The 115343-nt window shown below is 32.0% G+C and carries 113 protein-coding genes, 2 tRNA genes and 2 pseudogenes (2 of these 117 running past the window's edge); 43 read left to right on the forward strand and 74 right to left on the reverse strand.

The genetic code is table 11. The features are described from left to right. Nucleotides 1–438, reverse strand: partial view of a 2-oxoglutarate dehydrogenase complex dihydrolipoyllysine-residue succinyltransferase gene (odhB, locus tag ACUXZJ_RS04615; RefSeq protein ID WP_060383578.1) — the 5' portion only. The gene continues 774 nt to the left of window position 1, outside the view; only the first 438 of its 1212 coding nucleotides appear in the window; its start codon is at nucleotides 436–438; the stop codon falls past the left edge of the window. A gap of 54 nt (nucleotides 439–492) precedes the next feature. After that, nucleotides 493–3252 carry a 2-oxoglutarate dehydrogenase E1 component gene (locus tag ACUXZJ_RS04620; RefSeq protein WP_060383577.1) on the reverse strand — a complete coding sequence of 920 codons (2760 nt, stop codon included), beginning with the start codon at nucleotides 3250–3252 and terminating at the stop codon, nucleotides 493–495. Between the two features lie 136 nt (nucleotides 3253–3388). Here ACUXZJ_RS04620 and ACUXZJ_RS04625 point away from each other — a divergent pair, with 136 nt between their 5' ends. After that, entirely contained in the window at nucleotides 3389–3910 is a 522-nt protein-coding gene (locus ACUXZJ_RS04625) for a hypothetical protein (protein ID WP_063743550.1), read from the forward strand. A 93-nt stretch (nucleotides 3911–4003) separates the two neighbouring features. Here the strand turns inward: ACUXZJ_RS04625 and ACUXZJ_RS04630 are convergent, their stop codons facing one another. Both ACUXZJ_RS04630 and ACUXZJ_RS04635 read right to left on the reverse strand, forming a co-directional pair. Further along, nucleotides 4004–4903, reverse strand: a complete 900-nt coding sequence (locus ACUXZJ_RS04630) for a hypothetical protein (RefSeq protein ID WP_123861962.1) — start codon at nucleotides 4901–4903, stop codon at nucleotides 4004–4006. Further along, complete coding sequence (locus ACUXZJ_RS04635) at nucleotides 4900–6141, reverse strand: MDR family MFS transporter (protein ID WP_446195898.1); 1242 nt, start codon at nucleotides 6139–6141, stop codon at nucleotides 4900–4902. The genes ACUXZJ_RS04630 and ACUXZJ_RS04635 overlap by 4 nt, the downstream gene beginning before the upstream one ends. Nucleotides 6142–6386: 245 nt before the next feature. Between ACUXZJ_RS04635 and ACUXZJ_RS04640 the strand changes: the two genes are divergently transcribed. Further along, nucleotides 6387–7715, forward strand: a complete 1329-nt coding sequence (locus ACUXZJ_RS04640; protein WP_060383574.1) for an alkaline phosphatase D family protein — start codon at nucleotides 6387–6389, stop codon at nucleotides 7713–7715. On the opposite strand, the gene ACUXZJ_RS04645 is transcribed toward ACUXZJ_RS04640, so the two are convergent. Both ACUXZJ_RS04645 and ACUXZJ_RS04650 read right to left on the reverse strand, forming a co-directional pair. Then, entirely contained in the window at nucleotides 7712–8068 is a 357-nt protein-coding gene (locus ACUXZJ_RS04645; protein WP_243826104.1) for a hypothetical protein, read from the reverse strand. The genes ACUXZJ_RS04640 and ACUXZJ_RS04645 overlap by 4 nt on opposite strands. Nucleotides 8069–8181: 113 nt before the next feature. Continuing rightward, the gene (locus ACUXZJ_RS04650; RefSeq protein ID WP_060383572.1) at nucleotides 8182–9156 is read right to left on the reverse strand and encodes a polyprenyl synthetase family protein; all 975 of its coding nucleotides are present in this window, start codon (nucleotides 9154–9156) and stop codon (nucleotides 8182–8184) included. A gap of 187 nt (nucleotides 9157–9343) precedes the next feature. Here ACUXZJ_RS04650 and ACUXZJ_RS04655 point away from each other — a divergent pair, with 187 nt between their 5' ends. From ACUXZJ_RS04655 to ACUXZJ_RS04675, 5 genes are all read left to right on the forward strand, one after another. Beyond that, nucleotides 9344–10123 (forward strand): SDR family NAD(P)-dependent oxidoreductase, encoded by a 780-nt coding sequence (locus tag ACUXZJ_RS04655; RefSeq protein ID WP_088466367.1) that lies wholly within the window; start codon nucleotides 9344–9346, stop codon nucleotides 10121–10123. Between the two features lies 1 nt (nucleotide 10124). Continuing rightward, complete coding sequence (locus ACUXZJ_RS04660) at nucleotides 10125–10721, forward strand: TetR/AcrR family transcriptional regulator (RefSeq protein WP_060383570.1); 597 nt, start codon at nucleotides 10125–10127, stop codon at nucleotides 10719–10721. Then, nucleotides 10722–12044, forward strand: a complete 1323-nt coding sequence (locus ACUXZJ_RS04665) for a TolC family protein (protein ID WP_060383569.1) — start codon at nucleotides 10722–10724, stop codon at nucleotides 12042–12044. It abuts the gene before it with no gap. A gap of 18 nt (nucleotides 12045–12062) precedes the next feature. Beyond that, on the forward strand, nucleotides 12063–13202 hold the full coding sequence (locus ACUXZJ_RS04670) for an efflux RND transporter periplasmic adaptor subunit (RefSeq protein ID WP_243826105.1): 1140 nt from the start codon (nucleotides 12063–12065) through the stop codon (nucleotides 13200–13202). 92 nt (nucleotides 13203–13294) lie between these two features. Further along, nucleotides 13295–16756 (forward strand): efflux RND transporter permease subunit, encoded by a 3462-nt coding sequence (locus tag ACUXZJ_RS04675; RefSeq protein ID WP_446195903.1) that lies wholly within the window; start codon nucleotides 13295–13297, stop codon nucleotides 16754–16756. A gap of 296 nt (nucleotides 16757–17052) precedes the next feature. On the opposite strand, the pseudogene ACUXZJ_RS04680 reads toward ACUXZJ_RS04675, so the two are convergent. The 12 genes and pseudogenes from ACUXZJ_RS04680 to ACUXZJ_RS04735 form a co-directional block, all read right to left on the reverse strand. After that, a pseudogene (locus ACUXZJ_RS04680) lies at nucleotides 17053–17194 on the reverse strand (IS982 family transposase); the annotation flags it as partial. A 517-nt stretch (nucleotides 17195–17711) separates the two neighbouring features. Continuing rightward, the gene (locus ACUXZJ_RS04685) at nucleotides 17712–18356 is read right to left on the reverse strand and encodes an HD domain-containing protein (RefSeq protein ID WP_060383566.1); all 645 of its coding nucleotides are present in this window, start codon (nucleotides 18354–18356) and stop codon (nucleotides 17712–17714) included. A gap of 175 nt (nucleotides 18357–18531) precedes the next feature. Continuing rightward, a complete protein-coding gene (locus ACUXZJ_RS04690) occupies nucleotides 18532–19533 on the reverse strand; it encodes an acyl-ACP desaturase (RefSeq protein WP_088466369.1) in 1002 nt (333 codons plus the stop codon). 13 nt (nucleotides 19534–19546) lie between these two features. Continuing rightward, on the reverse strand, nucleotides 19547–20278 hold the full coding sequence (locus ACUXZJ_RS04695) for a lysophospholipid acyltransferase family protein (RefSeq protein ID WP_063743554.1): 732 nt from the start codon (nucleotides 20276–20278) through the stop codon (nucleotides 19547–19549). Between the two features lie 89 nt (nucleotides 20279–20367). Further along, nucleotides 20368–20778: a BrxA/BrxB family bacilliredoxin gene (locus ACUXZJ_RS04700; RefSeq protein ID WP_014165977.1), complete on the reverse strand. Its 411-nt coding sequence runs from the start codon at nucleotides 20776–20778 to the stop codon at nucleotides 20368–20370. Nucleotides 20779–20863: 85 nt separating this feature from the next. Next, nucleotides 20864–22078, reverse strand: a complete 1215-nt coding sequence (locus ACUXZJ_RS04705; protein ID WP_060383563.1) for a murein hydrolase activator EnvC family protein — start codon at nucleotides 22076–22078, stop codon at nucleotides 20864–20866. Nucleotides 22079–22094: 16 nt separating this feature from the next. After that, a complete protein-coding gene (locus ACUXZJ_RS04710) occupies nucleotides 22095–22880 on the reverse strand; it encodes a DUF4292 domain-containing protein (RefSeq protein WP_060383562.1) in 786 nt (261 codons plus the stop codon). Continuing rightward, nucleotides 22877–24223 (reverse strand): tetratricopeptide repeat protein, encoded by a 1347-nt coding sequence (locus ACUXZJ_RS04715; protein WP_060383561.1) that lies wholly within the window; start codon nucleotides 24221–24223, stop codon nucleotides 22877–22879. The genes ACUXZJ_RS04710 and ACUXZJ_RS04715 overlap by 4 nt, the downstream gene beginning before the upstream one ends. A 170-nt stretch (nucleotides 24224–24393) precedes the next feature. Next, entirely contained in the window at nucleotides 24394–25404 is a 1011-nt protein-coding gene (locus tag ACUXZJ_RS04720) for a sugar phosphate nucleotidyltransferase (protein ID WP_060383560.1), read from the reverse strand. Nucleotides 25405–25517: 113 nt separating this feature from the next. Then, nucleotides 25518–25952: a dUTP diphosphatase gene (gene dut, locus ACUXZJ_RS04725; protein ID WP_060383559.1), complete on the reverse strand. Its 435-nt coding sequence runs from the start codon at nucleotides 25950–25952 to the stop codon at nucleotides 25518–25520. A 166-nt stretch (nucleotides 25953–26118) separates the two neighbouring features. Continuing rightward, on the reverse strand, nucleotides 26119–27567 hold the full coding sequence (locus tag ACUXZJ_RS04730) for a lipopolysaccharide biosynthesis protein (RefSeq protein ID WP_060383558.1): 1449 nt from the start codon (nucleotides 27565–27567) through the stop codon (nucleotides 26119–26121). Between the two features lie 32 nt (nucleotides 27568–27599). After that, entirely contained in the window at nucleotides 27600–28079 is a 480-nt protein-coding gene (locus ACUXZJ_RS04735; RefSeq protein WP_060383557.1) for a hypothetical protein, read from the reverse strand. A 273-nt stretch (nucleotides 28080–28352) separates the two neighbouring features. Between ACUXZJ_RS04735 and serS the strand changes: the two genes are divergently transcribed. The 5 genes from serS to mgtE all read left to right on the forward strand — a co-directional run bounded on the left by serS (nucleotide 28353) and on the right by mgtE (nucleotide 34759). Next, entirely contained in the window at nucleotides 28353–29624 is a 1272-nt protein-coding gene (gene serS, locus ACUXZJ_RS04740) for a serine--tRNA ligase (protein ID WP_060383556.1), read from the forward strand. Between the two features lie 76 nt (nucleotides 29625–29700). Continuing rightward, complete coding sequence (locus tag ACUXZJ_RS04745) at nucleotides 29701–31542, forward strand: tetratricopeptide repeat protein (protein WP_081078450.1); 1842 nt, start codon at nucleotides 29701–29703, stop codon at nucleotides 31540–31542. Between the two features lie 83 nt (nucleotides 31543–31625). Further along, entirely contained in the window at nucleotides 31626–31937 is a 312-nt protein-coding gene (locus ACUXZJ_RS04750) for a DUF4286 family protein (RefSeq protein ID WP_060383555.1), read from the forward strand. A 700-nt stretch (nucleotides 31938–32637) separates the two neighbouring features. Then, the gene (gene rsmA / locus ACUXZJ_RS04755; RefSeq protein ID WP_060383553.1) at nucleotides 32638–33417 is read left to right on the forward strand and encodes a 16S rRNA (adenine(1518)-N(6)/adenine(1519)-N(6))-dimethyltransferase RsmA; all 780 of its coding nucleotides are present in this window, start codon (nucleotides 32638–32640) and stop codon (nucleotides 33415–33417) included. Further along, a complete protein-coding gene (gene mgtE, locus ACUXZJ_RS04760; protein WP_060383552.1) occupies nucleotides 33407–34759 on the forward strand; it encodes a magnesium transporter in 1353 nt (450 codons plus the stop codon). Before rsmA ends, mgtE begins: the two co-directional genes overlap by 11 nt. Here the strand turns inward: mgtE and ACUXZJ_RS04765 are convergent. From ACUXZJ_RS04765 to ACUXZJ_RS04775, 3 genes and pseudogenes are all read right to left on the reverse strand, one after another. After that, a pseudogene (locus ACUXZJ_RS04765) lies at nucleotides 34760–34888 on the reverse strand (HlyD family secretion protein); the annotation flags it as partial. Between the two features lie 359 nt (nucleotides 34889–35247). Next, complete coding sequence (locus ACUXZJ_RS04770) at nucleotides 35248–38571, reverse strand: PA domain-containing protein (protein ID WP_446195910.1); 3324 nt, start codon at nucleotides 38569–38571, stop codon at nucleotides 35248–35250. Between the two features lie 103 nt (nucleotides 38572–38674). Continuing rightward, nucleotides 38675–39451: a lysophospholipid acyltransferase family protein gene (locus tag ACUXZJ_RS04775; RefSeq protein ID WP_063743560.1), complete on the reverse strand. Its 777-nt coding sequence runs from the start codon at nucleotides 39449–39451 to the stop codon at nucleotides 38675–38677. Between the two features lie 72 nt (nucleotides 39452–39523). Between ACUXZJ_RS04775 and trpS the strand changes: the two genes are divergently transcribed. From trpS to ACUXZJ_RS04845, 14 genes are all read left to right on the forward strand, one after another. Then, nucleotides 39524–40495 (forward strand): tryptophan--tRNA ligase, encoded by a 972-nt coding sequence (gene trpS, locus ACUXZJ_RS04780; protein WP_060383549.1) that lies wholly within the window; start codon nucleotides 39524–39526, stop codon nucleotides 40493–40495. Nucleotides 40496–40811: 316 nt separating this feature from the next. Further along, entirely contained in the window at nucleotides 40812–41594 is a 783-nt protein-coding gene (locus tag ACUXZJ_RS04785) for a DUF3108 domain-containing protein (protein WP_060383548.1), read from the forward strand. A gap of 4 nt (nucleotides 41595–41598) precedes the next feature. Then, nucleotides 41599–42522, forward strand: coding sequence for a tryptophan 2,3-dioxygenase family protein (locus tag ACUXZJ_RS04790; protein ID WP_060383547.1), 924 nt, complete (start codon nucleotides 41599–41601; stop codon nucleotides 42520–42522). A 71-nt stretch (nucleotides 42523–42593) separates the two neighbouring features. Beyond that, nucleotides 42594–44231, forward strand: coding sequence for a glucose-6-phosphate isomerase (gene pgi / locus ACUXZJ_RS04795; protein WP_060383546.1), 1638 nt, complete (start codon nucleotides 42594–42596; stop codon nucleotides 44229–44231). Between the two features lie 177 nt (nucleotides 44232–44408). Beyond that, nucleotides 44409–47156: a TonB-dependent receptor gene (locus ACUXZJ_RS04800; RefSeq protein ID WP_446195914.1), complete on the forward strand. Its 2748-nt coding sequence runs from the start codon at nucleotides 44409–44411 to the stop codon at nucleotides 47154–47156. Nucleotides 47157–47834: 678 nt separating this feature from the next. Then, on the forward strand, nucleotides 47835–49175 hold the full coding sequence (locus tag ACUXZJ_RS04805) for a hypothetical protein (RefSeq protein ID WP_145902570.1): 1341 nt from the start codon (nucleotides 47835–47837) through the stop codon (nucleotides 49173–49175). Between the two features lie 269 nt (nucleotides 49176–49444). Then, nucleotides 49445–49834 carry a type IV pilin protein gene (locus ACUXZJ_RS04810; protein ID WP_060383543.1) on the forward strand — a complete coding sequence of 130 codons (390 nt, stop codon included), beginning with the start codon at nucleotides 49445–49447 and terminating at the stop codon, nucleotides 49832–49834. Nucleotide 49835: 1 nt separating this feature from the next. Then, complete coding sequence (locus tag ACUXZJ_RS04815) at nucleotides 49836–50321, forward strand: prepilin peptidase (protein WP_060383542.1); 486 nt, start codon at nucleotides 49836–49838, stop codon at nucleotides 50319–50321. Between the two features lie 2 nt (nucleotides 50322–50323). After that, nucleotides 50324–51730, forward strand: coding sequence for a GspE/PulE family protein (locus ACUXZJ_RS04820; protein ID WP_063743562.1), 1407 nt, complete (start codon nucleotides 50324–50326; stop codon nucleotides 51728–51730). 1 nt (nucleotide 51731) lies between these two features. Beyond that, entirely contained in the window at nucleotides 51732–53657 is a 1926-nt protein-coding gene (locus tag ACUXZJ_RS04825; RefSeq protein WP_063743563.1) for a type II secretion system protein GspD, read from the forward strand. Further along, nucleotides 53657–54832: a hypothetical protein gene (locus ACUXZJ_RS04830; RefSeq protein WP_060383539.1), complete on the forward strand. Its 1176-nt coding sequence runs from the start codon at nucleotides 53657–53659 to the stop codon at nucleotides 54830–54832. The genes ACUXZJ_RS04825 and ACUXZJ_RS04830 overlap by 1 nt, the downstream gene beginning before the upstream one ends. Next, the gene (locus ACUXZJ_RS04835) at nucleotides 54825–55346 is read left to right on the forward strand and encodes a hypothetical protein (protein WP_060383538.1); all 522 of its coding nucleotides are present in this window, start codon (nucleotides 54825–54827) and stop codon (nucleotides 55344–55346) included. Before ACUXZJ_RS04830 ends, ACUXZJ_RS04835 begins: the two co-directional genes overlap by 8 nt. Beyond that, a complete protein-coding gene (locus ACUXZJ_RS04840; protein WP_063743564.1) occupies nucleotides 55333–56295 on the forward strand; it encodes a hypothetical protein in 963 nt (320 codons plus the stop codon). The genes ACUXZJ_RS04835 and ACUXZJ_RS04840 overlap by 14 nt, the downstream gene beginning before the upstream one ends. Further along, nucleotides 56295–56819 carry a hypothetical protein gene (locus tag ACUXZJ_RS04845; protein ID WP_060383536.1) on the forward strand — a complete coding sequence of 175 codons (525 nt, stop codon included), beginning with the start codon at nucleotides 56295–56297 and terminating at the stop codon, nucleotides 56817–56819. The genes ACUXZJ_RS04840 and ACUXZJ_RS04845 overlap by 1 nt, the downstream gene beginning before the upstream one ends. Before the next feature lie 597 nt (nucleotides 56820–57416). On the opposite strand, the gene ACUXZJ_RS04850 is transcribed toward ACUXZJ_RS04845, so the two are convergent. From ACUXZJ_RS04850 to ACUXZJ_RS04860, 3 genes are all read right to left on the reverse strand, one after another. Further along, the gene (locus ACUXZJ_RS04850) at nucleotides 57417–58322 is read right to left on the reverse strand and encodes a DUF3078 domain-containing protein (protein WP_060383535.1); all 906 of its coding nucleotides are present in this window, start codon (nucleotides 58320–58322) and stop codon (nucleotides 57417–57419) included. A gap of 69 nt (nucleotides 58323–58391) precedes the next feature. Continuing rightward, nucleotides 58392–58465: transfer RNA gene (locus tag ACUXZJ_RS04855), tRNA-Ala, on the reverse strand. A gap of 62 nt (nucleotides 58466–58527) precedes the next feature. After that, nucleotides 58528–58601: transfer RNA gene (locus tag ACUXZJ_RS04860), tRNA-Ala, on the reverse strand. Nucleotides 58602–58660: 59 nt separating this feature from the next. Here ACUXZJ_RS04860 and ACUXZJ_RS04865 point away from each other — a divergent pair. After that, complete coding sequence (locus ACUXZJ_RS04865) at nucleotides 58661–58993, forward strand: ferredoxin (RefSeq protein ID WP_446195920.1); 333 nt, start codon at nucleotides 58661–58663, stop codon at nucleotides 58991–58993. Between the two features lie 65 nt (nucleotides 58994–59058). On the opposite strand, the gene ACUXZJ_RS04870 is transcribed toward ACUXZJ_RS04865, so the two are convergent. From ACUXZJ_RS04870 to ACUXZJ_RS04900, 7 genes are all read right to left on the reverse strand, one after another. Beyond that, nucleotides 59059–59829, reverse strand: a complete 771-nt coding sequence (locus ACUXZJ_RS04870) for a DUF3050 domain-containing protein (protein ID WP_060383533.1) — start codon at nucleotides 59827–59829, stop codon at nucleotides 59059–59061. Nucleotides 59830–59905: 76 nt separating this feature from the next. Continuing rightward, nucleotides 59906–61084, reverse strand: a complete 1179-nt coding sequence (locus ACUXZJ_RS04875) for an acyl-CoA dehydrogenase family protein (protein WP_060383532.1) — start codon at nucleotides 61082–61084, stop codon at nucleotides 59906–59908. A gap of 567 nt (nucleotides 61085–61651) precedes the next feature. Further along, complete coding sequence (locus tag ACUXZJ_RS04880) at nucleotides 61652–62773, reverse strand: type II secretion system F family protein (protein WP_063743565.1); 1122 nt, start codon at nucleotides 62771–62773, stop codon at nucleotides 61652–61654. Next, nucleotides 62763–63254, reverse strand: coding sequence for a PulJ/GspJ family protein (locus ACUXZJ_RS04885; RefSeq protein WP_060383530.1), 492 nt, complete (start codon nucleotides 63252–63254; stop codon nucleotides 62763–62765). The genes ACUXZJ_RS04880 and ACUXZJ_RS04885 overlap by 11 nt, the downstream gene beginning before the upstream one ends. Continuing rightward, entirely contained in the window at nucleotides 63244–63585 is a 342-nt protein-coding gene (locus tag ACUXZJ_RS04890) for a hypothetical protein (RefSeq protein WP_060383529.1), read from the reverse strand. Before ACUXZJ_RS04890 ends, ACUXZJ_RS04885 begins: the two co-directional genes overlap by 11 nt. Next, nucleotides 63560–64621 (reverse strand): hypothetical protein, encoded by a 1062-nt coding sequence (locus tag ACUXZJ_RS04895; RefSeq protein WP_145902569.1) that lies wholly within the window; start codon nucleotides 64619–64621, stop codon nucleotides 63560–63562. The genes ACUXZJ_RS04890 and ACUXZJ_RS04895 overlap by 26 nt, the downstream gene beginning before the upstream one ends. A 136-nt stretch (nucleotides 64622–64757) precedes the next feature. Beyond that, on the reverse strand, nucleotides 64758–65300 hold the full coding sequence (locus tag ACUXZJ_RS04900; RefSeq protein WP_145915584.1) for a toxin-antitoxin system YwqK family antitoxin: 543 nt from the start codon (nucleotides 65298–65300) through the stop codon (nucleotides 64758–64760). A 218-nt stretch (nucleotides 65301–65518) separates the two neighbouring features. On the opposite strand from ACUXZJ_RS04900, the gene ACUXZJ_RS04905 reads away from it, so the two are divergent. Genes ACUXZJ_RS04905 through ACUXZJ_RS04915 form a run of 3 tightly spaced genes read left to right on the forward strand, consistent with a single transcriptional unit; the run spans nucleotide 65519 to nucleotide 70126 of the window. Then, nucleotides 65519–66025: an OmpH family outer membrane protein gene (locus ACUXZJ_RS04905; protein WP_060383526.1), complete on the forward strand. Its 507-nt coding sequence runs from the start codon at nucleotides 65519–65521 to the stop codon at nucleotides 66023–66025. After that, nucleotides 66012–66611 carry a hypothetical protein gene (locus tag ACUXZJ_RS04910; RefSeq protein WP_060383525.1) on the forward strand — a complete coding sequence of 200 codons (600 nt, stop codon included), beginning with the start codon at nucleotides 66012–66014 and terminating at the stop codon, nucleotides 66609–66611. The genes ACUXZJ_RS04905 and ACUXZJ_RS04910 overlap by 14 nt, the downstream gene beginning before the upstream one ends. Continuing rightward, nucleotides 66608–70126 carry a hypothetical protein gene (locus ACUXZJ_RS04915; RefSeq protein WP_446195925.1) on the forward strand — a complete coding sequence of 1173 codons (3519 nt, stop codon included), beginning with the start codon at nucleotides 66608–66610 and terminating at the stop codon, nucleotides 70124–70126. The genes ACUXZJ_RS04910 and ACUXZJ_RS04915 overlap by 4 nt, the downstream gene beginning before the upstream one ends. Before the next feature lie 26 nt (nucleotides 70127–70152). On the opposite strand, the gene ACUXZJ_RS04920 is transcribed toward ACUXZJ_RS04915, so the two are convergent. The 21 genes from ACUXZJ_RS04920 to ACUXZJ_RS05020 all read right to left on the reverse strand — a co-directional run bounded on the left by ACUXZJ_RS04920 (nucleotide 70153) and on the right by ACUXZJ_RS05020 (nucleotide 84873). After that, complete coding sequence (locus tag ACUXZJ_RS04920) at nucleotides 70153–70977, reverse strand: DNA adenine methylase (RefSeq protein WP_446194996.1); 825 nt, start codon at nucleotides 70975–70977, stop codon at nucleotides 70153–70155. Between the two features lie 193 nt (nucleotides 70978–71170). Beyond that, nucleotides 71171–71335, reverse strand: coding sequence for a hypothetical protein (locus tag ACUXZJ_RS04925; RefSeq protein WP_163444998.1), 165 nt, complete (start codon nucleotides 71333–71335; stop codon nucleotides 71171–71173). Between the two features lie 5 nt (nucleotides 71336–71340). Next, complete coding sequence (locus tag ACUXZJ_RS04930) at nucleotides 71341–72099, reverse strand: hypothetical protein (RefSeq protein WP_446194994.1); 759 nt, start codon at nucleotides 72097–72099, stop codon at nucleotides 71341–71343. A 29-nt stretch (nucleotides 72100–72128) separates the two neighbouring features. Further along, nucleotides 72129–72473 carry a hypothetical protein gene (locus ACUXZJ_RS04935; RefSeq protein ID WP_446194992.1) on the reverse strand — a complete coding sequence of 115 codons (345 nt, stop codon included), beginning with the start codon at nucleotides 72471–72473 and terminating at the stop codon, nucleotides 72129–72131. Beyond that, complete coding sequence (locus tag ACUXZJ_RS04940; RefSeq protein ID WP_446194991.1) at nucleotides 72470–73291, reverse strand: hypothetical protein; 822 nt, start codon at nucleotides 73289–73291, stop codon at nucleotides 72470–72472. The genes ACUXZJ_RS04935 and ACUXZJ_RS04940 overlap by 4 nt, the downstream gene beginning before the upstream one ends. Beyond that, the gene (locus ACUXZJ_RS04945; protein WP_088418382.1) at nucleotides 73288–73755 is read right to left on the reverse strand and encodes a hypothetical protein; all 468 of its coding nucleotides are present in this window, start codon (nucleotides 73753–73755) and stop codon (nucleotides 73288–73290) included. The genes ACUXZJ_RS04940 and ACUXZJ_RS04945 overlap by 4 nt, the downstream gene beginning before the upstream one ends. Then, nucleotides 73745–74587: a nucleotidyltransferase gene (locus ACUXZJ_RS04950; RefSeq protein ID WP_446194989.1), complete on the reverse strand. Its 843-nt coding sequence runs from the start codon at nucleotides 74585–74587 to the stop codon at nucleotides 73745–73747. The genes ACUXZJ_RS04945 and ACUXZJ_RS04950 overlap by 11 nt, the downstream gene beginning before the upstream one ends. Further along, nucleotides 74587–74883 (reverse strand): hypothetical protein, encoded by a 297-nt coding sequence (locus ACUXZJ_RS04955; protein ID WP_446194987.1) that lies wholly within the window; start codon nucleotides 74881–74883, stop codon nucleotides 74587–74589. The genes ACUXZJ_RS04950 and ACUXZJ_RS04955 overlap by 1 nt, the downstream gene beginning before the upstream one ends. Further along, nucleotides 74867–75166 carry a hypothetical protein gene (locus ACUXZJ_RS04960; protein WP_446194985.1) on the reverse strand — a complete coding sequence of 100 codons (300 nt, stop codon included), beginning with the start codon at nucleotides 75164–75166 and terminating at the stop codon, nucleotides 74867–74869. Before ACUXZJ_RS04960 ends, ACUXZJ_RS04955 begins: the two co-directional genes overlap by 17 nt. Before the next feature lie 6 nt (nucleotides 75167–75172). Next, nucleotides 75173–75688 (reverse strand): hypothetical protein, encoded by a 516-nt coding sequence (locus ACUXZJ_RS04965; RefSeq protein WP_446194983.1) that lies wholly within the window; start codon nucleotides 75686–75688, stop codon nucleotides 75173–75175. Then, nucleotides 75685–76650, reverse strand: a complete 966-nt coding sequence (locus ACUXZJ_RS04970; protein ID WP_088418767.1) for a hypothetical protein — start codon at nucleotides 76648–76650, stop codon at nucleotides 75685–75687. Before ACUXZJ_RS04970 ends, ACUXZJ_RS04965 begins: the two co-directional genes overlap by 4 nt. 10 nt (nucleotides 76651–76660) lie before the next feature. After that, complete coding sequence (locus ACUXZJ_RS04975; RefSeq protein ID WP_088418765.1) at nucleotides 76661–77272, reverse strand: DUF6046 domain-containing protein; 612 nt, start codon at nucleotides 77270–77272, stop codon at nucleotides 76661–76663. A gap of 1 nt (nucleotide 77273) precedes the next feature. Then, nucleotides 77274–78989, reverse strand: coding sequence for a tape measure protein (locus ACUXZJ_RS04980; protein ID WP_446194981.1), 1716 nt, complete (start codon nucleotides 78987–78989; stop codon nucleotides 77274–77276). Between the two features lie 176 nt (nucleotides 78990–79165). Then, on the reverse strand, nucleotides 79166–79570 hold the full coding sequence (locus tag ACUXZJ_RS04985) for a hypothetical protein (protein WP_376777271.1): 405 nt from the start codon (nucleotides 79568–79570) through the stop codon (nucleotides 79166–79168). Between the two features lie 12 nt (nucleotides 79571–79582). Continuing rightward, on the reverse strand, nucleotides 79583–80023 hold the full coding sequence (locus ACUXZJ_RS04990; protein ID WP_376777272.1) for a hypothetical protein: 441 nt from the start codon (nucleotides 80021–80023) through the stop codon (nucleotides 79583–79585). A 2-nt stretch (nucleotides 80024–80025) separates the two neighbouring features. Beyond that, entirely contained in the window at nucleotides 80026–81186 is a 1161-nt protein-coding gene (locus ACUXZJ_RS04995; protein ID WP_446194980.1) for a DUF2586 family protein, read from the reverse strand. 2 nt (nucleotides 81187–81188) lie between these two features. Further along, the gene (locus ACUXZJ_RS05000; RefSeq protein ID WP_446194979.1) at nucleotides 81189–81575 is read right to left on the reverse strand and encodes a hypothetical protein; all 387 of its coding nucleotides are present in this window, start codon (nucleotides 81573–81575) and stop codon (nucleotides 81189–81191) included. Nucleotides 81576–81597: 22 nt separating this feature from the next. Continuing rightward, nucleotides 81598–82533, reverse strand: a complete 936-nt coding sequence (locus ACUXZJ_RS05005; RefSeq protein ID WP_446194978.1) for a M15 family metallopeptidase — start codon at nucleotides 82531–82533, stop codon at nucleotides 81598–81600. After that, a complete protein-coding gene (locus ACUXZJ_RS05010; protein ID WP_088418749.1) occupies nucleotides 82530–82814 on the reverse strand; it encodes a cell wall anchor protein in 285 nt (94 codons plus the stop codon). The genes ACUXZJ_RS05005 and ACUXZJ_RS05010 overlap by 4 nt, the downstream gene beginning before the upstream one ends. A gap of 62 nt (nucleotides 82815–82876) precedes the next feature. After that, complete coding sequence (locus ACUXZJ_RS05015; protein ID WP_446194975.1) at nucleotides 82877–83833, reverse strand: hypothetical protein; 957 nt, start codon at nucleotides 83831–83833, stop codon at nucleotides 82877–82879. A 2-nt stretch (nucleotides 83834–83835) separates the two neighbouring features. Continuing rightward, complete coding sequence (locus tag ACUXZJ_RS05020; RefSeq protein WP_446194973.1) at nucleotides 83836–84873, reverse strand: phage protease; 1038 nt, start codon at nucleotides 84871–84873, stop codon at nucleotides 83836–83838. A gap of 57 nt (nucleotides 84874–84930) precedes the next feature. Here ACUXZJ_RS05020 and ACUXZJ_RS05025 point away from each other — a divergent pair, with 57 nt between their 5' ends. The 7 genes from ACUXZJ_RS05025 to ACUXZJ_RS05055 all read left to right on the forward strand — a co-directional run bounded on the left by ACUXZJ_RS05025 (nucleotide 84931) and on the right by ACUXZJ_RS05055 (nucleotide 91139). After that, complete coding sequence (locus ACUXZJ_RS05025; RefSeq protein WP_376777279.1) at nucleotides 84931–85371, forward strand: DUF1804 family protein; 441 nt, start codon at nucleotides 84931–84933, stop codon at nucleotides 85369–85371. After that, complete coding sequence (locus tag ACUXZJ_RS05030) at nucleotides 85364–86899, forward strand: hypothetical protein (protein WP_446194971.1); 1536 nt, start codon at nucleotides 85364–85366, stop codon at nucleotides 86897–86899. Before ACUXZJ_RS05025 ends, ACUXZJ_RS05030 begins: the two co-directional genes overlap by 8 nt. A 2-nt stretch (nucleotides 86900–86901) precedes the next feature. After that, nucleotides 86902–87360 (forward strand): hypothetical protein, encoded by a 459-nt coding sequence (locus ACUXZJ_RS05035; RefSeq protein WP_446194969.1) that lies wholly within the window; start codon nucleotides 86902–86904, stop codon nucleotides 87358–87360. Between the two features lie 3 nt (nucleotides 87361–87363). Continuing rightward, complete coding sequence (locus ACUXZJ_RS05040; protein ID WP_376777282.1) at nucleotides 87364–88686, forward strand: phage portal protein family protein; 1323 nt, start codon at nucleotides 87364–87366, stop codon at nucleotides 88684–88686. A gap of 62 nt (nucleotides 88687–88748) precedes the next feature. Then, entirely contained in the window at nucleotides 88749–89948 is a 1200-nt protein-coding gene (locus ACUXZJ_RS05045; RefSeq protein ID WP_446194967.1) for a minor capsid protein, read from the forward strand. 132 nt (nucleotides 89949–90080) lie between these two features. Beyond that, entirely contained in the window at nucleotides 90081–90632 is a 552-nt protein-coding gene (locus tag ACUXZJ_RS05050; protein ID WP_446194965.1) for a hypothetical protein, read from the forward strand. Between the two features lie 3 nt (nucleotides 90633–90635). After that, nucleotides 90636–91139 carry a hypothetical protein gene (locus ACUXZJ_RS05055; protein WP_446194963.1) on the forward strand — a complete coding sequence of 168 codons (504 nt, stop codon included), beginning with the start codon at nucleotides 90636–90638 and terminating at the stop codon, nucleotides 91137–91139. Nucleotides 91140–91181: 42 nt separating this feature from the next. Here ACUXZJ_RS05055 and ACUXZJ_RS05060 read toward each other — a convergent pair whose 3' ends face one another. The 18 genes from ACUXZJ_RS05060 to ACUXZJ_RS05145 all read right to left on the reverse strand — a co-directional run bounded on the left by ACUXZJ_RS05060 (nucleotide 91182) and on the right by ACUXZJ_RS05145 (nucleotide 101015). After that, on the reverse strand, nucleotides 91182–91733 hold the full coding sequence (locus ACUXZJ_RS05060) for a hypothetical protein (protein WP_446194962.1): 552 nt from the start codon (nucleotides 91731–91733) through the stop codon (nucleotides 91182–91184). A gap of 59 nt (nucleotides 91734–91792) precedes the next feature. Beyond that, a complete protein-coding gene (locus ACUXZJ_RS05065; RefSeq protein ID WP_088418729.1) occupies nucleotides 91793–92002 on the reverse strand; it encodes a hypothetical protein in 210 nt (69 codons plus the stop codon). Nucleotides 92003–92191: 189 nt separating this feature from the next. Then, nucleotides 92192–92692, reverse strand: coding sequence for a hypothetical protein (locus tag ACUXZJ_RS05070; protein WP_446194959.1), 501 nt, complete (start codon nucleotides 92690–92692; stop codon nucleotides 92192–92194). Between the two features lies 1 nt (nucleotide 92693). Then, nucleotides 92694–92978, reverse strand: coding sequence for a hypothetical protein (locus ACUXZJ_RS05075; protein WP_446194957.1), 285 nt, complete (start codon nucleotides 92976–92978; stop codon nucleotides 92694–92696). 13 nt (nucleotides 92979–92991) lie between these two features. After that, nucleotides 92992–93219, reverse strand: coding sequence for a hypothetical protein (locus ACUXZJ_RS05080; RefSeq protein ID WP_446194956.1), 228 nt, complete (start codon nucleotides 93217–93219; stop codon nucleotides 92992–92994). 18 nt (nucleotides 93220–93237) lie between these two features. Then, nucleotides 93238–93675, reverse strand: a complete 438-nt coding sequence (locus ACUXZJ_RS05085; RefSeq protein ID WP_446194954.1) for a hypothetical protein — start codon at nucleotides 93673–93675, stop codon at nucleotides 93238–93240. Then, entirely contained in the window at nucleotides 93676–94008 is a 333-nt protein-coding gene (locus ACUXZJ_RS05090; protein WP_446194952.1) for a hypothetical protein, read from the reverse strand. Continuing rightward, complete coding sequence (locus tag ACUXZJ_RS05095) at nucleotides 93992–94252, reverse strand: hypothetical protein (protein WP_446194950.1); 261 nt, start codon at nucleotides 94250–94252, stop codon at nucleotides 93992–93994. The genes ACUXZJ_RS05090 and ACUXZJ_RS05095 overlap by 17 nt, the downstream gene beginning before the upstream one ends. A 121-nt stretch (nucleotides 94253–94373) precedes the next feature. Beyond that, entirely contained in the window at nucleotides 94374–94856 is a 483-nt protein-coding gene (locus ACUXZJ_RS05100; protein ID WP_446194948.1) for a hypothetical protein, read from the reverse strand. A 133-nt stretch (nucleotides 94857–94989) separates the two neighbouring features. Beyond that, the gene (locus ACUXZJ_RS05105) at nucleotides 94990–95280 is read right to left on the reverse strand and encodes a hypothetical protein (RefSeq protein ID WP_446194946.1); all 291 of its coding nucleotides are present in this window, start codon (nucleotides 95278–95280) and stop codon (nucleotides 94990–94992) included. A gap of 225 nt (nucleotides 95281–95505) precedes the next feature. Next, nucleotides 95506–95655, reverse strand: a complete 150-nt coding sequence (locus ACUXZJ_RS05110; protein ID WP_165764122.1) for a hypothetical protein — start codon at nucleotides 95653–95655, stop codon at nucleotides 95506–95508. A 141-nt stretch (nucleotides 95656–95796) separates the two neighbouring features. Next, nucleotides 95797–95955: a hypothetical protein gene (locus tag ACUXZJ_RS05115; RefSeq protein ID WP_446194944.1), complete on the reverse strand. Its 159-nt coding sequence runs from the start codon at nucleotides 95953–95955 to the stop codon at nucleotides 95797–95799. Between the two features lies 1 nt (nucleotide 95956). Further along, entirely contained in the window at nucleotides 95957–96610 is a 654-nt protein-coding gene (locus tag ACUXZJ_RS05120) for a DUF3164 family protein (protein ID WP_446194942.1), read from the reverse strand. 8 nt (nucleotides 96611–96618) lie between these two features. Further along, the gene (locus tag ACUXZJ_RS05125; protein ID WP_446194940.1) at nucleotides 96619–96882 is read right to left on the reverse strand and encodes a hypothetical protein; all 264 of its coding nucleotides are present in this window, start codon (nucleotides 96880–96882) and stop codon (nucleotides 96619–96621) included. A 2-nt stretch (nucleotides 96883–96884) separates the two neighbouring features. After that, nucleotides 96885–97274 (reverse strand): hypothetical protein, encoded by a 390-nt coding sequence (locus tag ACUXZJ_RS05130; RefSeq protein WP_376777299.1) that lies wholly within the window; start codon nucleotides 97272–97274, stop codon nucleotides 96885–96887. 2 nt (nucleotides 97275–97276) lie between these two features. Continuing rightward, a complete protein-coding gene (locus ACUXZJ_RS05135; protein ID WP_088420736.1) occupies nucleotides 97277–97993 on the reverse strand; it encodes an ATP-binding protein in 717 nt (238 codons plus the stop codon). After that, nucleotides 97993–98928, reverse strand: a complete 936-nt coding sequence (locus ACUXZJ_RS05140) for an ATP-binding protein (protein ID WP_088467032.1) — start codon at nucleotides 98926–98928, stop codon at nucleotides 97993–97995. Before ACUXZJ_RS05140 ends, ACUXZJ_RS05135 begins: the two co-directional genes overlap by 1 nt. Further along, nucleotides 98928–101015 (reverse strand): hypothetical protein, encoded by a 2088-nt coding sequence (locus ACUXZJ_RS05145; RefSeq protein ID WP_446194937.1) that lies wholly within the window; start codon nucleotides 101013–101015, stop codon nucleotides 98928–98930. The genes ACUXZJ_RS05140 and ACUXZJ_RS05145 overlap by 1 nt, the downstream gene beginning before the upstream one ends. A gap of 101 nt (nucleotides 101016–101116) precedes the next feature. On the opposite strand from ACUXZJ_RS05145, the gene ACUXZJ_RS05150 reads away from it, so the two are divergent. Continuing rightward, the gene (locus ACUXZJ_RS05150; protein WP_088420441.1) at nucleotides 101117–101314 is read left to right on the forward strand and encodes a KTSC domain-containing protein; all 198 of its coding nucleotides are present in this window, start codon (nucleotides 101117–101119) and stop codon (nucleotides 101312–101314) included. Here ACUXZJ_RS05150 and ACUXZJ_RS05155 read toward each other — a convergent pair. The 4 genes from ACUXZJ_RS05155 to ACUXZJ_RS05170 are packed head-to-tail and all read right to left on the reverse strand — an operon-like array spanning nucleotide 101283 to nucleotide 102544. Then, nucleotides 101283–101582, reverse strand: a complete 300-nt coding sequence (locus tag ACUXZJ_RS05155) for a hypothetical protein (RefSeq protein ID WP_446194935.1) — start codon at nucleotides 101580–101582, stop codon at nucleotides 101283–101285. The two genes, ACUXZJ_RS05150 and ACUXZJ_RS05155, sit on opposite strands and share 32 nt — an antisense overlap. A 20-nt stretch (nucleotides 101583–101602) precedes the next feature. After that, nucleotides 101603–101746 (reverse strand): hypothetical protein, encoded by a 144-nt coding sequence (locus tag ACUXZJ_RS05160; RefSeq protein WP_163445087.1) that lies wholly within the window; start codon nucleotides 101744–101746, stop codon nucleotides 101603–101605. Further along, complete coding sequence (locus tag ACUXZJ_RS05165) at nucleotides 101746–102333, reverse strand: antA/AntB antirepressor family protein (RefSeq protein ID WP_446195928.1); 588 nt, start codon at nucleotides 102331–102333, stop codon at nucleotides 101746–101748. The genes ACUXZJ_RS05160 and ACUXZJ_RS05165 overlap by 1 nt, the downstream gene beginning before the upstream one ends. Beyond that, entirely contained in the window at nucleotides 102317–102544 is a 228-nt protein-coding gene (locus tag ACUXZJ_RS05170; RefSeq protein ID WP_088418506.1) for a hypothetical protein, read from the reverse strand. The genes ACUXZJ_RS05165 and ACUXZJ_RS05170 overlap by 17 nt, the downstream gene beginning before the upstream one ends. Nucleotides 102545–102601: 57 nt before the next feature. Between ACUXZJ_RS05170 and ACUXZJ_RS05175 the strand changes: the two genes are divergently transcribed. The 5 genes from ACUXZJ_RS05175 to ACUXZJ_RS05195 all read left to right on the forward strand — a co-directional run. After that, nucleotides 102602–103075, forward strand: a complete 474-nt coding sequence (locus ACUXZJ_RS05175; RefSeq protein ID WP_446195930.1) for a hypothetical protein — start codon at nucleotides 102602–102604, stop codon at nucleotides 103073–103075. Nucleotides 103076–103721: 646 nt separating this feature from the next. Continuing rightward, nucleotides 103722–106022 (forward strand): hypothetical protein, encoded by a 2301-nt coding sequence (locus tag ACUXZJ_RS05180; RefSeq protein WP_446195932.1) that lies wholly within the window; start codon nucleotides 103722–103724, stop codon nucleotides 106020–106022. A gap of 92 nt (nucleotides 106023–106114) precedes the next feature. After that, nucleotides 106115–110998, forward strand: a complete 4884-nt coding sequence (locus ACUXZJ_RS05185) for a hypothetical protein (protein ID WP_446195934.1) — start codon at nucleotides 106115–106117, stop codon at nucleotides 110996–110998. Beyond that, on the forward strand, nucleotides 110998–111702 hold the full coding sequence (locus ACUXZJ_RS05190) for a hypothetical protein (protein WP_097609575.1): 705 nt from the start codon (nucleotides 110998–111000) through the stop codon (nucleotides 111700–111702). The genes ACUXZJ_RS05185 and ACUXZJ_RS05190 overlap by 1 nt, the downstream gene beginning before the upstream one ends. Before the next feature lie 64 nt (nucleotides 111703–111766). Further along, a protein-coding gene (locus tag ACUXZJ_RS05195) for a DUF6443 domain-containing protein (RefSeq protein ID WP_446195936.1) crosses the window boundary here: on the forward strand, nucleotides 111767–115343 show its 5' portion. It continues 8000 nt past the right edge of the window; 3577 of the gene's 11577 nt are visible here — the first part of the coding sequence; its start codon is at nucleotides 111767–111769; its stop codon lies beyond the right edge, outside the window.

Raw genomic sequence — 115343 nt, forward strand, 5'->3', positions numbered from 1 at the left:
AGTAGTAATACGACCTGCTTTACCAGTACCTGTAACTGTTGCAGGGTCAATTTCTTTTTCTGCTAATATTTTTTTAGCTGCTGGCGAAGCTGAACCTGTTGCATACGTGGTTGCTTGAACCGGTGCTGCTTTAGGAGCCTCCGCTTTAGGAGCTTCTTCTTTTTTCTCTGCTACAGGAGCTGCACCACCTTCTGGTTTTGCGGCACTTGTATCAATTAAACAAACTACTGCACCTACAGCTACTGTGTCCCCTTCTTCAGCTTTAAGCGTGATGATTCCGCTCATTTCAGCTGGTAATTCTAATGTTGCCTTATCTGAATCAACCTCAGCAATCGCCTGGTCTTTTTCTACATAATCTCCGTCTTGTACTAACCAAGTAGCAATTTCCACTTCCTTGATTGATTCCCCTGGCGAAGGGACTTTCATTTCTAAAATCATCTTTTATAATTTTATAAAGTGTTGTTATCTATTTATCAAAAATACAATTTTTTATTAAACTAAAGTTTTATCAAAAACCATAGCAATCGCATCCGCATGACGTTTCTTAGAACGTGTATAACTTCCTGATGCTGGCGCACTGTACGCTTTAGGTGATGCTACACGGAATTTAACCTCGTTGAAATTCATCAACATAAATCCGTAAGCTCCCATGTTTCTTGGCTCTTCTTGTGCCCAAACATAATCCGTTGCGTTTGGATACGAAGCAATAATCGCTTTTAATTGGTCTACTGGTAATGGGAACAATTGCTCGATTCTTATTAATGCCACATCGTTTCTTCCTTGTGCTTCTCTTTCTGCTTTTAAGTCGTAGTAGAATTTACCTGTACAGAAAACCAATGTTTTAACATCCACTGGATTTACGTGTGTATCATTGATAACTTCTTGGAACGAACCTGTAGCAAATTCTTCAATTGAAGAAACCGCTTCTGGATGACGCAATAAACTCTTAGGGGTAAAAACCATCAAAGGTTTACGGAAATCTGCCAACATTTGTCTTCTTAACAAGTGGAAGAAGTTTGCAGGTGTTGTACAGTCAGCCACATACATATTTTGTTCTGAACAAAGTTGTAAGTAACGTTCCATACGTGCCGATGAGTGTTCTGCACCTTGGTTTTCATAGCCGTGAGGCATTAAAATAACCAAACCATTTTGGTTGTTCCATTTGTCTTCCGCTGCCGAAATGTATTGGTCAATCATGATTTGAGCTCCATTAGAGAAATCTCCAAATTGAGCTTCCCAAATGGTTAATGTTTTAGGCGATGCCATAGCATAACCATAATCAAAACCAACTACACCGTACTCCGATAACAATGAGTTGTAAGCATTGAAGTAGCCTTTCTTGTTAGGTACGTCGTTCAATAAGATTACTTCTTCTTCTGTATCCTCCGTTTTTACTACGGCATGACGGTGTGAGAATGTACCACGTTCTACATCTTGTCCAGAAATACGAACGTTGTAACCTTCCGTCAATAACGAACCATAGGCTAACATTTCACCCATAGCCCAGTCTAACTGGTTTTTCTCAAAATACATCGCTTTTCTATCGTTGATAAGCTTTTGTATTTTGCTGATATATTTTTTCCCTTCTGGTAATTCTGTTACTACTTTAGCGATACCGTCTAAGGTGTCTTTTGCTACTGCGGTATCAATTTTTTCTAACATTTTAGCTTGGTTCGCTTTAGAAAAACCAACCCACTCGTCTTGCATAAACGGCTCGATAACTGTTAAAGTTTCTTCGCGCGATGCTGTTAAATTTTCATCCAATTTAGCTTTGTAAGCCTCTTCGATTTCTTTAACATACGAAGTTGAAATAACTCCTTGTTCTACTAATTTAGCGCCATATAAATCTCTTACATTTTTATGTCTTGAAAGCGATTTGTATAAAACAGGCTGCGTAAAACGAGGTTCATCCCCTTCGTTATGACCATATTTTCTATAACCTAAAACATCAATATATACGTCTGAACCGAACTCCATACGATATTCTAATGCAAACAACATAGCTTTTACCACTGCTTCCGCATCATCGGCATTTACATGGATAACAGGTGCTGAAGTTAATTTAGCAATATCTGTACAGTAAGTTGCTGAACGAGAATCGGTATAATTTGTTGTAAAACCAACTTGGTTGTTGATTACTACGTGAATGGTTCCTTGTGTTTTGTAACCGTCTAAGTGTACCATTTGTGCAATTTCATACACAATTCCTTGACCAGATACAGCCGCATCTCCGTGTACGATAACTGGTAATACTTTATTAGGTTGTGCTGGGAAGAAACGGTCTTGTTTAGAACGTGTGATTCCTTCCACCACAGCAGCTACAGTTTCTAAGTGTGAAGGGTTAGGTACTAAATTGATGTTAATCCCTTTTCCTTTACGAGTTGTTTTAGGAGTTGTAATCCCCAAGTGGTATTTCACATCACCGTCAAAATGGTCTTCATCTGCATAGTCCTTACCATCAAATTCGCTAAAAATCTTTTTAGGTTCTTTGTCAAAAACATTTGCTAAGATATTCAAACGACCACGGTGTGCCATTCCTAATACTAATTGTTCCACTCCTAATTCGGCAGCTTCCTCAATTAGAATGTCAAAAGCAGGAACAACCGCTTCGTTTCCTTCTAGAGAGAAACGCTTTTGCCCTACGTATTTTGTATGTAAGAAATTTTCGAATGAAACAGCTTCATTCAATTTTTCAATGATAATCTTTTTCTTATCGGCAGTTACCTCATTTGCCATGGCATTGATTTTTTGTTCAATCCATGCTTGTGTTTTAGTATCGCGAATGTATTTGTATTCAAAGGCGATTGATTGGCAATATAATTTCTTTAATAAAGTAATTAAATCAGCCAAAGTAGTTGGATTACCTGCCACTAAACTAGCGGTTTGAAAAACCGTTTGTAAGTCAGAACTTGCTAAGCCATAGTTTTCAATTTCTAAACTAGGCGTGTGGGTTCTTCTATCTCTTACAGGATTTGTATCGGCAAATAAGTGCCCGTTTGTGCGGTAAGCTTCAATTAATTGAAGTACTCTAATTTCTTTTTGAATTTTATCCGTTAATTGAGCGTTGTTTATAGCTCCTTCCGAAGAAGTTTCTTCACCTGAAAATCCATTTGGGAATTCATTAGCAAAGTCAAATCCTTGAAAAAAAGCCCTCCAAGAAGGTTCAATACTATCAGGATTTACTAAATATTGATCGTATAAATCGGCAAAAAAGGCCGTATGTGCTGCGTTTAAAAAGGAAAACCTATCCATAATGCTGTCTAATGACAATTTTTGGTTAAAAATTATTGCAAAAGTAAAAACTTTTAGACTAATATAGCCAATAAAACAGTATATTTATATGATTAATTTTTAATTCTTTAAAATCTATATCTAAAATGAGAGTCTAATGATAAAAAATGTATTTTTTTTTAGTTTTTTTTTATTTTCATCTATTAATCAAGCTCAAAATTTAGAGGCAGATCCGCCTGTAAATAATTTTTGGGATCATGTTCGTTTTGGGGGAGGTCTAGGGCTTAGTATAGGGAATAATTTTACTAATATTTCAGTTTCTCCAACTATGTATTATAATTTTGATGATAAAACGAGTGTAGGATTGGGACTTAATAGTAGTTATGTTAAAAACTCTGGCAATTTTACTTCTTTTGTTTATGGTGTGAGCGGTAGTTTGTTGTATAGCCCGGTTGAGTATTTGCAATTATCAACGGATATAGAACAGTTACGAGTAAATTTGGATTATAATACGATTTCGGGTCGTCGTTTTGATGATTTTTGGAATACGGCTTTGTTTTTAGGGGGTGGCTATAGAATGAATAATGTTACGGCTGGTTTGCGTTATAATCTTCTTTTTAAAAATACTAATAATTTATATACATCAGCATGGATGCCTTTTGTTAGGATCGTATTCTAGAATGATTTATTAAGAAAGGCTGTCCCAAAAAATGCTATTATGACTTTTGGGACAGTTTTTTTGTTCTGTTAATAAAAGAAATGGGCGAAAGAATTAATTAATTTGGAAGCTATTACTCAAGATGAGCTTAGCTGCATCATAAACTTTTAGTTGATATAGTCCAGGTATTGGATCTTTTATAGGAATTGCTTTTTCAATTTTCATGGCTTTATTTTGGTAATGAATAAATGAAACGGCTGTGTAATCTTCTATTTTTTCTCCTGTTGTGGTGGTTTCATTATGTGTTACTAGCTCATTATTGGGATCAAATAATTGGAAATAAAAAGTTTTGTTTTGAGGTGTTACCAATTCATTTTCGCTAATTAAAAAATTAATTTTTATTAAATTGGTTTTACTTGCTTTATTTGTTTGAACAATTTCGCCTGATGATTTTAATTTAAAAGAATTTACTTCTAGATTAGAGAAGCTTAATCTAGATGCTTTACTTAATTTTTCATCAGCAATTTGTAGTTTTTTGTTTAGATCTACGTTGTTTGTGTTTAGGTCTTCATTTGTTTTTTTTATGTTTTTTAATTCTGTATTGGATGCAATGAGCTCGTTTTCGGTACTGTCTATTCTTTTTTTGTACCGTTCTATTTCATTCATTAGGTATCCTATTCTTAATTCTAAATTTTTTGATTCAATTTGATATTTAGAAATTTCAGATGGATCATAGTTTTCATTTTTTATTTTTGCTAGGAGGGTGTTTACTTTTTTTCTTTCTTCTAATAATTCTTTGCTTAAATGACCTTCTTTAGAAAGAGTGTTTTCTAGTGCTAGTTTTACTTTTTCTAGATCATTAGTCAGTTCTGCTTTTTCGCTTCTTAATGATATTATAATGCCTTTAGAATGGGCAGACATTCTATAGATATAGATTAAACTGCTCAGTAGTAATAAGGATAATAATGTGATTATGATTTTAAAGCTTTTATTGTTTATAGTAGAGTTTGTCATGATATTATGGTTTGATTAATGGGTGGGATTTGGTTTAGATTTTTGTCTAGTCTAAAATAAATGTAAATTCCTAAGACACCAATGAGAGCCATTAAAATCCAATTAGTATTAAAGCTGTAGTTTTCGATGATGCTAAAACTAAGTTTAGAACTTAATATTTGAGCAAAGCTAAAACTCATAGAGTAGAGAGCCATATATCTTCCTTCTTGACCTGGTGTTGCTTTGTTAAAAGCAAAAGTATTGGAAAAAGAAAATATTAGAATTTGTCCTAATGTGATTAATAAAATGCTTATCATTAGTAAAAAAATCCAATTGGCAAAGATTAAGAATAAAAATCCCAAAGTCATGAAAAGGCTTCCTATTTGGAAAATTTTAGTGTTTTTTATTTTGGTTTTTTCTAGGTATCCTATAATGGGCATTTCGAAGAGGAATATTAGTAATCCATTTAATGATAGTAATAATCCTATTTGCATTTCACTAAAGTTAAATTTTGAAGAGTTGTATACGGGAAGTGTAGTGAAAAGTTGAAAAAATAATAATGCGGTAATGAAAGAACCTAATAAGAAAATTACAAAATTAGAATCTCTAAATATGGAGCTTTTTGTGTTTGTAGTTTCTTTTAATTGTTCTACTCTTTTAGCGTAAATATCAATTTTTGTTTCATCTATTAAAAATAGAAATAAAATTACAGCTGTTACGCAGCTTATACCGTCTATCCAGAATAAAGGATCATAATTGTTATTAGCAATCAAAACACCTCCAATGATAGGACCTGTAAACATACCTAAGTTAGTTGCTAGTCTTATAAGGGTGAGTGAGCGAGTTCTATTAGAAAAGTTGCTAAAACACCCAATGGCTACATAAACGGCGGGTTTGTACATATCAGCTATAGCCGTTAAAACAAATAATCCAATACTGATTTCTATAAAATCATATAAAAACATTAATGAAATAAAGCCAAAGCCTACTAATAGGAGGCTTGAAAGAATAACCGTATAAAAGCCTATTTTATCGGTTAATTTACCGCCTATCCAATTTCCTAAGAAAGAGCCAATGCCTATAGAGCTCATAAGCCAACCTACTTCTTGAAGGGTAAACGAAAAGCCTTTGTGTAGGTAGTTACTTAGAAACGGCATGACCATAGCTCCTGCTCTATTAATATAAGTAATGAGCGTGAGAATCCAAATTTCTTTGGTAAAACCTCTGAAATTATCTAAATAAGTAATTTTTTTTTTCATACGTGTAGATTTAGGGGAAATCTTGGGCTAAGTTAGTTTAAAGCTGTTTTTATTGTGTTTTTTTCTTTTTGTTTTAACAAAATATACGGTAAAACCGTAATGGTTTAATTCGTTTTTCTGTAGTCAAAGATTATTTATTATTTTTGTAGTAAACAATCTTCAATAGGCTGCTTTCTTTGTAATATATGTTTTTATAAAAATTTATAATAATTATAAAGGTAGAGCCTTGATAAAATCTATTTTAAATGAAAAAAATTATTTCTTTTTTCTTTTTGCTTCAAGCTTTTTCGTTGTTTGCTCAAAAAGAATTGCTACAGTCAGGTCCTATGGTAGGGTATTGTGAAATGACAGAAGCTGTAATTTGGTTACAAACAACTACTAGTGCTAGTGTAAAGTTAGAGTATTATGATTTGTTAAATCCATCAAAAAAGATGTTTTCGGATGTTTATAATACAAAGAAAGAGTCGGGATATACTTGTCACGTAGTTCTAGATAGGTTAGAACAAGGAAAAAAATATGCGTATCAAGTATATCTTGATAATAAGTTAATAAAGTTACCTTATCCAACTACTTTTGAGTCCAAAAAGTTATGGCAATGGCGTGAAAAAGCACCTGATTTTACAGTAGCTTTTGGTAGTTGTGTTTACATTAATCAACCTGAGGTTGATAGACCGGGAAAGCCTTATGGAAGTAATTATGGTGTTTTTACAAGTATAGCTGCTAAAAAACCAGATATTATGTTATGGGGAGGGGATAATATTTATTTGAGAGAAGTAGATGAAAGTTTATCAGGTCTTTACCTTCGTTATACCCATTCTCGAAGTGTTAAAGAAATTCAACCATTATTAGCGAGTACTCAAAATTTTGCTATTTGGGATGATCATGATTTTGGACCTAATGATGGTGATAGAAGTTTTAATTATAAAATACATACTCAAAAAGCATTTAAGGATTTTTGGGCTAATAAGTCTTATGGTTTAGATGTGTCTCAAACACAAGGAACTTATTCTACTTTTAATTGGGGCGATGCACAGTTTTTCTTATTAGATAATCGCTTTTTTAAGTCGCCTAATGATCGTAAAACAGGAGAAAAAACGTTGTTAGGTAAAGAACAATTAGAATGGTTAATTGATGCTTTGTCTTCTTCTAAAGCTACTTTTAAGATTATAGTTGTTGGAGGTCAAGTACTAAATTCAGCTTCAAAGTTTGAAAATTATGCAACTTATCCTCAGGAACGAGAATATTTGCTTAATGAAATTGCAAAAAACGAAATTAAAGGAGTGCTATTCTTGACAGGAGATCGCCATTTTGCAGAATTGTCCATGTTGAAAAGAGGTAATAATTATTCTTTATATGATTGGACCGTTTCTCCATTGACTTCTAATCCTTCTAATTCAGGATTGAAAGAAGAAAACAAGAATCGTGTAGAAGGAAGTATGTTTGTACAACATAACTTTGGATTACTGTCTTTTACAGGCGATAAGGATGATAGACAAGTTAAATTGTCTTTATTTGATCATGAAGGAAAAGAGTTATGGAATAAAGTTATTACAAAAAAAGAATTAGGGTATTAGTATAGGTTTTTATACCACACTTTTTGCCACTCTCTTTTTAGAATGAGATAACTTACTTGCTCGGCGAGTTCAACTAGGTTGAAACCGTCGAGTTTTTTTATATCATCTTCGTTTACATCAATAATATATAGTAGGTTTAAATATTCATTAAATTTATTTTGAATAAGTTGGTGTACTTTTTTATGTACTTGAATTTTTAATTCAACAGGGGAAATAGGATGTAGTATATTTAAATCTTCATTAGCTAATAAAAAGTCTTTGGAAACTTGTTCAATGAGCTTGTGATATAGCTCTTTTTTTTGAGCTTCTGAAAGTATTAAATCAGTGTTTTGAGGAGCGATGAACTTTTTCAATTTCAATCATGATTATTTAGATGAAAATGAGTTTGATATAATAAAGAAAATTCTATATCAAACTCATTTTGTGTTAATGTGTTATTTTTTTATTTGAAATGATTTTGCAAGTGTTAAACATTTCTATTCATTAAGTTTTCTCCAAATGTTTTTAGAATAACCTTTTTATCTTCACTAATATTAATTTTTGTTAGTGTAGTAAAAGCTTTGAGAGTGTATTGTTTGATTGCTTCTTGTGTAGCTGCACTAGCTCCACTTGAGTTAAAAATGTTTTTTACTGTTTCAATTTTATTGCTATTATCCTTAGAATGGGTAGAGTATAATTGTTCTAATTGAGTTCTTTCTGTTTCAGAAGAAAACTCTAATGCTTTTATATAGAGGTATGTTTTTTTATTTTCTATAATATCACCTCCTATTTGTTTTCCAAAGGTTAAAGGGTTTCCAAAAGCGTCTAAATAATCATCTTGAAGTTGAAAAGCAATTCCTAAATTTAAACCAAATTCATAAATTAAGTTTGCATTTTCAGCGGATGTTTCTGCAATTATAGCTCCCATTTTTAATGCAGCTCCTACCAGTACGGCGGTTTTGTATTCAATCATTTTAAGATATTCAGCAACGTTTACATACTTTCTGGTTTCAAAATCTACATCATACTGTTGTCCTTCACATACCTCAAGTGCGGTTTTACTGAATAATTGTGCTAACTCTTTAAAAATAACGGGTTCATAATTTTCAAAATATTGATAGGCTAAAATAAGCATAGCATCACCAGAAAGAATACCTGTATTAATATTCCATCTTTCATGAACAGTTTCGTTGCCTCTTCTTAAAGGAGCATTATCCATAATGTCATCATGTACTAAGGAAAAGTTATGAAAAACTTCTATTGCTGTAGCCGCTGAAAGGGCTTTTTCATAAGAAGTATCAAAAATTTCAGCAGCCATTAATGTTAGCACCGGACGTATTCTTTTTCCTCCTAAAGATAAAATGTATTGTATAGGGTTGTATAAATTGAGGGGTTCTTTTTGTATTGATAAATTTTCAAAATGTTTTGTAATAATATCTTGATAGGTACTAATTGCCTGCATTGTATTTTTTTTGCTAAAATAATTTAAAAGTTGGGAACACCTAGTTTTATTAAATGTTAAAAAAAACAAAAAAAACGGAAACTTTTTAAGTTTTTAAAGTTTCCTCTATATATTTGCTTAACTTTTAAAACACATTTTAATACTAATGTATAATGGTGGTTTTTAGTTTATTTGAAAATAAATGTAGATGAAAAAAACGGTTTTAATTACAGGAGCTTCAAGTGGTATAGGATTAGAATTAGCTAAAATTCATGCCGAACAAGGAGATGATTTAGTACTTGTAGCTAGAAATGGACAGCGACTAGATGATTTAAAAATAGAGTTAAAGGCTAAAAATAATATTAGGATTTATACTATTTCTGAAGATTTGTCAAAAAGAGGAGCTGCCTTAAATGTTTATAATGAAATTAAAAAGTATGGTTTAACAATAGATTACTTGATTAATAACGCGGGTTTTGGTGACTTTGGCTTATTTATAAAATCTAATTGGGATAAGACCGATCAGATGATTCAATTAAACATAACGACTTTGACTCAGTTTACGTATATATTTTTAAAAGATATGATACAACGTAAGAGTGGAAAGATTATGAATGTAGCTTCAACAGCGGCTTTTCAACCAGGTCCTTTAATGGCTGTATATTATGCAACTAAATCATACGTTTTACATTTTACAGAAGCTATAGCAAATGAAGTAGAAGGAACAGGTGTAACAATAACAGCTTTATGTCCTGGTGCAACAGAAAGTGGGTTTCAATCAATGGCAGATATGGAAAGTAGTAAATTAGTAAAAAACAAAAAATTGCCTACATCACGAGAAGTAGCTTACTATGGATACCAAGCCATGCTAAGAGGAGATGTTGTAGCAATTCATGGAATTAAAAACACGCTGTTAGCTAATACAGTTCGATTTGCTCCTAGAAAATGGGTTACAAAAATTACTCGATTTATTCAAGAAACCGCATAATATGAAAGATAAAATTATTGCTAAGGCTACAGATATGTTTTTAAAACTCGGTTTTAAAAGTGTTACCATGGATGATATTGCTGCCGAAATGTGTATTTCTAAAAAAACAATATATAAAGTATTTAGTAATAAAGAATCTTTAATAAGAGAGTCAACTTTTGTTATTCATGAAAAAATACATTTAGTTATAGATGAAATTGTGGCTAAGAATTATAATGCAATAGAGGAAAATTTTGAAATTCGTCGGCTTTTTAAAGAAATGTTTCAATCTTATGATAATTCACCCGCTTATCAACTAAAAAAACATTATCCTGATATTTATAATCAGTTAATGGCGAGTGAAATGGAAGATTGTAATGAAATGTTTGAAAAAAATATTGAAAAAGGAATAACAGAAGGACTTTATAGAAAAGAAGTATACATACCTGCTTATATACAATTTTATTACACACTTATATTTAATATTAATGAAAATACACAACTAGAAAGCGAAACATTAAAATTAGAATTAGAAGCGTTAGAATATCATACTAGAGCGTTAGCTACACCTAAAGGCATAAAAGAATTAGAAAAACAATTACTGAAATATAACAATTAAATGAAAAACTTGCATAGACTTTTATTAGCATTATTTCTTGTGGGGCAGACTTATGCTCAAGAGAAGATGAACTATTCGTTTAGTTTAGATCAAGCTGTAGATTACGCAACAAAAAATAATTACACTGCTATTAATTCAAGCAGAGATATAGAAATAGCTCAAAAAAAGAAATGGGAAACAACGACTATCGGATTACCTCAGATAAGTGCAAATGTAGGGTATCAAAATAATTTTAAGATAGCTACTAGCGTAATTAGTTTTAATGGAGTACCTGCCGCATTACAATTTGGTCAGTATAATGCCATGGATGCAAAGCTTACATTAAGTCAATTGATTTTTGATGGCTCTTATTTAGTAGGTTTAGAATCAGCTAAAACATACCTAAAAATTTCTCAAGATGCAAAAGTAAAAACAGCGCAAGAAATTCGAGAAATAACTACTAAAGCCTATGGAGATGTTTTATTAGCGCAAGAAAGTATCATGATCGTAGAACGAAATAAAGTGATATTAGAAAAAACACTAAATGATACAAAACAAATATATAAAAATGGTTTTGTTGAAGAAGAATCAGTAGAGCGTTTACAGATTACATTATCCGAAATTAATAGTTCGTTGGATTACGCAAAGCGTATGGAAGTAATAGCAACCAATATGCTCAAACTTTTAATGGGAATAGAAATTAATCAAACCATTCAACTGACAGATAAATTAGATACACTTGCATCACAAAACATTGATTTAGCTATTTTATCAGAAACTTTTGATACTAATAATTCGGTTGATTATAAAATCAGTAACAACTTAGTAGAAGTAAACCGATTATTGTTAAAATTAGAAAAAAGTAAAGCATTACCTTCCTTGGGAGCTCAAGTGAATTTTGGAGCCAATACATTTGATAATAGTTTTACTATGTTTAATGCTAATCAAAAATGGTATGATTATTCTACCCTTTCAATTGGTTTAAACATTCCGCTATTTAGCTCATTGGGTAGACAAGCTAAAACACATCAAGCTAAAATAGCATTTGAACAAGCCAAAACAAAATTAGCAGAAACAGAACAAAAATTAAAACTTCAATATCAAAAAGCAAAAAGTGATTTTGAATATAGTGTAGCACAATATGGTAATGCTAAGAATACCTTACGTTTGTCGGAAAGAATTGAAAACAAACAAAGTGTTAAATTTAAAGAAGGTTTATCTACCAGTTTTGAATTTACAGAAGCGCAACGTCAGTTATATACATCACAACAAGCATACTTACAATCTATGGTAGAAGTCATTACCAAAAGAGCAACTTTAGAAAAACTATTATTAAAGAACTAAAATTATATACGATCACAAATGAAAAAAATATTTATCCTAACCATTCATACATTATTGCTAGTTTCTTGCGGAAGTAAAGAAAATTCTATGACAGTTGATGCCTTAATAGAAAGCAAAAATTTAACCGAAATAAAAAATAAAAGAGCAAGTCTTCAAGCTGATTTAGCAAGATTAGATGAAGTTCTTGCAACTTTAGAAAAGAAAACAGATGAAGCATTGGTACAAACTATTACTGTAAAAGACACAATATTTAATCATTATGTTGAAATTCAAGGAAATGTAGATACACAACAAAATGTATTGATCCAACCTGAAATGCCAGGAACTTTAGTAAATCTAGATGTAAAGGCAGGTCAGTCTGTTGGCAAAGGACAAATTTTAGGAAGAATAGATGATGCTGGTATGAGTCAACAATTGGCAAGTATTCAAACACAATATGAATTAGCCAAAACCACTTATGAGCGTCAAAAACGTTTATGGGATCAAAAAATTGGTTCTGAAATACAGTACCTACAAGCGCAAACCCAAATGATAAGTCTGTCTAAATCTATTAATCAAATAAAGGCACAAATTGCAAAAACCATTATTCGTGCTCCTTTTAGTGGTGTAATAGATGAAGTATTTGTAGAAAGAGGACAAGTAGTATCTGCTACTCCACAGGGTTTAATGCGCATCGTAAATTTAAGCCAAATGTATGTTAGAACAGAAGTCCCAGAAATGTATTTACCAAGAGTAAAAAGAGGAACTTCTGTAATCGTAAATATAGTTTCAATAAATAAAAACAGCATAGGAAAAGTGCGTCAAGTAGCCAAAACTATAAATCCTGCCAATAGAAGTTTTACAGTAAAAATAGATGTATCCAATCCAGATGAACTATTAAGACCTAATCAAGTAGCGAAATTGAAAATCATGGATTACTCAAATCCATCTGTTATATCAATTCCAACAAACATAATTCAAAAAGATGGAAAAGGAAACAACTATGTATATAAAGTTGTTGTAGGACAAAAAGAAGATAAAGTGGCCGAAAAAGTAATTGTTAAAATAGGTCAAACAGCCAATAATTATACAGAAATTCTTTCAGGTTTAAAACAAAAAGATGTAATCGTTTCAGAAGGAGCAAATATGATCTCAGAAGGAATGAAATTAACTTTTTAATTTTTAAAATGGATTATAATAAAATTTAATATTAACTAATTTTCCTATTGACCCCTAATAGGAATTCCCCTTTCTGGGGGTAGGGGGCTGATATGTCACATAAGCAAAAAGAATTTAGTATATCTAGCTGGGCAGTCGATAACCGAGTAACTGTTTATATATTTACCTTAATAATTGTAATGACAGGTATATATGCCTATATAACGATGCCTCGTGAAGATTTCCCAGAAGTAATAGAAAATAAAATTTATATATCTTCTATATTCCCAGGGAATTCTGCAAAAGATGTTGAAAAATTGGTAATAAAACCCTTAGAAGATGAAATAAAAAATATTAGTGGTGTTAACAAAGTAACTTCTGATTCCTATCAAGATTACGGTATTATTGTAGTTGAATTTGATGATAATATTACAACTGATCAAGGAAAAGCCTTAATCAAAGATAAAGTAGACGTATCTAAAACCAGCGTAAGTTGGCCCGTATTAGATAATGGAGGAAAGGTAGAGCCTAGCGTATTTAGTTTAAATATATCAGAAGAAATTCCCATCTTAAATGTTAATCTTCGAGGAAATTATACAACCCAACAATTAAAAAAATATGGAAAGTATCTAGAAGAAGAAATTAAACGAATTCCAGAAATAAAAAAAGTAGATATACTAGGTGTTGATACTAAAGAAGTAGAAATTGCCATAGATGTTTATAAGATGAATGCAGCTCAAGTAAGCTTTGATGATATTGCAAATGCTGTTCGATACGAAAATATGTCTCTTTCAGGAGGAAATTTAGTTTCACAAGGAATCCGTAACAATATTAGAATTACAGGAGAAATAACAAACCCTTCCGAGTTAGAAAACATTATCGTAAAAACATTAGGAGGATCGGTTTATCTAAAAGATATAGCTACTATTACCTTTAAAGAAAAAGAAAAAACCACTTTTGCCCGAGAAAGAAGAGAAGAAGTTGTAATGCTTAATGTAAAAAAACGTTCTGGACAAAATATGATTTCTGCTATAGAAAAAGTAAAAGAAGTCATTAATAAAGCAAAAGAAACCGTTTTACCTAAAGATCTGGAAATTAGTTTAACAAATGACCAGTCCTCTAAAGTAGAACATAAAGTAGAAGAATTATCTAATCATATTATTTTCGGGATAATACTGGTTATGGTTGTTTTAATGTTTACAATGGGTTTACGTAACTCATTATTTGTAGGAGCAGCCATTCCTTTGTCAATATTTATAGCTTTTACGATCCTTCAAGGAGTAGGAGTTACCATGAATACGATGGTTTTATTCGGTCTAGTAATGGGATTAGGGATGTTAGTTGACGATGGTATTGTTGTTGTTGATAACGTATTTGCTAATATGCAAAAAGGAATGCCAAGAGTACAAGCTTCTAAAATTGGAATAGGAGAAATTGCTTGGCCTGTAATTTCATCAACAGCAACTACATTAATGGCGTTTTTACCTTTTGCATTATGGCCTGGAACTATGGGGAAATTTATGATGTATTTTCCATTAACCTTATCAGTAACACTAGGGGCCTCGTTATTTGTAGCTATGGTTACTAATGCCGCTATGACAGGAGGATCTATGGATATTGTAGATAGAAATATCACCTCAAAATCATTAAAAAACAACACTAAATTATTCCTCATTCTAGGGGTTGTTTTTATAGCTATAGGATATGTTTTTGATATTAAAATAGCCAGAGCAATAGGACATATTGCTTTAATTGCAATTGGATTAATGTGGTTGTATTATAAAAAACTATATCAATGGACCCAAGATTTTCAACATCATTTTTTTCCACGTATGGAAGAGAAATACAAAGAAATGTTGGCAAAAATTTTGACAGGAAAAAAAGCATGGAGAGCATTTGGAATAATTGTAATAATGCTATTCTTCTCCTTTTTATTAGTAGGTATTTTTCCAAGAAAAGTTTTATTCTTTCCAAATAATATTCCCAACCAAGTAATAGCTTATATAGAATATCCACAAGGAACATCTATAGATAAGACCAATAGAGCTACAGACTATGTTGAAAAACAAATACTATCTGTCTTAAATAAGTATGTAGATCCTACTACGAAAGAAAATTTTCTAGCTAATTCTGTTATAGCCCAAGTTGGAGTAGGAGCCACAAACCCTCAAATAGACTTAGGAGTACAGTCAGAAACGCCACATAAAGGGAAAGTTACAATTAATTTTTCTGAATTTAAGTTCCGAAGAGGTGTAAATACTTCAGATGTAATGGAAGAAATTAGATTGAAAATTAGAACCATTCCTGGCGCATCTGTAACCGTAGAAAAAGATGCAGCAGGACCACCTGCGGGATATCCTATTAGTATTGAGTTAACAGGAACTGATTATGACCTAATGCTGAAAGAAGCAGATAAGATGATTGAATTTTTAAATGCAAAAAACATACCTGGAGTTGAAAAATTAAAAGTAGATATAAACAAAGAAAGTCCTGAATTATCTGTAAAAATTGATAGAGTAAATGCAGGAAGTTTAGGTGCTTCTACGGGAATGACTGGTTTTACACTTCGTCGTGCGGTATATGGTCAAGAAATTTCAACATATAAAGAAGGAGACGATAAATATGATATCGTAATGCGTTTACAAAATGAACAACGTAAAAATGAAAGTACACTATTTAATCAACCCTTAACGTATCGAAATCCTAATACTGGACAGATAATGCAAGTGCCCATTGCTGCTATATCTAATGTTGAAAAAACAAAAACGTACAATCAAATAAAACGTAAAAATTATAGACGAATTATGACGGTGTACTCTAATATTTTAACAGGTTATAACGGAAACGAAATAACAAAAATCATAGCTAATGAGTTAAAAAACTATAAGCTACCAAGTGATATTACGTATGGTTTTTCGGGAGTACAGGAAGAACAAGGTAAGAACCAAAACTTTTTATTCTTTGCCTTATTTTTAGCCTTAGCAGGTATTACAACTATTATTGTTTTACAGTTTAATTCTATTTCTAAGACTTTAGTCATCATGTTTACCGTATTATTAAGTTTTAGCGGTGTTTTTTATGGCTATGTAATCGCTCAAATGGATTTTGTTGTACTCATGACAATGATGGGAATTATTTCATTAGCAGGAATTGTGGTGAAAAACGGAATCGTTTTAATGGACTTTTTTGTTTTATTAATGGATAAAAAAGTAGAAGATAACGGATTAGAAAGCCACGATGATCTGACATTAGAACAAATTAAGGAAGTTATTATAGAATCTGGAAAATCTCGTTTACGCCCAGTATTATTAACTGCGTTGACCGCAGTATTAGGGTTAATTCCGTTAGCAATTGGGTTAAATTTTGATTTTTTTGGATTGATTACAGATCTTAATCCGCATTTATACATGGGTGGAGATAATGTAGTTTTCTGGGGACCTCTTGCTTGGACTATTATTTTTGGGTTAACCTACGCCACTGTTTTAACATTAGTTATGGTACCTGTTATGTTTTATTTAGTAAAACGTATTAAATACAAATTGAGAGAGAAAAAATTAAGAAGTAAATTAGAATAATTAATCCAAATATAAAAATATACAGAACTGTTTAAAAGTTAGAGTGATATTGTGGGATATTTTTTATGGAGATAAATGACATAACAATTTATAAATGTTTTATTTCTTTAACGAATACAAATATTACAGAATTTTTAAACAGTTTTTTTATAAAACAATTTCATCTTTTATCTAAAAGGTATACTATACTCTAACATGGAAAAAGATAAAGTTAATTTATCATAGGAGAAATAGAGATACTAATTAAGGGTAATATCCCAAGTCGGGAAGTCTACCGCCAAAACTTGGTGTCGTTAGTAGTTCTGGAATCTAGCTATATAACCTAACCATTTTTCTTCTTTGAGAATTTTACAATTTACAATTCTCCATATTATTACATACAGCTACTGGAAAAGAATCAATAACGTAATACATCTCACAACAAAAGTCTTTAAAATAATATTTTTTTAACCTTAAGACTGTTCAAAAAGTTCGCAATCTTTCATTTTGACCAAAGGGAGAAATTACATAATCTTGATTATGAGACTCCTCCTTACGTTGGAGTTATAAACCACATGTTGATTTAGATACTATCCTACAAAAGCAATAAAAAAGTTGATTTTATCCCAAATTACGCATTAGAGAATTTAAAAAAACTTTATTGATTCCCTAATATTTTAATTTTTTAAAAACTAGAATTGATAAAAATTAAAACATTTTATTTCAATGAGTTATAAAAAATAGTTTTTCTAATGCGTGATCTGGGTTTATCTAATATTTGCTTGAAAAAACATTCTGCCTCAAGGCGTAATCTCCCTTTATTAGTAAAGGATGACTCAAGCTTCATAAGCTAAATTCCTACTTTTTTCTAATGCGTAATTTGGGTAAAACCTCTTTGCGTTTCAATGAAAAAAATGAAATAATAAGATTTTTCTTAGAGGTTAATAGAAAGATAATTTTAAGGACCTCGTGCTCATTATTTCATTCCTTCCCACTCATTATAAAACTGTTCTAAAAATTGCTCCATAAACAGGTGGCGTTGCAAGGCAATTTGTTTTCCAGTTGACGTGTTCATTTTTTCTTTTAAACGCAATAATTTCTCATAAAAATGATTAATGGTAGGCGATGTGGTATTTTTATATTCTTCCTTACTCATTGTTAAATTAGGTGTAATAGAAGGATCATAGAGTTTTCTATTTTTAAATCCACCATAATTAAAGGCTCTAGCAATTCCTATAGCACCAATGGCATCTAAGCGATCCGCATCTTGGACAATAGCGAGTTCTTTAGAGTAAAAATTAGATGTGAAATTACCTCCTTTAAACGAAATATTTTCTATAATTTTCACTACATGATCAATAATGTTTTGATCAACATTTTGTGATGTAAGAAAATCAGATGCTGTTTTAGGACCAATAGTTTCATCACCATTATAAAATTTACTATCGGCTATATCATGCAATAAAGCTGCTAGGTAAACTACCGTTTCGTTACATTCTTCTTCTTTAGCTATTTGTTGGGCGTTTTTATATACTCGTTCTATATGAAACCAATCATGTCCGCCTTCAGCCTCTTCTAATTGCTTTTTTACAAACTCAATTGTTTTTTGTATAATTTCCATAGGTTATATCTTTAAAAAGGGCTGTCTTAAAATAAGTTTAATTGTCACGTTTTTTAGAAATATAGGAAGTAAATTAGATATATTAATTACCTTTTTTCCTTATATTTTAGTATGAAATAAACTTTTGTTTTTACTTTTGAGACAGCCACTTTGAATTTATCTTGATTTCTATTTTTTACACTATTAAAGCAGGTTGTACCCATTTAAATATTTTTTCCTCAGTAGGAGTAACTATTCTTTCTGCTAATCGAGTCATTCTTGCAGGTAGTTTCATTAGATAATCACGCGCTTTTTCTGCCTCATCTGTAAGATGAGTGATTTTGTCTATTTCCCACTTTTGAATTAATTTTTCCATAATATCAATATAATCTGTAGCAGTATAAACACCTATTCGTTGAGCAGATTCAGAAAATTTTTCAAATGCAGTTCCTATAGCTTCTCCCGATTCTCGAATAAGGTTGGCAGGCATTGTAATTTTTTGTTTCATCATATATTGAAAAGCTAACATCATTTGACTAGGATCTATTTGAAAAATTCGGTTAACAAATTCACTATAAGCCAAGTGGTGGCGCATTTCATCGCCTGCAATTAAATTACATAGTTTGGCTAATTTTTTATCACCAAATTGTTTGGCTAATTTAGATACTCTCATGTGTGAAATATAAGTAGCTAATTCCTGAAAACTTGTAAACACAAAATTTTTATAAGGATCACGATCAGTACCAGGATCAAATCCATCGTTTATTAGATGTTGAGTGGTTATTTCTACTTCGCGCATATTTACACGTCCTGATAGATATAAATATTTATTAAGTAAATCACCATGACGATTTTCTTCGCCAGTCCATTGACGAATCCATTTAGCCCAGCCGTTATCGCCTATAGATCCTTTTTGTTGAATACCTTCAATATCTAACAACCATGATTCATAGGTTGGTAAGGCTTCTTCTGTAATTGTGTCGCCTACTAGAACTACCCAAAAATCATAAGGTAAATCTTTTGCTATTGCTCTAAGCTCTGTGACTTCTTCTATGAAGTTTTCTGCTTCAGAGTTTGGTAATAAATCACTTGGTTGCCAGATTTTTTCCACAGGAAGTAGGTAATTTTCTACAAAAGAATCCAAACTCTTTTCTAGATACTGCATGACTTCCAAGCGAATATTATTTAATTTTTCCATAAGATTAGTATAATTATTTTATATGTTCTTTGATTATAGTTTCAGTTTTTTTGAATATTTCATCAAAACTATAATCAGATATTTTTAGAGGAGGGTGAATTATATGTTCAATATTACTGCCTAATCCTAAAGGGAATTGACCATAACGTGTCATTTTCCATGAGTTATTTATTGTTACGGGCAAAAAATAGGCATCGGGCGCAAATTTATAAAGCATTTTTAAGCCATTTATAGAAAAAGGTTTGGGTACTCCCGTTTTGCTTCTTGTACCTTCTGGAAATATGACTACAGAATAATTATTTTGATTAATATATTCAGCTACTCGTTTTATTTCTGGTAAGGCCTGTTTTGGATCTTTCCGATCGATTAAAGCGGAACCTCCATGACGTAAATTAAAGGAAACACTTGGTATTTTTTTTCCTAATTCTTTTTTGCTAATGAATTTAGGATGGCATTTGCGTAAAAACCAGATAAAAGGAGGGATATCATATAGGCTTTGATGGTTAGCTACAATAATCAGAGGTTTGTTTTTGGGGATATTTTCAAAGCCTTTTATTTTATAGGTAGTTCCTAATACATGAGTGGTTCTAACTAAAAAAGCATTTAAAATTGCTACACTGATTCGGTGGGTATTATATCCGAAAAAATAGAAACAGAACCATTGTATAGGATGAAAGATAAGTAAGCAAAGAAAAAACAGTATTCCAAATAGAATAGATAACGGATAAGAAATAAGTTTTAACATGTTTTTAGTTTTATTAGGTCAAAAATAACAAATGTCATCTAGAAAAAAAGATCTAGATGACATTTGTTAAAAACAAGGTCTTATAGCTTTTAGCAAAATTCGCTATAAGCGTCCTTTAAATTTTCAGCAATAATTTCTGCTGGACGTCCTTCTATATGATGACGTTCTAACATGTGTACTAACTCGCCATCTTTAAATAATGCCATAGCTGGTGAAGAAGGAGGGAAAGGAAACATTTGTTCACGAGCAGCATCTACAGCTTCTTTATCAACACCTGCAAAAACAGTAATTAATTGGTTCGGTTTTTTTTCACCTGACAAACTCATTATAGCACCTGGACGAGCATTACGAGCCGCACAACCACAAACTGAATTTACTACAACAAGGGTAGTACCGGTAGCTGTAATTGCATTTTTTACATCGTCTGCTGTATATAAATTTTGAAAACCTTTGCTAGTTAATTCTTCGCGCATTGGCTTTACCATTTCTTCTGGATACATATTCTTTATATGTTAAAGTTATTCTTTTGCAAAGTTACAAACTTTTCTATTGTAACCTTTTTATTTAATATGATTTTAATAGTTCTTATAATCCTTTAATCCAAGATTGAGGATTTAGTTTTGTTGTATTTTGATAAATATAAAATTTTAAGACCGCTTTATTTGTAAAACTATTGAAATGAATGCTTCCTAAAGTTTGTTTGGTGCTTACTTTTTGTCCTTTACTGACATTTACTCCACTAAGATTAGAATAAGAAGTGATATAGTCACCGTGTCTGATAACTACAGTTGCAGTTCCGTTAGCAGCCATTTGTACGTCACTTACTTCGCCTCCAAAAACGGCACGAGCTTGAGCACCTCTTTCGGAAGAAATTTCAATTCCGCTACTTTCAATCATGATAGAAGGTTCTAAGGGGTGGGGCTGACGACCAAAGCGTTTAGTTAAAGCTCCTTTTTCTACAGGCCATGGTAATCGACCACGATTTGATCGAAAATCATTAGCTAATTCTTTAGCTTCAGGTGTTAATACAAAAGTGGTTGTATTAGTTGTATTTCCTGCTTTTTTGTTAGCTGCGGCAATTGCTTCACGAATTAAGCGATCTATCTGACGTTCAATGGCGCGAGATTCTTTTTGCTTTTTATGAATTTCGGCAATGATTTTCTTTTTATCTTTTTTAATGCTATTTAATAGGCGTTCTTGTTCTAGACGTTCTTGTTCTAGATCTTTTTTTTCTTTTTCGCTTATAGCAATTAATTTTTCTTTTTGTTTTTTTTGCGTACCTAATTTAGTGTTATAGTTTTCTAGGTCTTTTGTTTTACTTTTTATTTCTTCGCCCTGCATTTTTCGGAAGCTAGAATATTGTTTCATATATTCTCCTCTTTTATAGGCTTGTAAAAAATTATCAGCAGATAAAATGAACATCGCTCTACTTTGTTCTGAACGACTTTTGTATGATTTTTCAATCATTTCAGCATAATCTTCTTTTAGGATTTGTAAATCCTTTTTTAATTGATTTACTTTTAATTGGTTGATATACATACTGTTTCCTAATACTTTTTTTTGTTTTTCTGTAGTACGAATCAGTTTAAGTTGTAAGTCTATTTTTTCCTTTTGTTGGGCTACAATTTTAGTTACATCTTTTTCTTTTCTTTTTTGCTCACCCAATAGGCGTTCTTTTTGACGGATTTCTTCTTGAATTCTAGCTTTTTGTTCTTCTAATTTGCGTTGTCTATCTTCTTCTTGAGACCAGACCATGATGGTGTTAAGAATAAAAACAAAAGATAAGATATGTTTTAACATAATTTATTAATTCTTTTTAATTAATTTTTATGGCTTTATAACCTTCGGGTACACTATACGGAAATGTCAGTTCTTCATTGTAGGTAACAGATTCATTTTGTATTGTAATTTCTGTGGTTCTATTACCTTGAGTTGCAAAAATAACAAGTTCCATTGGTAAAATAGCTTCTGAGGCTGAATTATAATTAGTATAATTAACCGTCATTTTTTGATCTCGATCAATTTGTTTTATTTCTTGACTGTTTAACCAAAAAGAGTTGGGATCAAAGGAGTAAGATTTTATAAGATTATGGGGTGTTGTTTCCAATAATTTTATACTGTTTTCTTCTTTTATCATGGTATATTTGCCTAAAGAAAGGTCGTCGATAGTTTTTCCTAAAAGTAGGTTTTGAACTTTTTGAAAATTTAATTCAGTGCCTAACCAGTTACTTAATATTTTATAATCCCCATCAAAAAACTTTCCTCCAATTTTTTGATAATATTTTACAGAGGAGGGTGTTAATAGTACTTTGGCTACGGGATAACCTAATATCTTAGCGGTTACAAGGATCATTTGATCTTTTTTGATACGAATGTCTGCTAGTATACTAGAGGATTGGTTTTCATCTTTATACTGTATATCCGATTTTATATACGCTGTTTTAAAATCTCTTTTTATGGCTTCGTGATTTGTTATAACATTTTTTGCCGTTTCTGCAATAATTGGTGTCTTATTTTCTTGATGTATAACAAGATTTTGTTTGGTTTTACATGAAACGGACACGAGTGCTACGCTTATTATACTTATAATCTTTTTGATCATTTTGTTGTATTTTTAATAATCAATGCTTTCTTTTGGTATTCTTCTGCTTTTTTGGTATTGCCCAAAGCAGTTGAAACGTTGCTTATTAAATCTAGAAAATTAATTTCTAATGTAGGGTTTTCAATTATATAATCGAAACCAACTTCTAAAATTTCGTTAGCTTTTTTATAATTTTTTAGTTCAAAATTTGCTTTTCCTGCAAAGTAATAAAATTCAGGTTGATTAGGGAATAGATCTAAATAATCTGTAGTAAGTTTTAACATTATTTGATAATCTTTTTTTTCTTCATAGCAAATAAGAGTGCATAAGGCTGTTTCTAGATCGTTTTTTTGAAAAATAATAGATTTTTGAAAATTTTTAATAGCTAAATCCCATTGCTTTTTTTTAAAGTAGAATTTTCCAACTTCTTTATTTACATTAAATTCTGGATCTCCTTCAAAATAGGACATAGCTTTTGATAGTTGATTTTCAAAAACAGGATTTTTAGATACAAAAATTAAAAATTCATTAAACATTTTAATTTTAATTTTTTTATCCATTTTTCTGCTTTTCAAAACGGTTTCAAGTGTGCTAAAAGCTTCTGTTCCTTTTGTGTCAGTAATATGATATTTAAACAGGAACACAGCAGCCCATTCTGAAGTAGGTATGTTTTGTTTTAGTTTTTCAATTACTTCTCTGGCTTTTTCTTCCTGATTGGTTTCAGAATATTTAGTAATTAGAGAAAGATAATTTTCTTCATTTAAGGGATTAGTTTCAATTGCTTTTTCTAAATCAGATTTACTTCCAGCGTTGATATTCGTTTGCCTATTGATTTCTGCTCTGTATTGATTTCTTCTTTCTGTTTTACCTTCGGATTCGTCTAATTCGTTGATTAGTATTAGAGCTTTATCAAACTGACGAGTGTACATAAACAGTGCCAATAAATCTTCTTTGTATTTTTTGTCTAAAACAATGATTTTTTGAAGAACTGAAATTCCTTGATTATAATTCTTGGTGGTATAGTAGACATCATATAAATCAATCCAGTTCCATTTGTTTTTTGAGTCTAATTCTGTCGCTTTTATATAGGCTTCTTCAGCCGAAATATAATCTTTTTTAAAATAATAATTCTTGCCTAATTCATGATAAACAACTGCGTTATTAGGTTGGAGTTGTAAGCATTTTTCCAATTCAATAAGTGCTTTGTCATAATTTTCAATTCCTTTTTGTTTTAAAGATTCATAGTAGGCTTCTTGAAAACTATCATTATCTGATACGATGTTTTCAGGATCTGTTTGGGCTAAAAAAGGATGTGTACTGGTTATGAATATAAAACAGACCAGTTTGTATATTGTTTTATTCATATTTTTAAATTTTACGTACAGTGATTAACATATAGTGTTGTTCTTTTAATCATTCTAGATTATTTGCTACAAAAAAGGGGGTGTTAATGTTGTTATAACAGTAAAATATCCAGTTCAAAAAGGTCTGTCCGAAAATTTTAAAAAAACATTCGGACAGTTTTATTCTTTATTTATTCTAATGTAGAATAATCTCCTATACTTATACTTTTGAAGTTTCCGTCAAAAGTAGCGTGATTACCAATCATAGCATTGTCCAAATCAGCATTACGTAAATGTGTATGCGTTTGAACCAAACTGTTTTTAATGGTAACATTTGTTAAATGTGTAGACTTTCCTAGAGATACATTAGGCCCTACAGTTGAGTTTATTAAAACTACGTCTTCTCCTATAAAACAAGGAGGAATGATTGTAGAATTTTCAATACGAGCAGAATCAGCTACCATATTTTCACCTTCTGCATGTAAAAAATTCAGCATTCTACTATTTGTTTCAACTGTTACATTTTTATTTCCACAATCCATCCACTCATCTACTTTTCCAGGAACAAATTTCATTCCTTTGTCCATCATTTGTTTGATTCCATCATTTATTTGGTATTCACCACCGTGAATGATGTTGTTGTCTAAAACAGCTTGTAATTCATTTTTTAAGATTGCTATATCTTTAAAATAATAAATACCAATAACAGCTAAATCAGAAACAAAAGTAGAAGGCTTTTCTACTAGTTCAATAATTTCATTTGATTCATTTAGATTAATTACGCCAAAGGCTTCAGGATTTTCTACTTGCTTTACCCAAATTACACTATCAGCAGCCGTATCTAATGTAAAATCAGCTTTAAAAAGGGTATCAGCATACGCAATAACGGTGGGACCTGAAAGGGATTCTTTGGCACACATGATAGCGTGTCCTGTACCTAATGCTTCATTTTGATAGTAAATTGTTCCTTTAGCTCCTAAATTTTGTGCTATAGCCACTAATTCTTCTTCTACTTTTTGACCAAAACTTTCATGAATGATAAAAGCAATTTCTTCAATATCTTGATTAATTACTTTAGCAATATCCTCTACTAAACGGTGTACGATAGGTTTGCCAGCAATAGGAATTAATGGTTTAGGAATAGTTAGTGTATGCGGGCGAAGACGTGAGCCACGACCAGCCATAGGTACAATGATTTTCATAAGATTAGTCCCTTGTTCTTGTAAATAAGAACTTGCTACAGGGAAAGTAGTTTTTAAAATTTATTTATTTAATACTCAATTTTTAAAGTTTTATTATTTTGAATTTAATGAAATTATTTTAGTCCCGTACTTCCAAAACCTCCTTTGCCTCTATTTGTATCAGAAAGAATTTCTACAGGTTGCCAAAATATGCGTTCGTGTTTAGCAATGACTAATTGTGCGATACGTTCACCGTCTTCAATTTCAAAGAAATCATTTGACAAATTAACTAAAATGATACCTATCTCACCCCGATAATCAGCATCTATGGTACCTGGAGAGTTTAAAACAGTAATTCCTTTTTTTAGGGCTAAACCACTTCTGGGTCTTATTTGTGCTTCATAGCCTTGTGGTAATTCTATGAATAATCCTGTTTTAACTAATACTCTTCCCAGAGGAGGGATTGTAATAGATTCTTCTAAATTAGCTCTTAAATCCATACCTGCTGATAAATCAGTTTCATAATGAGGTAGCGTATGTTTTGATTTATTTACAATTTTTATTTCCATGTTGTGAATATACGATTTTAACAATTATGAGATTTCCAAAAAGGTCTTAATCTTTTTATTTAGAGTAAAGTAAGAAATTACATAACACTAATAATGTGATTTATTCTGTCGTTGAAATGATAGACTAGATGTTGAGTTTTGACTTTTCAGATCTCCTCTATTTTAACTATTTCCTTTTTATTATTTTCAAAAAAATATTTTTTTCATTTTGATAAATATAATAACCAAATGCTATTAGGGCAAATATTCCAAAAATATAATTATTGCGTAGAATGGGAACATAAAAAGATAAAATAGATAATGTAATAGACATTCCTATATAGCTTACGATTTTAGTTGTTTCATAAGGAATAGGATATTTTTTTTGACCTAAATAATAGGATATAAACATCATACTTCCGTAAGCTATAATAGTTGCAAGGGCAGAACCATAATAACTCATGACCGGAATTAGCCAATAATTAAAAATTAATGTCAGGATAGCACCTATAAGAGATATTATAGTGCCTATATATGTTTTGTCAGTTAGTTTATACCATACAGATAGATTTGTGTAAATTCCTAAAAAGAAATTAGCTAATACAATCAAGGGAACTACTTTTATTGCTTCCCAGTATGTTTCATTAGGAACTAACGGTTGTTTGAGAAGATCAATAAAAACAATTACAAAAAGCAAAATGAAAGAACCCGAAATGACAAAATATTTTGTTATAGTGGCGTAAGTTTGAGGAGCGTTTTCATTTTTAGCATGATTAAAAAAGAAAGGTTCTATACCCAAGGAGTAAGCCGTGCGAAATAAAACCATAAACATACCTAATTTATAACAAGCAGAATATGCCCCAATATCCGCTTTGGAAACATGTAATTTTTCTAATAAAATTTTATCAAAGTGCTCATTAATAGCAAAGCCAATTCCTGAAAAAAGTATAGGTAAGCCATATTGAATCATTTTAATCCATAGCTTTTTATCAAAAACACCTTCCCTTTTAATATAATGTTTAGACAGCATTACTAAAGTAAATAAACTAGCTAGAACATTTGAAATAAAAATATATCCGACTTGAAAATGATCAAAATAAAGTGTACTAATAGGGTTTTCTTTTGAAATAAGAGGAAGTATTAGTAAGAAAAAAATATTTAAGCCAAAGTTAATAACAACATTCAAAATTTTAATCACGGCATACTGCATTGATTTTTTTTCGGCACGTAATTTTGAAAAGGGAATAACAACCAAAGCATCTAAGACCAATATCCAAATGGTATAAGTAATATATTCCTTTTTAATATTAATAAAGTGAGCTATACTTTCTCTAAAAATTAATGAAAAAGCCAAAAAGGCAATAGAAGACCAAAAAAGAGATGCCAATGAGGTTTTGAAAACATTTTTTTTGTTTTCTTCCTGACTATAAAACCTAAAAAAAGCAGTTTCCATTCCATAAGATAGAACCACGTTAAAAAAGATTAGATAAGCAAAAATAATAGATACATCAGCAAATTCAGCTTTTGGTAATTTTTTTACATACAGAGGATTCAATAAAAAACTAATCATACGAGGTAAGACCGTAGCTAAACCATAGATTAGTGTCTGCTTAAATAAACTTTTATAAATACCCAAAATAATTATGTTATTTTAAACCTACAAAAGTATTAATTTTTATCATTTTCATTTGTTCTTATAGAAGGATAAACTAACATTTCTTTTTCTTTTACTTTCTTGATTTTTAAAAAAGATTTTTTTCCTTTGTAAAAATACTCCAAAACAGCTTGTCTAAATGTAATATTCAAAGGCGCTTTTTCTGTATTAGAAATAATATTTTGTTCATCTTGATGATTTTCTTCATTTGCCAGCCAATTAATATTATCCTTAAAACTAAAGAAATATTCTTTTGAAGTTACTTTATTAGGATTGGCTACTTTATTTTTAAAATAAATTTTACTCAACACTATATCTTTTGGTAATTCTTCTTCAAAAAGAATATGCAAATCCGTACCCGAACCACCTCCTTTTATACCAGCTATCCAAGACTGATAGTAACACTCTTGAATAACAAAAAGTTGTTTATTTGTTTTTTGTGGATATCCTGTAAAATAAACTAATAGTAATATAAAAGTATAGAATGATTTCATAAACCTAAAATAAATATTTGATTGTTGATTGTTTTTTTAAAAATAAAAAGCTACATTAGTTTCGATGGTCAAAAAATATGCCAAGTAATTTAAATAAAACAAGATGAGAGGCTTAGTTTTGTAAAATTAAGAAATTATTAGGTTAATTTTTAGATTTTTTTAATAACTATTATATGGATTTAAAAACTAAACGATTTGTATTGAAAAATAAATGATTTAGATAGGGATAGGTGTAATAGAATTTTTAAATTTGCGATTGTTAAAAATTATAATATGTTACAAATAGCAGTTATTAGAGAAAACCAAGAAATGGTAATCAATGCTTTGGCAAAAAAAAATATAGATGCCACAGCCATGATAGAAAATGTGGTAGCTCTTGACGAAAAGCGTCGTGCTACTCAAGTAGAGTTAGATAATGTATTGGCGGAATCTAATAAACTGTCCAAAGAGATTGGAGCTATGATGAAAGCAGGCGAAAAAGCCAAGGCAGAAATCATTAAGGAGAAAACAACTCAATTACGAGATCAAAGTAAAGAACTGACAGAAGTATTAAATGTTATTATAGAGGATTTAACGCAACAATTGTATCAGTTACCTAATATTCCTGCTCAAATTGTTCCAGAAGGAAAAACAGCAGATGATAATTTAAATATTTTTCAAGAAGGCGAAATTCCAGCTTTATATGAAGGAGCGCTTCCTCATTGGGAATTAGCTAAGAAATATGATATTATTGATTTTGAATTAGGGACTAAAATTACAGGTGCTGGTTTTCCCGTTTACAAAGGAAAAGGAGCCAAATTACAACGTGCTTTAATTAATTACTTTATTGACAAAAATACAGAAGCAGGATATAATGAAGTACAAGTACCTCATTTAATTAATGAAGCATCGGGTTATGGAACAGGACAATTACCTGATAAAGAAGGACAAATGTACCACGTAGGAATTGACGATTTATATTTAATTCCAACCGCAGAAGTTCCCGTAACGAATTTATACCGTGATGTCATCCTACAAGAAACAGAAATGCCCGTAATGCTAACAGGTTATACTCCTTGTTTCCGCCGCGAAGCAGGTTCGTATGGAGCACATGTGCGAGGATTAAACCGTTTACACCAATTTGATAAAGTAGAGATTGTTCGTATTGAACACCCAGATAATTCTTATCAAGCTTTAGACGGAATGGTAGAACACGTAAAAGGAATTTTAAATGAGTTGAAATTACCATACCGTATTTTGCGCTTATGTGGAGGTGATATGAGTTTTGCTTCAGCATTAACCTATGATTTTGAAGTATTTTCAACAGCACAAGAACGCTGGTTAGAAATATCTTCTGTATCTAACTTTGAAACCTTCCAGTCAAACCGTTTGAAATTACGCTTTAAAGGAAAAGATGGTAAAACACAATTAGCCCATACTCTAAACGGTAGCTCATTAGCCTTACCTCGTGTATTAGCCGGAATTTTAGAAAATTATCAAACACCAGAAGGAATTGTAATTCCCGAAGTATTAAGAAAATATACAGGTTTTGATATTATAGACTAAACTATATAAGAAATATTTATAATGTACTAAAGTAGCAAAATTATTGTAACTTTAGTACATTGTTTTTTTAGATGAAATGAAGAAGATAATTCAAATATTATTATTTTGGCCTTTATTAGTCGTGGGTCAAATATATACGGTAAGCCCTCCTTCTGGAGGAAATCCGCAAGTAACAATGCCTCAAAATAATAATCCTAACGAATATTTAGCTCAAAATTATTTTGATCGAGGTGAGTTTGATAAAGCTATAGTCATCTATGAAGAACTATTGAAAAGACAACCACATAATTATCCTTTTTTTCAAAAAGTAGTCACATGTTATCAACAATTAAAACAATTTGAAAAAGCAGATGTGTTGATACAAGAAAAACTTAAAAAAACGAAATATCCTAATTTATATGTAGAATTAGGGTATAATTATCAACTGCAAAAACAACAGGATTTAGCAGATAAAAATTATAAGATAGCAATTAATAAAATAAATGAAAATCTTAATAATGTGTATAGTGTTGCACGAGAATTTGAGCAAAAAATACTACTCGCGCAAGCCATAGAAGCTTATACATTGGCGCAAAAAATAAATCCAGAAGCTAATTTTGATTATCAGATAGCTTTGTTACAAGGACAATTGGGCAATATTGACTTTATGATTGAATCATTAGTAGATTATGCTCATAAATTCCCTAATAATCTAGTATTAGTCCAAAATCAACTTAATCGTTTTCTAACAGAGGATCATAGCAAAACCTTCGCAAACACATTACGAAAATCATTATTGTTAAGAACACAAAAAAATCAAGATCTATTTTGGAATGAATTTATAAGTTGGTTTTTTATTAATCAAAAAGAATATAATAAAGCTTTTATACAAGAAAAAGCCATTTATCGCCGTAATCCCGAAAATTTCAACAACCTGTTTAACTTAGCACGATTAGCTTCACAAGAAAAAGAAACTGATACGGAACGTGAAATTTTAAATTTTGTATTAGAATATGCTACCCACCCAGATGTGCAATTACAAGTTAATTATAGTTTATTAAAAATAGATATTGATCGCGCTAAAAAAGAAGAATATCCATTCATATTAGAAAGGCTTAATAAACTTTTGTCTGACTATGGAACGGGATCCAATACGATTAAAATTCAAATTTTAAAAGCACATTTTGAAGCCTTTTATTTAAAAGAATTTGAAAATGCTAAAACTTTATTGTTTAAAGCACTACAATTACCTTTGAGTCAATATGGCTTAGCAGATGTTAAATTAGAGTTAGCTGACATATTACTTCTAGATCAAAAATTTAATCAAGCCATTATTTATTACGCACAAGTAGAAGCGGAATTAGAAAATCATGAAATAGCGCATGATGCAAACCTAAAAATGGCAAAAGCAAGTTATTACAAAGGTGATTTTCAATGGGCTAAAAAGCAATTTGAAGTACTAAAATCATCTACTTCTCAACTTATTGCAAATGATGCCATGAAGTTGTTTTTGCTTATATCCGATAATACAGTAGAAGACTCAACACAAGTAGCCTTAAAGAAATTTTCAAGAGCCGATTATTTAGCATATCAGAACAAACAAATAGAAGCGTTAGAAGCATTTAAGAAACTTTTGATAGAACATAAAGGACAAAGTATTGAAGATGACGTTTTACTAAAAATGGGAGAATTGTATGAAAGTAAACAAGAATATTCAGAAGCACTAAATAGCTATCAACAGATTATTGACAATCATTCAGAGGAAATTTACATAGATGAAGCCTTGTTTTTTAGTGCCGAAATTCTTAGAAAACACCTTCAAAAACCAGATAAAGCAAAAGAACTCTATGAAAAAATTATTCTAAATCATCCCGATAGTATTTATTTTGTAGAGTCACAACACAATTACCGAAAGTTAAGGGGAGACGGTAATTTGTAGAAGATAGGCTTTAAAGACTTTTGGCTATCTTTGCATAAATAAACTTTTAGATTTTTAAATATATAATCCTAAAAAAAATAAAAATGATCATATATAATGTTACTGTAAATATTCACGAAAGTATTCATGACCAATGGTTAGATTGGATGCAAAACAAACATATTGCAGAAGTAATCGGAACAGGTAAATTTACATCAGCTAAAATGGTAAAAGTTTTAGTAGAAGAAGAAATGGGAGGAATAACGTATGCAGTACAATATTTTACCGATAGTAAAGAAACCTTACAACGCTATTATGACGAAGACGCTCCTGCTTTACGCGAAGAAGGCTTACGCCTTTTTGGAGACAAGATGTTAGCTTTTAGAACTGAGTTAGAAATTATTTCAGAACATTAAGAATTATGCAAATTGAGTTTCGAATAAGAAAAGCAATAGACAACGACGAGAAGTATTCTTAAAATTATCAGGAACTAGATACCTATTCATACTTTATCGAATTATTGAAACAAATTAATATTTTTCCTACGAAACATAAACAAGAAAAGTAGAATAATTTTATTATTGATTTTATAAAAAATGATAGAAATTGAGATAACGAAATTCAATAATTTATTGAGCTCCGTAATGATTGTAAAGTAAAAAGTTAATGGTAAGCAATCGAGCAGTAAAATATCCATCAATACCAAAGACATTTTCCGTTAATGTTGATTTTTGGATAGAAACAAAAGGAGAAAATTTCAGAAAAAAGGTTACTGTCTTTAATGAAATTGAAAAATTTCAAAATGATGTTAAAATCAAAATATTTCAATTAAATTTTCTCAATTAGCTTGAATATAGAACTCATAACAAGAATTTCTGTTAATAGGTATTTTGAAGATGCTTACAATGAAAAGCGTTCAAGCCATAGTGGAAGAAAACACAGTCTTAAAATAGAATGTTTTTATCTTTAGAAGATTTAATCATTAGCAAGGTTAAATTAGGTAAACCTAAAGACCTCTATTAAACATTCAATAATTAAAGGAAATAAAAGGTAAGTACTAACCCAACCTGAAACTTTTCACATAACACAAATTAACGTGAAACCTGAAACAAAAAAATGGATAAAGTAAGAGCAAAAAAACACCTAGGTCAACATTTCTTAAATGATGAAAATATTGCGGGTAAAATAGCCGATGCACTAACCTTACAAGGGTATGATAAAGTATTGGAAATTGGTCCAGGAATGGGCGTTTTAACTAAGTACCTCCTTGAAAAACCAATTGATACTTATGTAATCGAAATAGATACTGAATCAGTAGAATACCTTAAAACACATTATTTAAAATTATCTAATAAGATTCTCTCTGAGGATTTTTTAAGATTTGATTTGACTAAAGTTTTTGGCAATGAGCCTTTTGCTGTTATTGGAAATTTTCCGTATAATATTTCTTCTCAAATTGTTTTTAAAGTATTAGAAATGCGTGATCAAATTCCTGAGTTTGCAGGAATGTTTCAAAAAGAAGTAGCAGAGCGTATTTGCGAAAAAAAAGGAAGTAAAACTTACGGGATTTTATCCGTACTAACACAAGCTTTTTATGAAACAGAGTACCTGTTTACAGTTTCAGAATTTGTATTTACACCTCCTCCTAAAGTAAAATCAGGTGTTATGCGTATGCGTCGTAAAGAAAATGCTCAGTTACCTTGTAATGAAAAATTATTCTTTAATGTAGTAAAAACAGCTTTTAATCAAAGAAGAAAAACACTAAGAAATAGTTTAAAAAGCTTTAATCTTTCGGATAATTTAAGAGAAGATAGTATCTTTGACCTTCGCCCAGAACAAATATCAGTAGAGCAATTCATAGAGCTCACCCAAAAAATAGCAGCAGATGGAGTTTAAAATTACCCCAGAATTCATCGCTCAGATCGAGCATTTAGTGAATGAAAACCGAGCACAAGAACTAGAAAACTTGTTGCAGGACATTCACTTTGCAGATATTGCTGAAATTTTAGATGAACTAGATGAATATCGGGCTAATTATGTTTTTAAAATATTAGATTCAGAAAAAACCGCTGATGCTCTTTTAGAGTTAGACGATGAAGTACGTATAAAAATCCTTAAAAACCTTTCTGCCAAAGAAATTGCAGAAGAGATTGACGAATTAGATACAGATGATGCAGCCGATATTATAGCGGAATTACCACAGTCTAAAAAAGAAGAAGTAATCTTAGAGCTAGAAGACGTTGAACACGCAAAAGATATCGTAGAATTACTTCGTTACGATGAAGATACAGCAGGTGGTTTGATGGGGAAGGAGTTAGTAAAAGTAAATGAAAATTGGAATGTGCTGACCTGTGTTAAAGAAATGCGTATGCAAGCAGAACACGTTACACGTGTACATTCTATCTACGTAGTAGACGATGAGGATCGCCTAAAAGGACGACTTTCCCTAAAAGATTTACTAACAACATCTACCAAAACCCCCATTAGCGATGTATATATCAAAAAAGTAGATTACGTAAAAGTAGATACAATGGATACCGAAGTGGCACGTATCATGCAAAAATATGATTTAGAAGCCATTCCTGTAGTCGATGAAATGGGGCGTTTAGTGGGGCGTATTACGATTGATGATATTGTAGATGTAATCAAGGAAGAAGCAGATAAAGATTATCAGATGGCGGCTGGTATCTCCCAAGATGTAGAGGCAGATGATAGTATTTTAGAACTTACGAGAGCTCGTTTGCCTTGGTTAGTTTTAGCCTTATTAGGGGGATTTGTCAGTGTTCGTGTTTTAGGTTTATTTGAACCGGCCATGAAAGAACATCCTCAGTTATTCTTTTTTACCCCTTTAATTGCTGCTATGGGAGGAAATGTAGGAGTACAATCATCGGCCATTATTGTACAAGGTTTGGCTAATAATTCAATTAGCGGAACTATTTTGCAACGTTTATTAAAAGAACTATCATTGAGCTTGTTAAACGGTTTGATTCTTTCTACGATCTTATTATTAGGAAGCTATTATTTACTAGGTTTTGAAATTCATATCGGCTTAACAGTTACTACCGCTTTATTATCAGTTATCGTAATTGCGTCCCTAATAGGTACTTTTATACCTATTGTTTTAAATAAGAATGGAGTAGATCCTGCATTAGCCACCGGACCTTTTATTACTACAAGTAATGATATTTTGGGAATTTTAATTTATTTTACCATTGCGAGGATTATTTTAGGTTTTTAATCACTCATTACTTTTAAAGATCTCTCTAAACTGATAGAATATTCTTTCTATGAGTCTAAGATCTTCGGTGATGATTTCGGCTGAGCCTCTCATTTCTTGTTGGAATGGAATTTGTTTTTGGTAGCTTGTTATCGGAGTAACAAACTGCATGTTGATTTAGACACTACCTACAAAAATAATAAAAATTAGTGTTGGTTCTCGATGCGCTTCGCGCTGGAACTAACGATGATTTCAATTATATACTCAACCCTCTGTTCGAGTTGTTTTTAAGATAAAAAAACGTATCGAGAACTTTATTTTTTAATCCAAGTATATTTTAAGTTTAAATGATATTAGACTCTTTTTGAGCTTTTTTTGGGTTTCTTTCTCCTAATATAATACTTGTTTTGTTGATATGTAGGTATTTATGTTATTATGAATGTGCCTAAAAAAGAGGTTGTCCTAAAATATTTTTTAGGACAACCTCATATTTTGTATTAGAAAAATCGCTATTGGATTATGATTTTTTCGGTTTCTTGAAAATGATCACCAGACATTTTTAAGAAATAATTTCCTGGGGTTAAGTTTGATAAGTCTAATTCATTTGTATTGTTATGAATTATTACGGAATTTTCTAGAACCAGTTTACCAGTAATATCAAATACTTCAACTTTTACGCTACCATAGTCGTTAGAAGAAGTTAATTTTATATTTCCTTCAGAAACTGTTGGGTAAACTCTAATTGTATTTACTTTTTCTGTAACTGATTCATCTATTTTGGCTCCTATAGCACCTGTTAGATTGCCTGAAAAAACACCACGACCATACGTAGCGGCATATACCTTATACGCGTTAGGTGCTGTTGGAGAATTTGCTTGAATATCTAAGTCTGTAACTTTTACATTTCTCATTCCATTATAAGCTTGTTTCCAGTTTAATGCTTGATCAGAAGTTGCAGCATTGTTAAAATTATTAGCATACCAAACTCCCAAATCAGTACCTATCATAATTTCTGCGGTATTTAATGGATTTTGTAAAATTGCTTTTACTGGCAAATCAGGTAAATTGCCGTCTAGTTGATACCAATTAGTTCCTCCGTTCGATGTATACCAAATATTGTTTACACCATAATTGTGCATAGTTAGGAAAATTTGGTTATCATTAGCTCCAAACTCTATGTCAGAAACACTACCAACAAAATTAGGACCACTTATGTTAGACCATACAGGAGAAGAACCGTTAGCTCCAGTAACTTTTAGTAATTTACCATTCATAGTTCCTATGTATAAAGTAGTAGGTGTTACTTTACCTGTAGCAAGAGCTGTTGCATACCCTGTTAATAAAGCATTGGCTAAATTAGTTCTAGATACCTGTGTATTACCCTTAATATTAGAATATCTTCTTACTTGATAAGTTCCATTCTGGGTAAAATCAGAATACACAATATCATTTGTAGAATCTAGAGTCATAGCAGGGTAAAATAAACCTGCTCCAGAAGTGTTGTCATTTAGAGTTTTAGTTGTAGTATTTCCTACATTTCTAAGAATCATATTGTCATTATATACATAATTTGTAATATAATATTTATCGGATCCTTGGTCAAATAAAGGTTTTCCTCCATCACCTCCTTGAACTCTAAAAGTGTTGTTAACTCCTATAGAAGCCCCTAAAGTTGAATTGGCAGCAGTAGAAGAGCCTGAATAATATTGAGTGCCATTGTCTTGAGCTCCCGCAACAAAAAAATCACCCGCAGCACCAGAAACACCATTTGGCATTACAGCTACTCCTACAAATTGAGTAACGTTAAAGCCTGTATTTCTAGCTGTAGCTGGAGTTGTAGTACTAGCTACATTACTTGTGTAATATACTCCTCCATCATTGCCAAAAAGGGCTATGTTACTATTACCTGGTTTAAAAACCATAGCATGTTGATCAGAATGTACATTGGTTGTCCAATTGGAAATAGTATTCCATGTTACAGAAGGGCCATTTGCATTAGCTGTTCTATAAAGATCAATACCTCCTAGATATAAAATTTTATCATCTATAGGGTCTGATTCAATCATCATGTCGTAAAAAGCTTGTTGACCAGTAAAACCATAAGTGGTCTCGCGTGTTTCATTTCCAGCAGGTAACGATAAAATAGTAGGAGTTGTATTAAATCCGTTAGTGGTTAAGGCTAATTGTACTTCTACTTTTGTAGAGGTATTTGGATCATCTTTTAATTGTGATAATACATAAATTTTATCAGGAGTTGTATTAGAAGCTTCAATTTCTACTCGTTTTCCTCCCCCTTCAGCAACAACCGTATGGCGTAAGTTAAAAGTACCTCCGTTATCTGTTGATTGAAATACTCTACCGCCGCCATCACCATACGTCCAACTATCGGTAGATGATACCCAAATGTCGCCGTCTGCTCCCAATTCAATGTCATTAGGACAAGTAGGGTGTCCAGCTACTGATGAAGGTAAACTTAGTTTGGTCCATGTACTTCCTCCATTAATAGATTTATACAGGCCGAAATTAGAAGCATTAAATAGGGTGCCATTACGAGATTCTGAGTATTGGCCATCTCCCATAGCAGCATAAATTTCAGAAACCCCACCATTGTTTTTAACCACTAAATCATTTACAAATTGAACACCTGAAACTTCTAACCCAGAAAATTCAAGAGGACCAGAAGGTTTTATAGTTCCAGTTAAGTTTGCTAAATTAGCGATGAGTAGATCGCCATCTTCTTTAGAAATCATAATGGTAGGTATAGTTCCTGTAATAGCAGCATCTTCTGACATATTAAATACGGAACCACCTACAGCATTGTTCATTATAATTACGCCTATTGCACCCGCATTTTGAGCCACCATTGCTTTTGATTCAAAAGAACAAGTGCCTCTTCTTATTAAAACAATTTTACCGGCATAATTTTGTGAAGTTGCGCCACAAGCATCATCTGTTGGTGTTACTCCATCATTCATTAATACGATTGACGCTGTGAAGGTGTTATTAATAGCACCGCCAGGCCATGTAGCAGAACCTGTAGAATAAGCTCTTATTGTAGCAGCATTGGAAGGAGCTATTATTTCAAGGTTTTGTAAATTTTTAACAGTTGATGATACAGATCCGCCTCCATAAACTCTAGTCCATGTAGCTCCTCTATTAGTAGTTTTCCAAATGCCATTACCATTTACATCTCCAAACACGTAAGATTCACCTGTGCCTACATACCAAGTATCTCTGTTATTAGGATCTATTGCTATGTTTTGAACATTTATATGTTCAGGGAAAGTATCAATTTTTGTCCATGCAGAGGTTGTACTTGAAATATTGCTATTTCTCCATAATCCGCCACTAACTCCTCCAGCTACTACAGTATTTCCAGTTGTATCTCCTGGGTCGAAAATAATTGCTCTTGTACGTCCTCCTACATTATTAGGTCCTCGTTCTACCCAATTATTTGTAGTAGCATCACCTGGTATACGGTATGCCAAAGCTTCTTGACGTGCTTTTTCTAGATCTTTTCGAATGGTTTCAATGTTTTCGTTAGTTGGCCTACCTAAACTAGGATTCATGGTTAGTAACCATTCTTGTTCATTGTATTTATTAGGTGGAATACCTTCTTCTTTCCTTTGTTGTTTAGATAAATAAAAAGTTCTATTTATTTTATTATTAGCTAAAAAATGTTCGTGCTTTTTTCTGAGAATCTTGGCTTCTTTTTTAGAAAGCTTTTGGTTTGCTTGTGTTTCTCTTGTAATACTCACGTCTCCGAAGTGTTGTGAATAACCTACAGTTACTCCAAACAAAAGAAAGAAACTGGGTAGTATTCTTTTTTTCATATTTAGTCTATTTTTGGGTTAATATTTGCCAAATATATAGATATTTTAAATATAATGTTAAATATTTTTATGAAAAAAATTGATTTTTTTATGAAAAACAAAATTATTTTTGATGGGTATTTTTGTTAGAATGTCTCATGTATGCGGGATCATTTAACAGATTATTGAGGATTAATTTTCTAGATTTATCTTTAATAATCTTTTTGTCCTCATGAGTCATTCCTGTTGTTTTTACAAAGGATAAGAATTGAACTCTTAGGCATCCTGGTTTGCCGCTAAAAAAAGTATAGGAAAAAAGATTTTTATTATCATAAAAAACGATAGGTACAATTGTTAGTTGATGATCAATAGCAATATTAAAAGCTCCACTTTTAAACTCATCTAAAATCACACTTTCATCGTCAGGTACCTTTCCCTCAGGAAAAATACAAATACTTAAACCTTGATTAATACGCGCTTTAGCTCTTTCATAGACTTCCGATCGACTTCGCATACTATCACGATCTACCATAATGGCAGCTCTTTTATAAAAAAAGCCAAATATGGGGATTTTAACCAATTCTTTTTTTCCTACAAAAACAAAAGGATTTTTAACCACGGCTAACATCAGCATAATGTCTGTCATTGAAGTATGATTTGCAATAAACATATAACTATGGTTGGGTAAAACAGGTTGTTCGCTTTTGATTTTATAATGAAACCCCATTCCGTAAAGAACAATTTTAGCCCACAAACGAGCCATTTTAAAAAAATAAGGATACCAAGAATCTTTAGAAAGAGAGAGGGTCAAAAAAGGAGACATGATAAGGATAGGTATTAAAACTAATACATAAAACCATAAACGCCAGATACACCAAAAAAGAATTTTTAACATTCGCATAACAGTTGTTATTTACTTCAAATATGAATTAAAAAAAATTACCTTTGCGAAAATATTATTTTTAAGAATATAATGGCAAAAATATTAACGGGAGTACAAAGTACAGGAACTCCACATTTAGGAAACCTTTTAGGCGCAATTATACCTGCCATAAAAATGGCTGATCAGCCTGAAAACGAATCTTTTTTATTTATAGCAGATTTACACTCTGTAACTCAAATAAAAGAAGGTACAGTTTTGAAAAATAATACATATAGTACAGCTGCAGCTTGGTTAGCTTGCGGTTTAGATATTAATAAAGTAACTTTTTATCGTCAAAGTGACGTTCCGCAAGTTGCGGAGCTAACTTGGTATTTGAGTTGTTTTTTTCCTTTTCAAAGATTGACGTTAGCGCACTCGTTTAAAGATAAAGCAGATAGGTTAGAAGATGTAAATGCAGGATTGTTTACATATCCAATGTTAATGGCTGCTGATATCTTAGCTTATGATGCAGAAATTGTACCTGTAGGAAAAGATCAATTACAACATTTAGAAATTACACGTGATGTAGCTTCTCGTTTTAATCATCAAATGGGAGAAACATTTGTCTTGCCACAAGCTAAAACAGGGGAGGATTCTATGTTGATTCCTGGTACTGATGGTGAAAAAATGAGTAAATCAAGGAATAATACAATTAATATATTTTTAGATGACAAAGATTTGTTAAAACAAATCAAAACGATTCAAACAGATAGTACACCACTTGAAGATCCTAAAAATCCAGATACCTGTAATGTCTTTTCTCTATATAAGTTAATAGCTACAGAGGATCAGACAACTGAATTAAGGGAGAAATATTTAGCTGGTAATTTTGGATTCGGACATGCTAAACAAGCTTTATATGACTTAATTGTTGAACGTTTTGCAGTAGAAAGAGAACGTTATAGTTATTATATGAATAATTTGACAGAGTTGGATAGAATATTACAAATTGGTGCAGGAAAAGCATCTTTAGTTGCTAATGATGTTTTAAAAAGAGTTCGAGTTAAATTAGGTTTTGATTAATTAATTCAAAAAAATACTTAAAACTATATTTTGATGAATAAAGTTTAAAAACAAACCTTAAAAAACTCTTAATTTTGATAAAAATTTGTTAAAATTAATTTTTTGTTGTGTTTTTATTAAAAAAACGATTTATATTTGTCCTATGAATTTGAGGGGTGGTTCCCTCTGAACTTTATAAATTTTCATAATTTATAGTTTTTTGGTTGGTTAATAACATAAAAACTCAGTCATTTTCTGATTGGGTTTTTTTGTTTTTTATTACTTTTGGAATAAAAATTGTAGTGACTGATAACCAAACTGTCTACAAATATAAAAAATGAAAAAAAATATTCTATTATTCATAGCCGCTTTAGGTTTATCATCGTTTCAAATTACAGAACAAAAAAAAGAAGCTTTTGGTGTAGGTGAATGGTTAAAATATAGGATTCACTACGGTATAGTAAATGCTGGTTATGCAACTTTAGAATTAAAAGATGCAGTAAGAAATAATCGGAAATGTTTTTATGCAGTTGGACATGGCTACACAACAGGTATGTCTCGTTTCTTTTTTAAAGTCGAAGATCATTACCAAAGTATTTTTGATCAAGAAACCAATAAACCTTATCAATATGTAAGAAAAATAGATGAAGGTGGATATACCAAAGATCAAGAAGGTTTTTTTAATCAGACCAAAAATACAATACTAGTAAAAGATTATAAGAATAAAACAGAAAAGAACCTCTCTGTTACAGAAGATGTACAAGATATTGTTTCTTCGTTTTATTATTTACGAAATCATCCCAAAGCAAGTGAATTGGCTGTAGGAGAATCAATAATTATTGATATGTTTTTTGATGATGAAATTTATAAATTTAAAATGCGTTTCTTAGGTAGAGAAACAATTAATACTAAATTTGGAAACGTCAAAACATTAATTTTTAGGCCATTGGTTCAGCATGGTAGAGTTTTTAAAGAAGAAGAAAGTCTAACCGTATGGGTAAGTGATGATGAAAATAAAATACCATTACGAATTAAAGCAAGTCTAGCTGTGGGTTCCTTAAAAGCGGATTTAGAAAGTTTTAAAGGACTTAAAAACCCTTTTTTAGTTTTAAAAAGTTAATAGAATGAATGATTACTCTAATTTAGTAGATAAAATAGACCAAAAATACCAATCTTTAGATCAAAAAACAGAAGCCTACCTAGAAGGGCTTCTTTGGTCTAAACCCATTACTTATTGGGATTATATTCAAACAGATGCTTTGTTAAGTCTTCAAAACCAGCGTACTATATTTCCAGATGAAAATGTGTTTATCATGTATCATCAAATAAATGAACTTTTATTCAAAATGATTTTATGGGAAATAAAACAAGTTTCTTACGCTCAAAAACTAACAACACAATTCTTTACGGATAGACTTATGCGTATTAGTCGATATTTTGATATGTTAACCACATCATTTACGATAATGGGAGAAGGAATGGACGTAGAACAATACATGAAATTCCGTCATACACTAACTCCTGCCAGTGGTTTTCAGAGTGCACAGTATCGTATGATAGAATTTTGTTCTACTGATTTAATCAACTTAATTGACTATCGTTATAGAACAACTATTGATAGAAATACTTCTTATAATCACGCTTTTGAACATTTGTATTGGCAAGCTGCTGGTAAAAATTATAAAACAGGAGAAAAATCGTATTTTCTAAAACAATTTGAAGAAAAATATAAAAAAGAATTTCTTCAAGTTATGGAAGAATACAATACAATTAATTTATGGTGTAAGTTTAAACAACTCCCTATTGAAGATCAAACTAATCCTGAATTAATTAAAGCCATGCGTCATTATGATTATACTGTAAATATTACGTGGGTGATGGGACACTACCGTGCTGCTCAAAAATACATAGATAATGGTAAAGGAAATGGTGAAGCAACAGGAGGAAGCGATTGGAAAAAATATATGCACCCACGTTATCAGCGCCGTATATTCTTCCCTGAATTATGGTCTGAAGAAGAATTAAAAAACTGGGGAGAAGAACTTTGAAAAACTAGTCGATTTCTTCTTTTAAACATTAAAAAAAATAAACCGATAAAAAAATAGAACCTTATATAAATATGATTTTGCCCTCTATAAATCCTACTGAAACAAATACTTGGAATAAATTAAAAGAACATTTCGTTGAAATACAAAATGTATCAATGCAGCAAATGTTTGAAAATGATAGTCAAAGAACAAAAAAATTTCACGTTGAATGGGATCATTTTCTTTTAGATTATTCTAAAAATAGAATTAATGATACTACATTATCATTGCTATTAGATTTAGCAGAAGAATGTTCCTTAAAAGATGCAATTAACTCACAATTTTTAGGAAAAAAAATAAATAAAACTGAAAATAGAGCCGTATTACATACAGCCCTTAGATTGCCTAAAACAGTTAAATTGCAACTAGATGATCAAGAAATTGTTCAAGATATATGGGCGGTAAAAGATAAAATAAAACAATTTTCAGAAGAAGTAATTGTTGGAAAAAGAAAAGGATATACTGATAAACCATTTACAGATATTGTAAACATAGGTATTGGAGGTTCTGATTTAGGACCTGCTATGGTAACAGATGCTTTGTCATATTATAAAAATCATCTTAACGTTCATTTTATTTCTAACATAGATGGAGACCATTCAACTGAAATTTTAAATAAATTAAATCCTGAAACAACCTTATTTGTTGTTGTTTCTAAAACATTTACAACGCAAGAAACACTTGGTAATGCCCTTGTTGCCAAAAAGTGGTTTTTAAAAAATGCAGAAGAAAAATTTATAAAGAATCACTTTGTAGCAGTCTCAAGCGAAATAAAAAAAACAGTAGAGTTTGGAATAGATTCTGATAATATTTTTCCAATTTGGGATTGGGTAGGCGGTAGATTTTCGTTATGGGGAGCAGTAGGACTTTCTGTTGTTTTGTCTATAGGTTATGAGCAATATGAACAATTGTTGTTAGGTGCTTATAAAATGGATCAGCATTTTATAAATACTCCATTTGATAAAAATATCCCAGTCATTATGGGGCTTTTAAGTATTTGGTATAATAATTTTTTTAATTCAGAAACAGAAGCTGTAATTCCTTATACTCAATATTTACAAAAATTACCTCCTTATCTTCAACAAGGAATTATGGAAAGTAATGGGAAAAGAATAAGTCGATCAGGATTTCCTGTGAATTATCAAACAGGAACAATAGTTTGGGGAGAACCTGGAACAAATTCTCAACATGCTTTTTTTCAACTAATACATCAAGGAACTAAATTAATTCCTGCTGATTTCATCGGTTTTAAAAAATCATTACATGGTAACATAACACATCATCAAAAATTGATGGCCAATTTTTTTGCTCAAACAGAAGCATTATTAAATGGTAAAAATAAAGAACAAGTACTAGATGAGTTTGAAAAGAAAAATGTAGATAAATGTAAACAAGAAGAATTGTTACCTCATAAAATATTTGAAGGAAACAAACCAACCAATACACTTTTAATAAACCAACTTACGCCAGAAACATTAGGAAGTTTGATTGCTTTATATGAACACAAAATATTTGTACAAGGAATTATTTGGAATATTTTTAGTTATGATCAATGGGGAGTAGAGTTAGGTAAGGAATTAGCTAATAAAATTTTAGATGAATTTCAAGAAAATGATTTTCGAGAACATGATTCCTCTACTTTGTTTTTGTTAAGTAAATTTACAGAGTAATAAAATTCTTAATAAATTAAATAGAAATAGTATAAAATGTGATTTTATGGTTTAAAAAAAATAATTTTTCTTTATATGTGTGTTAAAGTTTTTTTAAAAATTAACATTGCCTTAACATTGCCTACTTAAATATGTTTGAATTTTGTAGCATCACTTTTAAATCTAAAAACACAACAAATGAAGAACATGAAAAATTGGGTTTTAGTGACCATGATGTTTGTTTGTGCTCCCTTTTTCGCACAAAATCAGATCATGGGAACTATTCAAGATGAGACGGGTGCACTACCTGGTGCAAATGTAGTCATTGAAGGCACAAGACAAAACGTATCATCAGCTTTTGATGGTGGGTTTTTAATAGAAACTAAAAACACAAAGGGAAATCTATTAATTACTTATTTAGGTTTCGAAACTAAAAAAGTAGCTTTTACAGTTTCCAATGGAAAAGCTGATTTAGGTATTATAGTATTAAAAGATAAAGGAAATGTATTAGGAGAGGTTGTAATTAAGTCTACAGTAGTAGATGTTGCAAAAGATCGTAAGACTCCTGTAGCCGTTTCTACAATAAAAGCGGCTGAAATTAGAGAAAAATTAGGAACAAAGGAATTTCCAGAAATATTAGCGACTACGCCATCTGTGTATGCAACAAAATCAGGTGGTGGTTATGGGGATTCTCGCGTGAATATTCGTGGGTTTGATCAGAAAAATATTGCTGTTATGATAAACGGTGTGCCTGTAAATGATATGGAAAACGGTTCTGTTTTCTGGAGTAATTGGGCCGGTTTATCAGATGTGACTACTGCCATGCAAGTACAAAGAGGTTTGGGATCTTCAAAATTAGCAATCTCTTCTGTAGGAGGTACTATTAATGTTGTTACCCGAACATCAGATGCTAAAAGAGGAGGTACTTTATCTGCTACTATTGCTAACAATGATCATATAAAAACATTGGCATCTTATTCTACAGGTAAATTAGAAAATGGATTGTCAGCTTCTGTTTTATTAAGTAGCACACAAGGAAATGGGTATGTTAATGGAACTAAATATTTTGGACAAAACTATTTTATAGGTTTAGGATATGATATTAATGAAAAAAATAGTTTGCAATTTACATTTACGGGAGCTCCACAATGGCATAACCAAAGAAGTTTTGCAAATACTATTGCTGATTATATCAAATATGGTTCAAATGGAGAACCTAATATAAAATACAATTCAGATTGGGGATATTTAAATGGTCAAGAGTATTCTTGGGCTACGAATTATTATCATAAACCAGTAGCTTCATTAAACTATGATTTTAAATTTAATGACAAGGTAAAATTATCTTCTGTTTTTTATGGCTCATGGGGACGTGGAGGACTTACAGGATTTACAGGAAAAACACCCGTAACATTTAAAACAGCAAGCGGATTGGTGCCGTTTAATGATTTTGTAGCATTTAACAGAGGGGAATATGTTGCCTCTAGGGGGGAGTCCGTAACGCCAATAACAGGAGCACAAATTGCACCTACTTCAAATGGTTTGTATCTAACGGATAGAACTACAGGGTTTACAAGAAGAGCTAACATAAATTCACATGATTGGTACGGTGCAATTATAAACTTAAATACTAAATTAAGTAAGACTTTAACCTTAGATTTTGGTGTAGATGCGAGAACCTATATTGGTTATCATTTTAGAAATGTTGTTGATTTATTAGGCGCAGACGGTTTTAAAGATAATAGAGATATAAATAATCCTAATAGAATTTTATTTCAAACATATTCAGCAAAACCTTCTTTTAATCCGTGGAGTAATGTAAAAAATCAAGAAAGAATTGAATATAATAATGATGGTCATGTTAGATGGTATGGCGCATTCACACAGTTAGAGTATTCAAATGATAGATTTACAGCATTTTTTCAAGGAGCAGTATCACAGCAAGGTTTTAAACGTGTAGATACATTTACATATAAAGAATCAGATCCTTTGTATTCAACAAATTATAAAAATTTAATAGGAGGCAATGTTAAAGGAGGAGTGAATTTTAATATTAATGAAAAAATGAATGTTTTTGTTAATAGCGGATATTATTCAAAACAGCCTTTCTTTAATGCAGTTTACCCAAACAATCTTTCAGTACTTGCTGGAAATCTTATAAATGAGAAAATACTAGGATTAGAAGGAGGGTATGGTTTTAAATCTTCTGTTTTCAATGCTAATTTAAATGTTTATTATACAAGTTGGAAAGATCGTTTTCAAAGACAATCTGATTCAGACGTTACAAACGTAGGAGGTTATTATAACTTTAGTGGTATTCAACAAGTACATAAAGGTATTGAGCTAGAAGCAAATATAAAGCCAACTGATAATTTCACGATTAATTTAATGGGGTCTATCGGTGATTGGAGATATAAAAATAATGTTACAAGCGATCGTTTTGATGCTAATAGTAACCAAATTTCTGGAGGAAAACCTGAAACATTATATTTAGATAATTTAAAAGTAGGAGATGTAGCTCAAACTACAGCTAGTGCAGGTGTAACTTATGAAATTTTTAAAGGATTAAAAGTAGATGCTACTTATTTATATGTAGACAAGCTATATGCTAGTATAGATCCAACTAAATTTAAAGAAGCCGTTAACAAAGGAACATTACAATTGCCTAGTTATGGATTGTTAGATGCAGGTTTTTCATTCAAAACCTATAGAGTAAAAGAATCTAATGATTATTTTAATTTTAGAGTTAATCTAAACAATGTTTTAAATACAGTTTATATTTCTGAATCCAGAAGTAATATCTTTGCTGATGATCAAATAGCAAATGCTCCAATAGGTACCACTTATGCTAGTGCAAATCGCTTATATAAAGGATTGGCCGATGCAAATCAAGTTTTCTTTGGATTTGGTAGAACATGGAATTTTACTTTTTCTTATAACTTTTAATAGTTATTATTTTTTATAAAAATATAAAAGCTATTCTTGAAGTACATTGCCCTCAATGCTTATAAACATTTGAGAGCAATGTATGAAAAGGGAGCTTTTTTGTTTGTATTAATTTGAAAAACAACTTATTTATACAACAAAAAAGGAAATTGAAAGAATATTTTATAAGGACTACTTATAATTATACCTTTTAAACTTGAAATTTCCTCATAATAATACTTTTTTAACCTCGAGACTGTCCAAAAAGTTTACAATCTTTCATTTCGACCAAAGGAATAAATTACATAATATTGATTATGAGACTCCTCCTTCGTAGTGACAAACTGTATGTTGATTTAGGCACTATCCTACAAAAACAATAAAAATTAGTGTTGGTTCTCGATGCGTTTCGCGCTCGAACTAACGATGATTTCAATTATATAATCAACCATTTGTTCGAGTTGTTTTAAAATAAAAAAACATATCGAGAATTTTACTTTTTAATTCAGTATATTTTAAGTTTAAATGGTATTAAATAGAATTGGTAGAAAAATTTACTTTTTGATAATTTTTAAAGAAATGAAATAGTGTTAAAACAACATTTTATAATCTATAGAGTGTATTTATTGCTGTAATTCATTCCTTAATAAATTGTTCTTTTTTATAATTGTAATACTTTTGTGGAAAAATAAATAAATAATGAAAAACAACAGATATGTTTGTACGTTTGTAACCATGATGTGTTTTAGCTATGTACAAGGACAAACTTATAATGGAGCTAGTAAAACTTTACAACAAAAACCAAAGAATGTAGAAGTATCTTCTAAAAAAGAAGAAATTAAGACTGAAGCCTTAATTGGAAAATCAACCCCTGATATTAAAAATAACGTAACTTTAGGAATAACAAATTCAACAGTAAAACTAGAAGTAGATAGTGAAACAGAAGGAATTTCAGGACTTAAATTGACACAATTAAAAAGTACAAGTTCAACATCACAGCCTAATGGGAAAGCTTTAACAGTAGATAGTCAAGGAAATGTAATATTAACTCCAATGTCTGGTTCAGCAGGTACATCTTCGGATATTTATGGTAATGATGGTACTCTTCAAGGAGATAGAACCGTAAATATGGATAGTAAAAAAATAAATTTTATAAGTACTTCAAATGGTAATTCTGTTCTAAATATTGATTCTAAGTCAGGAAATATAGGAATAGGAACAAATGCTTTATATTCAAAATTAGATGTTGCAGGTGGTTTGCCAGATGGGCAAACTTTTGTTGATGTAAATGACAGAAATAATAGGAGTAGAATCATAAATGCTGGTTACTCAGTAAGTACTTCTGGAGTAGATAGAACTCTTCAATTGTTTGATTTCCCGAAATCAAATATAAATCCAAACGAATCATCTTTTTGGTTTAGTTTAACTGATAGGTCTGATGCTAGTCGTTTTATAGTGGAAGCAAGACAAGGAGGGTATGGATATTTTAAATTTACTGATGCAACACAAAAAGATTGTTTTACTGTTTCTAATAATGGTGCTGATTTTGTGTTTTTAGAAATGCCTAAAAAAGATACTCACGTAGTACTAGGAGGTGCGCAAGCTTGGCCAATTGCGCATACTTTTTGGGTTAAAACAGGTTCCTCTAAATTTGATAGTGATGTCTTTGTAGATACACATATTGGTATCGGAACTGATAAATTTGTAGATCCAGTTGATAGTAATAAAGATTATAAACTTTCTGTAAAGGGACGTATAAGAGCAGAAGAAGTAAAAGTATACAATACTTGGGCTGATTATGTTTTTGCCAAAGATTATAAATTACGTAGTTTAGATGAAGTAGATACTTTTATAAAACAAAATAATCATTTACCTAATGTGCCATCTGCTAAAGATATTACAGAGAAAGGATTAGAATTGGGTGAAATAGCTAAAGTACAACAAGAAAAAATAGAAGAACTTACTTTGTATTTAATCCAACAAAATAAAGAAATTCAAGAACTTAAAAAACAACTAAAAGAAGTATTAAATAAAAAATAATTTTTATTTCAATAAAAAGAGTGGTTTAAAAAGAGGTAATCTTCTCATTTCGATTAAAGCACAAAATTACATAGTATTGATAATGTAACTTTGCCTTTCTTCGAGGTGATAAAATAGATCCCAAGTTGTTTCTTTTTAGATGCTTACTTTAGAGTTTGTTTCTGATAAAAAGATTTTGATCACATTTTTTCAAATACAATTCCTGTTTTTGCCCCGAAAATTCACTTAAATTTATGAAAAATAAGTTTTTATCCTTCAATAAGCACTTGATGGTCAAAGCATACTCTTTGACGGAAATACTCATTGTGCTTTGTATTATTGGTATATTATTATTAATGGTGTTACCTAATCAAACCTCGGTAATAAGTCAAGCAAAATCCATTGAAGCTCAAGCCATGTTAAATCAAGTATATGGTTTAGAAAAAAGTTATTTTTATAGATATTCTAAGTTTTCAGGAAATTTAGATGAACTAGGATTTGAACAAGAAAAAACGGTAGATGAAGGAGGACAAGCCATGTATAGAGTTGAAATAATAGAATCATCCAACGAAAGTTTTTTAGCAAGAGCTACTGCAGTATCAGATATGGATGGTGATGGAAGTTTTAATACGTGGGAAATTAATAATACTAAGTTATTAACCGAAGTTACTAAAGAATAAAGTGAATTTACTTTTATATTGGGGACTTATTTTAGCTTTGTTATTTCTTTTTTTTCAAGATTTAAAACATAGAGCAATACATATTACCTTGCCTTTGTTAATTATAATTATAGGATTCTCTATACCTCCATTTCCTTTTTACTTACGAATGAAAAGTACTCTCATTAATTGCGTGTTCTTTCTTCTTATTTTTGGAATGATGGTTTTTTATATGAGAATTAAAAATAAAAATTACTCAAATCCTTTAAATACTTATTTTGGTTTAGGAGATGTCTTATTTTTTATATCTATAGCACCTCTTTTTGAATTACAAAAATTTTTAGTATTTATTGTAAGTACGATGTTATTTTCAATTACTCTTTATTTTATATTTTTAAAAAAAAGACAAACAGAATCTATTCCCTTGGCGGGTTTTTCCGCTTTGCTACTAGTATTCGTATTATGTCTTAAATTATTTTTTAAGCCTTATTCACTATTGCTTTTCTAATTATGGAGGATACATTCGTTATTGATTCAGAAAACCTTTTGGCTATTTCAAGTGAATTAGCTAATCATTATCGTGTAATCCCGAAGCAAGTAAAAACTGATTGTATTGAATTATATGTTGACAATATAAATCATAATTCAAGTATTGAAGAGGAATTAGAACTTTTAACAGGTAAAAAAATTCTTCTTTTTAAGGTAGATACAGATGTAATAAATAAAGGCTTATCTATCTATTATCGGAAGGAACGTATTGATATCCAAAAAAAGAATTTTAATGTTGAAAAAAATGATTTTTTAGAATCTCTACTAGAAGAAGCAAAGGCATTAAAGAGTAGTGATATTCATTTTGAAGTGTATGAAGATAATGCCCGAATTCGGTTAAGAATTGATGGTCAACTTATAGAAAGATATAAGATAGAAAAAGAAAATTATCTGGAATTGGTCAATAAAATAAAAATCAAAGCTAAACTTAATATTACTGAAAAGAGGTTACCACAAGACGGACGTATTACAAATGAATCTTTTGATATTAGAGTATCAATTTTACCAACGCTTTTTGGTGAAAAAATAGTAATGCGTTTGCTAGGGCAAGATGCTTCAAATATTGACTTGAATGCTTTAGGTTTTAAAGAAGATGAATTACAAAAATACCTTCAAGCTGTAAAGAAACCTAATGGTATAATTTTGATAAGTGGTCCAACTGGGTCAGGAAAAACCACAACGTTGTACGCTACTTTAAAATTATTAAATGATTCAAAAAGAAACATTGTTACGGTTGAAGATCCGATAGAATATACCCTTAAAGGAATTAATCAAGTTCAACTGAAAGAAGATATTGGACTTACGTTTGCTTCGGCTCTCAAATCGTTTTTACGTCAAGATCCAGATGTGATTATGTTGGGAGAAATTCGAGATTCAGAAACAGCACTTATGGCCATTAGAGCTTCGCTTACAGGACACCTTGTTTTGTCAACTATTCATACAAACTCCGCAATCGGAACCATTTCGCGTTTAGTTGATATGGGAGTTCCAGCCTATTTAATTTCTGAAACCTTAAATCTATCGGTAGCACAACGATTGGTTAGAAAACTTTGTGAAAATTGCAAACAAGAAACAAAAGTAGACAAAGACGATTTTCCAGTAAGTTTTCATTTCCCATATCCATTGGAAAAACATTATAAAACACAAGGCTGCAATCAATGTTTTCATACAGGATATAAAGGTAGAACGGCTATTTATGAAGTAATTAATATAGATAATAAATTAGCTACAGCAATAAAACATAATCATATAACGGAGGTGTTTGAAAATAATAATAACCATCAAACATTGGCTTATAAAGCCTTTGCCCTTTTGGCAAAAGGAAAAACTTCGTTAGATGAAATTTACCCAATTTTAATTACCCAATAAAATGTTTAAAAAAATTATTTATTTCCTTTTAGGTATTGTTTTATCCCATTCAGTTTTCGCTCAACAAGACTTAAATCAATTAAGTTATAAATTGGATGAACTATCAAAACAAAAAAAAGGAATAAATGAAGTTTTGAAAATTAATGTTTCAGGACTTTCTTTACATGATTTCATAGCTTCCATTGCAGAAGAACATCAACTTAATATTGATGTAGATACTGATCTAAATCAAACGGTAGTTAATAATTTCTATGATGTAACAGTTAAAGATGTTTTTCTACATTTAATACAAAAATATGATTTAGAAGTAGGTTTTTTGAATAATATAATCGTTTTCAAAAAGAGAAAAGAAATTAAAATTATCGAGAAAAAACAACCTAAAAACATTGATGTTACTTATAATAAAGAAAATGATTTTCTTTCTTTGAAATTAGAAAACGATTCTCTTCCTGCTGTAGCAAAAGCAATCATAGATAAATCTGGAAAGAATGTGGTTTTAGCTCCAGATATAAAAGGACTAAGAGTATCTTCTTACATTCTAAACAGACCTTTTGAACAGGTTATGCAAATGATGTCTAAATCGAACGATCTAGTTGTTTCAAAAGATGAAAATGGCTTTTTCTTTCTAGAAAAAAATAAAGAGCCTAATAATAACGGAAATGCTTATGGAATAAATAATAATGTCAGAAATAAACAGGCAAAAGCCAGCCGAGGAATACCAGGATACTATGATGTTTTATTAGATAAAACAGGTTTTTTAAATATAAATGCAGATCTTGCAGATGTAAATGATCTTCTGACAGAAGCAGCTGAAAAATTACATATTAATTATTTTTTGTATAATAAACCTGAAAACGAAAAGACTAGTCTTTCTGTGGAGCATATAACATTTGATGATTTATTAGAACATGTATTTAAAGGCAGAAAATACACCTTTAAAAAACAAGATAATTTATATCTGATAGGAGAATATGCTACTGAAGGACTTAGAGCTACTGAAATTATTCAATTAGAAAATCGTTCGATCGAAAGTGTACAACAATCCTTACCAAGAGTTTTTGCTGAAAAACTTGAAATTAAAGAATTTGTAGAATTAAATAGTTTGATTGTTTCAGGGTCCAAAAAAGCAATTGACGAACTTCGTCTTTATTTAAAACAAATTGATAAAGTTGTACCTATGGTACAAATAGAGGTAATTATTGCTCAGTATAACAAAGGATATGATATTCAAAGCGGTTTTAAAGCAGGACTTTTAGCAAAAGGACAAGCTCCTATAGGAACTTCAGGAACTTTATATCCTACAGCCGATATGTCATTAAATAGTACTTCAATAAATAGTTTAATAAATGCTTTTAATGGTTTTGGCTTATTTAAAATAGGAAAAGTAACGGAAAGTTTTTACGCTAATTTAAAATTACTAGAAAATAATTTAATACTAAAAGTAGAATCAACACCTAAAATAGCAACAATCAGCGGTCATGAAGCCAAACTTGCAATTGGAGAAACTAGTTATTATTTTGAACAAAATAATCAGATTTTAAGTAATAATAATATAGGGAATAATATATTACAATCAGGAACTTGGAAACCAACAGATGCTAACTTAAGTGTATCAATAAAACCTTTTGTTTCTACAGATGAAAATGTAACTCTAAATATTGCAGTTGAAAAAAGTTCATTCTTAGGTAGAGCAGGAGAAAATGCCCCTCCTGGGAAAGCTACACAAAAATTTGAATCATTAGTAAGGGTTAAAAATGGAGAAATGATACTACTTGGAGGACTAGATGAATTAAAAAAAGAAAATTCAGGAACAGGTGTCCCTTTGATTTCAAGAATCCCTGTTTTGAAATGGTTTACAAGTAGCCGAAAAAAATCAAAAAATGATTCAAAACTTCATATATTCATTAAACCAACCGTTGTATATTAATGCTACAATACCTTACCCAAATAATAAAAATTAATAAAATAAATATCATTGGCATTGTTAAAAAAGAACATGCTGACGTATTTCATGTATTGACGGTCTTCAAAAAAAGAAATAAGCTTAATATATTAAATTCTAGAACTTTTGATAGTTTTGAAAAACTTTGTAAAGCAACTGATGTGAAAATTCCTGTTGTTCTATCAATTGATGGTAAAGGGATATTAAACAAAAAAGTAGATAACAATAATGAAATAGATATAAATTGGCTAAAAACAATTAATTTTGATAGTATCTACCACACTACTTTTCAAAATGAAGAAATTCGTTTTATGAGTTTTTCTAGAAGTATTTTGGTAGAAGAAAACATACAATTTTTTCAAGCAAATCATTTTCAGGTACTAGATGTATATATAGGAGCTTTTCCTGTAGCCTTTCTAAAAGATTATATACACATAAACACCATAAAAGCTGGTGAACTAGAATTGATTTTTGAAGAAAATAAACTTGAAAGTTTTCTTAAAAACAATAAAACTACTTCCATTCAAGTCGGAGAAGATACTCTTTTAAGCAGTCATTTACCTCTATACGCAAGCGCTATACATTTTTTCTTACAACCTGAAGAAATTACTAAAACCGAAAATAAAATTAATTTAGAAGAAGTAATTTATCAAAAAGCTTTTAATAAACTAGCTGTTATTATGCTAGTCTCTTTTTTTACCTTACTCCTCTTAAGTTATACCTCTATACAATATTTTAATAAAAAGATAAGCGAACTTAATTTAGAAGTCATCTATTCAAATCAATCCTATAAACAAATTAAAAAATTAGAAAAAAGGAGAGAACAACAAATGATGATTGTAAATGAATCAGGAATAACTTCAAATATTTTTATATCACATTACGTGTTTGACTTATTGAAAATAGTGCCAAATGATATGAAATTAAATGAGCTAAATTATGCTCCTGTAGATAAAGAAATTAAAATAAATAAAAAAATCTTAATGACTCCTAATACTTTTTTTATTAAAGGGCATACACAAGAAGAAAAGGTTTTTAATAATTGGCTAACTGATATAAAAAAACTTAGTTGGGTAAGAAAATTTGAGATTGTCAATTTTAAAAAAGATAAAAAAAATAGGTTACAGTTTGAAATAAAAATCATAACACATCATGTTTAATCAGTATTCTTTCAAACAAAAATTTAAAGCATTATTAGTAATACTTTGTTTGTTATCTATTACTGCTTATAAACGTTCTTTTAGCCAGTTAATAGGCTCATATAAAGAATATAAAGCACTTATAGAAAAGACGCAAGAAATAAATGCCAAAACATCAGGTTTAAATAAATTATATAATGACGTTGCCAAATTAGATCTATTAATTGGTAAAAGCGGAAAAGAAAAAGAAATTATACAACAAGAAATTATTGATTTTTTAGCAAAAAACCATTCAGAAATTGCGATACACTCGATTCAACCTATTCATTTTTTTAAAGATGAACACCTTTCAATCATAACAAATAGTATAGTTCTGTCAGGAAATACTAATCAATTACTAAACACAATTTATAACTTTGAAAATAATTTTCAAAGCTCAAAACTTGTAAGTTTACAGTTTTTTACAGAACAAAAAAATGATAAAGAAGAAAAATTATATTTAAAACTTATATTTCAAAATTATGAAGGTATTTAATAGCGTATTATTTTTGTTTTTTGCTATAAGTATTACAGCGTGTGATGATATTTTAGAAAAAGACATTACAACTGATGTCGTAAATGTTTTAACACCAAAAGAAGGGAGTGTTATAGAAAGTAATATAATCAGTTTTCAATGGGAACCACTTAAAGGAGCCAATAAATATCGGTTACAAATAGAAGATAAAAATGCACTTGTAATAAAAGATACAATAACCACTAAAAACTCTTTAAAACTCCCATTACTACCTGGTAAATACAAGTTTAAAATTAGAGGAGAAAATCAAGGATATGAATCGAAATATACAATCTCAAGTTCCTTCGATATAAAATTACCAACCAGTTTAGAAAACCAACTCGTAATTCTAAAAAGTCCGTCCAATGGTTTTTTTACTAATAGGAATAATTTAATATTAATCTGGGATCCTATAAAAATAGCAACTACTTATACTCTAGAATTATATGACGTGACCAATAGTAATTTATTATTGCTTTCTAAAGAAGGTCTAACAACACCAACTTATGTTTTAGATGCAACTGTTTTGAAATCAGATGCCCTTTATGAATGGAGAGTAAAAGCTATAAATACAACGTCATCTACTGATTTTAATAAATCTACGTTTTCATTAGATACAACTCCGCCAAACGCGCCACAAAATCTATTACCTAATAATGCTGAAACACGTAAAGTGAATTCTACCGTAGAACTTAGTTGGAAATTAGATACTGATTCTGGGACCATTAAATCACCTATTGATTATTATATAATTGAGTTTGCAACGGATGTTGATTTTACTAAAAATTTTGAAAGCCAAATTACAACTACGACAAATTACCAAAAAATATTTACTGCTACAGCTACTTATTTCTGGAGAGTAAAAGCCAAAGATAAAGCAGGAAATATAGGATCTTTATACAGTAAACCAAATAGTTTATTAATAAATTAATGATGAAAAAAAAAATAAACGTGATCCTTTTAATAGGTGTTTTAGCGTTATGGGGAACTGTAATTTATAAATATATAAGCCATTTCTTTCAAGACAAACAAATAGAAAACAATTTTGAAAATAATATTACTATAAAATTACCAGATAAAATTGAAAAGGATACTTTTCTTCTAGGTTCTCTTTCAATAGACCCTTTTTTAAAGACGGTTAAGGTTATTAAAATTGAAAATAATAAACCACAACAAACAAATATAACGACAAACCTATTAAAACTTAAGAAAAATGAGATAAAACCTATAAAACCAGTCAAAGTAATTGAAGAAAACCCTTTTCCAGATATAAAATTTTATGGTTACATAAAAACCCAAGGAAAAGCAGAGGAACTAATTTTAATAAAAGTTAATGATAACCTATTTAAAACTCGATTAAATACAGAGTGTAATGGTGTAGTAATAAGAAAAATATACCGAGATTCTTTAGAAGTAAAATTCGAAAAAAGAAAACGGATAGTAGTTAGACAATAATTTTTTTATTTATAAAAATGATATTTTAAACATTTTATTTTTTTGTATGATTAAATAGATTTAGAATAAGAAAGTATATTTAGTTAATTATTTGTATAGCGTCTCTTTTGAATTTAATTTCTTTTTAAAGCAAAATGTTCGAAAAAAACAATGTTGTTTAGGTATATTTTAAATTTAAAATTAATCTTATGAGGCTATAATACCATTTAAACTTTGAAATTTTCTCATAATACTATTTTTTTAACCTTGAGACTGTTCAAAAAGTTTGTAATTTTTCATTTCGACACTATCCTACAAAAGCAATAAAGAATAGTGTTGGTTCTCGATGCGCTTCACGCTCGAACTAACGATGATTTCAGTTATATGCTCAACCATTTGTTAGAGTTGTTTTAAAATAAAAAAAACAGATCGAGAATTTTACTTTTTAGTCCAGTATATTTTAATTTTAAACGCTATAAATTTAATACTTAAATAAGATGTGTTTTAATTTGAGATAAATGATTTTCTTGAAACAAATATTTTACTACCTAAATAATAAAAATAGGAATAATATATAGACGTTATTTCTAGATTTTAGAAAGTTTTATTAGGAGTTTTCTAAAAAGAATAATTTAAACCAATACCAATTATCTGCTTAAATTGAATTTTAGCTCCTGATGTAATTAATTGTCCATTTATCTCATTTTTAGTCTTAACATCATCATCATATAACAAATTGGAATTAATGTTTGCTGAAACGTATTTATTGATGATGAAATCAAATTGTAATTGCCAATTTACGTCTATGTTACCAAAATTATTTAGATAGTCTGTGTAAAGATTAATTTTGTTTTCTAAATAAATATTTTGATATATTTCGTCTTTGTGAAAAGCGGTTAGAAGAATTCCAATTTCGTTTCGATATTTTTTTCCTTTTTCTACGCCAAAAGCACCTTCGTTCGCTAAATCTGTATTAAAGACAAAAGTAGATTTTTGAGTTAAAGGAGATAAATAGATTTTAAAATTTTGATCTTTATCAATATATTCAGTACCAATACCTATGAATAGATAAGCTGGGGCAAAAAAACTAGAAATAGGCTTCTCAAAGTTAGGATGCTTATATCCATTTGCAAATTGAGTATTGAAATTTAATTTAGCGGAATAGTGCCAATTAGAAATACTATCCTTTTTAAAACCTAAAGTAGAATTTAAGAGAAAGACATCTTCTGTTTTTCTTATTTCTTGACCATCTTGTTTGTTTATACCATAGCGAAATAATAGCTCATTATGCCATTTGATGTTTTTATGCTGGAAAATTCTTTTGAAATCACCTTTAATCAGACCCGAAATAGAATTGTTACCACCCGCATTCCAATTAATAAAACTTATTTGATTAATGTCTAAAGAAATTTTATTTTGTTTCTTCCAATGTGTTACAGTATCAGGAAGAGTTGTTATGATTTCTTGAGAAGAAGCTTTTAAGAAACAAAATAAAAATAAAATAAATAAGGTCTTATTTTTCATTTTATTATGAGATAAAAAAAACGCCTCTAGGAGACGCTCTCGGTTTTTGGTTTTGGTTAGTTAATTTAGTGGAGAATATCGGAGTCGAACCGATGACCTCCTGCGTGCAAGGCAGGCGCTCTAGCCAGCTGAGCTAATCCCCCATGTTTTGTCAAATATATTATTTTTTTCTTTCTAGAAAAAATATTCTAAAAAAAATAAAAAGTGGAGAATACCGGGCTCGAACCGGTCACCTCTACGCTGCCAGCGTAGCGCTCTAGCCAAATGAGCTAATCCCCCAAAGTTTTGTCAAATTTAATATTTTTCTATAAATATCGTTACTTTTGTAAGAAAAAAATATGTCTTTAGATATTATCATAAAAATAACGGATAGAGAAGGAGTAACTCATGAAGTACAAGCACAAACAGATATGAATATGAATATTATGGAACTTGTTCGTGCGTATGAATTGGCCCCTGAAGGAACTATAGGTATTTGTGGAGGAATGGCTATGTGTGCTTCTTGTCAATGTTATGTTTTGAATAATGTAGAATTACCTGAAAAAAATCCTGATGAAGAGGCTATGCTTTGGGAAGCTTTAAATGTAAAAGAAAATAGTCGTTTAGGTTGTCAGATTTTAATAACTCCTGAAATTAACGGATTAGAAATAGAATTAGCCCCTGCTGAATAAGAAACTATTCTGCCCGAATAATAGGATAATTAAGAGAAATTAAATTTTTCGGGCAGTTTTATTTTTTAGATAGAGTCAATTGCTTTCTCAATTGCATTCCACAAAGCAATTCGTTTTTCCAAAGCTTCAATTGCAATGATTTCCATTTCATTCCATTTTTTTGGGTCGTTGTTTGCTAAGTATTCAATCATTTTCATAGCCATGGGACCGTGTTCGTCCGCATCAAGTTCTATATGTCGTTCGAAATAATAAATTAATTTTGAAAAATCTTTTTCAGGAAATGATTCTTTAAAATTTTTCAAAATAGCCGTAAACATGCTAGGTATTAGATCTTCTCTCCCAAAAGTAAACGCGCTTGCTATTTCATGAGCTTGTCCTTTTTCAATTACATTAAAAGTAAAATTTAAAAAGTCCTTTATAGCTTGTCCTAATTCACTTTCATTAATGCTTTTGAAAATATTTTGAGTTTCATCAGTATGTTTCAAAAATTTCTTGATTTCGCTCGTAGAAGCACCACAGTCATACATAGCTTCTAAATACATTTCATAATGACTTAGACGCCTACCATCTAGAGCTAAGTCAGACTCTTCTGCTAAAACTATTTCATTGATTAAATAACGAGTTTCTGGGTTAGGGGAGGCTTTCCATGGAGTGCTAGTGCACGTTAATTGATTTTGTAGTGCTTTTAATAAAGACATAAAATCCCAAACAGCGTAAATGTGATGTTCGAGAAATATATTAAGCGATTCTAATGTTTTGATTTTAGAATACAAAGGATGGTTTAATAGTATATCCTTTTGTGTTTGGATACTTTTATGGATAGATTCTATGCTCATTATTTTAATAAATTTCAACAAAAATAATAAATGCCTCCCTAATAGGGGAGGCATTTATATGATTTTTATTTATGTACTATTTGAAAGCAGGAAAACCTGTTATATCCATACCTGTAATTAATAAATGAATATCATGAGTTCCTTCGTATGTTACTACAGATTCTAAATTCATCATGTGACGCATAATAGAGTATTCTCCTGTAATTCCCATTCCACCCAGTATCTGGCGAGCATCACGAGCTATCGTTAGAGCCATGTCTACATTGTTTCTTTTTGCCATGGAGATTTGAGCTGATGTAGCTTTTCCTTCATTACGTAAGACACCTAATCTCCAAGTTAAAAGTTGAGCCTTTGTGATTTCGGTAATCATTTCAGCAAGTTTTTTTTGTTGTAATTGAGTTGCGCCAATTGGTTTTTCAAATTGAATGCGTTCTTTGGAATAACGTAGGGCTGTGTCATAACAATCCATAGCAGCCCCAATTGCACCCCATGCAATTCCATAACGAGCCGAGTCTAGACAACCAAGAGGAGCGCCTAATCCTGATTTGCCAGGTAGTAAGTTTTCTTTAGGGACTTTTACATTATCAAATATAAGTTCTCCTGTTGCAGAGGCACGTAGAGACCACTTGTTATGGGTTTCAGGTGTGCTAAAACCATCCATTCCTCGTTCAACAATTAATCCGTGAATACGACCTTCTTCATTTTTTGCCCAAACTACTGCAATTTGAGCAAAAGGAGCATTAGAAATCCACATTTTAGCACCATTTAATAGATAATGATCTCCCATATCTTTGAAATTAGTTACCATACCCCCGGGATTTGATCCGTAATCAGGTTCTGTTAATCCAAAACAACCCATCCATTCTCCTGTAGCTAATTTAGGTAAATATTTTTGACGTTGTGCTTCAGATCCATATTTCCAAATAGGATACATGACCAATGAAGATTGTACAGATGAAGTAGAACGTACACCAGAGTCTCCTCTTTCTATTTCTTGCATTATTAAACCATACGAAATCTGATCTAATCCCGCACCACCATATTCAACAGGTATATATGGCCCAAATCCGCCTATTTCACCTAATCCTTTAATAATTTGATGAGGAAATTCAGCGCGTTGTGCATATTCTTCAATTATAGGTGATATTTCTTTTTTTACCCATGTACGAGCAGCATCACGTACTAATTTATGCTCTTCTGTTAAAAGATCATCTAACTGGTAATAATCGGGTGATTGAAATAAATCCGGTTTCATATCGTTTGTTTTTTATTGTGAAAAATATACTAGTTAAAGGTGTTTCAAAACGACAAGATTGTTATTTAACTCGTTTCAGTTGTTTAGATCTAGTTACTCAACCGAAATGAATTGCATAACTTTGATAATGAGACAAGCTAAATAGAACGTTGTTACTTTTTGGACAGCCTTAACAAAAATATATAAAGATTTTTATCTAGCAACTGATAAATGTTATGAATAGTCTAAAAAAGAAAATAAATAGGTTCTTGATAAAAAACAAGTTAAAAAATGGCCCTCTATATGAGCCTTTTATTTTTATTATAACCTCAAATTACGCATTAGAGAATTTTAAAAAAACTTTATTGATTTCCTAATACTTTAATTTTTTAAAAACTAGAATTGATAAAAATTAAAACATTTTATTTCAATGAGTTATAAAAATTAGTTTTTCTAATGCGTAATCTGAGATAAAGGCGAACGCATAATTTGAGCCAGAATTTTTTTAGTTTTCACTGTTCAACTAGTATTATATATTATCGTTTAAACAGTATTTAATTTCATTGTTATTTATGTTAAGGAAGACTATTAATTTTTGATAATTTTACTTAAGTCAAACATAGGTGCATACATTGATACCATAATGATTCCTACTATAATACCTATAATGATAATAAGCATAGGTTCTAAAATTACGCCAATCATTTTGGTTTGATAATTGACTTCCTCGTTGTATTGTTCAGTTAGTTTTTCGAACATGGTGTCTAACTGATTAACTTGTTCTGATACCTCAATCATAGATACCATCTTGGCTTCAAAAACAGGATGTTTTTGTAAACTTTCGCTTAAAGAAGCACCTTTTGTAATGTCTTTTTTTATGGTTTCAATAGCGTTTTCTATTGGGTAAAAGCCTATCATTTTGGAAGTAAGTGATAAAGAATTAATCAAAGTAGTACGCGAAGTGATAAGCAAACTCATGGCTTGGCAAAAACGAGATAGATAAATTTTTTGAATTAGATTGCCAAAATAAGGTAATCGTAAAATGAGTCCTGTTATAAATGCACGATATTGAGTATTTTTTTTAAAAGAATAATGAGCTATTAATGAAATTATAATTACCAATAGAATGCCACTAAATATTTTGCCTGAATTATTAGATAAGTTGATAATAATTTGAGTGCTTTTAGGCAATTCATTTCCAAACTGTTTAAAAACAGAACTAAACATAGGAACGACCTTGTTCAGCATAAAATACAAAACTAAAAAGGTTACAATCAATACAATTACAGGGTAGGTTAATACCGAAACGATTTGACGCTGCATTTGTATTTTACGGTTGAAGTATTTTTGTAATTCATGTAAAATTTCTTCTAACTTTCTCGTTTCTTCACCTATTTGAATGCTATAATATTCATAAGGTGAAAATTGATTTGTTTCCTTTATAGATTCGTATATGCTTCTTCCCTGGCTTACCTTAGTTTTTACTGATATTATAATTTCTTTCTCGTTTTTATGAGTAGATTGATTACTCAAAATTTCTAATGCTTTCTTGAAATCTACTCCTGATTTTAGTAAAAGACCTAATTCTCTATAGAAATTTTCTTTTTGTTTATCAGAGATTTTTTTACGTAAACTAAAAGAGAATGCACCTGAAGCTTTTTTTGTATTTGAGGTGTTCTTTTTTTTAAGGGTTTTTAAATCAAAACTCATTTTTAAATTTTTTTGATATCAAATCGTAGGCAAAAATAGGTTTGTAAAAATTTAAATCCATAAGAATACTATCTGAACTGATTTTTATTTTTATCCTTTGAAAATGTGTTTTTTCAGAAACATCATGAAGCGAATCAATTTGAAAATGACGAACAGTAATTTTAAAAGTATCTACAAAAGTTTCATTGCTTCTAATTATATTTTCTTTTTCAAAATAATAATTAGTATACATTCCAGTATAATTTGAAAAATGCACTGTATTATCAATTATTTCCATCTTATCATTATCAAAAATATCTTTATTAATACTATATGTGAGTCTATTTAAGTCATGGGTAGCCTGATTTTGTTCTTTGTAATTTAACATCCTTTCAGTTATGATAGAAAATAAAGTAAAAGTAAGTCCTATAATAATTGCTGTAATAGCCATAGATAAAATAGCTTCCAAAATAGAAAAAGCTTTTAAATAATTATTCTTCATGATTAAGTATGTAAAACTTTTTTGTAAGCTCTGTTTCAGAGCTATCTTTGTATGAAACTTTTATTTCTTTTAAATTTATATCTATTAGTTTCGTCTCTATAGTAATATTTTCTGCTTCTTGTACAAGTGAATCGAGTTGTAATTGTGTAAGATAAAAAAGACCGTTAGTTTGATGTTGTGTTTGATAGTATTTAGGTGCTGACTTTGGAGTTAAAACGGCTGAAAAAATTAACATAGCTGTGTACAAGCATATTGATATGATACACAATGCTACCACAGATTCTAGAATTGAATTAGCTTTTACTTTATTTAAGTTTTTTAATGACACCATATTTTGTATTTGGATTTATAAATAAAGGAAAATCCATGAAATAATAAGGTTTTTTAGTAATATTAATTGTGAGATTATGTAGTACATTTTCATGTACAGAGGAGCTAGTTTGTCTAAAAACTTTATTAGTAAACACAGAACCATATACTGTTCCTTGTAAATCAAGTTTGCCAGTACAATAAATAGAACCAACTACTAAATTCTTATCTTCAATACTAATGCTATTTTTACTAATATTTTCTATTCCATTCCCAAATAAAACTACTGTGCCGAAAATTTTAGTTTCTTTTCCAATTTTAATTTTAGTTTCTTCGTTTTCTTGGCTTTTAAGAATAAGTGCGGAAGGATAATTTAGAATTACCTTAGTGCCAACATTGATTTTTTGGGTTGCTATAAATTGAGCATTTCCTTTGAAGCCTTCTTCTATCGTTATTCTTGGCGAAACGACGATAACATCTTCTAAGATTGCACTTTTAGTAATTTTAATAGAATCTTTGTTGCGTAATATAAAATTACCTTTTATTATAATATTACTCAAATTACTATCTATGTTTATTTCTTCAGTTGGTTTGGTAAATGAATTAAAAAATAAGGAATCCTTTACTTTATTGTTATTATTTAAAGTGTTTTTATTCGTTGTAAATCCCTCTAAAATTTTATTAAATTTAGGATTTATTTCAGGTAAACGAAGTTTTGAAATTTCTTTTCTTCCAATATGTGTGAAAGAGTTTATTTCATTGGTTAGATAAGTAGGGGATATGTAATTTGAAGGAAAATAAGTTGTTCCGTGTAACTTTATGATTCCATTATACCCAATATTTTGTGTGAAATTAGAAATATAGAGTGCTGTTTCTAGATGATTGTAACCACCAATTAAATGGGTAGCTGTAATCGTATCATTTTTAAAGACAGATTGCGTAGTAACTACGTTAAGTAAACCATACGGTTTTGTATTATAACTATTATGAATTGAATTGTTTTCATCAGTGAGAAAATCGGTGGTTTCATTCAAATTATTTCCCAATGCAAAATTCAAGGCAGATTGATTTTGTATATATAATTCCTCTTCTAAATTATAGTGTAGGTTTAATAAACTATATAAATTGAAAAAATAGAGTAAGGCTCCACAAATAATGGAAATCAATAAACAGATATAAATTGCATAAAGAAGACTATGCGCCTTGAGCATCATGATTTTTGTTTTTTTTACAAAATAGACGTTTGAAAAAACTAGCTTTACCAGATGTGTCAGGTTTTTTTTGAGTAGTCCTATTTGCTTTTTTGGGTGATATGATTTTGCCTTCCTTGTAAAATAAGGTGTCTTTTCGTTCAAAATGAATCCAAATTTTAGCTTTTAAATCATTTTTATAAAATCCACGCTCAATCATCTTTCCCTCTGTATCAAAAGAAAAATACTCACCATGTTTTAGTCCAGAAGACCAATGTTGTATGAATGCAATTTTGCCATTAGGATGCCAAGATTTCCATTCTTTTATTTTTAGACCTTTTTTAAAAGTTCCTTGTTCAGCCAATTGGTTGCTATGGTAAAATTTTGAAAATTTACCATCTAACAATTCACCAGCAATACCGTATTGAGAATTATGTATAAGTCCACCTTTAAACCAGAAATAGTCTTTGTTAATTTTAGGCGTTTTCTTTTTATTCGTTGTAAAAAACTCATAACGGAAGTCCTTATCTGAAATTCTCTTGATCAAAAAAGGGTCTTGAAAAGAGCATAATAAAGAATAGATAAAAAGTAGAGAAGTAAATTTAAAAGTGTTTTTTTTCAAGGTTTTTGTAGCATTGATTAAAAAAGCGCAATTTAAATTAAATTTTCTTTAAATAAATTTTTGTAAGAAAAAAAATAAAAAACAGTTGTTTGAATTTTTCTAAAGTCTTTAAAAGTCTTACTTTTGTAAGAAAAAATAAGAAAATGCGTTTTAGTTGGGAAAAATGCAATGACAAAATACTACCTATTGGGTTAATTCTTCTATCCTTTGTTGTAATATTATTAGTTGTTTTTCAGGTGTTTAAATCACCTGATGTAGTGTGTGTAAATAATGCAAAGCTTTTTGAAGGTTTTAATATGACCAAAGAAATGAAAAAGGCAGGAGATCGTGAATTTAGAACACAAAAAGCGGTTTTAGACTCCTTATATGCTAAAATTAATACACCTGGGAATGAAAACAACGAAAATTTAAACAAAGAATTTATCTTAAAGCGAAACGAATTCGAACAAGCAAGTCAAGCATTTGTTATGGAAGAATCAGCTAAAATTTGGAAACGACTTCAAGAGTATGTTCAAGAATATGCTACTCAGCAAAACTATCAAGTTGTGATAGGTTCAACACAAGAACAGCAAGTTATTTATGCTAATCCTAAAGTAGATATTACGCTTGATTTAATCCAATTTTCAAATCAAAAATATGAAGGAAATTAAATTGGTTCTACTCTATTTCGTAGTGCCCTTTTTCTCTTTAATTTCTTGTAAAAAAGATCCTAAAGATGATTCTGATATTCGTTATCAACTCTTCCAATTAGAGGGACGTGGATGGAAATCGCGTATGCGTACTCAAAAAGTAGACGATATAGGATTTACGGCTACAGAAGTTCCTATTCAGTACTATTTGTTAAAAAATCAAGGTAGCCAAGATTTATGGGCTATAGACTCTATTTATAAGGCTAATAAAACAGAGCGGGTGATGGAGTTTGTTTTTCAACAAGAAGAAGAAAAAGAACTACTTGATCCTTCTTTTACGGGAATTAGTTACGAGGAAGGCCTAAAGTATTTAGCTTTTGGGATAGATCAAGATTTTTATGTAGTAACATCCAAAAAAGATACGATTCCTTGTGCTGGCGTAAATTATGAAAGGACATACAAAATAACACCCTATCAAAAAATACTGCTGTATTTTTCAGGGATACAACCTGATGAGGAAGTACAGTTAATATACAAAGATAAATTATTTAAAAAAGGGACATTAAAATTTAAATTTAATAGTGCCGATACTCAAATAAAGCTATGAGGAAAATTAGAGAAAGTCGTTTTTCAAAGATTGTTGCGTATTACTTGTTGATAAATTTAATTGTAGAGTTGATGACTCCTACAGCAGCTTATGCTTTGACAACAGGTCCTACACAACCTGAATTTAACTCCTTTACACCTATTGCCACATCAGATATGGTGGATTTATCAAGTGGTGATTTTAATTATAATATTCCTATCATGGATGTGGGGGGGTATCCTATTAACTTAGCTTATAATTCAGGAGTTACGATGGATCAAGAAGCTTCTTGGGTGGGATTAGGCTGGGATTTGAGTGTAGGTCAAATCTCACGACAAGTACGTGGATTGCCCGATGACTTTAAGGGGGATGTTATGACTTATGAAAATAACATGAAACCTAATATTACCATTGGTAGTTCTGCCAATATTTTTATTTCACCATTCGGATTAAAAGAAAAAGCAGGGCTTAGAGTTGGCTTTGGTCTTGGAATAAAGTATAATAATTACGACGGTGTTGGTTTTTCAACTAATGGAGGAATAAGTTACGATATTAGTAAGAATTTATCTGTCGGATTAAATCTGAATTCTTCTTCTACAGAGGGAGTTAGTGTTTTACCTAGTGCTTCATTTAGTCTTAAGACTAAGACTGTTGAAGAAAAAAGTAAAAGTGTCGGATTAAGCCTAGGAGTTGGTTTAAACAGTAGAAAAGGAGTAGAAACTTTTACAGCGTCGGCATCTTATACTAAAACAGATAAAGAGGCTCAAAGGTCAGTAAAAAATCAGGACGGAAGTATAACAGAAGGAAATAAAGCTCAAGGGCAAACAGGTTCTGTTGGAGGAGGATCTTTATCGTTTACAAACACATCGTTTACGCCCACTAAAAGAATAGGTATGTCTTCTAAAAACTATACCTTTTCTATGAATATTGAAATTGCTACGTATGGCATAAACCCAGGAACAAAATTTTCTGGATATAAAAATGAACAAGGGATTAAAGAATCTGAAAAAAATAAAACAGAAAAAGGATTTGGTTATGAAAATACTACTCTGGCGGGATATTCAGATATCTTAGATTTTAATCGTGAAAAGGATCGAGAGTTAAACGAAAATACTATATCATTACCCATTACTAATTATTCGTATGATTTGTATAATATACAAGGTCAGGGAATTAGAGGTATGTTTAGACCTTATAGAGGGCAAGTAGGTCTTGTATATGATAATTATACTACTGATGAAAGTTTTGGATTAAATTTGGGAGGTGAAATTGGCGCAGGTTCAGGTGCGCATTTTGGCTTTGATATAGATGCCACAGAAAGCATTAGCTCTTCTGGTCTTTGGCAAACGTCTCCAATAAAAAGATTGTTAGAAAAAAAATCAGGAAACAACCCAAACTATGAAAAAGTTTTTTTCAAAAATATAGGAGGGTTTCATGTAGACAAAGACATGAAGCAACTTTTTTATAACTCAACACTATCAGATCCTAACAATCAAACCAAACTAGGAGGGTATAGTCCTGTAGCTTTTAAAATAGAAGGAGCTAAATACAATAGGAATGCTAGTTTGTTTTACTATGATAAATTTTTATATAAGACATTACCATTAGGAAAAGAATTACAGATTAAAAGAGGGGATCATCGTGTAAATAGAGGACAAAGCATCGAAAAAATTTCAGTTGAAGAAGCTCGTAAGTATGGTGAATTTTCAATAAATCCATTCGCAAGATCTAAAAAGCATCATACCGCAGCTATTAGAATAACGAAAGAGGGGGGAGAACGATATAATTATGATAAAACAGCTTATAACGTTGTTAAGAAGGAAGTCACTTTTGATATTTCAGGAAGAACACCTGAAACTAAAAATAAAAGAGGGTTTATTAATTATGTTCCAGGAATTGATAATTCAACAGGAAATAACAGAATAGGAGATCAATACTTTAATAGAATAACTACTCCTGGGTATGCACATACTTATCTTTTAACTTCTGTTTTGTCTTCAGATTATAGAGATATTGATGGGAAAAAAGGGCCTACAGATGGTGATTTAGGGAATTACACTAAATTTTCATACGAAAATAAAGGAAAGTTAGATGGAAAACTTTATACATATAAATGGAGAGTTCCTTACGAAAAAGCACTTGCAAATTATGATGAAGGGCTAAAATCTTTAGATAAAGATAATAAAGGAAATTATCTCTATGGAGAGAAAGAAATGGTTTATCTTCAAAAAATAGAAACCAAAACGCATGTAGCTATTTTTTCAATATCTGCAAGAAAAGACGGACATGGTGTAATGGATGAAAATGGAGGGCGCGATGATAATCCAAATCATCCTTGGTCTAAAATGTGGAAGCTAGACAAGATTGCCTTATATTCAAAACCAGAATATAGTGCCAAAGGAGAAAATGCTATTCCTATAAAAGTAGCTAATTTCGTATATGATTATTCATTGTGTCAAGACGTACCAAATAATAATAAAGTCTCAGCCAATGAACCTAATGAAATTGAAAACCAAGGAGGAAAATTAACCTTAAAAAAAATTTATTTTACCTATAGAAACTCAAATATGGGGAAACATACTCCCTATATATTTAATTACGGATATAATCCTAAATATGATCAAAGGGCAAATGATGTGTGGGGCAATTATAAACCAGAGGAGGCTTCTAGATATAGCCCATATGATCCTTTATCTAATGCTGAATATCCGTATGTAGAACAAAGGAGTCAACAAAATGCTGATTTATATACATCAGCTTGGTTGCTAAATTCAGTAGAACTCCCTTCGGGAGGCATATTAGACATAAAATATGAATCAGATGATTATAAATATGTGCAAGATAAAGAAGTCATGCAAATGTTTAAAGTGGTAGGTGTAGGAAGTAAATCAAATCCTTCCGCGTCTGAAATAAATAGTAGAGAGCTTTATACGCCTGACTTTGTAAATTTAAAAAATTATTTATACATCAGGTTAGATAAAGTATGTACACTTGAAGAATTTCAGGAGAAGTATATTAAAAAATTAATAGATAAAGATATTTATTTTAGATTTTTACTCAATATGAATAATGTTCGATTTGGACAAGATAAATATGATTATGTTACAGGATATATCAATATAGAATCATCTGGACATAATACAGTAAGAATTGGAGATGTAAGTTATGGAGTACTTAAAATCAAAACAGTTACTAAAGGAGATGGTTTAACTGCTGCTTTACCTGTAAATCCAATTGCTAAGGCAGGATGGTTTTTTGGTCGTCAACACTTGAATAAATTAATCTATAATAATACAGGAGAAGAAGATAGACAACTAGATGATGTTAAAGGGGTTGTAATGGATCTTATGATGTTAGTTCCTCAAATTGCAGATATTTTTAAAAGCCCCAACGCCCAACTTATAGAAAAAGGCATTTATAATCAAAAAATTCAAATGCCCATTTTTTCAAATTCAAATGCCCATTTTTTTACAAAATTACAAAAGGCATTGCTTATCACGCAATGCCTTTTTAAATTAACTTTAAACTCTATTTAAACCATTGTTTTTTTATCTCATTATCATTATGCTATTTTTTTATACAACATTATATCCGTATAATTCGCTTTGTTCACTTGTGTATTCATAGTTTCCATTTTCGAACCGTGAAACGGATTACTCATTGGCGTTTTTGTTTCAATCCACTCACAAAGCTCAACGATTTGACTCTTATTAGACGTGAAATAAAAATAATTTGAGCCTTCCAACACGTTTAAAACGTCTAAATAATCCCTAAGGTTCCAGTAGTCTTTATATGTACTGGCATCAGTTGATAAGTATGGCGGGTCTACCAAAAACACAACATTTTTTCTGTCCTTATACTTCTTGAACAATTCTTTATAATCCATTTGCACGACCTCAATTCCATCCAAATAACCGTCTGCGGTGTAGTTGGATTGTCGCACACAGTTGTACAGCGTAGATTTTTCAAATTCTTTATAACAAGTGGCGTAATTCATACTAAAAAGAATTGAGCTTGAAAGCGTAATATAGTCAACATAGCCTTTGGTTTCCTCTGACTTGACACGCTCTAATACTTGCTCACGTGCCTCTCCTTTAATGAGTTTATCTTTTGGATGATTTACCAAGATTAGCCTAATATCATCAAGCAAAACGTTGGTTTTGTCGATGTTTGCCAGTCGCTGGCTATACCCGTCGAAGTCGTTATAAACTACCGTGGCATTTGGATAATAAGCCTTAACTGTGTGGCTTAATAATCCCGAACCACCAAACATATCTACATAAATGGCATCGGCTGGAAATACATTTAAAGCAGGTTTGAATTGTTTTAAAAACTTTCGTTTTTGCCCCATAAATGGTAACGGAGCGGATGAAAATACTTTCTTCATTTTTTTGATTTTTTTTGATCGATGATTGTTTAATTAAATTTGATGATTGTCTTTGCAAACTCACCTTTTTAGCATAAAAAACCACACTACAGAAGACTTTAGTCCTCCGCTGTGTGGTTTTTGCACTAAAATTAAAAGGTGAGATGTTTAATTTTGCGGAGGACTTTTTTATTCCCTTCCTCCAAAGGAAATTTTACTTTACGGCATCCTGCGAAAATATTAATCCAATTCCCGCTAATACCGCTGTTAAAGCTTCAATAGTTTTTGTTTTGTCATTAACAAACAACAAAACTCCTGACACGATGGAAACAACGCCAGCGGACGTGGTTTTCCAGTTTTTAAAAATTGCTTTCATCATATAAATTATTTTGAGGGACAATATCCTAATCGAACAATACCCATTTTAAATAACCCTGAAGGGCTTGAACCCGTTTTGTTGTACGGAAACACAGAAAAACCACTTAGTTCTGAAACGTTTGTAGTTAGCTCGCTTTCAAAAAGAACTTCGCTTGTTTTTTTATCTGAAATTTTAACGTTATACCCCTGTGCGCTTCGTGTTATTTGTACGTTGTATATGACATCTTTAGCAAATAAAATTCCTGTGTCAATTCTTGTGATATCAGTATTCCGTTTGCTCGCTATTTCAAAGCTTGCGCTTAAAGAAAAGTCAAGACCTGTGAAATCAGTTTCTACTCCTGTCTGTCCAATAGCAATACGCCAGCACGTGTCGTTATAAAATTCAGGGACAGGATTAATCGTCGAATCATATAGAAAATCAACAGATAAACTGTCTCCTATAAAAAGATTAACACCTGATTCAAAAGCATTGATATTCAAATCTGTATTATAGGGAGAGTCACTCATTAATTGGAAGTAATTAACGCCTATATATTTTGAGTGAACAGGGTAAGAACCCGCAGATTTCACATTTGTGAAAAATATATTTGAGGGGTATGAGGTTAAAGGGATATGCCACATCCATTGTTTAGAAGAGTTCAAATCTTTCACGTCAATTTCTTTTATAATATTATCTTTACTTCTTACCAATAGACAACTGTCGGTAAGTCTTCCTTTTGCCACTTTATTAAGGCAAATCGGCTTATTAATAATTTGTTTACTCATTTTAGATTTTAGATTTAGTTTTCAATATTTTAAATAATTCCATAACTGGCAAGCCGTTGCGGGTCACCTTCTAAATAGGTAGCATTTATAAAATGCTCTTCGACAAATCCTACCACAAAATCGCCCGATTCTAAAACGTTATTATTAGCATTTGGTGCTACTTTAAATATCTGCAACTGCCCGACGGGTACAATTCGTGGGTTTTGCTGACTGATTTGGTTGATGCTTTCATAGACTTGGGTAATTCCTTCAATCTGATTGATTGGGATTTTTTCTGACTTGTGCCAAAACGAATCCCATGTAGCACTGAATTGTTCTTCGGTTGGTTTCGAACCTGTTTTAAACCATTTTTTTATGTTTTCTTTCGCTGTCATAGTTCTGTGATTTCGAAATGAATTCTAATAGACTGTACTGTTGATGCAGCTTCGTACAAGCCTACTTTAAACTTGTTGGTGTCGATGATTTTGAATACAGGATTTCCAGCGTCGTCGTCATTCGATATAGTACCTAAAGATTCGACCATTAAGTTTACTTTATAATTAACTGATGGCATTGGATTCAAAAAGCTTACATCTATATAATGATTACCTCCATCGACATAAGATGCTACAACAGCAGAAACACAATCCCCAAAGACAGGAAGGTTTGAGCCTACAGGCTGTCCACCTGTAATATCACCTAAAGTGAAGTACCCTTTGTTTTTAATAGGATTATTGAACGTTGGACGTTTTTCAAGCTCTATAATTCTATCAATTAAGCTTTGAATTATCGTTTTGTCAGCTTTTTTAGGCAACTCTTCATTAACTGTTTTTAAATCCGACGTGAGCTGTATGGTCGATTTTGGGCGTTTGAAATCAGCCCAATTAAAAGTAACTGACCCAATTCCAAACATTGCTTTTCGAACGAATAGAACATCTTTGTTTGTACCGTCTTTAAATTCCCTTTTATAAGCTGTTTCAGTAATTATAACAGTAGGTCCTTTCAGACCTCCAACAAAGTCAAGCACTTCACCGTTGATATACACAACGCCATCGCTCACAGTACCATTGCTTTCCTGACATCCTTTCAAGATGGCAAAATTCCCCGCTAGTTCGCCCAAGCTGTTTAAAAGTTGCCAGCTTGTTTGCATATCTTCTAAAGTTTGGGTTTTGATAGGAAAACCACCACTTTGGTTAATTTTTTGATAATTCATAGTTTTTCTATTCTGTAGCGTTTACCCGCCAGTTTGTAATATTTTATCAAATAGTTTAGTTTATGAATGTTTGCATCCACCAATTCCGACGGCACAAACACTACAAAGTCAACGCCTGTGTTTTCGTATTCATCTTCGGAAAAGACAAAAAGCGTATCATCTAAAAAAACTTCTTCGCCCTCTTCGTCTGTAAAAATGTACTCCTGTTGAAAAGAGTCTCCGTCGTCTATATAAATGCGCCTTAGTGTTTTGTCAAATTCGTCATTCAAAACGGCTTCAAGCTTGCACACTTGCCCATTATGCGCCAGCTTATACCAATCGTCGTCACGCTTCGATTTCCAGGACCTGTAAACGCTGTCAATTGGTTGTACCAAACAATGTAGAAAAGCAATTGTTTTGGGTTTACGCAGTGCTATTGGTAACAGTAATACTGCTAATTTCTTAAAGTCAACTTCATACCACATAATTCAAACTACTTTGGTTGTCTAACTCGAAATAACCTGCCTCGGGGATTGTTTTAATGTTAATACTTTTGAAACCTTCATAACTTCTTGTATCATTATTGTACTTCGAACTTTGAATGTTTGAAATGTTGACATTTTCCACGCCATCAACCTCCCGAAGCTTAGCAATTAAATCGTTTATGATTAACTCACCGTCAAATGGCAAACTTTTCAAATAATTCTTTAAAGCTAATTCTACCGACTTTGAACCAGTTCGAATGTTTACGCCATCATTACCTATAACCAAAGGATTCACGTAAATTTTCATCTGCAAAAGCAGTTTATCGGCGGGGTTGTTCACGATTAAAAACTTCACACCCGCATAGCGTATTTTTTTGATGTAATCCGTAAAACTAACTAGTTCGGAATCGCTTAATTTTCGCAAAATATCGCCTTGTTCGCCTGCAATTTTGATGATTAGTCTTGAACTTTCCACGCCTTCCTCGGGTATGGAACAATACTTCACAATCTTTGACGCTTCAATTTGTTCAGATGTAGCATTTGAGTTATTAAACTGGTCGTCGTCAGGCAATAAATCAAACCCCATTTGAAAGGCTAACGCCATATTTCTGTACCATCTTGCTGTGCCAGGTTTATATTCGTAAATTGCGGTGTCTATTTGGGTTTTATGCGTATCCATCAATTTTTCAAAAGTTTGAATAACGGCAGCATTAATTCTCGTGAAACGATAAAATAGATTAGCTGAACTCAAAGGAGCTTGTATATCTAAAACCGAACTGGTATATAATTCGTTTAAAATTTGATCGTGTATTTCTTTTTCAGTTCGTGCCATTATCGTACTATAAAACTTGAGTTTATAACCATTTCGCCAATGCCTAGTGGTTTATCGTATTGTGTTTGTTCTAATGTCAATCCCGTTGCGGGTTGAAGGTTTCTAGCCTCTAAATATTTTTTGTTTTTTTGGTTAATTGCTATAGTGTTAGGTATTTCTACCTCTTGACCGCTTTGTAAGTCATCGGTAATTGATGAATTGTTATAGAATGCCAATGGATAAGCATTAGAGGCATCACCTGTATAAATGCTGGCTACATCGAACCAGTTCTGTAGCACCTTAACTTTTACTATCATAATTAGCGTCTATTTCTAAATTTCCATCATTCCAACTCAAAGAGTTTACTATCATTCCATCGGCTATAAACTCCTGTCTGATCTCACGCATTAAGCTCTCTGGATTATGCATCTCAGCGTATCGTAAAGCTCCCACGCCTCGGGTAATATTTTCTTTGAATTCGCCTTTATCCACCATAATCAAAATTTTTTGATGCTGGTGCGTGCTTTCTCCAAGTACCAAATCGTTACCTTGAATAAGCAAATCCATATCGTCGTCTAGCATTATATCCTTAGGTATCATTTAAACTTATTTTAAAAGGGATTTAAGTCGTGTTTCAATAGTTTCAAAGTCGGCTGAATTATTTAGTATTTGCGTTGCGCCACTCTGTGCAGTTGCAGTTCCTGTAGTGCTTACTGTAAAACTCATCGCTTTTATATAGCTAACTAAATCGCTAAGAATTGCTTTTAAACTTTCGTTTTCTTTTTTTAAAAGAAACCCTTCTTTGTCAATCTCTAGTAGTGTTTCTTCTACGTAGATGCCTACTTTTTCAAGTTTATCACAAGCGATAACTAACCAATCTTCATCATCTTCAATACGAACCGCAAGCACATAAGAACCAATGGATGGGAGCAACAAAATACTTTTGTTACTACTTTGTACAGGTCGAAGTCTTACGGCTGGTATTTCCTGACCGTCCTCATCTTCAAGGGTACAAATCCAATTTTCCTTGTCAATTGCCTTAACCTTGGCGATATTGCTTACTGCAGGACCATACTGCGAGGCTAAATCTTGAAACCTTTTTCTAAACTCTTCGGGTGTCATGGACTTACGTATGTTAGTTTTATATTTTGTCTACCGCCACTTTTTGAAAATTCCCCCTCAATGCTTTCAATGAAAAAAGTACCTGACTTTTCAGGGTAGCGATACCCGTCAACTTCCACGAGCATTCCCTTTATCATATAAGGTTCTAAAAAACAATTAATACCGCCCTCATATCCCTTATAGTTACTCTTTGTTTGTAAACGATTGGCAATGTCTTTTAAAACATCTGCAGGGAAACCTTGCTTTATTTTTACGGCTTTTTCGTTACTGTATTTTTCAACGTCTGCAGGTGTTTTTTTTACTTCACCCGTGCCTGATTTCTCTTTAATAACTATTTTAGTTGTTTTATCGATTTTACGCTGTTTAAAATCATCATCTTTTATTGTGTTCCAGCCTAATTTTAACTTTACTTTATTTTGTAGCTTACCAAACTTTGTTCCTACATATAATTCATTAAAATTGAAATAAACCGCTAGTTTACATTCCTTTTGCAACCATTCTAAAACTTGTAAACCCCCAGCATTTTTAAAACGAACGTTGCTTAAAGGTATATGAGGTATCTTATCCGCTAGCTTTATTATCGTTCCTTGGCAAACATCAGTTAAAAGCTCTTTTACCGTGGTACTTGCATAGGTTTTACTAAACACTACATCATACAATTGGTAACTATAACCTTCGCATTCTACCTGTAAAGGAGTCCCTGTATTTACTCTTTTTACAAAACCTTCAAATCTTTTTTCATTTCTGCCGTCATAGCCTAGAGCAACTGAAACAAAGTCATTTTCTTGAATTAAATAATCATTTACTTTTTGCCCCTCGGTGTTAGTTTTATCATTTTTTAGATAACTAATTCTAGGTAGTTCTATAGTACAAGTGTCTATAAATCCATTTACATCTGTTTTCCAAACTACCTTGGCAGGTTTTACTTTTTTTAGTCCACCAATGGTGATGTCGCTGGTCATGTAAAACATATTATTCTAAAATTAAATCATCAATAAAATCACTTTCACACGTTAGGCTAAAAGGTCTAATCCAATGTGCTTTGCCTTGTACTTCGGGGAAGTCGAGCGTATTTATCACAATCTGGCAACTTTTATCCAGGAACAATTCAGGATAACCGCCGTGTAATGAAATAGGCTCTTGGCTTTCAAACAAATCCTTTAAAGCTAAAATTTCACTCTCAGGAAATTTTCTGTCTTTACCAATCAAAAAACCTTTAATGGTGAATTTGTAATCTTCAATTGAAAATTGTTCTTTCACTGTACCCTTGCGCTCACTTACTGCCGTTTTTACGATGTTTTTAGCCAATTGAACATTAATTGTACACGCATCTATTTCCAAAACCGCCTCTGTGGATTTCCAAAACGTGACAGGAAACCAAATAGACCGACCGTATAAACCAACCTTATTTAAGGCAATTTGATTTTTTGTATAATGAATAAAATCCTTTGCGTAATTATTTTGCTTGAGCCCCGTATAATTGACCTCTTCACTTTTTTCTTTTACACCGTCTTTATTTACGGAGAAAGGTGTTGCGTTGAAATAGGTTTTATAAAGTCCTACTAAGTTTATTACATTACTCATTTTAAATTACCTTACTTGTGTCTATTAATGTTCTGCCTAAAAATTCAGAAACAATTTTATATATTTGTTCCGCCGTTTCCTGTGCGTTCATTGTATAAAAGTTCAATCCATCGGCATATTTCTCTACATAAATATTTATCGTTTTAGGACCTCCACCTGATACGGTTACTCCTGCACTTTTTCCTGAGCTTGAATTTTCTTGAGCTAGTTTACCTCCAGTAATTAAAGGGCTGTCTTTTATTGGTTCATCCTTGGCTTTTGCAAGCAGTAGTTTTTTGGTTGCCGTTACCTTTATATGTTTTTCGTCGTCTGACCATAAATCTTTAATCATTTTATAAGCCCACTCAACTTTTTCAAAAAAGGGCAATATGAGTTTATCCCAAAGCCAAACCAACGCATCAGCCATTTTACCAATAATTCCGAATGTTTTTTCTAGTAACCAACCTAAAAAGCGAAATATATCTTTTAATAGTTCACTTTTCTTAATAAACTCAATTACACCTTGTACAATATGCCATATTTTAGCCAGCATATTTTGAGCATGGTCAACAACTACTTTGAAAATGTCACGAACAATCGTTACCCAGTCCGACCATTTACTGGTGCCGTTTACAAGGCTCATAATCCAGTCCACGGCTTTACCAACACCATTAGCCATCATATCAATATAGGGCTGAGCTTTTTGTATAGCTGGAGCTATACTATTACTAAATCGAACGGCTAAATCAAGGAGCTTGTTCATCACAGGCGAAAAGGCATCACCTATATCTGTAGCCGCATTACTAAGGTTATCCTTAAACGTACTCCATTTAACCGCTTTGGTTTGCCCTTGTGCTTCGAGTGCTCCAGCATAAATACCGCCTTTAGCTCTAGCCATTTCTAACGCTTTGGATAAATCAGTATAAGAGACGTCCATTTCACGAACTTGCGCAATGCTTTTACCTGTGGACTTGGATAACATTTCGTAAATGTTAATTCCCGCCATTCCAAACTGCTTAATATCCATAGCCGTAGCTTTACCCACGGTTTTTATTTGTTGCATATTAGCTGCCATTCTCGATAAAACATCGTTACCACCACCCACAGCCGCTACGGCATTGGCTAGGTTCATAGTGTCTTTTCTAGCATCTGTAGCATTTAGCTTTGCCGAAATAAGAGCTCTATTAACTTCTAATAAAGAGGCTGTGTCAAAAGGAGTTACGGCGGCATCTTTTCTAATATTAGCGTAAGCATCATTCGCTCCTTTTTCACCTAAAAAGGTTTTCAAACCCGTAATGGCTTGTTCTTTATCCATAGAGCCTTGAATCATAGCACCTACACCGCTACTAACTGCCCCCGCAATTGCGCCCATAGCCTGAGTGGCTACACCACCAACCATAGAACCTAAAGCAATACCGCCAATTCCTAACCCTTTTTTATCACCGCCCGAACCCATACCCGAACTATGATTGTTTGTCTGTCGTTGCAATAAGCTCAATTCTCTTCGAGCTTCACGAATTTGCGAAACTGATGTACTATTACGAATCGTAGTTTCCACTTCTTGAATTCGCCTTTGTATTTCGGAATAACTTTGGGCTAAAATTCGATTCCTGCCTGTGAATTGTTGCGCTTGTTGATTCATGCGAGAAAAGGCACTTTGTGAGGTGGTGGCTAATTGATTCAAGCCACCACTCATCATATCACGCATTCTTACAACAAACTCAACTGTACTACTCATCTTAAATTTTTGTTTTCATACCTTTTTCCCAAAGTTCCAAGGCTATTCCTGTTCTGTAAAAGAAGGTTTCACAACCCCATTCTTTTAAAGCATTAGCTCCAAATTGCATACTCCCAAATACAATAAGGAAATCTAAACCTGCTTTGTTTTTTTTGCAGTCTTCTTTTCCTTTTTGGCTAAGCGCGAAAAAACTCGCCTTTTTTCCCCTCCAAGAAATTATTTACTTGTAAGAACACAAACATAAAGTTGTCTTCATCCTGGATAAGTTCGTAGTCTCCATCAAGCCATAAGGTTTCTACAATCATTAAAACCGCTTTACTCATTCCTACAGTTCCCACACTCATTAGATACTCACCCAAATCCTCAGCTGTAGGCGGTCTAAGAACTGCTAAATAATTTTCAACTTTCAAGAAAATTAACAGGCGATTACCATACATTTGTTTCCATCCGTCCAATTGCGGTTGTCCGAAACGTTCAATAAACACCTCCATTTTATTCTCAACCACTTTCGGCTCTTCTTTTACTTTTTGTTCCCCTTTTGCTCTACGAGCTTGAAAAGGATTTGCATTTGATTTATTCATTTTTATGAGTTGTTAAATTTGTTTGTAATCAATATTCATAGCGATGAAAGGGAGTGTGACCTCTCTGTATTTTGCACCTTGTTCTAAATCCGCTCCCGTTTCGGTGAAGGCTACACCTGTAATGGTATAAATATTAGTAGGGTCAGCAATTCGCTTTTTAAACGAACAGATTAGAACAATAGCTTCGTGCGATACTTCGGTAATATCATCGTACCCTGCTAAAAAGGCGGCTTTGTTTAATGCATCAGCTTCAAAGCCTAGTACTTTTATACTTCCTTCGTACTTTTTGTTCCCGCTTTGTATGTCTATAGGCTCATCGCCAGCACCGTACAAATGTTCCTTTTCAATTGACTTTTTTAAACTAAAACCACGCAGTCCTTTGATGCTTCGGTTTAAGATTTTTATTTCAAATTGCGCCCAAGCGCATTCAGAAGATGTTAAATTGATATTCATACTTAAATGCTTTTAGTTAAACCCATAGTTATCGCAATCCAAGTCATATAACCTAAAGGTTGTATTTTGATTTGCATGCTTAACGTGCTGGTGTTTATTAAATCTTGATCGGTTGGGACTAGTACGTCAACATTGCTTATTTGCCCCTCCATTTTAGAACGGATTTGAGCTTTTACCAAATCCTCTAAATAAGTTGCATCGGCTTTGTTAATGCTACCATCTTTCTCCATTCGTACCGAAGTTTCAATAAGTGCGCTAGTGGTAGCCGTTGCTATTCGTTGGGCTTTGTCCATCAGTCTGCCATGTACTAATATTCGATAGTCGTCAGCACCAGCCATTGTATCTACCGAGTAATAATAACCAGCAGAACCTTCACGGCGATGCATAATGATATAACCAGCATCAGTTAGCGCATCCAATTCCTCATTATAGAATTGCTCAAGAGGTTTGTTGCCTATATAGGCATCTGTTAAGGTTAAAGCTCCGTTTTGTCCATTTCCTAACTTGATATGCGCTGGATATTTGACCGCTCGAGCTAGAGCAGTAGCTACATTAGCCGAACCATCGCCGTATGAATTTCCTAAAACCACTCCGACGTAACTGTTCTCCGCCCCTTTACTATTAAAAGGGGTTTTTGCAATATCATTGGTTCGTCCTTCAATTAATAATCGAATAGGTCGGTTAATAGATTGTTGATATTGACAAATGGATTTACTGCTTAGAATTGCGTCTTCTACGTCCTTATCTAAGAACTTCCCCGCCACCATTGTGTAACTTGGAGCTGGTTTACGACAAACTCCTAAAAGCGTGATTCTACCTTGCGCTACCGTCAACAGTTTTTTTACTCCATTGGCATTAGTGGCATTAACCATATTGTTTAAAGTCATGGTATCTTCTACCCCCATAACCCATAGTTCTTGGTTTCCGCCTAGTTCTTGATAAAAGTCCTTGATTTGACGGTGTAAAAAAGGTTCATCTGCTTCGGTGTACCCTTTTTTTAGAGCGTCTTCATAGCCGAAAACGGTTTTTATTACGCCTATGTTTACCGCTTTTTCAGCCGTTGCAACAATTCCAGCAATACTGTCTAAAACTACTATTTGACGCTGTAGATTACCACTAGTGACCGCTACGTTCACTTTAGGCGTTCCGTTTCCTTGTGCCATGATTATTGGTTTTTCTCGTTTAAGATTCTACTTTTTTCTTTCTCGATTGCCTCTACTAAATCCTGTTTTTTCTGCGTAGGTGCTTCCAAATTCAAAGAAGTAAACAAAGTTTTTATCTCAGGATATTCAGATTTTGTTGTATCGAAATTTAAAATATCTTCTTCACTGAATTGATTCTCTTGTTCTTCTTCCTCTTCTAAATCATCAAATACAGGAGTTTCTTCCCCTCTTGTGAATTTGTCAACTGCATCATCCTTTAGCGTATTGGCATAACCTGCCGCACTCCCTTGTGTGTGAAATACTCGGTTATCACTTGTGATAAAACATTCAGTATTGCCTGCGTGACGCTTAAAATAGTCTTGCGCCAATTCTTTTTTATCTTGATTCATTTCAATTTGTTTTAAATGATTTTTAAACAATTTTTAAAAGTCTTAAAAAGGTTATGATTAAGATGAGTAATACGAGTCCTATAAACACTCTACCCATATTAATTTGGGTAGTTTGCCACCACGTTAATTCCCTTGGAACATATTGCGTTTTAATTTTCAAAACGGTTTTAATTCGCTGGGTGTGGTTCTCCTTGAGTTGAACAGGCACTTCTTGCGATTCCATCTTACATTTTACAGTCAAATAGTTATCCTGTAATTCTACTCCTGGTATTTTCAATATTTCGCCCGGTGTAACGCTGATAGGTCTGTTAATTACAACTTTTCCGTTTTGACACTCTAGTAGTGCCTTATAAAAACTACTATCTTGTTTCGTTTTTATAATGGTGTCTCTAAGGGTTTGCACCTTAATGATAGTGTCGTTCGTTTGGCTTGTAACTGTTGGAGCTAGGGAACTTTTACAAGCTCCCAGCATTCCAACAAGCATTGCAAACAACACAACTCTAAACAAACTAATATTTTTCATACTATATATTTTTGACAATTGAAAATGCATTCCATCGGGTTTGCTCCATTTTCCACCCCATTCAAATCCAGCATCTGTAAAACATTTTACTAAAGCGGCACTCATTGTTGGTTTAGCTCCAAAAGCGTTTTCCTTTTCGTTTATATCTACGGCTAATCCCCAGCTGTGAATGGATAAAGTGCTTTGACCTCTTTTTCTACGGATGCAAAAACAACCATTCCACGAAATAACTTCGGATGTTAATTCTCTATCAATGATGTTTTTAAAAGCCTTTTCTAAAGGTGCTACCATTAATTTATGGCAGTATATTTTTTGTGGTAACACTGGTATTTTCACCCTGATAGCCTCAGGCACTTTCCATACTACCATATATTTTATTTCGAAATCTATATCAGGTTTTCCGAATGCCTTTGTACAGGCTGTTGATGTTATCATAGTTTACCGTCAAGTTGTTTATATTTTTGTAATTCTGATACTAGGCTTTGATTTATACGCATTAAATCATGGTGCTTTTCTTCCAACTTCATTAATGCCTCTGTTGCTTCAGCTAAACGTTTAGCCATGTCATCTAATAATTCACGGTAATATTTAACTGCTTTTACGGCATTATCCAATTCTTTCCCTCGATCTTCAGCTAAATTTTTTCGCCTTGAAAACACCCACATGATTAAAGAGGACAAAAAGGCGGTAATTGAATGTTGAAAAATTTGTTCCATGTTGTCTTTAAAAAAGGTTTCAAAAAGAAGCCTTTTTGCTTATGTTTCTATTCTATGTTCTATTAAGAGCTTTGCACGACTAAGGCAATTCCTTTCCAGTCTTCACGACGGCAACGACCTCCCATTTTTACTAGTCCTGAATGAATGTCGCCGTAGTATAATGGGTTGTCAAAATCTTGAAATAATTTTGTATCACCCACCGATTTTGTCACGCTGTTTTTATGCCAAAACAAACTGGCTAGATTATCCGTCGCCCCTAGTGCTTCTCCTGGTAGTCTAAAAGTACCATCTGCCTTTAAGGCTAAAACAGAACTACGCTCTAAGAAGGTAAAACCAGCAAATTTCCCAATCACTCCATTAGCTAAATCAGCTGTCGCTTGAAATGCCGCCATTTGATTACTCGATAAACTATCCACAAACTCTTGTTGCATATAACTTTCCAACATTGCGTAACGGTTATCTTTAGGCACGTTATCTTTGTCAAATTTTGCTTTAACGGCTTGAACTTCTTTATAAGTCATTGCCTTACGGCTTCCTGTTTGTCCATCTTCGGTATTAACCGCTGTTGATCCACCAGTTGTAGCAAATCTTCGTGAAGTTGGAATATACTCTACAGTTACTCCTCCGCCAACCGTAGGTTTTAATCCTCTAACCCATGAGAATAAAAGTTCGTCACCAATAGTTTCCGCTAACGTGTCCGTATGGTCAGCAAGTACACTGTCCTGTTTTTCGTAGCTGATTTCTAGTTTTTCAGAAGTTAATACTGCGGTTGGGTCAGTTGTAAATACATCAAGTACATAACTAATAGCGGTATCGCCTCGTTGAACTGCCGTAGCCGCTCCAAAACCTCTATTTTTAACCACATTGGGTTTTGCTCCAGCTTGCGGAATATACACAACCGCTCCACCTACTACATGTGCAGATTCATCAAAACATAAATTTAGATGCGGGTTAGTACGTCTTAATTTTTCCACGATATAGGAGTTCCAGAACTCCTGTGGAATTTTAGGGTTTGCCATATTTAATTGGTTTTAAATTTTTCTTTTCTTAAACTCTCGAACAAATCAGGGTACTTAGTTCTAACTATTTCAAGTTCATTACTCGCATATAAATCATCCCACGATTTACCCGCAAATTTTTCAGGTACTGCACCTGAATCTAAATTGTCCATAAGTGACATTTGTGCTGGTAAAGCATCGATTAATTTTTTTAAGCCACTTGGATTAGCCTCGTAGTCTGCTAACAAAGTATTAGCAAGCTCAACGGTTAGTTTTTTATCGGCTTTACCCTTTGCAATTAAATCCTCAACCTCTTTCTTTTGGGTTGCACTTTTCAAGCTGTTAAGCTCTGTAGTCTTATCGCTTAAATCTTTTTCTAACTGCGGTACTTTAGCCGCCGTGTCAATCAAATTGGTTACCGCATTTAGTACATCCGCTTCCGCAGCGGAATCACTTAAATTGAGTGCCGTCAAAATTTGTGCGGCGTTCAGTACTGTTTTACTCATAGGTTCTAAATTATTTGTGAAGTCTGCAAGGTTTAGCGCATTGTCATTCTCATCAAACAGGTTTGCTAATGCGTTGTAATTTCCAGGAATGTCCACTAAGGATATTTCACGAGGAAACCACTTAGTAACCGTTGGCTGTGTTTGTCCTTCCAGTTGTAGTTCTGGAGCGTTTGTGGCTTCTAGGACGACAATTCGCCCAACCGAAGCGGCGTTTAAAAACCCGTTTTCAATTTCTGAAACGGTTTGCTCTCCCTCAGGATGTGATAAGTTTATAACAGGCTTAGCCATTACCTTATCACCTTCTAAACGAAAGTCCTCCCAACGCACAACAATACCATTGTCACGATTATGCATTTTGAAACCTATAGGATTTCTTTTTACTTCATCCAGTAGTAAACCAGAGGTTAAACATCTATAACCGTACACGTTTACCGAGTCGTCAGTTAGACAAAATTCCTTATCGATTTTCTTTGCTTTCTCCACCTTGCGTTTTTTTGTTGATGCAAACTTGCGAATAGTTGCAAACCCTTGAAAATTAACAAGTAAGGATTGCATAGTTTTTTCTTTAAAGGTGAATTTGTGGGCATTTTTGCACTATAAAAGAGTAACAAAATGGGGATTCAGAAGAAAGAAGAGAGGGAGTACGCACGGATTCTATACGTCAACGAGAGAATTACTTATAAGGAAATTGCTAGTCGTGTAAAAGTCACCGAAAAAACGGTGAGCAAGTGGGCGGAAGAGGAAAACTGGGATAAACTCAGAAAAAGCCTTTTGACAACTAAACAAAACCAGCTTACGCATTGGTACAATCAGCTCGAGGCAATTAATGAAAAAGTAGCCTCACGGGATAATATCCCAACCAATACAGAAGCTGATACAATGAGTAAGATTACTTCTAACATTCAAAAATTAGAAGTTGAAACTAACCTGGGCGAATACATCGAGGTAGGCATGAAGGTTTTAACATTCATTCAAGAGATACACCTTGAAGATGCGAAAAAATTTAAGAATTATTACGACGAATTTATAACTGCCAAATTGAAGCATGGCTAAGAAAAAGATAAGCAATAAAGCGTATTTAGACTTATGGAAGCAGTTTTCCGCTAATATGGATAATGCTACGCCTATAGATTTATCCGAATCGCATTCGGATAAACTAAAACGCATCAAACACTTAGAGGCTAATCCCGAAGAGTGGTTTAAATATTACTTCCCGAATTTCTATACCAGTGAGCCTGCCGAATTTCATATAAAAGCCACCAAAAGGGTTTTAAAAAATGCTGAGTGGTACGAGGTGCGCTCTTGGGCACGTGAGTTGTCAAAGTCGGGGCGTACTATGATGGAGGTTGTGTATCTGGTAATGACTAAAAAGAAAAAGAACATCCTTTTAGTTTCTAATTCCTACGACAATGCCGAACGTCTATTATTGCCCTATAAGGTAATTTTTGAATCCAACAATCGAATTATAAACGATTACGGCGAACAAAAAAAGATAGGTTCTTGGGAGTCGGGCGAATTTAAAACGCGAATAGGGGCGTCCTTTCGTGCCTTGGGTGCTGGACAATCGCCAAGGGGTACAAGGAATGAAAACTTTAGACCCGATGTAATTCTTATTGACGACATCGATACAGATGAAGACTGCCGAAATTCTGAAATAATCCAAAACAAAATAAACTGGATAGAACAGGCTTTAATACCAACACGTTCAATATCAAACGGATTACTAATTATCGTTTGCGGTAACATTATTGCTAATTATTGTTGCGTTACCGAAATGGGTAAAAAAGCCGATAGATGGGACGTGATAAATATTAGAGACAATGAAGGTAAAAGTACCTGGCCTCAAAAGAACACCGAAGAAGCCATAGACCGAGTTTTAAATACTATTAGCCACGAATCTTCACAAAAGGAATATTTCAATAACCCTATGGATGGAGGTGATACGTTTAAGAATATTCTTTTTGAAAAATGTCCGCCTCTTCGCTCTTGTAATGGTGTGGTTATCTATGCTGACCCCGCTCCAAGTGATTCAGAGCTTAAACAATCATCCAGTAAGGCTGTGGTTATTTTAGCTAAAAAAGGATTGTTTTACTACATTTATAAAGTTTGGCTTGATCAAATGACAAACGCAAAATTTTGTGAGTATTTATTTGAAGCTCATTTGATTTGTAAAAATGCACAGGTTGACCCTGTGTATGTTTATATTGAAAATAACAAGCTTCAAAACCCTTTTTATGAACAAGTGCTTTTGCCTCTCATTTATAGAATTTCGCAAGAAAGACAAACGGTTTTGCCTATTCGACCAGATGAGCGAAAAAAGCCCAATAAGTACGTGCGTGTTGAGGGAACACTAGAGCCACTCGTGCGATTGGGATACTTGCTTTTTAATATTAAAGAATTGATGAACCCACACATGGAGAGACTCGTTTCACAGTTTAAAAACTTTAGCCCTAAAGCCAAAAAAATAGATGGTCCTGATGCCGTGGAAGGAGGTGTGAAAATTCTTGAAAATATTGAAATCACACAAGCAACGGGCAATATTGAAACAATTCCAAGAAAACCAAATAAACACAGAGCTTAATTATGTTAGTGACTATTGAAGATTTAAAAACGGAAATGTACACTGAGGTGCTCTCAGTAATTTCACGTGGCGACCGTGACGAACTAAAAAAACAACTTAAAGCAGCGGAGGACTTTGCTAAAGCCTACCTTTTTAAATTTGATTTAAAAGCCCTTTTTGGTGATGCGCAAACACCGCCAATAATTCATGATGAAATGCTCACAAAGGCTATTAAAGTTATAGCTAGCTATTTCATTGTCCGAAAGGCAAATCCTAGCGGAAGCATCGAACTCTTTCGGGAAGATTGGCTTTTGATGGTTGGAACGGAGAAAGAACCAGGATGGCTAACCGATATAAAAAAAGGTATAATAGTTCCCGACTGGCCACTAAAACCTGATAATCCCCAAACGGTAGAAGACGAAAGTCAAAAGGTAAACGGGTTTTTTTGGAACTCTGAAAAAAAACGAATTAACAGATTTTAAACGATGGAAAAAAAAGACCAACAATACATTATACACGATTTAACGCTTGTAGCTCCTGACCGTAATCGTAAAGATATTGCTAACTTGAAAACTGCCGTAATAACAGCAGAAGCCATACATTACCCAAGCCGTGTGCAATTGTATGACTTATACCATGACCTACTTTCTATGGATGGTTATTTAAAGGGAGTTGTTGAAAAAAGAATCAATTCGGTAGTAAACAAGAAAATTAAGTTTACTAATACGCAAGGGCAAGAAGATGAGAATTTAACCAAACTGATTACTTCTTTGCACGGTCGCAATTTAATTACCAAAATTATTGAAAGTGAACTATGGGGAATATCAGGCGTTGAGTTTAAAATTGGCGACGAATTTGCTTTAGAGGAAATTCCACGCAAACACATTAAACCCGAAAAAGGAATTATAGGTAAAAGCCAATACAGTATTAGTGAAGCAGATGGTTTCAAATACGACGACATGCCTATGGTGTGGGTTATTGGAAATAAAACAAATTTAGGCTTATTGCTAACTTGCTCCTTGTATGCCGTTTACAAACGTGGTAATTGGGGGGATTGGGCGCAATATGTTGAAATATTCGGACAACCTGTACGAATTGCTTATTATGATGCCTACGATAATTTAACCAAAGAGGAATTAAGAAAAGCACTTACTGAAAGTGGTACATCACTGGCTATTATGCTACCCAAGCAGGCGCAATTTGAAATGAAAGACGGTAAGGCTAGTAATGGCGACGGTAAACTTCAAGACACCTTTAAAAGGGCGTGTAATGAAGAAATGGCAATTGCTATTTTAGGGAACACCGAAACCACATCGTCAAGTAAAAGCTCTGGTTATGCTCAAAGTAAAGAACATGGGGAACAACAAGACGAAATAACCGCCTCCGACCTTATTATGGTAGAGAACTACCTTAATAGCAAAAAGTTTTTCGCTATTCTAAAATCCTATGGGTTTAATCCCGAAGGAGGTAAATTCGCCTTTGAGTTAGAACTTAATTTAGCCAAACTTAAACAACGTTTGGAAATTGATACAGTCGTTTGTGAAAAAGTACCCATTGACGACGACTATTGGTATAGCACTTATGGTATTCCCAAGCCAAAAAATTACCTGCAGTTAAAAAAACAAATGCAGGAAAAGCAAGCAAAAGAAATAATCCCCGAGAATAAGGACAGTGAGGAGGAAAAGCAAAGCAAGGAAAAACCTCAAAAAAAACCTAAAGAAAACGTCTTAGAGGATAAGAAAAAGAAACGTTTGATGGATGGGTTTCTTAATAGATTAGCCGATTTTTTCGACCAAGCCCAACACTAGTTGGGCAAATCAACACACTTTATAGTGACTCTTGTGATTGTTGTGGTGGGTCATTACCTAATTTGGTTGACCAATCAGGGTGGAATGCCATATATGACCGAATTGCAAAAAAAATACTAGATGGAAATATCGAGGATGTACCCTCAGATTTGTATTTCAAAACGGCGGGAATATTGATGGATGCGGTTTATCAAGGTTTGGGAGCTACGCAATTTGAATACGACGACCAAAGGGCGGTTTTAGGAGCGCACCTCCAGCACAATATTTATGCTTTTAGTGCGGCTAAGTCTTTTACTCAGTTATTGTACTTTCAGGACGCTATGCTGGACGAAGAGGGAAAAATACGTAGTTACGCTTCTTATCGAAAGAAAATAGCCGATGCGGGATTATTATTTAACGACCGCTTCCTTAACACAGAATTTAACACAGCACAACAAAGTGCTATTATGGCACATAAATGGGAGGTTTTAGATACTGAGTATTTAGAGTTTTCAACCGTGGGCGATGACCGAGTGCGTCCAGAACACGCTGTACTGGATAAGTTCACGGCTTTAAAATCGGATCCAGTATGGAAAAAAATTTACCCGCCTCTAGCATTCAACTGCAGGTGTACTGTTATACCAGGAAAGAAGGTTAATAATGAAAAGAAAATGACTGCTATTGAAGCCGCTAAAGCAATAAACCCGCATATTAAAAACACGCCTTTTGATAATAATGTAGGGTTGAGTAGATTGGTTTTCAATGACAATCACCCGTATTTTAAAAATGTAGATGGTGAGGTCAAAAACCTGAGCTGGCAACAATATGGTTTGCGTTCATTAGATCAAATTAAAACTAACAAACTCCCTGAGTACCCAAAAACAAGTTTACAAGAATATTATGATTGGTGGGAAAAACAAAAAAAGCACACAGGCGATGACTTTATTTTAAGAGATGTATTAGGGCAAGACATCCTTTTTCCTTCACATGAAGGTAAAAAAAGAAAATCGTACGATTTATTTAAAGAACATATCTTAAAAAAGCAAAAAGAAAATCGTTTTGAATATGGAACAGAAGCCACTAATATCATAAAAGATCCCGACGAAATATGGTTTAATACTCTAGATGATAATTCTAGGTTTTACATTAAGTACTATGAACAAGCTACATTAAAGTTGGTTGTAAATGAAAAAATGGAAGCAGTGACCCTATATGACATTAAAGAGCAAAATACAGGAGAATTGAACAGAACAAGGAAAGGAGTGTTACTTTTTAAGAAATAAAAAAGCACCTCGTTAGAAGGTGCTTTTTAGTCAAGGCGGCGATTATAGCCGAGATTGTTTAGACCTCCTATAACCATAGTCATTTCTGACCTCTTGACACTACAAATATACAAATTTTTTAAAACCGATAACATGACACCGCAAGAATTTGAACAAGCACTTAGAAACAATGCAAGAGAGGTCAGACAATACGCCTCCGTTGCCTTCCCTCGTGTAGCGGGTGAACTTACCTTACGTTTTATCAATGGTAATTTTAGAGCTCAGGGGTTTCAAGGCGCAACCTTTAAGAAGTGGAAAAAAAGTAAAGGCACTACACTTGTGAAAACGGGTGCTTTACGGTCAGCTAATTTTTTCACTACTCAAAATGGTCAAGCTACCATTAAAAACAATATACCTTATGCTAAAACGCATAACGAGGGATTTAAGGGCGTAGTAAGCGTAAAAGCACATACCCGCAATACGTATAAAACAGAGCGTGTAGGAACGGGTTTATTTACTCGTAATGGTACGGAACGCACCCGAAGCGTAACCGTTAAAACAGGAGAAAGAACCGTAAAGGCGCATACTCGTAATGTAGATATTGAACAACGCCAATTTATGCCTATAGACCAAAACGACAGTCCTACATTAAACAATGCTATAAAAAGGGAAGTTACACGAGATTTAAAAAACTTATTAAAATAACGTATGGATTCATTTTTCGAAAAAATCTTCTTAGCTATTCAAAACCGAATTACTCAAGAAGTTCCTGAAATATTATGGATAGACCAAGACTTAGGACAATTAGCCTCAGACGAATACAGGCGTATGATTTTCCCCACGATGCTTATTGATTTTCCCACCGCTCCAGTGGAGTATATGGGGCAAAATATTAAGCTGGTGAAACCTTCAATATCAATACTGTTATTATTTAACAACTATTCGCAAACCCATCATTTAGCACCTCAAGAGGTCAAAGAAAAAGGTTTAGAGTATTTACGAATAGAACAAAAAGTAGTAAACGCACTGCAGGGATGGAATGAGGACTATTTTACTCCATTAGCTCACACCAATACCCAAAGCCGTAATAACAACGAAATAGGAATGCGTGCTCGAGAGCTAACCTTTACAACTTCATACGAGGATTGGAGCTTGGAGGATGACCAATATAAGAATGTAACTTTTAATTTTAGCGGTGAGATTATGCTATAAAAAAAGCCACTTAATAGTGGCTTTTAAGATTTGAAAAATTCATTAACTTTTTTGTATATTCAACATTCTTACAAATTTTGTCGGAGCATTCAAAGTAAACTTAACATCTGAAACTATAATAGAAGCACCATTATTATCAAAGTTCTTTTCTAACCAATCTGAAATTTTACTTGGATTGCTTCCTTCATAAGGAATGCTGGATATATATTTAATAAATGGTTTAACAGCAATTATCTTTTTTTCAGAATCCATACCATTAAGACTAGCTGTAGCGCGCACTTCTAAAACTGGATTTTCGTTATCTCCATACACATCTACTATATAATCAATACCTGAATCAGAGTTTTTACAGTTAATTATATTACCATATTCAGCTGAATGATTTTTAGTTATTTGATACCCTTTTTTTTCTAAATTCATATAGATATCAACTGGCATAAGCCCTTTTATAGCTTTGTCATTAACATTGATTTCTGATTCTTCTTGAGTTTCTTCCCTTTTACTTTTTCCTTTTTGATATTCATTGTATTTGCCAAACGCAAATAACACTATGGCTACTAACACAATTACAGTCCATTTTTTAGATATATTCATAACTATTTGTTTTAATTAGAATGTAAAGTAATTAAAATATGAGCTTAAAAACAAAAAAACTAAAACAAACTAAGTTGATTGGCTGGATTTTCTTTAGGAACACTCATCCCTTTGATGTTCATCCATTGACGGTACGAAAGGTAAATATTATGTTTCGGGAAGATTTGATTTATAATTTTAGTGTCGGGTACATCTTCATGTTTATGCGCATTGTAAACCGCTATGATATAGCGGGCACGCTTGAAGTAATTGTTTTTATTGTACGCCATTTTACAAAAATAGACCTAAAAAGAATATCGGTCAAGGCGACTTTTAAGCACAAAAAAAGCTACTGAAAAATCAGTAGCTTTCTGTTAATATAATCAGTGCAAAAATTATCCCTACAGTAACTATAGTTCCCACCATCATCCCATTAAAAAAGGATTGATGTTTTTCTATTTTTAAAAGTTCTGGAGTCATTAGTATTTTTTTGTAGTCCAGTGAATAATTTTACCGTCGTAGTCTTTATTGAAATATTTGAAAAAATCTTCAATCGTATCAAAACCGTCGTTTTGAGCTAGTTCTAACATTTGGGGATGATTAATACCAGCCATATCAAAATAGAGCTTATCGTCTATCCAAACGACGGGGCGCAATTCCCCTTTTGGAATGGTTAAAATATGCTTGATCACTATTTTTTGTGTACTTATTACAGGAATTTCAGGCGCAAATTTGAAAAAATCACCTGCCCAAAATTCGATTGTTACACCTTTGTTCCATAGGTTTTCAATATCCCTTCTTATCGTGTGAATTTTTGGTGGTAAGATGTCTTTTGCTCTAAAGTTATATCCTACGAGATAATGTGTTTGGGGACACAAACCTGCAATCATGTACACTTCTTTTATTCTAAAACTTTTATGAATACGCTCTATGAAATAATTAGGCTTCCCGTTTATTGTAGTATTAAATTTTAGTTTCATCTTAAATCACATTTAAAACAGGATAAACATCTAGGTAAATAACGTCTTCAATATAGAAAGATATTGCCCCTTTTCCTGCTTTGTCAAATTCCTTTAGTTCTGGATGCTTGGCTCTTCCCATATAGCTATTTACGGCTTGTTCAAAATGTTTTTTTATAACTTTCTTTGCCGTTGCTAAATCTGACACCAGGGAGAAGTTTAATTCCTTCAACTCGTTCAGACAAATCTCTTGAATTTTGTTTTTTGTAGTATAGGTTCTTGAAACCTTTATGAAATATTGTGACATATATCGCCTTTTGTTATTTTGAATAATGTATAAAAAATCCTACCCTCGTTTCATCGTAACCTATCTCTTTCAGTTTTTTGATAAGTTCCCACATTGATTCTTGAACTAGTTTATGAGCTTCACTTTGTGTCTCCGAAGGGGGTAATTTATCAATAAAATTTACCGTTTCGTGGGTCATAAAAGACTCGTGACCTACGTAGTCTTTTCTTGGTTTTTTTGTTCTAAAAATTAGTTTTGCCATATCTTTTTTATTTTTAAATTACTTATCCCACCATCTTTGATTTATAAAAACCTCCGCATAAGGAAAGGCAGTACCTTCTTTAGCCTTTAGTTTTTTGTATTCGGGTAGGTTCATTAATAGCTTAATCTTTTCGCTTTCTTTGAGTTTTCCCCATTTGTCACGGGCTATTTTCTTTTTACTTAGAGCATTGTAAGGATAAAGCTTCCAAAACACCTCGAACTCAATATTCGGCTCTCCAACTTCTATTTGAACGTGTTTATATTCAGTTTTCCAATTTTTTATATGACTTTCTTTCCAAGGAAATTTGCCCTTTAAGTATAAAAACTCTTCTTGCTTTTCGCTTAATTCTCCATCGAGTGCTTTAAAAGCAATTAAAACACCTTTTAAATTGTATTTAAATTGCCATATTTCACCCGACGGCATTTTGACACTGTATATAGTTGTGAGTTGTTCCATTTAAGCTAATTTTTGATTTAAAAAGTCTTTAATATCGTTTAAATGCTTTTTTGCAAGAAAACAGTTGACCGTAAAAATTAAATTGATAATTAACTGTTCTAAAGCATAGGCTTGGTGATATTTTAACGTAATCGTATTTTTTTTTGAGTCTATAAAAACAGTTTGGTTTTCAATTGCTGTATTTTTTGCTTTTTGAAATTTAGGCAATGTTTCAAAAATTATACTTTGCACCAATTTTGCCTCTTTCGTCATAGGTTGGGCTTCAATCATTTGACACATTAGTTTTATAATAGCTACATTCGCATCGTAGTTTATTTTAAGTATTATTCTCATCAGTCAATTGTTTTATTTGAAATTCAATTTGCTCTCTTAATATCTCCGAATGTGTTTTTTTTCTTGCAGTAAAAGAAATAAAATAGGTTAAGCTCATTGGAAGGTCGTCTTTATAAACCATTGGTGTACTACAACTAACCAAGTTTTTTTCCTCTATATAAGAGGAAAATATTTTTTGTAATTCTATTAGATGTAATTCAAATTGTGAAGTATGTTTTATTATAAATTCCTGTATATCGCTCATCTGCAGTCTGTTTTAGGTTCGGTTAATAAAGCACCGCAATCAAGGCATTTTACGGCGGTGGTTTCGCAGGAGCAAAATGCTTTAAGTACTTTTATTATGGTGCGCTTGTGCTTGCAGTTTTTTAAATGCTCATTTTCCATACCGCTACTCCTTCAAGGGCAACAATGATTTTAGTCACTTCTTCCTTGGTCATTTTGTTGAGTGGTTTTTGAACAGGTGATCGTTTGGAATGCAGAAAATGGCAAAACCACCCTTTCATATCTGCTACTTCGCCCCAGCGATGGTGTTTTATCGTAATATTTGCGGTACGCAATACGGATAGTATTTTTACGTGCTGAGGGTTTTTAGGGTCAAAATTACCCCAGTTCGCCTCGTGTGAGGATTCTTGTGGTTGTGCTTGTTTGTGTCCATCAAATTTCCTCATTATTTTGGTAGCTTGCGCTTGAGTTAGTTTGTTAATTGAGCTGGTCGCTCCATTGGTCGCTTGAAGGATTAATTTGTCCTTAAACGCCATATCGTAATTACAAAGTTTAAGAATGCTCTTTTTTTGATGGTCAGTTATTTGACCATTCGGGTCATACACAGGTTTTACTTTTGTTGTCATCTTTTCAAAATATATTTTATGGGTTTTACTTCTTTTCTTTTTTTAGAAAGTTCCAAGGCTTTTTGTCTTGCGAGTTTCATTTCGTCAAATATGGTAGTTAGCAGAAATAATTTATCCCTGCCACCACACCGTTCTAATCGGCATTTTGCAATTCCCATTCTTTGATATACTCTTTCACTTTAGCAACTATCTTTTGCCAGTTGTCATCATCTTCAAGTAAGTCATTGAATGAATCGCTTAACTCCGATGAAATTTCAGTCATACCATAAGAAGGATAATCACCATCTAATTTATTGGTTGAAATGTAAGCGATTCCTTCTTCACCAAAGAATGTGAAATAGCAAACTACTGCTAATAATTTGTCGCCTTGAACATTGTTTTCGTCAATGCTTGTTAATTGTAAGTTTTTCGTTAATTGTAACATTGTTTTTATTTTTTATGTTGTGAGCATCCCACGCTCGAAAGGGATAAATTACATCTGCTAACATTGGTTTTACGCAAGTGGGGGTTAGCGTTTAAACCCAGCTTACGTGCTTTTAATAATCTTTTGTGCAAGTTGAAAGTTTATCATTCTAAAGCCCCACCTGCGTAAAGCCAAGGAACGTTCCGTCAGTTGGTTTGTTTTTTGGTTTACCTAGTCGCATTTTTTTTATTTCTTAGAATAAGGAGTAATTTGAATTAATAAAAAGGCGGGTATAAACCACCATACTGATTCGTTAAGAATAAATACCACATATCCAGTTAGTGAACAAATAACGACTACATAGATGTAGTAAATTAGTACTGTAAGATTATTCATGTTTACTTATTTTTAAAATTTAGTTCCCAAGGCAGGATTCGAACCTGCATCATTAAGTTTTTCCATTTAAACTACTTGGGGTCACCAATCAACCAAAAAACTCAAATCTTATAGGTTGCCCTAGTGTGTTTCTTAAAAGCTTTATTTTCTATCCGTACGTTTGTATAACTCGAAGGCTTTACGTTCCTGTGTGGTTAGTTCTACGGGCGAAAACCAATGGTTATAACTGTTTTTATACACTTCTTTGCCATTTACTAAATAGCTTTCGTGGTCGGTTTTGGGTTCAATTACAATGCTCATACTATAAACTTGAAAAATTTAAGATTACATTTTCCCACTTTCCACTTTCGTTTTTAAACTTGAACTCGTAGCCATAGCCTTTTAAGTGATTGCTAAAGCTTTCTTTTATCAATCGCAAGCCTTCTTTCCATCGTGGGTCGTTAAACTTGTCCTCGTGCTTGTATAAGTCCATTACACGCTTGTACTCGAGGTCGCCGTTTTCGTTACGCTCTAAAAAACTCATTAGAATTTCGTACATATCCAAGTCACGTTTTTTTATGGAATCACTTAAAAAGTCTTTTATTAATTCCACGGCTTTGTTAGAGCGTTCATCCCACACAGGCTCGGTATCTCTACGGCGGGTTACTTTAACGCTGTCGTTTGTGTCCGATATAGAAAAACCACCTTTACTATTTCCCCTGATTTTGCCATAATTAGCCAGCTTATTAGCTTGGTCTTCCATTTCTATATGACAATATTGTTTGAACTCGCTGAGTTCTTTAAAAAAAGCTTTTGCCGTTCTGACCATCGTTTGCGCTTTTTCGTCTCGCTCCCTTTCGTAGGTTTCTTTTTCTTTAGCTAATTGTTTAGCCTCTTTGTCTTTCTTTTTTTTCAAAAAGGCTTCCAGTTCTGCTACTGACATCTTACTGATGTCTATTGTTCCTTCTGTGTTCATGGTTAAATCTATTCGTCTATAAAATCAATAAAATTCAAAGGAATCCAGTCAATGCTATCTACTAAGTGTAGCACTTCTTTAATTTTTTTCTCAATACTTGCAGGTACAGGTCGAGGTTCTTGTTCTGTGTTTTGTAGCAGTTGCAAGAGTTGTCCTCGTTCCTGATTGATAACTATGCGTTCGCCTGTGGTGAACTTAGATTGGTATTGCGAGTGGAACTGTAATACCAAGTAAAGCACTTTTAATCGTTGTTTAATTTCGTTCGGATTCATTATTAGTTAAGTGTTAAAAAATCAGGTTCAAGTCGTACACATCCTATTTGGTACATACACCGCTCATTTACGGGAGGTCTTTTCTTAGCTAATTGGAGTAATGACTTTGGGAAAATGCTAAATAGTTTGACCACACTTTTGTCATAAGCTTGAATATAGTCTGTAGTACTTGCATTGCTATAGCCTTTTATATCTTCTAAAAAAGTTAGCTCGCATTTTTTCATTTCCATATTGTACCAATTTTTAATAAGCGAGTTGGCTATTACTTTTTGAAAGTCTCTAGTATTACTGGTTACACTTTCACACCAGCCTATATAGCGTTCAAAATCTTGTTCTTGGTATTTTTGTGGCGTTATGCCAAGTAGCTTGTGAATGTTGTTTGTTGTTTGCATTTTTATTCATTTTCTATTGTACCTCTTACTTTTTCGTAACCTTCTTTCCAACTTATAAAGTGTCCACCGTTAGGTCCTATGGTTCGCCCTTTGCAAGATGCTAAGTAACCGTTTACAAAAATTTTCATTTTAGCATCATACTGCACTCTCGTTTCTAGTTCGCTCCTCGGATTAGCTCCCTTAGCGTGAGCGGTGAAAATGAATATTTTACTAGGAAATTGTTTTTTTAATTTTATGTATTGATCAAATGTTTTAATGAAATAAGGTAGGCTATCAATTATAATTACTTCTGGATTATAACTTTTCTTTGCTTTTTTCAGAAAGTTTACCAAGTCTTCATAACCGTGACGTTGCATTTTGAATTTATCCTTAACATCATTCATCCCTACATTTTTTACTCGATTTATAAAATCAGTATCGGAGGTTTCTTCTTCAAGCACGTTGTAAAGTACTTTTTTTGTTTTTGCGAGCTCTTTTGCGAGCTGCATAACAAAGTAGCTCTTACCACCTCCCGAACTTCCCCAAACTAACCAAACCCCTTTGTCTTGTGGTTCTCCAAAAGCTTCATACCATTCGCCTTCAAGTTTAATTGTTTTAAAATTTTGAGCTAAAACATCTGAAAGCGGGATAATACTTTTTTGCTTTTTCGCTTTTTTTTCTTGTTTTATTTCCGATGCTTTTGCAATTACATCTGTAGGTTGCATTAGGGTATTTTCCATTATAAAAACATTGTTTTTGGTATATTTAAAACTTTACGAACAAAATCTTCCGTTAGAGGCTCACCTGTTCTATCAGCCTCACGCATGGCTGGAACTAAGGCATCATGTAATTCTCCATAATTTTCACAATTACGCTGTAAAAAGGTTTTTAAATCTTTATCTTCAATTTCATTTAAAAACAGTTTAAAAGAAGTATCGATACTCGGTAGTACTCTAACTCTAAATTTTAAACGACGGTAAAACTGGCGCATTCCTTCCTTTTTCCTTTTTCGCATTTTATCTAGCTTATCTAGTAGTTCATCTGTGCCAATGAGTATAATAGAGCACTCTTTCAACAAGTCATCGTAAAGTTCTTTCATCATACACAAAGTAGCTTGTTTCATATACTCACACTCATCAAAAATTAACATAGGCTTATAACCTTCGAACTTTAGCTTTTTAAAATATTTTACAATCGAACTAATGTTTTTTGATTTGGTTTTAGAAATAGGAATTTTTGTTACCTCTAAGATTTTATCAATCAGATCCGAAAGGTTATCGCTAGAGCCTACTTTGATAATAAACATATATTGAGGGTTCGCATCTGCAAACCATTGAGCTGTATAGCTTTTACCGCATCCTGTTTCGCCTATAATTACATTGGTCAAACCATAAAATTTAGCATCTTCCAAAACCGCTAGCATAGCTGTGGTTTGATTTGTAAACTGTCTTTTCCAGTAATTTTTTTCAAGTTCAAATCCTATATTTTTGGCAACTGCTATAAACCATTTTTCTTTAATTTCTGTCTTACCTACTTTAAAGCTTCGGTTGCGCATGTTAGTGATGTAGGATTCGTTAATTCCTGTTTTTTCAACAAATACATTTGCTGATATATCATATTTGCTTAAATATGCTTCTAGTGCGTTTACTATTGTGTTTTTTTGTTCTGTTGTCATTAGTATTGTGCGTATTTGGTTAGGTCAATTTTCTCTTTTATGTATTCGTTTTGCTCTTCAAGCCACGTTTTTTCTTCTTTTTTGGCTTTTTCTTTTTCTTGTTTTAGCATCACTTTTTCTGCTTTTACTTGTAGCATTCTTTCTTTATTTTGTGTGTCTTTGTGCTGTCCTCTACTATCTACTAGTAAATGTTTTGCTAGTGTGTCGTTTAATAAAGGATTTTCAAAAACCGACTTTAAGGTTTCAATATTTTCCTGACGTTTCTCAATAATGTATGTTGTGGTTTTTTCATTAAACTCTTTTATCCTTAATCTTTGAGCTGTATCGTTTTCAGACTGTTCTGCAAGTGCCATAGGTTGAATGTATTTTTGTTCCAATTCAAATCGGTAATCTCCCTCTGGGCTCAGTGCTATGGCTTCCTCTAAATTGTGAGGATTATAGAGAATCTTCCAGTCCAAATGCGCTTTTTTTCTCATACTCATATCGAAACAATCATAAAATACTGGACTGCCATTTATTTTTAATCGTATTCCTTCTCCAGTTAATCTGTTTGTCCCTCCTGTAGTGCTTCCTAATGCCATTAAGAAACTTTCCTTTTCAAACGGAAGCCTTAGTTCATCTTCGACAGCATTCCATTGTTGTAAATATTCTTTTTGTTTTTTGGATCGTTCTGCCGAAATGATAGACTCTAATTGCATACGGCAACCTGCTTCATCAGGAAAGGAGTGACGAATTTTGTTTAAATATTCATCGTTAGGTTGCTTTTTACTTCCACTTTCAACCCCAAATCCGCTCCAATTTTCAAACATTTGACAATATTTTTTATTTATGTGAGCGAAGTAGGGTTCAATGACTTTTGCTTTTGCATTACCCACTTTTGCTGGGGTAAAATATTTGGTACAGGCTTCATACATTGGTTTTAATTTCTTCATCTGATAGTTGTCTGACTGTAATTGTACAGGTTTGAAATACTGACCAAATAACTCCTTTGTATGCATTACCGCATTAAGCATTGCTTCCTTTATTAATTCAGAAGATTCTTGCTGACCTATGGCATAACCTACAGGATATTTGTTAAAAGGGTCAAGTACTACAACAATTGTCAATCGATTGTGATATGTAGTTGTTGAATATCCTTTATTATCTACCGTTGTTTTTTGATATAAAAGCTCAGCCATCCATCCATCGAGTGTCCAGTAAAGCATTGGTTTAGTAGGCTTACTTCGTTTGTTTTGCATTAGAATATTATTACTCAATGCTTTTGTTCCTTTTCGACCTGCATAAGTGGTTAGATTGCTTAATTTTCTTCTGTTACCTACTGTTTGAGCTGTTATTAACTTCCATTCTAAACGTTCTGCTAATGCGTTGTATATTTCTGATATAGTTTGATTTTCAAAATTGTTATGTTTTGAAATCAATTCATCTAGCAATGCCATTTGCTCTCTTGATTTTACCTTGATCGCATTTTTGGTTGTTAATTTGCCCGAAATAAGCGAAGCATATCCATTTTTTTGGTATTCTCTAATTTTACGTCTTAGTCCATGACTTGAAGTAGGTAAATTATGTGTAATTTCTCTAAACGCATTTACATCATTACTTAAGGTTTCCCAAATATCAACTCCTTGTACTTGCCTTGCTTTATTACCGTATTTTCTTTGTTCTTTTATTTTAATTACTGTGTTTAATACAGAAGCATTATTTGTGTACAAGTCTATATCTTTGCTTTTCAGTTTTTTGTTATCTTCACCGTAGGTGTGTTTTTCAAAAAACTGCCTAGCGTATGAATCAGGCATATAAGCACTTGCAAACCAATTTTTCTTAACCTCTTTTTCAGGTTCTCCAAAAGTTAGTATTAGAATATCTTTAGTGCGTCTGTCCAAACTTTCGAATACTACTAATGCATCTTTACCATAGCATCCACGACGTAGCTCTTCTTCTTGTGAACTAAATCTATCTAGTCTTTGTCTTAAAGCTCTATAGGTAAAAAGACAAAGACTATCCTCATGTTTATTTCTATCAGCAATTAAGTACTTGAGCTTTACGCCCAGTTTGTTATCGTGGTATTCGTATGGGGTTTCTTTTTCCATTTGAATTTTAGTTTTTGTTCCCGCCGTGGTGTCGAAACCACGCTAATGCCGTGGCGGGATTTTTACTATATTTGAGGTGTCTAATCAAAAAATATAGTAATATGATTGCTGTTCGTTCTTCTGTTATTAGTGCTATTGGCTATGATTCCGAAAATTCTGTTTTATATGTAAAATTTAAGTCTGGTATGCTCTATAAATATCATCGTGTACCCGAGTATGTTTTTAAAGACTTCTTAAATGCACGTTCGAAAGGTTCGTTTTTTAGCCTTAGGATAAGGGATGAGTACCGAGTTTCTTAATCTTAAAAGCATTTTTCCTAATCCATTTGTGATTTACTTTTGAGGGTTTTTGGTCAATAGCCCAAAGCCCTACCGTAGTAGCTTCGTGATAACGAAGCCTTTTTATTTCGTTAATCATTTCACTTAAATCGCTTACCTTTATTAATACTTCTATTTCTTTGTGTTCAGGTTGCTCATTAAGTGCTTGATGATTATCAGCTTGTGAGGGATGAGTAATAGAGATATTATCTATTAACTTATCAATATTTATAATAACTGTCTGTTCCATTGTCTGTATATAATAAGGTTTTAAAGCTCTTTTAATTCAGAGGCAAACAAGTCGTGTAGTTCCTGAATGAGCGTGGTTGCCTCTTTTAGTTGTTTGTTCTTGCGCTCAAGTTCCTTTTGTAAGGCTTCTATTTGCGCTCGGTACTGTGCGTTTAGGTCGTTCATTACTGGTATTTTAATTGATTAATCATTTCGGTGATTTCAATATTTTGATTTTGCTTGTTACTCATTGCCTTGTTAAATAAAGCCTCTACCATTTTAGAGTTAAAGTGTTTTCGCCTTACTACATTTCTAACCATTTCGTAACTCCAGTCATTACTTATTGCTACTTGCTTAATATCGCCTTGCAAAAGATTATTTCTGATAAGAAGTAATAGCTCATCACGCTTTTTGTTTCTTTCTTCAATTACTGAAACCGACGGCGTTGCTGATAGCTGTGGAGCGAGTGCCTTTTTTTCGACCGCTATAAAGTAGCGACGTGCCTCACGACCTTTGTCTGTCTTTTCCACCATACTCAACTCCTTAGCCATATCTAAAGTAATAGCGTATTCTTTTCTTTTTGTTCCTCCAATTTCTCGTTTGATAAATTCATCAAACGACGTATAATCTACATCTTCAACGAATCCATATTCTTGAATTCTATTTTTTATCCAGGTCGCAAATTCTTGTTTACTTTCTAAAAATTGGTGTAAATCTCTTGCTGAAACTACTGAGGTTCCGTTTTGGTTGGTAATGTTAATTAGTTGATTCATATTGATGGTTTTTAAAGTCATTTATAAGTTGTTCACGCTGACATACAATGATGTATAAGGCTCTGTAAGTTCTTTCGTCCTTGCGTGATATGCGCATACGAATTGCATCGGTGGTCATGTTGAACATCTTAGATAAGGTGTACACATCGCCTGTTTGTTTATTTTGTTCGCAAATCGTAACAATCTCCGATAATTCTACTACTTTTGTCATTGTTATAATGTTTTGATGTGGCAAATATAGTATAAATTTATACTAAAAAACAAATAAATGGACGAAAAATATACCTACATAAAAGAAAGATTGCTTTATTACGCTAAAAATCAAGGCTTTAAAATTGAATCTTTTTTAGATTCTATCGGAATGACATATGGAAGTTTCAAAGGAAAAGCTAAAGAAGGAAGCCTTAATTCATCAGCTATAGCTGAAATTTATACCAAATACACTGATTTAAATATAGGTTGGTTATTAACTGGTAATGGGGAAATGCTCATAACCAATAATACTACAGAAGCAGTTCAAGAAAATAGCGGTATTGACTACAAAGAGCTTGCTGAGGCTCGTAAAGAAACTATAGAGAGCCAAAAGGAAACGATAACGACACTTAAAGACAAAAACATTCTCTTAGAAAAAAACTCTGAAAAGAGTGAAAAGCAAATTGCATTTTTAGAATCCGAGTTAGACCGTTTAAAACAAGAGTTAGCTAACACAACAAGGCAAGGCGGTAACAGAGCGGCAGGTTAGTAGCGTGTATATGCGTGTGGTGCATAAAAACGAGGTGCTGGAGGAGGTGTAAGATGCATAAAACGCTAATAAAAGAAGGTGTAAAAAAAGGCTTAAAATCGTTATTTAATTGAAAATCAAAAACATAACACTTATAGCTATATGTATTTATTGCAATTATAGGGGGGTTAAGTGGCTATTTTTACGCCTTAACTATGGTTTTTAATACTAGGGTATAGGGTGTAAGTCGTGTTTTTAAATCTTATTTTTGTTCACCCAACTGTTCACCCAACTGTTCATCCATTGCAAAAAAACAGGTAAAATACAAAAAGTCGTATTTCTTGTAAAATCGCATTTAAATTGGTTTTAAAAAGGGTTTTTAGCGTGGTGGTGTGTTAGGGTATTTATAGCTTAAAAGCTTGTATTTACAGGGTTTTAAGGGCTTTTTTTGCTATATTTGTCTTGCTAATGGTAGTGTATCATTAAAATGGTACAATATCGCATCCTCAAACGGTAGCATAACTGTAGCAAATGGTATAATCTGGGCATTTGTATTTTTCAAAAAAAAACCTCCCAACATTCGTGAGAGGCTTATTTTACAAGGGTTTTCAGGGGTTTTTATGTTTTAGTGTATTTGGGTATCTGTATTTAGGGGGGATACATTGCTATGTATTTTATTCCAAACAAATCATGGATTCGTTTAATGCAGCCTGATGGACGAAAATTTGGGGGAGGAGCAAGAGTAAAAGAAATAAAGCTAAAAGACAGATGGGATGTAATGACTGAACATAAAAATGAGGAAGCTTATATGCAGGCCTATGGTCAAGAATATATTTACAAAGATCAAAAAGGAAATTCATCAGGAGTAGCTACTTATGAACCTATTGGGTGTAAAGAAAATCCGTTAGTCTTACCTTTCTATGATCACGCTCATAAAGAAACACTTTTAGGGGGCGATGTGAAAAACTATGTTGAAATGCCTTTGGGAGAATGTTTTTATCCATCTCCTAAAATTACCTATGCAAGAGTAGCCGTAAAAAATCTTACGAGAGAAAAAAAGATATCAGATTCAGAAAAAATAGTTGTTAAAAAACATGCTACAGGGCAGGTAGTCTCTGAGTTTTATACTTCAAGAGAGTATCCTACTATTGCTGATTTTACAAAAATTTCTCCTGAATGGGATCATTCAGATATTGGTACATTATTAAATCTAGATGTAAAAACACATTTATCTTTAAGTCAAGGATTTTTTGTTCATACTAATGATATGGATGGAAAACTTAAAAGCCAAAAAGTGTATGCAGAAGGGCAAGACACCCCAATTTCAGGTATGGATTATATTTACGACAACTTGACAGAAAAAGTTTCAGGTCAAGGAAATCTTAATAATGAAATTACTACTATAGATGAAAATGGAAAGGTAGAAAAAAACATTGTAGGAGTAGATTATGATGTAATCAATGATTTTAGAATTAATCAATCAGAAACACAAAATATAGGAATACATTTTAATACCGAAATGTTGCCTGTTATAGTTCCTATTTTTGTCCCCATTCCATTACCTATATATTCTCATCATGAAAATATTTTAAAAACTGTAGTTACAACAAAAGTAGTGCACTCTACAGGGATTTTAAGGGAAACCATTGCTTACGACTTAGGTTCTCAAGTAAGTACACGTAATCTTGCTTGGGATGCTAACACTGGTGAAGTTATATTAACAGAAACCATTAATGAGTTTAATGATAAGTATTATTCGCTTAATTTTCCTGCTTATTGGGCTTACAAACGTATGAACCAAGCTTCGCTAAATTTAGGCTTAGAATGGGACTTACAATTTGATCCATTTCGTAAGAAATATGAGTTAACAGGTGGTGAAATTGCCTCTAATTATCTAGTTGAAGGCGATGAAGTTTGGGTTACTCCTGCCTCTCCAAAAGAGGTTAAAAACAAAGAATTTAGAGCATGGGTGGTTAATATTAATACTATTAATAATAAAAGTACTTTTGATCTAATTGACGAAAAAGGTGTTAAAGTAAGTGATAAAATCAGCGATGATAATTCTAATTTAAAAGTAGTAGATCAAGGAAAATTTAAGGTTATTCGTTCAGGGTATGCTAATATGGCGAGTGCTTCTATGCAAAGCGTAACGCTAATGAAAAATCCATTAGAAAACTTAGTAAAAGATCCTGTAACCAATCAAACATCGTTAGGAACCAATCCTTTTTTATCTAAAAACTGGAATGATTACAAAATTGTTAATGTTTCGGCTATAGAGTATAATGATATTTGGCCAGCTCAATGCAATGGAAATATGCCTAGAATGATTTTTGATGCAAATAATCAACTTGTATTCCAGTACAATCAAGATAATTCTAATTTAGATTTTGATATTTTAGAAGAAAAATCATACAACCCATATTGTTATAATATACTGGGTATATACAGACCCATAAAGTCCTACGCTTACCTTACAGGTAGAAATAATAAAGATCATCATCCTAGGCATTCTGGATTCCTTAATGATTTTAAATCCTTTTATATATATGACCCAGGAACCAATACTTGGAAAATATCTACAGAAGGATATAAATCCTGGACTTTTGCTTCGGAAATTTCACAGTTTAATCCTTGGGGACAAGAAATTGAAAACAAAGATGCGTTGAATCGATATTCTACGGCTTTATATGGTTATAACAACCGTTTTCCTATAGCTGTAGGATCTAATACCCGATACAAAGAACTTGCTTTTGATGGTTTTGAAGATTATGACTTTAACGAGAGTACCAATCCAATAAAATCTCATTTTAATTGGCAAGAAGCCCTGAAAAAAGAGCGTATTACTATAACTGATAAACAAGCACATACAGGTAAAAAAAGTATTCGTGTGGAGGCTCAAACCAAGGCAACACTAACTAAAAAATTAATAAACTGTAACGGTCCAGCGGTTCCAAAAAGTACAAAATAATTCAGATACATATAATACAATATAGATATCGTTATTATAAATATAATCTAATAGTGATCTTCCTGTTGTACCACTGAAAAAAAATCGAATTTATGAAACTCATACAGAACATATATCTCTATCTTTTTATTCTACTAAATGGTTTTGGCGTTGTGGCTCAAAATTATAACGACGCTGAAATAGGATTTGATCTCGTTAGAAATAAACAAAACCTAGGAAAAACAAATAATAGAACTTCTATAAATGCGCAATCTGAAATTGACAAAGAAATTGATGCTATCTTAAAAGAGAAACAGTTAGTAAATGATATTATCAAGAAATATGGAAAAGAAAAGAAATTCTTAAATAGACAAATATATACTGACGTATCTACTGCTGAACGATCAGCTTTGCGTGCTATTTTTGATGCTACTAATGGTTCTTCATGGAATAGGAATTTGAAATATAAATGGGATTTCAACTCACCTGTAATTGATTCGTATGGAAATTCAAATTGGCAAGGAGTTTTTACTGCAAATGGAAAAGTTATTGGGCTGAAATTGGGTATGTTAGATTATTATACAAATTTAGATATTGAAGGTGAATTACCTGATGTCTTTAATAACTTAGAAAATTTAGAATTCCTTGATTTGTCACAATGTAATAAATTAAGAAAAGATTTACCTAATTCAATATATAATTTAAAAAAACTAAGAAGCTTAAGTGTGTTTCATTGTGAAAATCTTCCGTTTACTATTTCTCCAAATATTGGAAATTTGTCTAGTTTGGAAGAAATAATACTTGAGGGATCTAATTATAGAGGCGCTATTCCAGCATCTATAAATGCCCTATCAAAATTAAAGAGAATAATTATCAGATCTAATTTTTCAGGTGAATTACCTAGTTTTAGTAACTTATCTAATTTAGAAACTTTTATTTTGAGTTTAAATAATGAAGATCAATTGTATGGTACACTTGAGGGAAAATTTGGTGAATTGGAAAAGATTGATCTAATTCAAATTAGAGGAACTGCAATTATTGGAGGAATTCCTGAGCATTTTTTTGATTCACCTACATTAAGGTTTCTTGATCTTTCCTATAATAGCCTCAACGGACCATTACCAAATAAGTTATTTCAAGGGGTAAGCCTAAGAGGAATCGATTTAGCTAATAATAAAATTATAGGTAGTATACCTGAAAATATTCCATTAAACTCACCATTGAGAAGTTTATGTTTAGGATTAAATAATTTGTCGGGAAGATTACCAAAATCTTTGATTAATTGTAGAGAATTAACAACTTTAACTTTTCATAATAATGATCTTTATGGCGAAATTCCAGATGTGTCTAAAAAAAACTTGCATGCTTTATTAAGTGATAATAATAATTTAAGATTTATAGATTTCAAAAGAAATTTTTCTTCGTTTCAGAATTCTGTTGGTAATAATATATATGATTCTAATCGTAATGAAGGATTTTCTTATGCTCCTCAAAAAAGGACAGATTTTGTGGAGATTATAAATGCAAATATTGGAGTAAATATAACGCTTACAATGTGTAAAGATGGTAGATATTTACCTAATGAAGATACTTTTCAGTGGTTTAAAGATGGTATGCCTATTACAGACGATTCCGTTAATAATAGAGAATTGAAGCTTACAAATATTAAAGCATCAGACGCAGGAGTTTATATTTGTAGATCAAAAAATCCGATTATAACAATTTCAGATGTTGATCATAAGAATCTAGTATTAGAACGAAACCCCATCACGCTCAATGTGACCAATTGTAAGTCGTTAGCTGCACGTCTTTATATGGATGATGGAAGTGAGTGCAAACCATCCTGTACGTATACCTGTGGTGATAATCCTATTAGTTCAAGATTGATAGTAACAGACTTATTGCAATCAACGATAGATCAGCTCAATAGCGGGACTTATTTTTGGACCATAAAAGATCCAAATGGAAACATCGTTTATACCACTTCTGATAAGAATTTAAATTACACCTTAACCACAGTAGGAATCAATACAATTGAATTAAAATTTACCACCACCACAGGTTGTGTGTATGATTATAAAAGTACTACAGAGGTAAAGAAATGCCCTTGTAATATACCTGATGGTAAAATTGTTATTGGTCCGAGACCCGAAGGTAAGATTGTTGTTGCTTCGGGAATAACGGATTACAAATGTGGTAATAAAGTTATAGAGAACTTAAGATTTGAACCTGATGATAAGAATATTGATTTAAGTAAGGCTACTTATCAATGGGTATTCAAAGATGTTAAAGGTCAGATTATTAGTACTGTTAATACACCTAATGCAGGTGTTACTTTTAGTATGCCGGGTTCAAATAGCATTGAGTTAACGGTAACTTTAGATGGTTGCTCAAAAGTAATTAATCCTTTAGAAGTAAAGGTTGTAGAATGTTGTGATCTCCCATTTCCTGGCGTAATATTGAATTTTGAACCTAAAACTAATGATGAATTTTTTTCACAAGGAAGTTTCCAAAGTTTATGGAGTATTACTAATAAAGAGCATAATCCAGCAGTAAACTCATGGGTAGAGTATGTTGACCAATATGATAATTTAAAAAAATTCTATACGGGTGGTTCTGAAAATGGATGTCAATATTTAGAAGGAAAGATGATAGGACGCATTAATGAAGTTGAATGGTGTAGCATTATTCAAAAAGGACAAAATCCGACCAAAGATCTAGAATTGAATAAAACTAAAGAAAAAACACAAGCTCTTTTAAAAAAGATGAATGTAAACTGTGTTGGAAAGGTTTCTCATTTTACTTTTTCCGCTTCGGCAAAGGATGTAGAATATAGTTGGAGCATGGTTGATCCTTCGGGGGTAGTTGTTGATAAGGTTACAGAAATGAAAGGGTATTATCAATATACCCCTACTAAAGTGGGAAGTTATAGATTAAATCTTAAAATAACCACTGCCGAAGGTTGTATTTCTGAATTCTTTTATCCTTTTGAAGCACAAGATTGTTTTCAATCATGTATTACTGCCAATGGTAATTCTACTGTAGTAAAAAAACTTGTTCTGAATTTATTGAATCATTTACGTCAAAAAACACTTAATGGAGAAAGTATTCCTTCAGGATATATTTGCGACGAATTAATTGATCTTAAACCTTATATTACTTATTCATTACCTAGGATTTATGGGTTTTCAATGGATGATAAAAGTATGAAGTTCTGGTTTCGTCCTTTGAAATTTATAGATAAAGAACCTGATTTTATAGCTGCTGATTGGAATACAACCAATAAAGATCTCAGTTTTTCCGATCTTGATTTGTTGGGATATACATCATCTGATTATCTTAATTTAGATGGTAAACTCATTTTGTCAGATGGATCAAAACCTGGCAAAGTAGAAATACGTCATATTAATTTTTGTCCAGAACAATTACTCCTCGAAAAATGTAAAAATCATGTAGCTTTAGTTTTAGATGAGTCAGGTTCATTAGATGAAAGAGAAAGAGCACAGTTGAAAAGACAATTATCAGCCTATTTTACCCAACAAGCAGAAATAAACGAAAAACAGGGAGGAAATATGTATCTGTCCGTAATTGGAATGTCTAATACAGATGAAGGCGAAGTTACAGTAAATACACTTCCAAACACTTGGCGTAATGATTATATTGCACCTATTAAGATTGACACTAATAACTTGAAGTCACACTTTTTACCATGGCTCTCAAATTATTGTAAAAAATACAATAAAAAAGACAATGTTACAGGCTTAAGTGAAGGATCTGATTTTTGGAGAAGTGGTTTAGAAACAGTCTTATTTCTTGCTAAAGAATCATATTTAAAACTAAATATGGTTATAATGATTACAGATGGTTCACAAACCACTGATTTAGATAAATTGCAAGCTACAATGCTTAAATTTAACAACAAAAGTTTACACAAATTGTCGGGTGGTCAAGAAAAAAAACCACATCTATTTGTTATAGGAGTAGAGAATGGTTATTATGTATATAATAAAGAAACAACCCTCCCTCTTTTAAAGAGAAAAGACCCTAATTATACAACATCAAAACCTGTGGTCGTTCAAAATGATATTCAAGAGGAAACTAATAGCGTGAACGAAAATATAAGCGAAGTAAATCTATTAGAAGAAGATAATTCAGTAGAATCCCTTAATTTTTCAGAAAATAAATTGAAACAGTCGATTGCTGGTACCACACAAGAAGGAGCTCTTACATCATCTTTAGCTTTATCGTTAAAATATTTATTTGATCTTGAAAATGCACGAATTCCAAAAAACTCGAGTATATTTCCTTCTTACTTTAAACCAAATGAAAACCCTAATTTTCAATTAGACTACTTTCCATTACCTGATTTCAAGTTTTTAGGAGAAGAAGTTAATGATGATTTTTTATCTAAAGGTATTGTTTTGGCAGATCTTGGCTGTCCTTATGAAGGAGGAAAAACAAAATGTAGTGAATGTTATTCGTTTCAGCCCGAACCTAGTAGAATTGTAGAGTCAACAAAAATTCTTGATTCAAAAAATTATATTTTAGGAGCTTGGGTAAGAGAAGATACAAATACTCAAGTTAAAGAATTTACCAATGTAAAAATTCAAGTTTCATTTGAAAATGCAGATAGAAAAAAAATAATGACCTATGCTTTTAAACCAAAAGGAGAAGTCGTAGAAGGATGGCAACGTATAAATGAAAAATTTAATGTTCCTGTTGGATCTGAATTCATGATTATAGAATTAGTTAACGATAGTAAAGGAACCCCTGTTTTCTTTGATGATATCCGTATACATCCTACTAATGGTAGTATGAAATCTTTTGTATATGATCCAGAAAATTTCAAATTGATGTCCGAATTAGACGAAAATAATTATGCTACATTTTATGAGTACGATAACGAAGGAGGTTTGATTAGAGTAAAAAAAGAAACCTTAAAAGGAATTAAGACCATACAAGAAACCCGTTCAGGTAATTATATAAAAGTTAATTAATGAAAATAATACATAATATTCTAATTCACATTTGTTTTCTAATTTCATGGTCTATATGGTGTCAAACAAGTGATCAAGTAATGAAATCTATGATTACTAAATACACAGAACCTAAACCATTAAAGTTTGAAATAAAGTATAACCTTTATAAAAATCACCTTACAAATGTAATTCATGAGAGTTATTTAGGATCATTTATGAAGAACTCAAAAAACGAAGTTTTAATGAAAGTAGGTACTAATGATATTGTTACAACTACAAAGTATGTGATACAAGTTGATCATAAACATAAAACAATGTTGATAAATAATGCGCCAAAATCTTCATCTAATTTAACTAAAGATATAGAAAATCTTGTGCGTCTTTGTGAAGAAAATTCCTTTAAAGATTATAAAGATCATTGGGAAATAACCTATGTTCCGAAACAATTTTCAGGACTATTATATTCAAAAATTCTATTGAAAATTAATAAAGATTATACACTCAAAAAACAAGTTTTTTATTATAATACGAAATATAACTTTTCAAGAGATTATAAAAAAGATTCGTCTGAATTTCCAAGGTTAGAAATGATTTACAACCATTATAACCGTAATGTACAGTTAGATTTGATTAATTCAGATTTGTATGTAAAAATTAATAATAAAACAGCTATAGCCTTACCAAAATACAAGTCATATAAGATTTTTGATTCAAGGAAATAGCAAAACTATAAACTAAAAAACATAGAAACTAATTCGTATGTTAAGTCTATTAAAAGAATACGCGATGAGTACAATTCAAATAAAGAAAACTTCAGTAAAGATAGCCTCACATTCCAAAATGAATGTTTTAAAATTTTTACTACAGTTATTTTTAATTCTAAATATTACAGCGGGATGGTCACAATATATTGAGGAAAAATCCAATCGATTAATAGGAACTGCTTTAAACGGTCAGCCTACCTTAAGTATTACAGATTCAAAATTCTCAGAATTAAATAAATCCAATTCTAATGAATCTAAATTATCCGATTTTACATCTATTAATTCGGCAATAAATATACACATTGGGTTAGACGAATCCGCTTATGGTATTGGAGAGACCTCTTCTTCCACCAGTGTAAAATCTCAATTTAATGTAAGTTATAAAGCTATTGTAAAATTAGAAATAAAACGATATGCTAATAACGGAGTACTGTCAAACAACGTTCAAAATACTGAAATAAAAGAATTTGTTATAACCCATAATAAGACCACAGAAAATCTTAAACACAATGATTTTGTGGTATATAAACTTGCAGGGACTCATAAAGCAGAGATAAAAGTATTATCAGTAATGTATACCAATCTAGATGACAAACCTATTACATTAACTAGTCCAAGCAATGTCTTTATTGAATTAATTTTTAGTACAGAAAGATATTTTAACATAAAAGACACCGCTGTAAAACCCAATGCTAGTTTAGTTACCTACAAAGGATTTCAAGAAGAAATTACACTTTTAGATAAAGCAAAAGGAGAACATGAAATTCAAATTAGTTGGAACAAAGATCCTAATTTTCCAGCTGTTGAATATGAGCTAGAATGGACTTGGATTGATAATTATGGAGAAGGGAGTGAACCTAAATTGCCTAATAATATTCCTTTTACAGAAGAAGACTTTAAGCGTAATAGCTCCCGAATTCAAACGAAAGAACTGAGCTATAGAATTCCATTAATATTTTCAAAAGGATACCTCTTATATAGAGTTAGACCTGTTGGTCGTTTTTTAGATGACGTATCAAAAATTTATTTCGGAAAATGGTCTACAACAAATGCAGAAAAATTTCAAAACCTAAGTGATTGGCAAGATAAAATTGAAATTGTAGTTCCACACGAAAAAGACAGTAAAAATTGGCAGTACCAATCTTCATTTGCTGAAGATGGTAAGAAAAAAGAAGTCGTAAGTTATTTTGACGGTTCACTTAGAAATAGACAAACCGTAACAAAAGTTAATACCAATAACCAATCTATCGTAGGAGAAGTAATATATGATAATCAAGGACGTCCTGCCATAGAAGTACTACCCGTGCCTTTAGAAAATAGTGCTATAAAATATTTTGACTCACTAAATAAAAATCAAACTACGGTTTTTTCTCACTTAGATTTTGATTGGGATGATCCTAAAAAAACAGATTGTAGCGTATCTACATCTAATAAAATGAATACCAGTTCGGGGGCTAGTAACTATTATTCCGCAGCTGCTAAAGTATCTAATAATTTTCAGGATTACGTACCTGATGCTAAAGGATTTCCCTATTCTCAAATAGTGTACACACCCGATAATACAGGACGAATTTATAAAAAAGGAGGCGTAGGCTCAGATCATCAAATAGGACGAGGTCATGAAATGACCTATTTATATTCTACACCAAGTCAAGAAGAACTAAATCGTATTTTTGGGTATAAAGTAGGTTTTGCAAATAAATATAAAAAAAACACAGTTATAGATCCTAATGGTCAAGCGAGTGTTAGTTATATAGATCCTAAAGGAAAAACAATAGCAACAGCTTTAGTGGGACAATCACCAGAAAATTTAGATGCTTTACCCGAGTTAGCAACAGAAGGCAATTTAAAAACAGATTTATTAGTTAATAACAAAAAAAAATCAAGTGGCCGTTTTGGTATTTTAAAAGACGGAATAGATTTAACCTCTAAATTAGAAGTTGTTGGAAATTTACCCTCTACCATTAAATTTGATTACGGTCTTGAACATAGTAAAAATACCTTTCAACCAAATTGCTTAACAAACAAATCATATCCTTTTGTTTATGATTTAAAAATAAGTTTAAAAGACGATTGTGCTAATGAAAGACTCAATTTTGAAGGAAATCCAATCAAAACAATAGGTTCTGTCAATACACAAAATCCAAAAGGAAATTTACCCTTAATAGCTTATAATACTCAAAAATTAGAAGCTAAAAATTTGTCACAAGGAAGTTATTTGTTGTCAAAAGAACTAGTTGTTAACAAAGATGCTTTAGACGCTTATGCTGAAGATTATTTATACGAAATTTCAAAACAAGATAATATCTGTAATCCTAAAACAGAATTATTTAATGTTCAAATCGATGTAAACGGTTGTGAAATAACATGTGGTTTATGTGAAAAGACATTAGTAGAAAACTATTTAAAAGAAAATCAAAAAATAGAATTTAGCAATTGTTTTGATAAAAACAATAATAAAACATGTTCGGAACCTATTTTTGATCAATATGCAGCTATTGCTAAATACGGTTATGTCTTAGATAAATTAAATACCAGATATGCTCCTACCATCTTTACCTATGATACCTTAGGAAAATTAAATTATCAAGACCTTTCATTAAATCCTATAATAATAAATAATGATGAGAATTTATTTAAAAAAGAATTTGATTTCTCATTGCAAACTTGTCGTGATCTTTGTCCTAAAATGGTTACAAGTTGTCATATTATGGAAACAACTTTGCTGTCAGATCTAAGCCCAAATGGACAGTACGGTTCAATAAAAGGAATTATTTTTAAACCTGATATGGATGATAGTACTACTGATATTGTAATTAATGCTAGTAATCCCGATTCAAATACATCAACTAATACAAATACTAACACACCAGATCCTTCTAATAATACAATTCAAGTCGTTAATGATGATTTGAGTGTGTTTAATGAATATAATTACCTATTAAGAGGTGGTAGCTATCCTATAGGGAAAGATGCGTATGGAGATAATAAAACAGTAACTAAGGAACAATCACAATTTAGTTGGAAATACCCATCAGATGGAGTGTATAAAAATGCAGATGGATCTATTGCGTGGGTAACAGTTAAAAAAATAGCAGAAAACACTTATTTGCCTCCTATTGAACCTAATACTCCATTACTTCCTGAAAATATCACCGATACGGATATTTTATCAGTAACCTCTAACTATAGATTAGGAGGGATGAAAAAAGGCGATAATGAAGATGAATACCTAGTATCCCCTCAATATCTTGATAACATAGCCGATTTTATTAAAAATTGGAAACAAAATTGGGCAAAATCTTTACTCGCTTATCACCCAGAGTATTATTATTACGAATATAATAAAGCACTTTGCGAGAATACTTTAATCAAATACGGAAATAATACTGATAATTATGATTTAGCTCTAAATGAAATAGAAACCTATAAAATAGCTAGTCAAAACAAACAGTTAATCGAAAATCCAAGTTCCGCTACAGGTATAAAAATTTTAGAAGAAGATCCTTTTTATAATTTAAATTACAATAAAGTAGAGAGTACATCTCAGAGTTCATTAAGAAAAAACCTGATTATTGAGGCTCTAACTGAAAATTATG

The organism is Flavobacterium sp. TN-1 (assembly GCF_052828645.1).

Coding starts and splice junctions, on each gene's coding strand:
- ACUXZJ_RS04620 (WP_060383577.1), bottom strand. CDS start 3,252: ATGGATAGGTTTTCCTTTTTAAACGCAGCACATACGGCCTTTTTTGCC.
- ACUXZJ_RS04625 (WP_063743550.1), top strand. CDS start 3,389: ATGATAAAAAATGTATTTTTTTTTAGTTTTTTTTTATTTTCATCTATT.
- ACUXZJ_RS04630 (WP_123861962.1), bottom strand. CDS start 4,903: ATGACAAACTCTACTATAAACAATAAAAGCTTTAAAATCATAATCACA.
- ACUXZJ_RS04635 (WP_446195898.1), bottom strand. CDS start 6,141: ATGAAAAAAAAAATTACTTATTTAGATAATTTCAGAGGTTTTACCAAA.
- ACUXZJ_RS04640 (WP_060383574.1), top strand. CDS start 6,387: ATGAAAAAAATTATTTCTTTTTTCTTTTTGCTTCAAGCTTTTTCGTTG.
- ACUXZJ_RS04650 (WP_060383572.1), bottom strand. CDS start 9,156: ATGCAGGCAATTAGTACCTATCAAGATATTATTACAAAACATTTTGAA.
- ACUXZJ_RS04655 (WP_088466367.1), top strand. CDS start 9,344: ATGAAAAAAACGGTTTTAATTACAGGAGCTTCAAGTGGTATAGGATTA.
- ACUXZJ_RS04660 (WP_060383570.1), top strand. CDS start 10,125: ATGAAAGATAAAATTATTGCTAAGGCTACAGATATGTTTTTAAAACTC.
- ACUXZJ_RS04665 (WP_060383569.1), top strand. CDS start 10,722: ATGAAAAACTTGCATAGACTTTTATTAGCATTATTTCTTGTGGGGCAG.
- ACUXZJ_RS04670 (WP_243826105.1), top strand. CDS start 12,063: ATGAAAAAAATATTTATCCTAACCATTCATACATTATTGCTAGTTTCT.
- ACUXZJ_RS04675 (WP_446195903.1), top strand. CDS start 13,295: ATGTCACATAAGCAAAAAGAATTTAGTATATCTAGCTGGGCAGTCGAT.
- ACUXZJ_RS04685 (WP_060383566.1), bottom strand. CDS start 18,356: ATGGAAATTATACAAAAAACAATTGAGTTTGTAAAAAAGCAATTAGAA.
- ACUXZJ_RS04690 (WP_088466369.1), bottom strand. CDS start 19,533: ATGGAAAAATTAAATAATATTCGCTTGGAAGTCATGCAGTATCTAGAA.
- ACUXZJ_RS04695 (WP_063743554.1), bottom strand. CDS start 20,278: ATGTTAAAACTTATTTCTTATCCGTTATCTATTCTATTTGGAATACTG.
- ACUXZJ_RS04700 (WP_014165977.1), bottom strand. CDS start 20,778: ATGTATCCAGAAGAAATGGTAAAGCCAATGCGCGAAGAATTAACTAGC.
- ACUXZJ_RS04705 (WP_060383563.1), bottom strand. CDS start 22,078: ATGTTAAAACATATCTTATCTTTTGTTTTTATTCTTAACACCATCATG.
- ACUXZJ_RS04710 (WP_060383562.1), bottom strand. CDS start 22,880: ATGATCAAAAAGATTATAAGTATAATAAGCGTAGCACTCGTGTCCGTT.
- ACUXZJ_RS04715 (WP_060383561.1), bottom strand. CDS start 24,223: ATGAATAAAACAATATACAAACTGGTCTGTTTTATATTCATAACCAGT.
- ACUXZJ_RS04720 (WP_060383560.1), bottom strand. CDS start 25,404: ATGAAAATCATTGTACCTATGGCTGGTCGTGGCTCACGTCTTCGCCCG.
- dut (WP_060383559.1), bottom strand. CDS start 25,952: ATGGAAATAAAAATTGTAAATAAATCAAAACATACGCTACCTCATTAT.
- ACUXZJ_RS04735 (WP_060383557.1), bottom strand. CDS start 28,079: ATGAAATCATTCTATACTTTTATATTACTATTAGTTTATTTTACAGGA.
- serS (WP_060383556.1), top strand. CDS start 28,353: ATGTTACAAATAGCAGTTATTAGAGAAAACCAAGAAATGGTAATCAAT.
- ACUXZJ_RS04745 (WP_081078450.1), top strand. CDS start 29,701: ATGAAGAAGATAATTCAAATATTATTATTTTGGCCTTTATTAGTCGTG.
- ACUXZJ_RS04750 (WP_060383555.1), top strand. CDS start 31,626: ATGATCATATATAATGTTACTGTAAATATTCACGAAAGTATTCATGAC.
- rsmA (WP_060383553.1), top strand. CDS start 32,638: ATGGATAAAGTAAGAGCAAAAAAACACCTAGGTCAACATTTCTTAAAT.
- mgtE (WP_060383552.1), top strand. CDS start 33,407: ATGGAGTTTAAAATTACCCCAGAATTCATCGCTCAGATCGAGCATTTA.
- ACUXZJ_RS04770 (WP_446195910.1), bottom strand. CDS start 38,571: ATGAAAAAAAGAATACTACCCAGTTTCTTTCTTTTGTTTGGAGTAACT.
- ACUXZJ_RS04775 (WP_063743560.1), bottom strand. CDS start 39,451: ATGCGAATGTTAAAAATTCTTTTTTGGTGTATCTGGCGTTTATGGTTT.
- trpS (WP_060383549.1), top strand. CDS start 39,524: ATGGCAAAAATATTAACGGGAGTACAAAGTACAGGAACTCCACATTTA.
- ACUXZJ_RS04785 (WP_060383548.1), top strand. CDS start 40,812: ATGAAAAAAAATATTCTATTATTCATAGCCGCTTTAGGTTTATCATCG.
- ACUXZJ_RS04790 (WP_060383547.1), top strand. CDS start 41,599: ATGAATGATTACTCTAATTTAGTAGATAAAATAGACCAAAAATACCAA.
- pgi (WP_060383546.1), top strand. CDS start 42,594: ATGATTTTGCCCTCTATAAATCCTACTGAAACAAATACTTGGAATAAA.
- ACUXZJ_RS04800 (WP_446195914.1), top strand. CDS start 44,409: ATGAAGAACATGAAAAATTGGGTTTTAGTGACCATGATGTTTGTTTGT.
- ACUXZJ_RS04805 (WP_145902570.1), top strand. CDS start 47,835: ATGAAAAACAACAGATATGTTTGTACGTTTGTAACCATGATGTGTTTT.
- ACUXZJ_RS04810 (WP_060383543.1), top strand. CDS start 49,445: ATGGTCAAAGCATACTCTTTGACGGAAATACTCATTGTGCTTTGTATT.
- ACUXZJ_RS04820 (WP_063743562.1), top strand. CDS start 50,324: ATGGAGGATACATTCGTTATTGATTCAGAAAACCTTTTGGCTATTTCA.
- ACUXZJ_RS04825 (WP_063743563.1), top strand. CDS start 51,732: ATGTTTAAAAAAATTATTTATTTCCTTTTAGGTATTGTTTTATCCCAT.
- ACUXZJ_RS04830 (WP_060383539.1), top strand. CDS start 53,657: ATGCTACAATACCTTACCCAAATAATAAAAATTAATAAAATAAATATC.
- ACUXZJ_RS04835 (WP_060383538.1), top strand. CDS start 54,825: ATGTTTAATCAGTATTCTTTCAAACAAAAATTTAAAGCATTATTAGTA.
- ACUXZJ_RS04840 (WP_063743564.1), top strand. CDS start 55,333: ATGAAGGTATTTAATAGCGTATTATTTTTGTTTTTTGCTATAAGTATT.
- ACUXZJ_RS04845 (WP_060383536.1), top strand. CDS start 56,295: ATGATGAAAAAAAAAATAAACGTGATCCTTTTAATAGGTGTTTTAGCG.
- ACUXZJ_RS04850 (WP_060383535.1), bottom strand. CDS start 58,322: ATGAAAAATAAGACCTTATTTATTTTATTTTTATTTTGTTTCTTAAAA.
- ACUXZJ_RS04865 (WP_446195920.1), top strand. CDS start 58,661: ATGTCTTTAGATATTATCATAAAAATAACGGATAGAGAAGGAGTAACT.
- ACUXZJ_RS04870 (WP_060383533.1), bottom strand. CDS start 59,829: ATGAGCATAGAATCTATCCATAAAAGTATCCAAACACAAAAGGATATA.
- ACUXZJ_RS04875 (WP_060383532.1), bottom strand. CDS start 61,084: ATGAAACCGGATTTATTTCAATCACCCGATTATTACCAGTTAGATGAT.
- ACUXZJ_RS04880 (WP_063743565.1), bottom strand. CDS start 62,773: ATGAGTTTTGATTTAAAAACCCTTAAAAAAAAGAACACCTCAAATACA.
- ACUXZJ_RS04885 (WP_060383530.1), bottom strand. CDS start 63,254: ATGAAGAATAATTATTTAAAAGCTTTTTCTATTTTGGAAGCTATTTTA.
- ACUXZJ_RS04890 (WP_060383529.1), bottom strand. CDS start 63,585: ATGGTGTCATTAAAAAACTTAAATAAAGTAAAAGCTAATTCAATTCTA.
- ACUXZJ_RS04905 (WP_060383526.1), top strand. CDS start 65,519: ATGCGTTTTAGTTGGGAAAAATGCAATGACAAAATACTACCTATTGGG.
- ACUXZJ_RS04910 (WP_060383525.1), top strand. CDS start 66,012: ATGAAGGAAATTAAATTGGTTCTACTCTATTTCGTAGTGCCCTTTTTC.
- ACUXZJ_RS04915 (WP_446195925.1), top strand. CDS start 66,608: ATGAGGAAAATTAGAGAAAGTCGTTTTTCAAAGATTGTTGCGTATTAC.
- ACUXZJ_RS04920 (WP_446194996.1), bottom strand. CDS start 70,977: ATGAAGAAAGTATTTTCATCCGCTCCGTTACCATTTATGGGGCAAAAA.
- ACUXZJ_RS04925 (WP_163444998.1), bottom strand. CDS start 71,335: ATGATGAAAGCAATTTTTAAAAACTGGAAAACCACGTCCGCTGGCGTT.
- ACUXZJ_RS04930 (WP_446194994.1), bottom strand. CDS start 72,099: ATGAGTAAACAAATTATTAATAAGCCGATTTGCCTTAATAAAGTGGCA.
- ACUXZJ_RS04935 (WP_446194992.1), bottom strand. CDS start 72,473: ATGACAGCGAAAGAAAACATAAAAAAATGGTTTAAAACAGGTTCGAAA.
- ACUXZJ_RS04940 (WP_446194991.1), bottom strand. CDS start 73,291: ATGAATTATCAAAAAATTAACCAAAGTGGTGGTTTTCCTATCAAAACC.
- ACUXZJ_RS04945 (WP_088418382.1), bottom strand. CDS start 73,755: ATGTGGTATGAAGTTGACTTTAAGAAATTAGCAGTATTACTGTTACCA.
- ACUXZJ_RS04950 (WP_446194989.1), bottom strand. CDS start 74,587: ATGGCACGAACTGAAAAAGAAATACACGATCAAATTTTAAACGAATTA.
- ACUXZJ_RS04955 (WP_446194987.1), bottom strand. CDS start 74,883: ATGATAGTAAAAGTTAAGGTGCTACAGAACTGGTTCGATGTAGCCAGC.
- ACUXZJ_RS04960 (WP_446194985.1), bottom strand. CDS start 75,166: ATGATACCTAAGGATATAATGCTAGACGACGATATGGATTTGCTTATT.
- ACUXZJ_RS04965 (WP_446194983.1), bottom strand. CDS start 75,688: ATGACACCCGAAGAGTTTAGAAAAAGGTTTCAAGATTTAGCCTCGCAG.
- ACUXZJ_RS04970 (WP_088418767.1), bottom strand. CDS start 76,650: ATGACCAGCGACATCACCATTGGTGGACTAAAAAAAGTAAAACCTGCC.
- ACUXZJ_RS04975 (WP_088418765.1), bottom strand. CDS start 77,272: ATGAGTAATGTAATAAACTTAGTAGGACTTTATAAAACCTATTTCAAC.
- ACUXZJ_RS04980 (WP_446194981.1), bottom strand. CDS start 78,989: ATGAGTAGTACAGTTGAGTTTGTTGTAAGAATGCGTGATATGATGAGT.
- ACUXZJ_RS04985 (WP_376777271.1), bottom strand. CDS start 79,570: ATGAATAAATCAAATGCAAATCCTTTTCAAGCTCGTAGAGCAAAAGGG.
- ACUXZJ_RS04990 (WP_376777272.1), bottom strand. CDS start 80,023: ATGAATATCAATTTAACATCTTCTGAATGCGCTTGGGCGCAATTTGAA.
- ACUXZJ_RS04995 (WP_446194980.1), bottom strand. CDS start 81,186: ATGGCACAAGGAAACGGAACGCCTAAAGTGAACGTAGCGGTCACTAGT.
- ACUXZJ_RS05000 (WP_446194979.1), bottom strand. CDS start 81,575: ATGAATCAAGATAAAAAAGAATTGGCGCAAGACTATTTTAAGCGTCAC.
- ACUXZJ_RS05005 (WP_446194978.1), bottom strand. CDS start 82,533: ATGATAACATCAACAGCCTGTACAAAGGCATTCGGAAAACCTGATATA.
- ACUXZJ_RS05010 (WP_088418749.1), bottom strand. CDS start 82,814: ATGGAACAAATTTTTCAACATTCAATTACCGCCTTTTTGTCCTCTTTA.
- ACUXZJ_RS05015 (WP_446194975.1), bottom strand. CDS start 83,833: ATGGCAAACCCTAAAATTCCACAGGAGTTCTGGAACTCCTATATCGTG.
- ACUXZJ_RS05020 (WP_446194973.1), bottom strand. CDS start 84,873: ATGCAATCCTTACTTGTTAATTTTCAAGGGTTTGCAACTATTCGCAAG.
- ACUXZJ_RS05025 (WP_376777279.1), top strand. CDS start 84,931: ATGGGGATTCAGAAGAAAGAAGAGAGGGAGTACGCACGGATTCTATAC.
- ACUXZJ_RS05030 (WP_446194971.1), top strand. CDS start 85,364: ATGGCTAAGAAAAAGATAAGCAATAAAGCGTATTTAGACTTATGGAAG.
- ACUXZJ_RS05035 (WP_446194969.1), top strand. CDS start 86,902: ATGTTAGTGACTATTGAAGATTTAAAAACGGAAATGTACACTGAGGTG.
- ACUXZJ_RS05040 (WP_376777282.1), top strand. CDS start 87,364: ATGGAAAAAAAAGACCAACAATACATTATACACGATTTAACGCTTGTA.
- ACUXZJ_RS05050 (WP_446194965.1), top strand. CDS start 90,081: ATGACACCGCAAGAATTTGAACAAGCACTTAGAAACAATGCAAGAGAG.
- ACUXZJ_RS05055 (WP_446194963.1), top strand. CDS start 90,636: ATGGATTCATTTTTCGAAAAAATCTTCTTAGCTATTCAAAACCGAATT.
- ACUXZJ_RS05060 (WP_446194962.1), bottom strand. CDS start 91,733: ATGAATATATCTAAAAAATGGACTGTAATTGTGTTAGTAGCCATAGTG.
- ACUXZJ_RS05065 (WP_088418729.1), bottom strand. CDS start 92,002: ATGGCGTACAATAAAAACAATTACTTCAAGCGTGCCCGCTATATCATA.
- ACUXZJ_RS05070 (WP_446194959.1), bottom strand. CDS start 92,692: ATGAAACTAAAATTTAATACTACAATAAACGGGAAGCCTAATTATTTC.
- ACUXZJ_RS05075 (WP_446194957.1), bottom strand. CDS start 92,978: ATGTCACAATATTTCATAAAGGTTTCAAGAACCTATACTACAAAAAAC.
- ACUXZJ_RS05080 (WP_446194956.1), bottom strand. CDS start 93,219: ATGGCAAAACTAATTTTTAGAACAAAAAAACCAAGAAAAGACTACGTA.
- ACUXZJ_RS05085 (WP_446194954.1), bottom strand. CDS start 93,675: ATGGAACAACTCACAACTATATACAGTGTCAAAATGCCGTCGGGTGAA.
- ACUXZJ_RS05090 (WP_446194952.1), bottom strand. CDS start 94,008: ATGAGAATAATACTTAAAATAAACTACGATGCGAATGTAGCTATTATA.
- ACUXZJ_RS05095 (WP_446194950.1), bottom strand. CDS start 94,252: ATGAGCGATATACAGGAATTTATAATAAAACATACTTCACAATTTGAA.
- ACUXZJ_RS05100 (WP_446194948.1), bottom strand. CDS start 94,856: ATGACAACAAAAGTAAAACCTGTGTATGACCCGAATGGTCAAATAACT.
- ACUXZJ_RS05105 (WP_446194946.1), bottom strand. CDS start 95,280: ATGTTACAATTAACGAAAAACTTACAATTAACAAGCATTGACGAAAAC.
- ACUXZJ_RS05110 (WP_165764122.1), bottom strand. CDS start 95,655: ATGAATAATCTTACAGTACTAATTTACTACATCTATGTAGTCGTTATT.
- ACUXZJ_RS05115 (WP_446194944.1), bottom strand. CDS start 95,955: ATGAGCATTGTAATTGAACCCAAAACCGACCACGAAAGCTATTTAGTA.
- ACUXZJ_RS05120 (WP_446194942.1), bottom strand. CDS start 96,610: ATGAACACAGAAGGAACAATAGACATCAGTAAGATGTCAGTAGCAGAA.
- ACUXZJ_RS05125 (WP_446194940.1), bottom strand. CDS start 96,882: ATGAATCCGAACGAAATTAAACAACGATTAAAAGTGCTTTACTTGGTA.
- ACUXZJ_RS05130 (WP_376777299.1), bottom strand. CDS start 97,274: ATGCAAACAACAAACAACATTCACAAGCTACTTGGCATAACGCCACAA.
- ACUXZJ_RS05135 (WP_088420736.1), bottom strand. CDS start 97,993: ATGGAAAATACCCTAATGCAACCTACAGATGTAATTGCAAAAGCATCG.
- ACUXZJ_RS05140 (WP_088467032.1), bottom strand. CDS start 98,928: ATGACAACAGAACAAAAAAACACAATAGTAAACGCACTAGAAGCATAT.
- ACUXZJ_RS05145 (WP_446194937.1), bottom strand. CDS start 101,015: ATGGAAAAAGAAACCCCATACGAATACCACGATAACAAACTGGGCGTA.
- ACUXZJ_RS05150 (WP_088420441.1), top strand. CDS start 101,117: ATGATTGCTGTTCGTTCTTCTGTTATTAGTGCTATTGGCTATGATTCC.
- ACUXZJ_RS05155 (WP_446194935.1), bottom strand. CDS start 101,582: ATGGAACAGACAGTTATTATAAATATTGATAAGTTAATAGATAATATC.
- ACUXZJ_RS05160 (WP_163445087.1), bottom strand. CDS start 101,746: ATGAACGACCTAAACGCACAGTACCGAGCGCAAATAGAAGCCTTACAA.
- ACUXZJ_RS05165 (WP_446195928.1), bottom strand. CDS start 102,333: ATGAATCAACTAATTAACATTACCAACCAAAACGGAACCTCAGTAGTT.
- ACUXZJ_RS05170 (WP_088418506.1), bottom strand. CDS start 102,544: ATGACAAAAGTAGTAGAATTATCGGAGATTGTTACGATTTGCGAACAA.
- ACUXZJ_RS05175 (WP_446195930.1), top strand. CDS start 102,602: ATGGACGAAAAATATACCTACATAAAAGAAAGATTGCTTTATTACGCT.
- ACUXZJ_RS05180 (WP_446195932.1), top strand. CDS start 103,722: ATGTATTTTATTCCAAACAAATCATGGATTCGTTTAATGCAGCCTGAT.
- ACUXZJ_RS05185 (WP_446195934.1), top strand. CDS start 106,115: ATGAAACTCATACAGAACATATATCTCTATCTTTTTATTCTACTAAAT.
- ACUXZJ_RS05190 (WP_097609575.1), top strand. CDS start 110,998: ATGAAAATAATACATAATATTCTAATTCACATTTGTTTTCTAATTTCA.